The organism is Anabaena sp. CCY 9613, assembly GCF_963920895.1.
Taxonomy (GTDB): Bacteria; Cyanobacteriota; Cyanobacteriia; order Cyanobacteriales; family Nostocaceae; genus Cyanocohniella.
In genome coordinates this window covers 1-115,343 of sequence record NZ_CAWUDE010000003.1, presented here as the reverse complement: position 1 = coordinate 115,343, position 115,343 = coordinate 1, and the positions used below count along the sequence as shown (strand labels likewise).

At 40.7% G+C, this 115,343-nt stretch carries 93 protein-coding genes, 1 pseudogene and 1 riboswitch (1 of these 95 running past the window's edge); of the genes and pseudogenes, 37 read left to right on the top strand and 57 right to left on the bottom strand.

Features of this window, described 5'->3' with window-relative positions:
- From ACM0OT_RS04220 to surE, 7 genes are all read right to left on the bottom strand, one after another.
- Positions 1 to 123: the 5' end (the start) of a cytochrome C gene (locus ACM0OT_RS04220; protein WP_414563028.1), read on the bottom strand. It extends 423 nt beyond the left edge of the window; only the first 123 of its 546 coding nucleotides appear in the window; its start codon is at positions 121 to 123; its stop codon lies beyond the left edge, outside the window.
- 68 nt (positions 124 to 191) lie between these two features.
- Positions 192 to 554 (bottom strand): type II toxin-antitoxin system RelE/ParE family toxin, encoded by a 363-nt coding sequence (locus ACM0OT_RS04215; RefSeq protein ID WP_414563026.1) that lies wholly within the window; start codon positions 552 to 554, stop codon positions 192 to 194.
- Positions 544 to 801 carry a hypothetical protein gene (locus tag ACM0OT_RS04210; protein ID WP_414563024.1) on the bottom strand — a complete coding sequence of 86 codons (258 nt, stop codon included), beginning with the start codon at positions 799 to 801 and terminating at the stop codon, positions 544 to 546. The genes ACM0OT_RS04215 and ACM0OT_RS04210 overlap by 11 nt, the downstream gene beginning before the upstream one ends.
- Before the next feature lie 60 nt (positions 802 to 861).
- A complete protein-coding gene (locus ACM0OT_RS04205; RefSeq protein WP_414563022.1) occupies positions 862 to 1,770 on the bottom strand; it encodes an AAA family ATPase in 909 nt (302 codons plus the stop codon).
- Positions 1,771 to 1,879: 109 nt separating this feature from the next.
- A complete protein-coding gene (locus ACM0OT_RS04200; protein WP_414563020.1) occupies positions 1,880 to 2,947 on the bottom strand; it encodes a bifunctional riboflavin kinase/FAD synthetase in 1,068 nt (355 codons plus the stop codon).
- A 294-nt stretch (positions 2,948 to 3,241) separates the two neighbouring features.
- Complete coding sequence (locus tag ACM0OT_RS04195; RefSeq protein WP_414563018.1) at positions 3,242 to 4,138, bottom strand: MBL fold metallo-hydrolase; 897 nt, start codon at positions 4,136 to 4,138, stop codon at positions 3,242 to 3,244.
- A gap of 378 nt (positions 4,139 to 4,516) precedes the next feature.
- Entirely contained in the window at positions 4,517 to 5,314 is a 798-nt protein-coding gene (surE, locus tag ACM0OT_RS04190) for a 5'/3'-nucleotidase SurE (RefSeq protein ID WP_414563016.1), read from the bottom strand.
- A gap of 338 nt (positions 5,315 to 5,652) precedes the next feature.
- Between surE and pheS the strand changes: the two genes are divergently transcribed.
- Positions 5,653 to 6,645, top strand: a complete 993-nt coding sequence (pheS, locus tag ACM0OT_RS04185; protein ID WP_414545333.1) for a phenylalanine--tRNA ligase subunit alpha — start codon at positions 5,653 to 5,655, stop codon at positions 6,643 to 6,645.
- A gap of 142 nt (positions 6,646 to 6,787) precedes the next feature.
- On the opposite strand, the gene ACM0OT_RS04180 is transcribed toward pheS, so the two are convergent.
- Genes ACM0OT_RS04180 through ACM0OT_RS04170 form a run of 3 tightly spaced genes read right to left on the bottom strand, consistent with a single transcriptional unit; the run spans position 6,788 to position 9,472 of the window.
- The gene (locus ACM0OT_RS04180) at positions 6,788 to 8,218 is read right to left on the bottom strand and encodes a RecQ family ATP-dependent DNA helicase (RefSeq protein ID WP_414563014.1); all 1,431 of its coding nucleotides are present in this window, start codon (positions 8,216 to 8,218) and stop codon (positions 6,788 to 6,790) included.
- Positions 8,219 to 8,278: 60 nt separating this feature from the next.
- On the bottom strand, positions 8,279 to 8,938 hold the full coding sequence (locus ACM0OT_RS04175) for a pyridoxamine 5'-phosphate oxidase family protein (protein WP_414563012.1): 660 nt from the start codon (positions 8,936 to 8,938) through the stop codon (positions 8,279 to 8,281).
- A gap of 51 nt (positions 8,939 to 8,989) precedes the next feature.
- The gene (locus tag ACM0OT_RS04170) at positions 8,990 to 9,472 is read right to left on the bottom strand and encodes a GNAT family N-acetyltransferase (protein ID WP_414563411.1); all 483 of its coding nucleotides are present in this window, start codon (positions 9,470 to 9,472) and stop codon (positions 8,990 to 8,992) included.
- 104 nt (positions 9,473 to 9,576) lie between these two features.
- On the opposite strand from ACM0OT_RS04170, the gene ACM0OT_RS04165 reads away from it, so the two are divergent.
- On the top strand, positions 9,577 to 11,040 hold the full coding sequence (locus ACM0OT_RS04165; RefSeq protein ID WP_414563010.1) for a PLP-dependent aminotransferase family protein: 1,464 nt from the start codon (positions 9,577 to 9,579) through the stop codon (positions 11,038 to 11,040).
- Here the strand turns inward: ACM0OT_RS04165 and dapF are convergent.
- The 3 genes from dapF to ACM0OT_RS04150 form a co-directional block, all read right to left on the bottom strand.
- The gene (gene dapF, locus ACM0OT_RS04160) at positions 11,033 to 11,881 is read right to left on the bottom strand and encodes a diaminopimelate epimerase (protein ID WP_414563008.1); all 849 of its coding nucleotides are present in this window, start codon (positions 11,879 to 11,881) and stop codon (positions 11,033 to 11,035) included. The genes ACM0OT_RS04165 and dapF overlap by 8 nt on opposite strands.
- A gap of 102 nt (positions 11,882 to 11,983) precedes the next feature.
- Positions 11,984 to 13,588: a 2-isopropylmalate synthase gene (locus ACM0OT_RS04155; RefSeq protein WP_414563006.1), complete on the bottom strand. Its 1,605-nt coding sequence runs from the start codon at positions 13,586 to 13,588 to the stop codon at positions 11,984 to 11,986.
- A 91-nt stretch (positions 13,589 to 13,679) separates the two neighbouring features.
- On the bottom strand, positions 13,680 to 14,204 hold the full coding sequence (locus tag ACM0OT_RS04150; RefSeq protein ID WP_414545339.1) for an NYN domain-containing protein: 525 nt from the start codon (positions 14,202 to 14,204) through the stop codon (positions 13,680 to 13,682).
- A gap of 734 nt (positions 14,205 to 14,938) precedes the next feature.
- Between ACM0OT_RS04150 and ACM0OT_RS04145 the strand changes: the two are divergent.
- Positions 14,939 to 17,118: pseudogene (locus tag ACM0OT_RS04145) on the top strand (CHASE2 domain-containing protein).
- A 274-nt stretch (positions 17,119 to 17,392) separates the two neighbouring features.
- On the top strand, positions 17,393 to 18,271 hold the full coding sequence (locus tag ACM0OT_RS04140) for a 2OG-Fe(II) oxygenase (RefSeq protein WP_414563003.1): 879 nt from the start codon (positions 17,393 to 17,395) through the stop codon (positions 18,269 to 18,271).
- Here the strand turns inward: ACM0OT_RS04140 and ACM0OT_RS04135 are convergent, their stop codons facing one another.
- From ACM0OT_RS04135 to hemL, 5 genes are all read right to left on the bottom strand, one after another.
- Complete coding sequence (locus tag ACM0OT_RS04135) at positions 18,272 to 19,201, bottom strand: carbohydrate ABC transporter permease (RefSeq protein WP_414563002.1); 930 nt, start codon at positions 19,199 to 19,201, stop codon at positions 18,272 to 18,274.
- 120 nt (positions 19,202 to 19,321) lie between these two features.
- Positions 19,322 to 20,098 (bottom strand): ABC transporter ATP-binding protein, encoded by a 777-nt coding sequence (locus tag ACM0OT_RS04130; protein WP_414563000.1) that lies wholly within the window; start codon positions 20,096 to 20,098, stop codon positions 19,322 to 19,324.
- Between the two features lie 15 nt (positions 20,099 to 20,113).
- Positions 20,114 to 21,109 carry a FecCD family ABC transporter permease gene (locus ACM0OT_RS04125; RefSeq protein ID WP_414562998.1) on the bottom strand — a complete coding sequence of 332 codons (996 nt, stop codon included), beginning with the start codon at positions 21,107 to 21,109 and terminating at the stop codon, positions 20,114 to 20,116.
- Positions 21,110 to 21,239: 130 nt separating this feature from the next.
- Positions 21,240 to 22,709: a glycolate oxidase subunit GlcD gene (gene glcD / locus ACM0OT_RS04120; protein WP_414562996.1), complete on the bottom strand. Its 1,470-nt coding sequence runs from the start codon at positions 22,707 to 22,709 to the stop codon at positions 21,240 to 21,242.
- Positions 22,710 to 22,863: 154 nt separating this feature from the next.
- Entirely contained in the window at positions 22,864 to 24,162 is a 1,299-nt protein-coding gene (gene hemL / locus ACM0OT_RS04115) for a glutamate-1-semialdehyde 2,1-aminomutase (protein ID WP_414562994.1), read from the bottom strand.
- Between the two features lie 233 nt (positions 24,163 to 24,395).
- On the opposite strand from hemL, the gene ACM0OT_RS04110 reads away from it, so the two are divergent.
- Both ACM0OT_RS04110 and hisIE read left to right on the top strand, forming a co-directional pair.
- On the top strand, positions 24,396 to 24,584 hold the full coding sequence (locus ACM0OT_RS04110) for a ChaB family protein (protein WP_414562992.1): 189 nt from the start codon (positions 24,396 to 24,398) through the stop codon (positions 24,582 to 24,584).
- Positions 24,585 to 24,686: 102 nt separating this feature from the next.
- A complete protein-coding gene (gene hisIE / locus ACM0OT_RS04105; protein ID WP_414563410.1) occupies positions 24,687 to 25,337 on the top strand; it encodes a bifunctional phosphoribosyl-AMP cyclohydrolase/phosphoribosyl-ATP diphosphatase HisIE in 651 nt (216 codons plus the stop codon).
- A 279-nt stretch (positions 25,338 to 25,616) separates the two neighbouring features.
- Here hisIE and ACM0OT_RS04100 read toward each other — a convergent pair whose 3' ends face one another.
- Positions 25,617 to 25,793 carry a hypothetical protein gene (locus tag ACM0OT_RS04100; RefSeq protein ID WP_414562991.1) on the bottom strand — a complete coding sequence of 59 codons (177 nt, stop codon included), beginning with the start codon at positions 25,791 to 25,793 and terminating at the stop codon, positions 25,617 to 25,619.
- 76 nt (positions 25,794 to 25,869) lie between these two features.
- Here ACM0OT_RS04100 and ACM0OT_RS04095 point away from each other — a divergent pair, with 76 nt between their 5' ends.
- Positions 25,870 to 26,067 (top strand): DUF2811 domain-containing protein, encoded by a 198-nt coding sequence (locus ACM0OT_RS04095; protein ID WP_414544376.1) that lies wholly within the window; start codon positions 25,870 to 25,872, stop codon positions 26,065 to 26,067.
- A gap of 172 nt (positions 26,068 to 26,239) precedes the next feature.
- Here ACM0OT_RS04095 and ACM0OT_RS04090 read toward each other — a convergent pair whose 3' ends face one another.
- On the bottom strand, positions 26,240 to 26,953 hold the full coding sequence (locus tag ACM0OT_RS04090; RefSeq protein WP_414562988.1) for a response regulator transcription factor: 714 nt from the start codon (positions 26,951 to 26,953) through the stop codon (positions 26,240 to 26,242).
- A gap of 716 nt (positions 26,954 to 27,669) precedes the next feature.
- Between ACM0OT_RS04090 and ACM0OT_RS04085 the strand changes: the two genes are divergently transcribed.
- Positions 27,670 to 28,296 carry a CPP1-like family protein gene (locus tag ACM0OT_RS04085; protein ID WP_414562987.1) on the top strand — a complete coding sequence of 209 codons (627 nt, stop codon included), beginning with the start codon at positions 27,670 to 27,672 and terminating at the stop codon, positions 28,294 to 28,296.
- Positions 28,297 to 28,571: 275 nt separating this feature from the next.
- On the opposite strand, the gene ACM0OT_RS04080 is transcribed toward ACM0OT_RS04085, so the two are convergent.
- The 9 genes from ACM0OT_RS04080 to ACM0OT_RS04040 form a co-directional block, all read right to left on the bottom strand.
- On the bottom strand, positions 28,572 to 29,270 hold the full coding sequence (locus ACM0OT_RS04080) for an HAD family hydrolase (protein ID WP_414562985.1): 699 nt from the start codon (positions 29,268 to 29,270) through the stop codon (positions 28,572 to 28,574).
- A gap of 139 nt (positions 29,271 to 29,409) precedes the next feature.
- Positions 29,410 to 30,450, bottom strand: coding sequence for a 4-hydroxyphenylpyruvate dioxygenase (hppD, locus tag ACM0OT_RS04075; protein WP_414562983.1), 1,041 nt, complete (start codon positions 30,448 to 30,450; stop codon positions 29,410 to 29,412).
- A 111-nt stretch (positions 30,451 to 30,561) separates the two neighbouring features.
- A complete protein-coding gene (locus tag ACM0OT_RS04070; RefSeq protein ID WP_414563409.1) occupies positions 30,562 to 31,596 on the bottom strand; it encodes an NYN domain-containing protein in 1,035 nt (344 codons plus the stop codon).
- A gap of 70 nt (positions 31,597 to 31,666) precedes the next feature.
- Positions 31,667 to 32,452, bottom strand: coding sequence for a phosphate ABC transporter ATP-binding protein (locus tag ACM0OT_RS04065; protein WP_414562981.1), 786 nt, complete (start codon positions 32,450 to 32,452; stop codon positions 31,667 to 31,669).
- An 823-nt stretch (positions 32,453 to 33,275) separates the two neighbouring features.
- The gene (gene pstB / locus ACM0OT_RS04060; protein WP_414562979.1) at positions 33,276 to 34,055 is read right to left on the bottom strand and encodes a phosphate ABC transporter ATP-binding protein PstB; all 780 of its coding nucleotides are present in this window, start codon (positions 34,053 to 34,055) and stop codon (positions 33,276 to 33,278) included.
- A gap of 18 nt (positions 34,056 to 34,073) precedes the next feature.
- The gene (gene pstA / locus ACM0OT_RS04055; RefSeq protein WP_414562977.1) at positions 34,074 to 34,955 is read right to left on the bottom strand and encodes a phosphate ABC transporter permease PstA; all 882 of its coding nucleotides are present in this window, start codon (positions 34,953 to 34,955) and stop codon (positions 34,074 to 34,076) included.
- A gap of 54 nt (positions 34,956 to 35,009) precedes the next feature.
- Positions 35,010 to 36,011 carry a phosphate ABC transporter permease subunit PstC gene (gene pstC / locus ACM0OT_RS04050; protein ID WP_414562975.1) on the bottom strand — a complete coding sequence of 334 codons (1,002 nt, stop codon included), beginning with the start codon at positions 36,009 to 36,011 and terminating at the stop codon, positions 35,010 to 35,012.
- Between the two features lie 145 nt (positions 36,012 to 36,156).
- Positions 36,157 to 37,206, bottom strand: coding sequence for a phosphate ABC transporter substrate-binding protein PstS (gene pstS / locus ACM0OT_RS04045; RefSeq protein ID WP_414562973.1), 1,050 nt, complete (start codon positions 37,204 to 37,206; stop codon positions 36,157 to 36,159).
- A gap of 215 nt (positions 37,207 to 37,421) precedes the next feature.
- On the bottom strand, positions 37,422 to 38,645 hold the full coding sequence (locus ACM0OT_RS04040; protein ID WP_414562971.1) for an RNA-guided endonuclease InsQ/TnpB family protein: 1,224 nt from the start codon (positions 38,643 to 38,645) through the stop codon (positions 37,422 to 37,424).
- Between the two features lie 711 nt (positions 38,646 to 39,356).
- On the opposite strand from ACM0OT_RS04040, the gene ACM0OT_RS04035 reads away from it, so the two are divergent.
- The 3 genes from ACM0OT_RS04035 (at position 39,357) to ACM0OT_RS04025 (ending at position 42,353) form a co-directional block, all read left to right on the top strand.
- Positions 39,357 to 40,865 carry a UbiD family decarboxylase gene (locus ACM0OT_RS04035; RefSeq protein ID WP_414562969.1) on the top strand — a complete coding sequence of 503 codons (1,509 nt, stop codon included), beginning with the start codon at positions 39,357 to 39,359 and terminating at the stop codon, positions 40,863 to 40,865.
- A gap of 47 nt (positions 40,866 to 40,912) precedes the next feature.
- Complete coding sequence (locus tag ACM0OT_RS04030) at positions 40,913 to 41,359, top strand: SH3 domain-containing protein (protein ID WP_414562968.1); 447 nt, start codon at positions 40,913 to 40,915, stop codon at positions 41,357 to 41,359.
- Between the two features lie 208 nt (positions 41,360 to 41,567).
- Complete coding sequence (locus ACM0OT_RS04025; protein WP_414562966.1) at positions 41,568 to 42,353, top strand: DUF4058 family protein; 786 nt, start codon at positions 41,568 to 41,570, stop codon at positions 42,351 to 42,353.
- Positions 42,354 to 42,493: 140 nt separating this feature from the next.
- Here ACM0OT_RS04025 and ACM0OT_RS04020 read toward each other — a convergent pair whose 3' ends face one another.
- On the bottom strand, positions 42,494 to 43,189 hold the full coding sequence (locus tag ACM0OT_RS04020; protein WP_414562964.1) for an SAM-dependent methyltransferase: 696 nt from the start codon (positions 43,187 to 43,189) through the stop codon (positions 42,494 to 42,496).
- A gap of 226 nt (positions 43,190 to 43,415) precedes the next feature.
- Positions 43,416 to 44,534 (bottom strand): iron-containing redox enzyme family protein, encoded by a 1,119-nt coding sequence (locus ACM0OT_RS04015; RefSeq protein ID WP_414562962.1) that lies wholly within the window; start codon positions 44,532 to 44,534, stop codon positions 43,416 to 43,418.
- A 311-nt stretch (positions 44,535 to 44,845) separates the two neighbouring features.
- Here ACM0OT_RS04015 and ACM0OT_RS04010 point away from each other — a divergent pair, with 311 nt between their 5' ends.
- The 3 genes from ACM0OT_RS04010 (at position 44,846) to ACM0OT_RS04000 (ending at position 49,049) form a co-directional block, all read left to right on the top strand.
- Positions 44,846 to 46,465: a tetratricopeptide repeat protein gene (locus tag ACM0OT_RS04010; RefSeq protein ID WP_414562960.1), complete on the top strand. Its 1,620-nt coding sequence runs from the start codon at positions 44,846 to 44,848 to the stop codon at positions 46,463 to 46,465.
- A 230-nt stretch (positions 46,466 to 46,695) separates the two neighbouring features.
- Entirely contained in the window at positions 46,696 to 47,712 is a 1,017-nt protein-coding gene (locus tag ACM0OT_RS04005; RefSeq protein WP_414562958.1) for a DMT family transporter, read from the top strand.
- Positions 47,713 to 47,882: 170 nt separating this feature from the next.
- The gene (locus ACM0OT_RS04000; RefSeq protein ID WP_414562956.1) at positions 47,883 to 49,049 is read left to right on the top strand and encodes a peptidoglycan-binding protein; all 1,167 of its coding nucleotides are present in this window, start codon (positions 47,883 to 47,885) and stop codon (positions 49,047 to 49,049) included.
- Here ACM0OT_RS04000 and ACM0OT_RS03995 read toward each other — a convergent pair.
- Positions 49,044 to 49,499 (bottom strand): DUF2141 domain-containing protein, encoded by a 456-nt coding sequence (locus ACM0OT_RS03995; RefSeq protein WP_414562954.1) that lies wholly within the window; start codon positions 49,497 to 49,499, stop codon positions 49,044 to 49,046. The genes ACM0OT_RS04000 and ACM0OT_RS03995 overlap by 6 nt on opposite strands.
- Positions 49,500 to 49,662: 163 nt before the next feature.
- Positions 49,663 to 51,024, bottom strand: coding sequence for a sensor histidine kinase (locus ACM0OT_RS03990; protein ID WP_414562952.1), 1,362 nt, complete (start codon positions 51,022 to 51,024; stop codon positions 49,663 to 49,665).
- A gap of 299 nt (positions 51,025 to 51,323) precedes the next feature.
- On the opposite strand from ACM0OT_RS03990, the gene ACM0OT_RS03985 reads away from it, so the two are divergent.
- Positions 51,324 to 52,223, top strand: a complete 900-nt coding sequence (locus ACM0OT_RS03985) for a S66 peptidase family protein (RefSeq protein ID WP_414562950.1) — start codon at positions 51,324 to 51,326, stop codon at positions 52,221 to 52,223.
- Positions 52,224 to 52,255: 32 nt separating this feature from the next.
- On the opposite strand, the gene ACM0OT_RS03980 is transcribed toward ACM0OT_RS03985, so the two are convergent.
- The 3 genes from ACM0OT_RS03980 to infC form a co-directional block, all read right to left on the bottom strand.
- Entirely contained in the window at positions 52,256 to 53,875 is a 1,620-nt protein-coding gene (locus ACM0OT_RS03980; protein WP_414562949.1) for an Hsp70 family protein, read from the bottom strand.
- Between the two features lie 101 nt (positions 53,876 to 53,976).
- Positions 53,977 to 56,982 (bottom strand): MFS transporter, encoded by a 3,006-nt coding sequence (locus ACM0OT_RS03975; protein ID WP_414562948.1) that lies wholly within the window; start codon positions 56,980 to 56,982, stop codon positions 53,977 to 53,979.
- Positions 56,983 to 57,174: 192 nt separating this feature from the next.
- A complete protein-coding gene (infC, locus tag ACM0OT_RS03970; RefSeq protein ID WP_414562946.1) occupies positions 57,175 to 57,708 on the bottom strand; it encodes a translation initiation factor IF-3 in 534 nt (177 codons plus the stop codon).
- A gap of 386 nt (positions 57,709 to 58,094) precedes the next feature.
- Between infC and ACM0OT_RS03965 the strand changes: the two genes are divergently transcribed.
- From ACM0OT_RS03965 to ACM0OT_RS03940, 6 genes are all read left to right on the top strand, one after another.
- The gene (locus ACM0OT_RS03965) at positions 58,095 to 59,813 is read left to right on the top strand and encodes a metallophosphoesterase (RefSeq protein WP_414562944.1); all 1,719 of its coding nucleotides are present in this window, start codon (positions 58,095 to 58,097) and stop codon (positions 59,811 to 59,813) included.
- A gap of 447 nt (positions 59,814 to 60,260) precedes the next feature.
- The gene (pipX, locus tag ACM0OT_RS03960) at positions 60,261 to 60,539 is read left to right on the top strand and encodes a transcriptional coactivator PipX (RefSeq protein ID WP_414562942.1); all 279 of its coding nucleotides are present in this window, start codon (positions 60,261 to 60,263) and stop codon (positions 60,537 to 60,539) included.
- Complete coding sequence (locus tag ACM0OT_RS03955; RefSeq protein WP_414562940.1) at positions 60,536 to 61,204, top strand: YggS family pyridoxal phosphate-dependent enzyme; 669 nt, start codon at positions 60,536 to 60,538, stop codon at positions 61,202 to 61,204. The genes pipX and ACM0OT_RS03955 overlap by 4 nt, the downstream gene beginning before the upstream one ends.
- A gap of 363 nt (positions 61,205 to 61,567) precedes the next feature.
- Positions 61,568 to 62,170, top strand: coding sequence for a cell division protein SepF (locus tag ACM0OT_RS03950; RefSeq protein ID WP_414562939.1), 603 nt, complete (start codon positions 61,568 to 61,570; stop codon positions 62,168 to 62,170).
- A 133-nt stretch (positions 62,171 to 62,303) separates the two neighbouring features.
- Positions 62,304 to 63,116 carry a pyrroline-5-carboxylate reductase gene (gene proC, locus ACM0OT_RS03945; RefSeq protein WP_414562937.1) on the top strand — a complete coding sequence of 271 codons (813 nt, stop codon included), beginning with the start codon at positions 62,304 to 62,306 and terminating at the stop codon, positions 63,114 to 63,116.
- A 178-nt stretch (positions 63,117 to 63,294) separates the two neighbouring features.
- On the top strand, positions 63,295 to 65,967 hold the full coding sequence (locus tag ACM0OT_RS03940) for a DEAD/DEAH box helicase (RefSeq protein ID WP_414562936.1): 2,673 nt from the start codon (positions 63,295 to 63,297) through the stop codon (positions 65,965 to 65,967).
- Between the two features lie 65 nt (positions 65,968 to 66,032).
- On the opposite strand, the gene ylqF is transcribed toward ACM0OT_RS03940, so the two are convergent.
- The 6 genes from ylqF to purN all read right to left on the bottom strand — a co-directional run bounded on the left by ylqF (position 66,033) and on the right by purN (position 72,137).
- Entirely contained in the window at positions 66,033 to 66,914 is an 882-nt protein-coding gene (gene ylqF, locus ACM0OT_RS03935) for a ribosome biogenesis GTPase YlqF (protein WP_414562934.1), read from the bottom strand.
- Positions 66,915 to 67,146: 232 nt separating this feature from the next.
- Positions 67,147 to 67,983 (bottom strand): ABC transporter ATP-binding protein, encoded by an 837-nt coding sequence (locus ACM0OT_RS03930; RefSeq protein WP_414562932.1) that lies wholly within the window; start codon positions 67,981 to 67,983, stop codon positions 67,147 to 67,149.
- A gap of 33 nt (positions 67,984 to 68,016) precedes the next feature.
- A complete protein-coding gene (locus tag ACM0OT_RS03925) occupies positions 68,017 to 69,459 on the bottom strand; it encodes an ABC transporter substrate-binding protein (protein WP_414562930.1) in 1,443 nt (480 codons plus the stop codon).
- A 98-nt stretch (positions 69,460 to 69,557) separates the two neighbouring features.
- Entirely contained in the window at positions 69,558 to 70,409 is an 852-nt protein-coding gene (gene ntrB / locus ACM0OT_RS03920; RefSeq protein ID WP_414562928.1) for a nitrate ABC transporter permease, read from the bottom strand.
- A gap of 96 nt (positions 70,410 to 70,505) precedes the next feature.
- Positions 70,506 to 70,716: riboswitch (cyclic di-AMP (ydaO/yuaA leader) on the bottom strand.
- 271 nt (positions 70,717 to 70,987) lie between these two features.
- Positions 70,988 to 71,368, bottom strand: coding sequence for a VOC family protein (locus ACM0OT_RS03915; RefSeq protein ID WP_414562926.1), 381 nt, complete (start codon positions 71,366 to 71,368; stop codon positions 70,988 to 70,990).
- Positions 71,369 to 71,480: 112 nt separating this feature from the next.
- On the bottom strand, positions 71,481 to 72,137 hold the full coding sequence (gene purN, locus ACM0OT_RS03910) for a phosphoribosylglycinamide formyltransferase (RefSeq protein WP_414562924.1): 657 nt from the start codon (positions 72,135 to 72,137) through the stop codon (positions 71,481 to 71,483).
- A gap of 21 nt (positions 72,138 to 72,158) precedes the next feature.
- On the opposite strand from purN, the gene ACM0OT_RS03905 reads away from it, so the two are divergent.
- On the top strand, positions 72,159 to 73,040 hold the full coding sequence (locus ACM0OT_RS03905) for a carbohydrate ABC transporter permease (protein WP_414562922.1): 882 nt from the start codon (positions 72,159 to 72,161) through the stop codon (positions 73,038 to 73,040).
- 12 nt (positions 73,041 to 73,052) lie between these two features.
- Here ACM0OT_RS03905 and ACM0OT_RS03900 read toward each other — a convergent pair whose 3' ends face one another.
- Positions 73,053 to 76,433, bottom strand: coding sequence for a PAS domain S-box protein (locus tag ACM0OT_RS03900; RefSeq protein ID WP_414562919.1), 3,381 nt, complete (start codon positions 76,431 to 76,433; stop codon positions 73,053 to 73,055).
- 539 nt (positions 76,434 to 76,972) lie between these two features.
- Here ACM0OT_RS03900 and ACM0OT_RS03895 point away from each other — a divergent pair.
- Entirely contained in the window at positions 76,973 to 77,632 is a 660-nt protein-coding gene (locus tag ACM0OT_RS03895) for a pentapeptide repeat-containing protein (protein ID WP_414562917.1), read from the top strand.
- Here the strand turns inward: ACM0OT_RS03895 and ACM0OT_RS03890 are convergent.
- From ACM0OT_RS03890 to fraC, 3 genes are read right to left on the bottom strand one after another with little or no spacing between them, the layout of a single operon-like run.
- Positions 77,629 to 78,408 carry an ABC transporter permease gene (locus tag ACM0OT_RS03890; protein ID WP_414562915.1) on the bottom strand — a complete coding sequence of 260 codons (780 nt, stop codon included), beginning with the start codon at positions 78,406 to 78,408 and terminating at the stop codon, positions 77,629 to 77,631. The genes ACM0OT_RS03895 and ACM0OT_RS03890 overlap by 4 nt on opposite strands.
- Positions 78,409 to 78,464: 56 nt before the next feature.
- Entirely contained in the window at positions 78,465 to 79,490 is a 1,026-nt protein-coding gene (gene fraD / locus ACM0OT_RS03885) for a septal junction protein FraD (RefSeq protein WP_414562913.1), read from the bottom strand.
- A 55-nt stretch (positions 79,491 to 79,545) separates the two neighbouring features.
- A complete protein-coding gene (fraC, locus tag ACM0OT_RS03880; RefSeq protein WP_414562911.1) occupies positions 79,546 to 80,097 on the bottom strand; it encodes a filament integrity protein FraC in 552 nt (183 codons plus the stop codon).
- 220 nt (positions 80,098 to 80,317) lie between these two features.
- On the opposite strand from fraC, the gene ACM0OT_RS03875 reads away from it, so the two are divergent.
- The gene (locus ACM0OT_RS03875; protein WP_414562909.1) at positions 80,318 to 81,454 is read left to right on the top strand and encodes a cob(I)yrinic acid a,c-diamide adenosyltransferase; all 1,137 of its coding nucleotides are present in this window, start codon (positions 80,318 to 80,320) and stop codon (positions 81,452 to 81,454) included.
- Between the two features lie 219 nt (positions 81,455 to 81,673).
- Here ACM0OT_RS03875 and ACM0OT_RS03870 read toward each other — a convergent pair whose 3' ends face one another.
- Entirely contained in the window at positions 81,674 to 82,351 is a 678-nt protein-coding gene (locus ACM0OT_RS03870; protein WP_414562907.1) for an S-layer homology domain-containing protein, read from the bottom strand.
- A 948-nt stretch (positions 82,352 to 83,299) separates the two neighbouring features.
- On the opposite strand from ACM0OT_RS03870, the gene ACM0OT_RS03865 reads away from it, so the two are divergent.
- On the top strand, positions 83,300 to 86,191 hold the full coding sequence (locus ACM0OT_RS03865; protein WP_414562905.1) for a glycerol-3-phosphate acyltransferase: 2,892 nt from the start codon (positions 83,300 to 83,302) through the stop codon (positions 86,189 to 86,191).
- 106 nt (positions 86,192 to 86,297) lie between these two features.
- Here ACM0OT_RS03865 and ACM0OT_RS03860 read toward each other — a convergent pair whose 3' ends face one another.
- Entirely contained in the window at positions 86,298 to 87,248 is a 951-nt protein-coding gene (locus ACM0OT_RS03860) for an NAD-dependent epimerase/dehydratase family protein (protein WP_414562903.1), read from the bottom strand.
- Positions 87,249 to 87,625: 377 nt separating this feature from the next.
- On the opposite strand from ACM0OT_RS03860, the gene purD reads away from it, so the two are divergent.
- Together purD and nblS are read left to right on the top strand one after the other, a co-directional pair.
- On the top strand, positions 87,626 to 88,903 hold the full coding sequence (gene purD / locus ACM0OT_RS03855; protein WP_414562901.1) for a phosphoribosylamine--glycine ligase: 1,278 nt from the start codon (positions 87,626 to 87,628) through the stop codon (positions 88,901 to 88,903).
- A 177-nt stretch (positions 88,904 to 89,080) separates the two neighbouring features.
- The gene (nblS, locus tag ACM0OT_RS03850; protein ID WP_414562899.1) at positions 89,081 to 91,066 is read left to right on the top strand and encodes a two-component system sensor histidine kinase NblS; all 1,986 of its coding nucleotides are present in this window, start codon (positions 89,081 to 89,083) and stop codon (positions 91,064 to 91,066) included.
- Between the two features lie 192 nt (positions 91,067 to 91,258).
- Here nblS and ACM0OT_RS03845 read toward each other — a convergent pair whose 3' ends face one another.
- The 6 genes from ACM0OT_RS03845 to ACM0OT_RS03820 all read right to left on the bottom strand — a co-directional run bounded on the left by ACM0OT_RS03845 (position 91,259) and on the right by ACM0OT_RS03820 (position 103,488).
- The gene (locus ACM0OT_RS03845; protein WP_414562897.1) at positions 91,259 to 91,630 is read right to left on the bottom strand and encodes a zinc ribbon domain-containing protein; all 372 of its coding nucleotides are present in this window, start codon (positions 91,628 to 91,630) and stop codon (positions 91,259 to 91,261) included.
- 168 nt (positions 91,631 to 91,798) lie between these two features.
- On the bottom strand, positions 91,799 to 92,422 hold the full coding sequence (locus ACM0OT_RS03840) for a nuclear transport factor 2 family protein (RefSeq protein WP_414562895.1): 624 nt from the start codon (positions 92,420 to 92,422) through the stop codon (positions 91,799 to 91,801).
- A 534-nt stretch (positions 92,423 to 92,956) separates the two neighbouring features.
- Complete coding sequence (locus ACM0OT_RS03835; protein ID WP_414562893.1) at positions 92,957 to 98,377, bottom strand: AAA family ATPase; 5,421 nt, start codon at positions 98,375 to 98,377, stop codon at positions 92,957 to 92,959.
- Between the two features lie 162 nt (positions 98,378 to 98,539).
- Positions 98,540 to 102,268, bottom strand: a complete 3,729-nt coding sequence (locus tag ACM0OT_RS03830; RefSeq protein WP_414562891.1) for a HEAT repeat domain-containing protein — start codon at positions 102,266 to 102,268, stop codon at positions 98,540 to 98,542.
- Between the two features lie 114 nt (positions 102,269 to 102,382).
- On the bottom strand, positions 102,383 to 102,904 hold the full coding sequence (pgsA, locus tag ACM0OT_RS03825) for a CDP-diacylglycerol--glycerol-3-phosphate 3-phosphatidyltransferase (RefSeq protein WP_414562889.1): 522 nt from the start codon (positions 102,902 to 102,904) through the stop codon (positions 102,383 to 102,385).
- 20 nt (positions 102,905 to 102,924) lie between these two features.
- Positions 102,925 to 103,488, bottom strand: a complete 564-nt coding sequence (locus ACM0OT_RS03820; RefSeq protein WP_414562887.1) for a Uma2 family endonuclease — start codon at positions 103,486 to 103,488, stop codon at positions 102,925 to 102,927.
- Positions 103,489 to 103,735: 247 nt separating this feature from the next.
- Here ACM0OT_RS03820 and ACM0OT_RS03815 point away from each other — a divergent pair, with 247 nt between their 5' ends.
- The 9 genes from ACM0OT_RS03815 to ACM0OT_RS03775 all read left to right on the top strand — a co-directional run bounded on the left by ACM0OT_RS03815 (position 103,736) and on the right by ACM0OT_RS03775 (position 111,944).
- Entirely contained in the window at positions 103,736 to 105,163 is a 1,428-nt protein-coding gene (locus ACM0OT_RS03815) for an aspartate ammonia-lyase (RefSeq protein ID WP_414562885.1), read from the top strand.
- A gap of 74 nt (positions 105,164 to 105,237) precedes the next feature.
- Positions 105,238 to 106,209, top strand: coding sequence for a DUF362 domain-containing protein (locus ACM0OT_RS03810; protein ID WP_414563408.1), 972 nt, complete (start codon positions 105,238 to 105,240; stop codon positions 106,207 to 106,209).
- A 1,051-nt stretch (positions 106,210 to 107,260) separates the two neighbouring features.
- On the top strand, positions 107,261 to 107,446 hold the full coding sequence (locus tag ACM0OT_RS03805; protein WP_414562883.1) for a hypothetical protein: 186 nt from the start codon (positions 107,261 to 107,263) through the stop codon (positions 107,444 to 107,446).
- Positions 107,447 to 107,774: 328 nt separating this feature from the next.
- Positions 107,775 to 108,287 (top strand): inorganic diphosphatase, encoded by a 513-nt coding sequence (locus ACM0OT_RS03800; RefSeq protein WP_414562881.1) that lies wholly within the window; start codon positions 107,775 to 107,777, stop codon positions 108,285 to 108,287.
- A gap of 187 nt (positions 108,288 to 108,474) precedes the next feature.
- Positions 108,475 to 108,858 carry an aspartate 1-decarboxylase gene (gene panD, locus ACM0OT_RS03795; protein WP_414562879.1) on the top strand — a complete coding sequence of 128 codons (384 nt, stop codon included), beginning with the start codon at positions 108,475 to 108,477 and terminating at the stop codon, positions 108,856 to 108,858.
- Between the two features lie 12 nt (positions 108,859 to 108,870).
- Positions 108,871 to 109,770, top strand: a complete 900-nt coding sequence (locus ACM0OT_RS03790) for an MBL fold metallo-hydrolase (protein ID WP_414562877.1) — start codon at positions 108,871 to 108,873, stop codon at positions 109,768 to 109,770.
- A gap of 592 nt (positions 109,771 to 110,362) precedes the next feature.
- A complete protein-coding gene (locus ACM0OT_RS03785) occupies positions 110,363 to 111,058 on the top strand; it encodes a hypothetical protein (RefSeq protein ID WP_414562875.1) in 696 nt (231 codons plus the stop codon).
- Between the two features lie 347 nt (positions 111,059 to 111,405).
- Positions 111,406 to 111,612, top strand: a complete 207-nt coding sequence (locus ACM0OT_RS03780; RefSeq protein ID WP_414562873.1) for an element excision factor XisH family protein — start codon at positions 111,406 to 111,408, stop codon at positions 111,610 to 111,612.
- Positions 111,600 to 111,944 carry a XisI protein gene (locus ACM0OT_RS03775; protein WP_414562871.1) on the top strand — a complete coding sequence of 115 codons (345 nt, stop codon included), beginning with the start codon at positions 111,600 to 111,602 and terminating at the stop codon, positions 111,942 to 111,944. The genes ACM0OT_RS03780 and ACM0OT_RS03775 overlap by 13 nt, the downstream gene beginning before the upstream one ends.
- 40 nt (positions 111,945 to 111,984) lie before the next feature.
- On the opposite strand, the gene ACM0OT_RS03770 is transcribed toward ACM0OT_RS03775, so the two are convergent.
- From ACM0OT_RS03770 to ACM0OT_RS03760, 3 genes are all read right to left on the bottom strand, one after another.
- Positions 111,985 to 112,770 (bottom strand): metal-dependent hydrolase, encoded by a 786-nt coding sequence (locus ACM0OT_RS03770; RefSeq protein ID WP_414562870.1) that lies wholly within the window; start codon positions 112,768 to 112,770, stop codon positions 111,985 to 111,987.
- Between the two features lie 69 nt (positions 112,771 to 112,839).
- A complete protein-coding gene (locus tag ACM0OT_RS03765; RefSeq protein WP_414562868.1) occupies positions 112,840 to 113,910 on the bottom strand; it encodes an anthranilate phosphoribosyltransferase family protein in 1,071 nt (356 codons plus the stop codon).
- 42 nt (positions 113,911 to 113,952) lie between these two features.
- Complete coding sequence (locus ACM0OT_RS03760) at positions 113,953 to 114,876, bottom strand: LysR family transcriptional regulator (protein WP_414562866.1); 924 nt, start codon at positions 114,874 to 114,876, stop codon at positions 113,953 to 113,955.
- Positions 114,877 to 115,041: 165 nt separating this feature from the next.
- Here ACM0OT_RS03760 and ACM0OT_RS03755 point away from each other — a divergent pair, with 165 nt between their 5' ends.
- Positions 115,042 to 115,293: a helix-turn-helix domain-containing protein gene (locus tag ACM0OT_RS03755; RefSeq protein ID WP_414562864.1), complete on the top strand. Its 252-nt coding sequence runs from the start codon at positions 115,042 to 115,044 to the stop codon at positions 115,291 to 115,293.
- The last annotated feature ends 50 nt before the right edge of the window (positions 115,294 to 115,343 follow it).

Genomic DNA, 115,343 nt, shown 5'->3' with positions numbered 1-115,343 from the left:
GCTAGTTGCTAAGGAAAGCAGCCAGCCCATAGCCAGACTCCAAGCTAAAATCACCACAATTAAGCCTAAGGGACGGCGTTTGAGTTGGCGATCGCCAGATTTACGCTTCACAAAATTTGACATCCTCACATTCCCAAATACTTAGATGTGGTACTTGTAACCAATCATATAGCTCACGGAGACTTACTATATTATTCTTCACTATAAAAATTAGTCACAATATCTCGAATTTCATTAGCACCAATATCTTCTCGGTCAGACTTGGAATAAATCGTTAGCAGCAAAATACTTGTAGGTGACTCAACTTGATAAATTAAGCGGTATCCCGCACTCTTACCTTTTTGGATATTACTGTTGCGAACTCTCATCTTATAAACAACATATTCCTCACCAATGCCAGCAATCCTATCTCCTACCACTTCTCCTTGTTGTAATTGCTCGATGATGGGTTGAATATCAAAACGAATGTTGCGAAATCTTTTTGAAAGTTCAAGTAAGTTTTGTTTATATTCAGGAGTTAAATCGATAAAGACTATTGGTTGTTCATTCGGCATCGATTCCCTCCCACATCTGGGATAGCGGTATGCGTTGCCCTGCTTTTGCTTGTTGTAATGCCCTTTTCAAGCTAGCTTTAATTTCTTCTATAGGTGTATCATCAGTGTCAATTGCTTCGACTTCTGCTTGTTCTGGAACCAAAACAATTACCCGCACCTGATGAGGATAAGTTGTTCCTTGAATTGGCTCATCTAGAATCAGATTGCCATCAGCATCAATCTTCCCGGTGACTTCGATCGCTTTCATCTGTTCTCTACCTGTTTTGTAGGAGATTCTAACACGCTGAAATCTGAGCAAAACAAGAATTTAAGGAATAGGAACCGACCTCAATAATCTCTCAACTACATTTCTCGCACTGCGTCCTCCCCTGGGAATGAGGCGATGACAGAGAACGTGAGGGACAAGAAATTTCACGTCGTCAGGAATGGCATAATCACGTCCTGAAAGAAAAGCTAAGGCTTGGGTAGCTTTTTGTAATGCCATAGTTCCCCGTGGACTGACACCCAAAATGATTTCTTCATCCTGGCGGGTGGCTCTGACCAACTCTAGGATGTACTCTTGCAAAGACGTTTCTACTCTTACTTGCGAGCAAATATCACGCAATTGAGCTATTTCTGCCAAGGTAATACAAGGCTGTAAATCAGCAACATTGGCACCTTTTTGGAGGTTTTGCAGCATCTCTAGTTCTTCTTTTGCCCCAGGATAGCCTAAACTCAAGGACAACATAAACCTATCCATTTGGGCTTCTGGTAAGGGAAAAGTGCCTTGATATTCTATGGGGTTCTGGGTAGCAATGACAAAGAAAGGCTGGGGAACTAGACGAGAGACACCATCAACCGTTACTTGATGTTCTTCCATCACTTCTAGCAAAGCTGACTGGGTGCGGGGTGTGGCGCGGTTAATTTCGTCGGCTAGCAGCACATTTGTAAATACTGGCCCAGACAAAAAGGTAAATTCGCCGCTTTTGGGGTTCCAAATATTAGTGCCAGTTATATCAGTGGGTAGTAAATCGGGGGTACATTGTAGCCGTTGGAACTTGCCATCTAGTGAACGAGCTAAAGATTTAGCCAGAAGAGTCTTGCCAACTCCAGGAACATCTTCTAGTAGAGCATGACCACCACCTAATAGGGCAACTAGTACTAAGCGGATTGCTTCGTTTTTCCCGACGATGGTACGAGCAAGATTTTTTGTTAGAGCGTCAATTTTTTCTCTCATGCACTACAGAATCAGGAATTGGTAATTGGGCAAGAAATTGGAATGGAGAATCACCTATGCTTTATTCTCCATTCCCTGATATTCAGTGTTCCCATTCAGTCATGAGAATTCAGCATTTAGCACTCAAAACTTCTCTAGCCACGGTACAGTCAAGTTGAATTTGTGTTTTCAGGGCTTCTAGAGAAGGAAATTTCTGTTCTGGGCGCAAAAATTCCACTAGTTGTACAGCCAGTGTTTTGTCATATAAATCATCAGACCAGTCAAATAGATGTACTTCCACAGATAAATTACTACCGTTTACTGTGGGGCGCTTACCTATATTCATCACACCCCATATCTGAGTTGGCGTAGTAGCATCTGGTGTTTTACTCACAATGGTAACGCGGACAGCATAAACACCTTGACGGGGGATAAACTTGTCTTGGGGTAATTGCAGGTTAGCTGTGGGAAAACCTATTGTTCTGCCCATTTGTTGACCTTGAATGACAACACCAGTGAGGGTGTAAGAGCGTCCCAGAAGTATGTTGGCGTTTTTGATGTCGCCACTTTCCAAATAATGGCGGATCAATGAAGTGCTGATGGGAGCTTCTTGAGTTGGAGTGTTGTCTGTATAAGTTTGTAAGGAAACAATGGTGACGGGGATATCATGTCTAGCGGCTAGCAATTGCAAGTCTTTTGCAGTACCACGGCGCTGTTTGCCAAAACAAAAATCTTGCCCCACACTAATTCGCCGACATTGTAGTTGTTGCACCAAAATCTTGTCTACAAATTCTGCGGGAGACAAAGCCGATAAGTCTTTATCAAAGGGTAACAGTACAAGTTGTTCTACCCCAAGCGATCGCAATTGTTGGACTTTTTCATCCAGTGGTGTGAGCAAAGCCCGAGGTTGACCAGTGAAAAACTCCAGTGGATGAGGATCAAAGGTGACAACTGTCGAGTATGTCCGTTCTTGTGTTTGAGTTGTGTTTCTGGGGTTTTGGGGTGAGTATTCCTGTAGATTCTCCCCATCTGCTTGTGTTTCTTCACCTTTTGCTAGCGGCAAAATTGGTTGAATAACTCGGTGATGACCAAGATGCACACCATCAAATTTGCCAAGGGCAACAGCAGTCGGCCTCAGCATTCCTTCGGTCGAAGAAGCAACCCACACAGAACATCCATTTTTAGACAAATTTAGCACGTGGATTCTGGGATTTTAGGTTTATTTAGCCATCAGGCATCAGCTACCTTACGGTCAACAGTCTGGAGTACAAGAGATTTCTTGCCGAAATAGTCTCTATTGTACTTGGAAGGTGGCGGGGGGTTTAATCCTCGTGCCAATCTCCAGCCAAGGGTCTATGAGCGTCTTTAATTGGCTAAAAAACCACATCCCTTGCCCTCCAGTGATCGCGGCATACCGTAAGGTACGCTCTCGCGCTAACAGCTCTTGATCACCAATCTAATCTAAAATCTCCCATCGCTTTGATTGCCAACTTCATAGAGAAAACTTGCTGACAGGAAAACTTTCTGATAAGGAAACTGATGTGGGAACAGGGAGAATCATTCCTTCTCGTGCCATGATGGCGCCGGGAAATTCCGCACATGCTTGTTCTCCTACATGATCCAAAAAATCATCGTTGTGGGCAGGATCATGATGGTAAATCACCAAGGTTTTGACATTAGCGGCTTTGGCTATTTTCACAGCTTCTTGCCAAGTTGAATGTCCCCAACCGATTTTCGGCGATTTTGGTGAATGGTATTCTTCATCGGTATAGGTGGAATCGTAAATTAAAATATCTGCATTCCGGGATAACCACAGCACATTTTCATCTAACCTGTCAGGAAAGTGTTCAGTATCAGTGATGTAAACAGCTGCACCACCACTCCAATTAACTCGGTATCCCACAGCTTCACCGGGATGGTTGAGGGCTGCTGTTTCTATGGTAATGTCGTTGATATGTATTTCTTGCCCTGGTTTAACGTCGTAAAAATTCAAATTTGCCTGCATAATCTGCAAAGGGACAGGAAAATTTGGGTGCAGCATCTGGTCATTGAGACGTTGTTCTATGGTTGAACCATCAGGAGCGATCGCACCATAAATATGAAATTTATTACCCTGGACAAACCCTGGGACAAAAAAGGGAAATCCTTGCATGTGATCCCAGTGGGAGTGGGTAAAAAATATATGAGCTTCGAGCGGCATATGGCGCAATAAAGATTGCCCCAAAACATGCAGTCCTGTACCACCATCAAAAATTAAGCGTCTACCGCCAACTTGCATCTCAACGCAAGGGGTATTACCGCCATAACGAACTGTGTGTGTACCTGGACTGGGGATGCTCCCACGAACGCCCCAAAATTGCACGGTAAATTGGTTCTCTATCCTGGACATGGGTGTTGCTTGCTGGATTGAGCGGGCGATCAAAAACACAAATGTTACTTGTTTTGTTTAGTCTATGCTGCCTTGATACACGTATGCTAAGGGTTATTACTGAGAAAAACAGCATTCCTCCTTTCAGGTTGTTTATATCAGCGTAGGCTGTATATTACAAGGCATTTGTCTAAATTTTTTCAGTGTAGTTTGAGATTAATATCGAGATAGCTCCTACTTTATAGCCTAAATTTCGCTGTGATGCATTTAACTATGATTTACGGTTTATTTTTAGTAAATAGTCCAACATCAGAAAGTGGGGGAGAAATTTTTTAGTTGCCCAATTTTCCAATATTCAGCCCATTTATTTTGATAGATTAACGAAATTACACAAATGGTTCAGGGAAAAGGAAAATCCCACTGGGCTAAGTTATCTAGTCCAGTTCCATAGGTAAGGTTGTACTGCAATGGCGTGATACTAATGTAGTTTTTGCGGGTAACATGCACGTCAATAGGTACGTTTTGGGGCAAGTTTAAACCTGCTGGGGGTTCCACATCTTCTAATACTTCACCTGTTAACCAATAGTAAATTTTGCCACGAGGATCGACTCGCTTGTCAAAAACATCTACGTAACGCCGGACTCCTTGACGAGTAAGAGTTACCCCAGCAATTTCTTCCCACTTCACAGCCGGAATATTAACATTCAGCAACATTAAATCTGGTAAGGGTTTTACCGCCAGTTGATCTACCAGAATTTTGGCAAAATGAGCAGCAGGTTGAAAGTCTTTGGAGGTGTGGCTAGTAAGACTAAACGCTATGCTGGGAATACCTTCAATTAATCCTTCCATAGCCGCAGAAACAGTGCCAGAATAAAGAATTTCCGTGCCTAAATTTGCACCTTGATTAATGCCAGATAGTACTAAATCAGGGGGAGAGTCGAGTAAAGCCCAAAGTGCTAACTTCACACAATCAGAGGGAGTACCATCGCAAGCCCAAGCATTTACAGCTGGATGAAATACAGATTCAATCACTTCCGCACGAATCGGTTGGTGCATGGTTAGTCCATGTCCAGTTGCCGATCGCTCCCGATCTGGGCAAACTACAGTTACATCATGGCCGGCTTCTGCCAAGTAATTGGCGAGGGTACGAATACCCAAAGCCGCAATTCCGTCATCATTGCTAATGAGTAATTTCATGGTCATTGTAGAGGGGACAAGGGGACAAGGGGACAAGGGAGGATAATGTAATATTTCCCTATAAAAATAAATGGTGGGTTTTGGTTGGGGTATCACTATTACTTCCTGTTTTCTGTTCCCTTTTGAATAGTCATTAGTTATTTGTGATTTTTTATCAGTCATTTGTCAATATCAGATGTCACAAGCATGAGGCAAAAAAACACTCTCATATCACCCAATCGCCTCTAAACTGGTAAACAGAGACTGGGTTTTGACCTTGGCCTCTGATTCAGGTTATTGGTAATCAGTCCAAAGCTTTACCTAATAACCAATGACTCATGACCCATGACTAATAACTAATGACTAGCAATTTAGAGGCTCAACTTTTAGCACTGCGGCAAGAAGGAGAACGAGCGATCGCCGCCGCCGATACCCTAGAAAAACTGGAAGAACTCAGAGTTAGCTATCTGGGTAAAAAAGGGCAACTAGGGGTATTGTTGCGAAGTATGGGACAAATGAGTGCGGAAGAAAGACCCAAAATCGGGGCGATCGCCAATACAGTCAAAGAGTCCATACAAAATAGTTTAGACCAGCAACGCGCCGCCCTGGAAACAGCCAAAATTCAGGCGCAACTAGAGGCAGAAACTCTAGATGTGACTATGCCTGGAGTTTTCCGCCCCCAAGGTCGTATCCATCCACTCAATGGGATTATTGATCGCGCACTAGATGTATTTGTGGGTCTAGGCTACACCGTAGCTGAAGGGCCAGAGATGGAAACAGATTATTATAATTTTGAAGCTTTAAATACTCCACCTGATCACCCCGCCCGTGATATGCAGGATACCTTCTATTTGCCAGATGGTAATCTGCTGCGGACTCATACTTCATCGGTGCAAATCCGCTACATGGAAAAAGAGGAACCACCCATCCGAGTTGTCGCCCCAGGACGAGTTTATCGGCGAGACAATGTAGACGCTACTCACTCGGCGGTTTTCCATCAAATAGAACTGTTAGCCATTGATGAAGGACTGACATTTACAGACCTCAAAGGCACGATTAAAGTATTTTTACAAGCAATATTTGGTGATTTGCCAATACGTTTCCGTGCTAGTTATTTCCCCTTTACCGAACCCTCGGCTGAAGTAGATTTGCAGTGGAATGGACGCTGGCTAGAAGTCATGGGCTGCGGCATGGTTGATCCGAACGTCATGAAATCTGTAGGTTACGATCCAGAAGTTTACACTGGCTTCGCCGCAGGTTTTGGTGTAGAACGCTTTGCGATGGTATTACACCAAATTGATGATATTCGCCGCTTGTATAACAGCGATTTACGCTTTTTACAACAGTTTTAATTAGTAAGGAAACATGGGGGCAAGAGGCAGGGGGCAGGGTGCAGGGTGCAAGGGGGAAAAACTTTCGGTGAGTACCAACATCTTTGTTTTTCATTTTCCTCATCTCCCCAATCCCTAGTCCCCAAGCCCTAGTCTCTAGTCCCTAACGACAATTATCACAATGTCCACAACGCCAGTTAGCAGCTTCTTTGTCAAAGCCAAAAGCATTTAAAAGAAACTGCCAACGACATTTTTTTGTAGTTAAATATTGTTGCATTTGTTTGACAGCTTGTGATTGTGTTACTGGCTGATTTTTCACTCCTGAATTAATTACATAATGGAAAGGATCTAACCAATTGAGTTGACCATTACTGTGAAGTAAAGCCAGTGCTGTAGCACCATCGGGGAATTGTCGGATTACTTTGTTAACTTCCCCTTGTTTGGGTAACTTTTTCACTAATTGCTGTGCTGTGCGTTGTTGCGATCGCATTTGTTCTTCAAAGAATTTTTGTCTTTGTTTATCCTCTGGATCTAGCCATCCTGTAGGTTCACTAATTAAGGTTAATGCTTCGGCTGGTTTGCCATCTCTTCCAGCGCGACCAATTTCTTGGACATATTCAGACATGAGGTGCGGTACGTGAAAATGCACTACCCACCGACAATTCGGCTTGTTAATCCCCATACCAAAGGCACAGGTACACACTACAAAGGGTATTTTTCCACTTAACCAATTAGCTTCTACAGCGCGGCGTTCTGCTGCACCTAATCCGGCGTGATAACTAGCTGTAGTGTAACCAATATCAGTTAACCATGCGGCTAAATCTTCACTATCTCGCCTAGTCCGTACATAAATTAATCCCGCTTGTTGGGGGCGCTTTTGAATAAATTTTAATAATAGTTGTTTTCTACTTCTGGGTGTCCAGGCGATGCGAATGCTGGGATGCAAATTGGGACGGTAAGGATTTAAGCGAAAAACTGCTGGTGTTTGTAATTGTAAAACTGTTTGAATAATTTTTTGGGCAGATGGGTCAGCAGTAGCAGTAAAAGCGGCAATACTAATTTTACTTCCCGGTGGTTTTGATTTGAGTAATGCAGGTCTGACTGCGCCTAATCTGCGATAGGCTGGACGAAATGTGTCTCCCCACTGTACTAAACAATGGGCTTCATCTAATATTAGGGAATTAATTTGTAATTGTGGCTGACATAACCTTTCCCAAACTGGCGCACTCAATAAAGTTTCGGGTGATAAATATAGTAATCTCAGTTGCTGTTTTTCTAAAGCTTGGAGTGTGGCACGACGTTGAAATGATGGTAATTCACTATGCAAAAGTGCTGCTTTTTGTTGATGTTGTAATAATTCTTGTACTTGGTTTTCCATTAATGCGACTAAGGGCGAAACTACTAAAGTTAAACCAGTTTGTAGTAGTGCAGGTAGTTGAAAACAAATTGATTTTCCGCCACCCGTGGGCATAATAATCAACGCATCTTTGTTTGTTAATAAACTGTTGACTATTTCGCCTTGGGGCGGACGGAAATCATCGTAACCCCAAATTTTTTGCAAGGTAGCGCGGACTGTTTGGGAGTTAATTGACATAAAGTTGAGAAATAACTAAATACTTAGTCTTAGTATTCCCTTTTCTCTTGATAACTATAATTAACGAGTATAGTTTCGTATTTGTGTAGGTATTTGCTCAATTGACCGAGAATCTGCGATCGCTTCCCCAGCAACTAATTTTAATGGCAATACACCTGCCCATACTGGCAAAGCGTAATCTGCCTCATCATCTAAAGGTGGGCCTGTCCGTACTTTGGCTGAGGCTTCTGCTAACGGTAGAGAAAGTACCAAGGTTCCTTGTAACTCCTGGCGATTAGGTGGACGCACTTCTTCCCATCTTTTTGGTACTACGTGATCAGTAAATGCTTGCAGGGCTGCTAGTTTTTCTTCAGCATCTTTGACTATGGCTGCTGTACCAAATATGACTACAGAACGGTAATTCATTGAGTGGTGATAAGCAGACCGCGCCAGTACTAATCCATCTAGTAACGTGACAGTTAGGCAAACTTCGATACCAGTTTGTAATGAATGCAGCATTCGACTGGCTGGCGAACCATGAATATATAGTTGGTCATCAACGCGACCATAAGCAGTAGGAATTACATAAGGTTGATTATCTACCGCAAATCCCACATGACAGATTAAACCTTCATCTAAAATGTCATAAATCACCTCACGTTCATAGTTTCCCCTTTGCGGTACGCGCTTAATTTGACTACGTTGTGTGGGTATTAATTTTTCCTGATTAATTTCATTCATGATGATATTTCCACTAAATTAAGTTGCATTCAGAAACTTCTATTTCTTTCCTTACTCCCTTAAATCCAGTTGCATGGCATTACTTTCTGCAAAACCCAAGCGGGAATAAACTGGTTTACCTGATGGCGATGCATTGAGAACTACCCTTGTGCAACCGATGGCTTTTAAATAAGCGATCGCACTTTGAGTTAACTTCTTAGCAATGCCTTGTTTACGGTAAGCTGGTTCCACATAAACGCCCCAGATGTATCCCAATTTGCGGTACTCGGCTGTGAATACGTTGGGGTATAAACCAGAAAATAATTGACAACTGGCAGAACCCACAATTACGCTATTTACTTCTGCCACAAAAGCCTGATAAAACAACTCTTGTCGAGCTTGGGTGATAAACTCAAGGGTTATATCCAGCCAATTAGCATTCATCGCTTCATCAAGAACGTCGTTATCTCTCCACAATTGATAAAAGTGCTGTGCAATCAGTGAGTCTTCTGGGGGTGTTGTTTCTCTAATGGTGATGTTTTGTTCTGTCAGCATCATTAGGGGTGTTGATTTCTATTAATGTCAGCGTAATTTTCCTAGTGGTATTAAACAAGAGCCACTTTTATGATTTAATACCAGTCCACTTTGATTGCGAGATTATGGATTTAGTGATCGCCTTTGATAGTAATTCGCCTTTACCTCTGCATCAGCAGCTATATCAAGAACTCCGTCAAGCTATTCTTAGCGGGAGGTTGTCGCCTGGGGTTAGGATTCCGTCAACGCGATCGCTTGCTAAATCTTTAGGTATTTCTCGTACTACTGTTACTCAAAGTTATGAACAGCTGTTAAGTGAGGGTTATTTAACAACTGTTTTGGGTTCGGGGACGTTTATTTGCGCTCAACTTCCCGATGATTTACTACATTCCACACCGATAGAATCGAGCCAAACAATTGCTCGTCCACCAGTTAAATTGAATCACTATGGTCAAGTTTTATCTCAAACAGAGGATGTACCGAGATTTACTGAACCTGATACCCAAATTAACTTTCGCTACGGACGACCAGCCATAGAGAAATTCCCCCTGAAACTGTGGCGCAGATTACTCTCGCGTTACTTTTACAAAGATTTGAGTTGGCTAGATTATTCCATAGAACCCTTGGGTTACAAGCCTTTACGGGAGGCGATCGCTGATTATTTATCCCGTTCCCGTGCTGTAAAGTGTGAAGCGAATCAAGTGCTGATTGTCAATGGAACTCAGCAAGCACTCGATTTAATTGTCCGACTGTTAATTGAGCCAGGGGATGTGATTGCACTGGAAGATCCTGGCTATATGAGCGCACGTTTAATATTTCAGACTCAAAGTGCTGAACTGTTACCGATTACGGTTGATGACTCAGGCTTGATGGTGAAAGAACTAATTAACTTTACCCATAAACCCATTCGGCTAGTATATGTCACACCTTCTCATCAGTTCCCCACAGGTGCAATTTTATCTTTACCTCGGCGATTAGAACTACTAGCTTGGGCGCAGCAAACGGGAGGATTAATTATTGAAGATGACTATGATAGTGAATATCGCTATGGTGACAGACCAATTCCGGCCTTGCAAGGGTTAGATTGCAGTGATTCAGTGTTATACATTGGGACTTTCTCAAAAGTGCTATTTCCTGGACTGCGGATTGGTTATTTAGTATTGCCAAAAAGTTTAGTTGCTATATTTGGTCGTGCGAAATGGTTAAGCGATCGCCATTTACCCATACTAGAACAGCAGGTACTTGCAGACTTCATCGCCGAAGGACATTTAGAACGTCATATTAGAAAGATGCGCGCACTCTATGAACGGCGTTGTCAAGTTCTTCTTCAGGCTTTAAATCTTCACTTTGGCGAAAAAGTGACTATTTTAGGAGAAAAAGCGGGAATCCATTTCATGGTAAAGTTGCATACTCATCTCAGCGATGAAGAAATAATTCAGCGTGCTGCAAACATGGGTGTAGGGATTATGTCTGCTAAACCCCAGTATCTTCAACCGAAAAGTACAGGCGAATTTATTTTCGGTTATGGTGAACTGACAGAACAACAGTTAGCTGAAGGTATTCGTAGGTTAGCCCAAATTCTTACATAACAAGGGTTGTAAACAAATCTGTGGATAACTCTCCCTCAGCAACCTTTGTCACAGAACCAGTCATAGAGATTTTAAAATCATCTTTGACTTGGATGAAAATTTCTCCCCCAGGCATTTGCACAGTAATTGAAGCATCACACAAACCTAATTTATGTGCAACAGCTGCTGCGGCACTACTGCTACTACCGGAAGCAAGAGTGTAGCCAGCACCTCTTTCCCAAATTTCAATTTGGATGGTGTTTGCGTTCACAACTTTCATGAATTGCACATTAGTGCGATGAGGAAACAAAGGATGAACTTCTATCATTGGCCCGTATTGTTTGGCAATATGAGGGTTAATCTCAGCTAGAGGAATCACACAGTGAGGATTACCAATTGTCGCTGCACAAAATGAAAAACTTTCATCGCCAACATTGATCAATTCTGCGATTACTTCTCTGCGATCGCCTGCGACTGGGATATAATTACTCCAGAAACTCACCTGTCCCATGTCTACTTGAACTGTTTTCCCAGCATCTTGTATCGTCGATTGCACTAATCCACCCAAGGTTTCAATTGAGAAGGACTCTTCGCTTACAAGACCTTTATCCCAGAGGTAGCGGGAAAAAATCCGCAATCCATTACCACTCTTTTCTGCTTCACTTCCATCTGGATTAAAGATGCGTAATCCAAACTGTGCTGTTTGTGATGATAACGGCCCTAACAAAATGCCATCAGATCCAATGCCGAAATTCCGATGACAAATAATTTTGATATTTTCCGGGGTTAGCGGTAATAAGAAATCCTGGGGATTGATGACTAGGTAGTCATTACCCAGAGCATGATATTTGTCAAATTTCATGAAAACTGAACACCTTTGAGAGACTAGAAGCTAGATACTAGAGGCTAGAGAATAAAAAGTTTTTCCACTACTCCCTATTCCCTACTTCCTACTCCCATGCTGTTACACTTTTTCCGCTGTGACTTCTTGGTGCTTTTCTTTGGTTTGCAAAGATGCATAAAGGCGATTTAGTGCATTCACATAAGCTTGTGCTGACGCAACTATGATGTCTGTATTGGCAGCATGACCAGAATAAACCCTAGATTCATACTTTAAACGAATAGTTACTTCCCCAATGGCATCAATTCCGGCGGTGACTGACTGCACGGAAAATTCAATCAATTGGTTGGGTACATTCACCACACGGTTAATTGCTTTGTAAACTGCGTCTACTGGCCCAGTACCAATGGCTGCATCGGTTAATTCTTCACCGTCTGGGGTGCGGAGGGTGACTGTAGCGGTGGGTTTAGCATTACTACCGCAGGAAATTTGCACTAACTCAACTCGGAATAAGTCAGGAGCTTGTTGAATTTCGTCGTTAACAATGGCCTCTAAGTCCCAATCGGAAATTTCTTTCTTTTTGTCGGCTACTTCTTTAAACCGCACAAATGCTTTATTTAATTCGGTTTCTGAGAGTTCAAAGCCCAATTCTGCCAAGCGAGTACGGAAAGCATTTCTGCCAGAATGTTTACCCAATACTATTTGATTGTCTGTTAAACCAATCAATTGGGCATCCATGATTTCGTAGGTGAGCTTATTTTTTAAGACCCCATCTTGGTGAATACCCGATTCATGGGCGAAGGCGTTGGCGCCAACAATGGCTTTATTGGGTTGTACTAACATTCCCGTCAAATTAGAAACTAAGCGGGATGTTTTATAAATTTGGCGAGTGTCGATTTTCGCTAGTGGTTCTTCAGAATCTGCTGGTCTTCCTAAGAAGGGATTGAAATATTGTCGGCGGACGTGCAATGCCATTACTAGTTCTTCTAAGGCGGCGTTACCTGCTCTTTCACCTATACCGTTGATGGTACATTCTAATTGCCTAGCACCATTTTTTACTGCTTCTAGGAAGTTGGCAACAGCTAAACCTAAATCGTTGTGACCATGCACGGAAATAATTGCTTGATCAATATTGGGGACATTATCTTTAATGCCCTTAATTATTGCCCCAAATTCACTGGGTGTTGTGTAACCTACGGTGTCAGGAATATTAACTGTGGTGGCGCCAGCTGCGATCGCTCGTTCTAAAACTTGGTATAAGAATTCTGGGTCAGAACGTCCAGCGTCTTCGGGGGAAAATTCCACATCATCGGTGAAACTTTTGGCATACGCTACCATTTCTTCGGCAATGGCAATTACTTCTGATTTGGTTTTTTTCAGTTTGTATTGGAGATGAATATTAGAAGTAGCAATAAAAGTATGAATTCGTCCACGGGCTGCCGGTTTAATGGCTTGCGCCGCAGTTTTGATATCATCGTGCCTAGCTCTAGCTAAACTACAAATTACCGGGCCATCTTCTGTTCCCACTGTTTGGGCAATTTTATTTATGGCTTCAAAATCTCCCGGACTAGCAAAGGCAAAACCCGCTTCAATTACATCTACGCCTAACCGGGATAATTGCTTGGCGATCGCTAGCTTTTCATCTATATTTAGTGTCGCTCCTGGGCATTGTTCTCCATCTCGGAGTGTCGTATCAAAAATAATGATTCTCTCTGGTTTGCTTTCCATTTTGGCTATGTTGTTTAGTTTTTACTGTGCGCTTAAAATATCTTGAAGCTTATTTTTTGGTACTCTTAAGATTTGTAAATATTTGTTTAATTTATTGGCCTTCAATTTTTTCTATACTATATCTGATATCGTTTAAATCAATATATCTATCCGTAGCATTACGTAACTCTCTAGCTATCATTCCCTCAGTCGATACAACTGTAATGTGCGTGTTTTTTGAGCGTAATAGTTCGATTGCTCTTTCAAAATCTCCATCACCACTGAATAAAACTACTCGGTCATATTGATCTACTGTATTAAACATATCTACGACAATTTCAATATCTAAATTGGCTTTTTGGGAGTAGCGACCGGAAGAATCATCATAATATTCTTTAAGAATTTTAGTGCGTACTGTATATCCTAAACTAATGAGAGCGTCTCTGAATCCTCGTTGATCTTGTGGGTCTTTTAAGCCAGTGTACCAGAAGGCATTGATTAATGTTGTGTCTGATTGCTCGTGTTTGAAATAATCTAAGACTCGTCTTGGGTCAAAAAACCAGCCATTTTTTTGTTGAGCATAGAACATATTGTTTCCGTCTACAAAAATAGACAGACGATTCATTGGGGAACCCATAGAAAAATACACCTAATAAATAGATAAGAATGTAGAGTGAACAATAGATTATAGCAATTATCAAATGGTAAATTTACTAATATCCCTAGACTAGATTTTTATGTATAGCTTTTATCTTACCTCTTGCAAAGCATGAAATTGGCTAAAACATGAGACTTAAGATTTCGGGACTTGAATCTTTTCATCTTTAATACTATAAGAGATACTTCGTGATCAAAATCTACCAATAAATTTGACTGCTTAACAGCATGGTTCGCTATATAACGGTTAAGTTTACTCCTAGAGAGGTCAGGCATAGTCTGGGATGAGAATATCTGATAATAACCATCTATAAGTTTCTGAGTCAACAAAAATACAAGCTTGATGGTAAGTGCCAGTCTTGTACAATGAGTTACCAGTCTCATCACAAGAAACTCTCTATAGTATCGAGTCTAGGAGGCGTACCCATTGCGTTGATCAAATAAAATCTCACCGCAAATAAGTGCTAAAGCGGAAAATTTCCGACTTCATTTTATGGCATCATCACGGCTTTGATCTCAATCAGACAATAAGTTGAGCCATCTCTAGGTCAACAGCTTACTTAGGGGAAATTTATTTACCCAAGTTTGGTCAAAAATAGAAAATACATTACAAAAGTATAAAATTCTCATTTAAGTCTAATTTCAACGTATTTGTAGTTAAAGAGTCCCTGAATAAATAAATAGAGTAGTACGTAAACCAACTATTAACACGATATGGCAGAAGAAACTAAATCTACCTTAACCAAAAAAAATGTCTCTGCTGCCAATATAACGTCTAGTAACCCGACCAAAGTTACTCGCATAGCATCACGTCAGTCACGGCTCATGGCTCGTTTAGGTCATTTGCTGACTGGCGTTTCTGTATTGGGTGCAGCATGGCTGACTGTTTCTGGTTTAGATTGGGTGCAATTGATGGAAAGTCGGGCAATTTCCACATTTTTTCAACTGCGGGGGCCGATAGTACCTCCAAAAAATATCGTGATTTTGGCAATTGACGATCAGTCGATCTCAGTTCCCGAACAGTACTATAAAACAAATCCGCAACAGTACGCCTACTTGGAACCACTGAAGTCTTTTCCATTTCAGCGCGCTGCATATGCTCAAATTATTGAAAAATTGGTGAATGCTGGTGCGAGTGCTGTGGCTTTAGATGTAGTGTTTGATCTGCCTAGTGGTTACGGAAGTGAAGACGATGGCCAACTCCAGGCAGCATTAGAAAAGTATGGTAGTAAAGTTACCTTAGCTGCACTCTACGAAAATTTTGAGACACATCAAGGAACCTTCATGCAGCTGCGTTTACCTCAGGAGAAGTTTCACATAGGTGGGGTGTCAATGGGGACGGTGAATTTTCCTTTAGAGGTAGATGGCAAAGTTCACCGTTTAGCTAGTGAGTTTTCGCAGTTAGTAGAAACAGATAATAGTCTGTCACAGAGAGTTCCTGACTTTGATCAAGCTGTGTTGCAGACAGCAAAAATCCATTATCCCCCACCCAAAGGCGATCGCCTGAACTTTTGGGGAACCAATGGTACATTTGAGACAATTCCCTTATGGTATGTACTTGACCCAGCCAACTGGGATACTTATTTACAAAAGGGAAAATTTTTCCAAAATAAAATCGTGGTGATTGGTGCTACGGCCCAGTTAGCTAATGATTATCATCCGGTAGCTGCTAGCAGTAGCCGAGAACAGATGTCAGGAGTGGAAATTCACGCCAATGCTATCGCCACTTTGATGACAGGTAAAGCCATAGGCCAAGCAATTGAGAATCCACCACTGCGGAGTTTATTTGTACTAGTGCTAGTGGGTGGTACAGCATTCATCATTACCAGAAGTAAGCGTGGCATTAATAGATTTATCTTGAGCCTGGGCTTGGCGGGAATTTGGGGTAGTATTAGCTATTTGGGCTTTGTGTATAGTCAGCTAATTTTTCCCACAGCTATACCGATGGTAGCGATCGCCTTTAGTGGTTTATCCTATCTCGGAACCGAAGTCGCCAGAGAAAAAATCAGAACCCGCCAATTGGTAACTATTTTCCAAAGATATAAAACTTCTCCCGTAGTCCAAGAAATTATTAGCCAACAAGATGACTTGCAAGATTTACTTAGCCAGCTAATACTCAAGCCAAAAGCTTAGAACTTGCCAGACGTTTATTTAATTCCGAGGCCCAAACACTAGAAAAATTAGGACAGCACCAGCAAATTCCTCAGCTTCTAGCTTACTTTGAACAAGATGAAGAATTTTATTTAGTGCAAGAATATATAATTGGTCATCCTCTGAACCAAGAATTGCGCTTAGGTAAAGCTATTGACGAAATTACAGTTATCAAAATTATGCAAGAATTATTACAAATACTTGCGTTTGTACATGAAAATGGCGTGATTCATCGGGACATTAAACCCAGCAATATCATCCGGCGACACTCAGATTACCAACTTGTGTTAATTGACTTTGGTGCTGTCAAAGAAGTCGCCACACCGCAACTAGAAGATCATGAACAAACACCTTTTACTATTGGCATTGGCACCAAAGGTTATGCACCGAGCGAACAATGTTTTGGGCGTCCCCAATACAGTAGTGATATCTATGCTGTCGGGATGATTGGCATTAAAGCCTTCACTGGCGTCTCACCTCATGAATTAGATAGAAATATTCATGGAGAATTGCAATGGAGTGACAAGGCAATGGTAAGCCATGCTCTATTAGATATTATCAATAAAATGGTCATGGATGATGTTAAAGAAAGATATCAGTCGGCATCAGCAGTTCTCAACGAAATTAACAAATTAATCTACTTACCAAACATTAATTCTGCCCCAGAATACTATGCATATTTAGACGACTCAGATATTGAAACTAAATCCTGGGAAGAAGGCTCTTCTGAAACAACTATTTAATCTCAAAATAAAATTTTGATGCGTTTGTAGTGAGGACTTTAGTCCTCATCCTCCAGAGCTTGATAAAACACAGTTTCATAGCGCAAATGAATTTATCATGATGTATAAATTGTTATTCATGGTTGTTATTTAAAATTTTTGCCACAAATTTATAACTTAAGTAAGAGATTTGTCTGACTAGCTATGGGTATCGTGAGGAAGGTTTAAGATAAAACATCCTCATACAAATAACTCCCCTAGGTTATAAATTCAAGTAGTGCAAGGATAAAAATATATGTATCTACTGCTGCAAAAAATGCGGAATAAAATTGCCAGAAAATTTGATGCTATACCCTTGATAAAATATAGACAAGAAGTTGCCTATCAAACAGCATTAAAAAAGCATTTCATCAATCTACCTATTATTTCCTATACTGATATGTCTCTAGTGGAGAAAATCAAAAATGAAGGTGTTGTAATTACATCTTTAGAAGCATTAGGAATCCCCTCTACTCCAGATATACTCGCAGCCGCACAAAAGTTGATACCAAAAATACCACCTAGTATTTCTGGTCATAAAAACGAGTTTGTCGTTCATGCTAATTCCCAACAAATTAAGGAATATCCAGAAATTTTCTCCTGGGGAATTGAACAACGTTTACTCAATATTGTAGAAAATTATCTAGGTTTACCCGTTGCCTATAATGGAGTTTATTTTCGTAGAGATATTGCCAATCAAGTAGAGCTAAATTCTCGGTTATGGCATATAGATAAAGAAGATACAAAGATCTTAAAAATTATAATTTATTTAAATGATGTAAATGAGGATACAGGGCCATTTCAGTATATCCCCCAAATATTAACTGAAAAAATATCTCAATCTCTAAACTACACGTCTGGTTATATTCAAGAGTCAACCATGAAAAGCGTCATCTCACCAGTTAATTATAAATCATGTCTTGGTTCAGCAGGAACTGTGATTTTTGCGGCTACTGGTAGCATTTTTCATCGCGGTAAGATTCCCACAACTGCTGATAGATTCACCATATTTTTTGATTACGGTTCTAGATGGCAAAAAAAAAGATCTTATACAGAAAATTCTCTCACATATAAAGATTTAGTCTTACTTGCCAGCAATCTTACCGAACAAAAAAGAAGTTATATTTTTTATTGATTAGATTGTCATATTATCGCCATCTTGCTGATTGATAGCTAATCGCAATACTGATAAACCTAAAATTATTAAAAATAAGACTAGACCAATGGTACAGGCATAACTAATTTCTAAGTTACTAAAAGCTTCTTCATATAAATAATAAACAATTGTTTTAGAGCTATTGAGTGGCCCGCCTTGGGTCATGATGTATACTTCCTCAAAAACTTTAGTCGCAGAAATGGCGGAAATCACAGCGACTAATGCTAAATATGGTTTCATTAAGGGTACAGTAATATCCCAGTGTTTGCGGATACCATCTGAACCATCAATAGCTGCGGCTTCATACACATCAGCAGGAATTGATTGCAACCCCGCTAAATAAATCACCATGTAATAGCCGAGTCCTTTCCACACAGTGACAGCCATGACACTGGCTAGAGAAATCGGCACAATTCCTAACAATTTTTCTGGACTAGTTAGCCAGGGAATTCCTTCTGGGAAAAGACCTAATGTTGTGAAAACTTGATTAAGTAAGCCATTTTCTGCATATAGCCATTTCCAAGCGATACCCGCAACTACCATTGATATCACTACTGGTGTGTAGTAGGCGGCTCTAAACCAATTCATGCCTCGCAGTTTCTGATTTACTAAAATCGCTAATCCTAAGGGAACCATGACTAAAATTGGGACGACACCTATTAGATAAAGAAAGGTGTTTTCTAAAGTTTTCCAAAAAACTGCATCTTTCCACAGGCGCAGGAAATTACCAAAACCTATCCATTGTGCTGGTTGAGAAAGGTCTTCGTAGCTGGTAAAGCTGAGATAAAATGCTTGGATGGCTGGCCAAAAAACTGTTAATACTAAGAGAATTAGGGCTGGAAGTAAGAATAAGTAAGGTGTTAGTCGGTGTTTGATAAGTGTCCAACTTTCAGATTTAAGTTGTTTCATATATATAACTTTTGGTGTTGCTGATTGAATTTATGAATTTGTTTCACGCAAAGGCGCAGAGGCGCAGAGAGTAAAAAATGAGAAAAATAAACTTGTTTTAGCTGATTTAAATTAAGAGTTTTATACAGCCGCAATAGCGCAAACTTGTAAGCCCACTGGTGTATGAATGATTACAGATTCTACGCCAAAAACTTGGGCGATGGAGTTTGGTGTGAGAACTGTTTTAGGTGTTCCCACTTCCCAAAGATGACCTTGTTTTAATAAGGCAATTCGAGAGCTATATCTGGCGGCTAAATTTAATTCATGCAAGACTGTGACAATTGTTAAATTCTGCTGCTGGTTGAGATTTTTGAGTAATTCTAAGAGTTGTAATTGATAGTTGATATCCAAATAAGTTGTAGGTTCATCTAATAGTAATACTTTGGGTTCTTGTGCTAGGGCTAATGCTAAAAAAGCGCGTTGTTTTTCTCCGCCAGAAAGTTGTTCGACTAGGCGATCGCTTAATTTTTCTAGTTGGGTTTTTTGAATTGCTGCTGTAACTTTTTGTCTATCTTCATGATTTAATTCCCATTGCCACCAAGGTTGATGCGGGGTGCGTCCTAAACTTACTAATTGTCGGACTGTTAAGCCTACAGGAACTGTTTGTTGTTGCGGTAATAATGCTAATTTTTGTGCAACTACATTGGGGGGCTGAGAATGAATGGCTTTGCCATCAAGTAGGACGGTTCCTTGCTGTGGTGATAGAATCCGACTTAATAATTTTAAAACTGTAGATTTACCAGAACCATTGGCACCGACTAAACTTAACCATTCTCCTGTTTGCAAAGATAAGTTAATGTCTTCAACAATGGGTAAGGCGGTGTAACCACCAGTGAGATTTTGTAGTTCAAGGGGCATGGTCAAGAATTAAAATTATAGTTTATTCAATCCAGCCGAACGCCGATAAAGTAACCAAATAAATAAAGGTGAACCCAACAAGGCGGTGACAGCACCTACTGGTAGTTCTACTGCTCCCAGTCGAGAAAGTAAATCTGCAAAGGTGAGTAGCCAAGCTCCAGCTAATGCTGAAAGTGGTAATACAAAACGGTGGTCTGTACCAACGATGAGACGGACACCATGAGGTACAACTAAACCAACAAACCCAATTAAACCACAGATGCTAACTGCGCCTGCGGCTAATAAAGTGGCCACACCACCAATTAATAAGCGCGATCGCGTTAATGATACTCCTAAACCTACAGCTAAATCATCTCCCAACGCCAGCACGTTCACAGACCGCGCCAACAAGCATCCCCCAATTAATGCCACCATAATATAGGGGCCAGCCGTGGCAATTTCTCGCCAACCGCGTCCATTCAGGCTACCAACCAACCAACTGAGGGCAATTTGAATTTGACCGTCTTCCGCTAATAAAAGTAAGGTAGTTTGTACTGAGCCTAATAAAGAACTCACCGCTACTCCCCCTAAAATTAACCTTTCAATAGAAATTCCTGACCCAGCACGACCCAACAAAATCACAATAGCCGAAGTTAAAATTGCGCCTATCCATGCAGCTAGAGGAATGGCAATCGGAAAAACCTGTAAACTGATCATCAAAATCACAATCAGTCCAGCACCAGCAGAAATACCTAAAATAAATGGGTCAGCCAGACTATTACGTAACATTCCTTGTAATAAAGCACCTGACATTCCCAATGCTGCACCGACAATAAGCGCTGCGATAATGCGCGGAATCCGTAAATCCCACAGAATTGTTTGCTTGATAGGGTCGCCTTGATGAAGAATTGCTTGCCAAAATTCTCTCAGAGTTAAATGTACCGCTCCTTGGGACAAAGAAAGCACTAGAGTTACTAATAATCCTGTACCCAAAAGCAAAACAGCCCAGAATATGCGGTATTTGCTAGTCATTAGTCATTGGTCATTGGTTATTGGGAAAAAACTTTACCCCTAGTCCCTAGTTACGCACATTGCTTTGAGTATCTACAGACTACATTGTCCGTGTATCCATCAATTATTTATTGACAAACTACTAGTAGAGTTAAAATTTTTCCACGCCGGCAAACTGTTTCATGCTTGTATTTGCTGCTTCACCACAAGTGCGGGGTGTAGGAAATATCTTATCGGGATTTGCCAAACCTTGAGGATTAAAGACTTGCCTTACCCATTGCATAGTTTCTAAATCAGTATCGCTAAACATATCTGGCATATAGCATTTTTTGTCTGCACCAATGCCATGTTCACCGGAAATACTACCACCGACTTTGACGCAAAGCTTGAGAATTTCCCCACCAACTTCTTCTACTTTTTCTAATGCTCCTGGTATAGAATTATCAAATAAAATTAGTGGATGTAAATTACCATCTCCTGCATGAAATACATTGGCAATTTTATACCCAAATTTTTCACTTAATGCCTCAATTTCTTGGAGAACATAAGGCAATTGCGTCCGAGGAATTACACCATCTTGGACATAATAGTCTGGACTTAAATGACCAGCAGCTGCAAAAGCAGCTTTACGTCCTTTCCAAAGTTTTAATCTGGTTTCCGGGTCACTTGCAGAAGTTACATTACGGGCGCCATTTTTCTGACAAATTTCAGCTACCCTTTGTTTATTTACCTCAACTTCTACATCTAAACCATCAATTTCTACTAATAAAATAGCGGTAGCGTCGCGGGGATAACAATTTGTTGCTACAACATCTTCTACTGCATTGATGCTGATATTGTCCATCATTTCCATACCACCGGGAATAATTCCCGCGCTGATAATATCAGAAACACTAGCTCCAGCAGCTTCAATACTGGTAAAATCCGCTAATAAAACACAAATTGATTCAGCACTTTTGAGAATTCGTAAGGTAATTTCTGTTGCGATACCCAAAGTACCTTCAGAACCGACAAATACACCTGTTAAATCATAACCAGGCATTTCCGGTACTTGTCCGCCTAAATCCAGAATTTCTCCTGTGGGTGTGACAATTTTTAATCCCAACACATGGTTAGTGGTGACACCATACTTGAGACAATGCACCCCACCAGAGTTTTCGGCAACGTTACCCCCAATTGAACAGATAATTTGGCTGGAAGGATCTGGTGCATAATAGAATCCCGCGCCACTTACAGTTTGCGTTACCCAACTATTAATTACGCCTGGCTGGACAACAATGCGCTGATTATCTAAATCAACACTCAGGATTTGCCGCATTAATGAAGTGACGATCAGAACTGAATCTACCGATGGTAACGCCCCACCAGATAGACCAGTACCAGAACCACGGGCGATGAAAGTTACAGCATATTTGTTGCATATCTTGACCACTGCGGCAATTTGTTCTGTAGTTCTGGGTAAAACTACCACAGCAGGGCGTTGGCGATAGCTAGTTAAACCATCGCATTCATAAGTGATGAGTTCTTCACGGCGCTGTACGACACCATTTTTACCAACTACCGCTTCAAAGGCTTTAATAATGGGTTGCCAATTACGTTGTTTTTTATCTTGAGTAAGCATAATTTTTTAGTTAAAAGGTAGATGTTTGACTCAGTTAGGAGTTACGCAATAACTCTCTAAAACCCTCTTTCCTTTGCCCTTTAAGTCTAGAATCCCCCGAATCCAATTCGGGGGAGTATGTCAAGCTACTTGTTCCAGGGATATCTCTGAGAAGTTACAAATTAGACAGTACATCCCGTGCAACGGCTAAAGTTTGCTCAATATCTGTTTCTGTGTGAGCCAAAGAAGTAAAACCAGCCTCAAACTGAGAAGGCGCTAAATAAACACCGCGCTCTAACATACCACGATGGAATCGTCCAAATTTAGCCATATCAGACTTTTTGGCATCTTCGTAGTTATGAACTGGCCCAGCGGTAAAAAAGAGACCAAACATAGCGCTAATGTGTCCACCGCAAACGCCATGACCAGTTTCTTGGGCAATTTGCAACAATCCATCTGCTAGCTTCTGAGTAATTTGGTCAAGATACTCATAAGTACCAGGTCTTTGCAACAATTCCAGAGTTTTAATCCCAGCAGTCATGGCTAAAGGATTACCAGAAAGAGTTCCCGCTTGATACACAGGGCCTGAGGGAGCAATCATTGACATAATCTCTCGACGACCGCCATAGGCTCCAACTGGTAAGCCACCACCGATGACTTTACCTAAAGTTGTGAGGTCGGGTGTAACGCCAAATTTTTCTTGAGCGCCACCGTAGGCAATACGAAATCCTGTCATTACCTCATCAAAAACCAGTAATGCACCATGTTCGTGGGTTAGTTCGCGTAAACCTTCTAAGAATCCAGCATCGGGAGTAATAAATCCAGCATTGCCCACAACTGGCTCTAGAATTACACCAGCAATCTCATCACGATTTTGTTCAAACAAAGCTTTCACAGCTTCCAAGTCATTGTAAGGAGCCGTGAGAGTACCGCTTGTTGCTGATTTAGGCACTCCTGGTGAATCAGGTAACCCAAGTGTGGCGACACCAGAACCTGCCTTCACTAAAAACGTATCGGCGTGACCGTGGTAGCAGCCTTCAAACTTGATGATTTTCTCCCGGTTGGTGAAAGCTCGCATTAATCGCAATACTGCCATACAAGCTTCTGTACCAGAATTGACGAATCTGACCATTTCGATACTGGGAACAGCATCGATGACCATTTCAGCCAGAATATTTTCTAGTACTGAAGGCGCACCGAAGCTAGTACCTTTTTCCAAGGCTTCATGGAGTGCCGCAATGACTTCGGGATGGGCATGACCACAAATAGCTGGGCCCCAAGTGCCAACATAATCAATGTATTGGTTGCCATCTACATCCCAAATGTATGCGTCTTTAACACGCTCAAAAACTATGGGTTGTCCACCTACGGATTTGAATGCACGAACTGGAGAACTAACTCCTCCTGGCATCAAATTTTGGGCTGCGGCAAAGATTTCTTGTGATTTTGTGGTTTTAATAGTGGTATTTACCAAAGTTCTCTCCTAAGAAGTGATATCCTCCTACACTGACCTTATCAGGTACAGTGGGTGATTTTTCTCGTAAATTTTATAAGGCAGGTATTCACATACTGAATACTACCAGCTACTATTTGCGTCCCATCGCTTCTTCATTTCCTCATCAGGTCAAAACTTCTATCTTAGGATAGGGTGAAAAACTGTTCAGAAATTCTATCCTATAGAATTATTTGAACAGAAAAAATAACAATATGTTATACAAGTCGAACGAAGACTTGCCTTTAGAGATTCGTACTAAATTATCTGAGGCTTACCAAGATCTTTACCGGGCAGCTTTTAACTCGGCCATTCATTGGTATGGTGAAGCGTCTAAAGCTCACCAAGTGGCGTTGAGTGCGGTCAAGATGCAATCGGCGACAGATAGGAGGGCGTTTGTGTAAGACTAAATCATCAAGTTGAATCCAAAACAGCATGTCAGCTAACCTATTGAGAATGGTATCGTGAATCCATAAATCATGTTTAATGAGAACAAATTAGCTGGTATGTTTTCTACTGATCCGCATTCACTACTTCACTCTATTCCTGTTGATAAAATTCGCTACGATGAACGGGGTCTAGTGCCAGCAATTATCCAAGATTATTTGGATGGCACTGTCTTAATGATGGCATGGATGAATCAGGAGTCATTAACAAAGACTTTAGCAACTGGAGAAACTTGCTTTTGGAGTCGTTCTCGCCAGGAATTATGGCATAAGGGAGCGACTTCTGGCCATATTCAAAAAATACATAGTATCCGTTATGACTGTGATAGTGATGCGCTGCTGATTGGTGTAGAGCAGATAGGGGATATTGCCTGTCATACTGGTGAACGCAGTTGTTTTCATCAAATAGAAGGAGCGATCGCTCCACCACCAGGAGATACATTGTCACAATTATTTCAGGTGATCTGTGATCGCCGTGATCATCCTCATGAAAATTCTTACACTTGCAAACTTTTAGCCGGTGGCGATAACAAAATTTTGAAGAAAATTGGTGAAGAAAGCGCTGAAGTGGTGATGGCATTTAAGGATGATGATGCCGACTCTATTGCAGGTGAAGTTGCGGATTTGCTTTACCATACCTTAGTGGCTTTAGCTCACCATCAAGTAGATATTAAATCAGTATATCGCAAGTTGCAAGAACGTCGGCGATAGCAGAATTAGCAGGGAATCAGGGGACAAGGGGATAAGTTATCCCACATCTCTCCATTCCCCTCATCTCCCAGTCACCAAAAAAAATGTTTTTGTAATTCTTATCATTAGCCAGTCTTTTCCTCTACGATTCCACAGAGTTTCCACAGGTATTTTGATAGTTTTCCACAGATGTTGGACGAACTAATAGGCACTTGCCGTTTTACTGGGGATATTTGATTCTCAGTAGTATGAGTATTAAGGGACTGAGTTTTTGTTAAGTTGAGTAACAAAAACCTGGTTTTAACCCCTATTCTTGCGTTGATATTTATTTTTTATACCACCGGATTTAACATTTCGCAGCATTGACAAAACCACCCCCTCTTGGCGCACAATGATTCGACTGGCTTGTTTTGTAGTCCGTTCCACATTGACACCAAAAAGTACCTGAAACGTTGGTGTAGATTGTCGGGTAGACACAGGATTATATCAGGCAAATTCCACATCACCACAAGCAACTTGTCCCTCTTGATTGACCTCAGAGAAGGAAGAACTTATGAACGCAACAGTTAGTATTTTTACAGAAATTCCCGAAACACTACATGAATCCCTCAAGACTTACTTAGAAACACATCCTGATTGGGATCAAAACCGAGTCCTGACGGCTGCATTATCGCTGTTTTTATTGCAAAATGGAGATAGCGATCGCCGCGCTGCTCGTGTATATTTAGAAACTTTGTTTCACCACAGCTAAATATCAATGCCCTGCACCAACTGGCCAGCAAAACCTAATTTACCAGCCATTACACAAGTGCTAGTAAACAACATTCTGGCTCATGCCTGAGCATGGGCACGGTCACCGTGCCCCAAACATTAATCAGATTGGGATACCTTGTGTACACAACTCTAGATTAGTGACTATCAACTCAAGAGTGAGCTTCCGCCTGTTGAGAAGGACATTCAAATTTATACCCTACACCCCGTACAGTCTGAATTAGTGCTGGTTGACTAGCATCGACTTCAATTTTCTTGCGAATTTGACCGATATGTACATCGACAACCCGCTGGTCGCCAACATATTCATAATCCCAGACTTCTTGAATCAGTTCTGCACGCCGCCAGACTCTACCAGGATGGCTAGCGAGGAAATGCAACAGATCAAATTCCAGAGCAGTTAAGGGTATTGCTTGGTTGTTGAGTGCTACCTCGCGTCGCACCGGATCAATCATTAACTTTTCAAATACCAGGCGTTTTTGTTCAGCAGTCGTCACAACCCGTTGACGTCTCAAGATGGCTGCTACTCTAACTTCTAACTCTCCTAGTCCAAATGGCTTGGTGAGATAGTCATCAGCACCTTTAGAGAAGCCACGAATTTTATCGGCTTCATCTGCACGGCTAGTTAACATCAGCACGAAAACACCATTACGACTTTGCATTTCTTGGCAGAGGTTGAACCCAATGACATCTGGGAGATTGACATCTAAAATCACCAAATCTGGGTTAAATTGCTCAAATAAAGCTAAGGCCGATTTACCATCCTCAGCCGCCTCTACTTGATAGGTCTGCCTAATTAAAAACCGTTGGATTAAATTGCGGACCGCAGGGTCGTCATCAACTACAAGAATCTTGGCGGGAGCCATGACCATCACTTTTCACAAAAATTTATAAGATTAACAGGAAAGAAGATTGCGTAAAAACGCTGTTTCCACTTTGGGAGTTATGTAAGAATCTACAAGGGTGAGGAATGAATTTCCTGATTATTCACAAATAATATGGAGTAATCAGGTTTCTGGACAATAAAATTAAGAAGATTCTGCTAGTCACATAGGTACTTAAGTACAGTTATTGTAATTAGTAAATTTAGTGTCAACTAGCCAGATATTTTCCATATTAGTCACAGCAGTTCGGTAACCTAAGAGACTTTCCTATCCCAATATTAGTGGTGAGTGGTGATTTAAAACTTTTTAATTTTAAATCTATCTGTCGATATATGGATCGATACCATTAGGTAATTGTGTGGCTGATTGCTAAAAAGTTCCTCAGCAACCGCTAAATTTTCACAATATAAAACATAAAAGTTAGTTTTTTCATGAAAAATGCGTTTTAGGTATTTTCAGTTCAAATTCTAGAGTAAAGCCCTCACAGACCAAAGACATGAGGGTATACACGGAGTTATGGCAATATGTTAAAGTTGGTATAGTCAAAATTCTCAAATCAATCCAACTAACCCATGCTACTATCCTGGTAGGGCATGACAACATGTCGATAAGTTGGTTTCGATCCAGATAAAACCTAAAATTGTTTTCCTAAAGTAAAAGACTGCCACTGACCAAGGCTAAAGAAAGTATAAACTCCCATGAGCGATCAAAATCCCTACGAGAAACTTGGGGTATCAGAAGATGCTAGCTTCGATGAAATTCAAGACGCTCGCAATCGCCTATTGGAGCAGTGTGAAGGCGATGCCAAAAGTCTAGAGCTAATTGAAGTAGCTTACGATGCGATTTTAATGGATCGCCTAAGGATGCGCCAGGAAGGTAAAATCAAGGTTCCTGAGCGAATCAGGTTCCCGGAACTGCGAGTGCAATTGCCTCCAAAAGAAAGTCCAACTCCTCATGAGCAGTCTCCCGCATGGCTGCAACGAATGCTCGATCAGCCAACACCTACAGATATTCTGTTACCTGGAGCCTGGTATTTGGGTTTAAGTACCATCAGTGTATTTTCCCAAACAGCGGGTGATCAGGTTTTGCAGTTAGCATTAGTTGTGGGTGTAGGACTGAGTATTTACTTTATTAAACGTAAAGAAGGCAAGTTTGGTAGAGCAGTATTATTAACGCTGGTTGGTTTAACAGTAGGTTTAATTGTCGGCGGGCTGATTGCTAGCTGGCTATTACCGCAAATAAATCTAGTCCAACTGAGTGCTGAACAGTTCTCTACAGTGTTGACATTTATGCTGTTGTGGCTAATTAGCAGTTTTTTGCGTTAATTTGATGAGTTTCTGGCACTAGTACCGCTGCGCGGAAATTAAAAAGCAAAAGTGAACCAGTGGGGTCTTCTCCCAAAGGGAGAGGCTAGCGCCAAGGGGACATATCCCATGAGCAACTTGTAAACACCGGAGGCGACAAAAGTAAAAAACCTGATTAAGCAAGCTGTTTGACGATTTAAAATAGTATGTCTATTTACGCCATGCTGTACTAGTAATGGGTAATAGATAATTTGGTCTTAGCCGTCTATTACCCATTAAATTAACAAAAGCTCCCATTAAGCAAGGTTGAGTAGGTGGGGTTTGAGAATATGCTCTACAGATGAACTCAAATTCGCAAAAATTATGTCAGGGTGGTACATTTCTAGTTGAGCGCGATCGCGTATCCCCGACTCTACAGCCATTACTTTAACACTGTGTTTTTTCGCCGCCGTGATATCCGCTTCCGTATCCCCAACCATCCAAGTTTCAGCAGCGGGGGGAAGTTCAGTTAAAGCCCGTTTCATCAACAAGGGCTTGTCTTCAATATCGCGAGTTTTTACGTAGTCATTACTGAGACAATAGCAGCGATTTACTGGGAAGAATTTCTCTAGGTTATATTGTTTAAAGGCATAATCTAATTCCCTTTGCCGACGCATTGTCATGACTACCAAATCGATTCCCGCCTGTTGAATTTTCAATAGTGCGTCTATGGCACCTGGGATCAGGCTGTCATATTGGAAATAAGGTTGTGTATGCACTGTCTGACGCCGCAACTGGGAAAATTCCTGGGCTTGAGTTTCATTTAACCCAGAGTTTAAGGCAATTTGTGTTTCCGGTACACGCGATCGCTTTAGCTGCCAAAATTCTGCTTTAGTTAGTTGCTGCACAGATTGTGTTGGATAGCGGGTTTTCTCCAAACAAACTTGATAAACACGGTAATAACGTTCAGAAACATCAATAATGGGGCCGTCGAAGTCAGTAATGAGTCTTAGCATCGGCGGAAAAATATTAATTTATATTGCAATTATCTACCTATTAAGGTTAATAATTCAATACATTTCAGTTGTGTTTGTTATGGGGACATAGCATGAAGCTATGCCACATTTAACTTAATAGCAATGGCAAGATGCCCCTTTACAAAAGCGTACCGCGTTTGATTTGTTCACTTTCGATGGCCTCAAATAAGGCGCGAAAATTGCCTTCCCCAAAACCTTGAGCTTGATAACGGCGCTCTATAAACTCAAAGAAAAAGGTCGGCTGTCCAAAAATCGGCTGGGTAAAAATTTGTAGTAACAATGCTTTTTGGGCATTTTCTTGCCAATCCACCAAGATTTCCTGTTGGGCGATCGCCTCAAGTTCTACCTCTGATAAAGGAAGTTGTGTTCGTTGTCTGAGTTGCGAGTAGTAGGTTTGGGGTACTGAGAGTAAAGACAGTCCACGGGCACGAAATTGAGCGATCGCGCTGATCAGATTTGTTGTCCGCAAGGCGATGTGTTGAATTCCCGAACCCCGATTGACATTAAGAAACTCCTGAATTTGGGAGTTGCGTGAAGCTGGTTCATTAATCGGTAACTGGACACTACCGTTACGGGAAACCATCACTTGGCTATATAAGGCAGAGCGATCTGTTTGAATTTTAAAACTTTGCTGGGGTTGAAAATCTAAAATTTTTTCATACCAAGCAACAGCAGACTCTAATTCTCCTACTGCGACGTTGAGTACTATGTGATCTATGGCAGTGAAAATACTCAGTGGAGAAGTAATAAAATTTTCATCATTTACTTGAGATCTTTCAATCAACGTATGAGTCAACCCACCCCAAGCCGTAATTTGGCCCCACTTGAAGAAAACATTACCTTTTTGCTGTTCCTGGATTGGTTGAATGACTTCAGCACCATGTATTTGAGCTAGTGCGATCGCTGCTTCCACATCTTCAATGACAAAGGCCACATCTGCAACCCCCGGTGGGTGTTGGTTCAGAAACTCAGCCACCGGACTTGTGGGTAATAAGGCTGAAGACAGAAAAAAGCAGACACCACCATTATTCACAACTTCTGTACAAGTGTGAATTGAATTAATATTACTATCTACTGCTGTAAACCCCAGGTGGTTTACAAACCAATCCCGCCAGACTCTGGCATCATCTACATAGAAATGAACGTGATCAATCTTCATAAATCCTGAGAATCCAGCACAACAGCTTACCTATCTGTAATTTTTGCCTTTTTTGCTAGATTATCAAGTCTTTACTCATTAATCATATACCAGTATGGATAGGCTGAGAACTTAAAGTAGAGAGATTTGCCATCCTTTTGTTGTTTGCTTCAGGTTAAAAGAATTACACGAGTGCAAAAATTTAAGAAAATTACCATGCAACTGTAAAGCTTTGATTTGCTCAGTTATCGGTTGGCCGTAGCGCTGATTAAATTCACTACCCAACAGGCCAATATAAATGTAGCTCTCCGGAGATTTTATCGTTAACTCATGGAGAATCATCTTCAGTGCTGTCTCTAAATCTGCTGAGGACTTAATGCTAGACAATAAGATAGATTTATTGGCACTGCTTAACGAAGTATCTTTTTTGTCATTTATAGGTAGTGACTGATTAAATTGAAATAAAGTTATGTATAATTCAGATCCTGTATCAACTTGGTGAATTGCAAAATCAGTCGGATAGGTAATAAAAAAATCTCTGGCTTTTTTACCAGGGAAATGATTAGTAACTACTTGACTGATAGTGAGACTATATTTAGTTTTAAAAACTTGAGAAATAGTAGAAAGTTTAACCCAATAAATTTGATTATGTTCTTGCTCTGCTTTGATTAACTGTTTAATTTGCTGAATAAATTGATTAATAGCAGGAATTTCAGGAAAAGAAGGTGGAAATTGTGTTATCTGTTTTCTTGTCAAGCTATTCAATACTATAAATACTTCACCTTGTTTGATAACTTGATAAACAATTAACCCATGTTGTTGAAGATGGTTGCATAGATTAGTCATCACCTTATCAGATGAACCAACTATAACTTCTTTAGCATGAGAGTAACGTTCATGAATTGAAGAACCCAGGGCTATCATTTTACCATCAGCATTGTCTTTACCTACAGGAACATGAATTAATTCATAGCCACGTTGATGTAATTCTAAATCTCGTTTACCCATACTGCACCAATTAGCAAAAGCAATTTTGACGTGCAAGGGATAGGTACAAACTGTGGTTAAAAATTTTTCCGTTTCTGTATCAATTTGTAGGTTTTCTGCATCTAGTAGAAGAAGAGCGATCGCTTGAGAAAAAAAAGAGGCTTTGTCATTGTCCGAGATGTGAATTTACAAATGTTATATCTGGGGACAAAACAATCTGATAACCGTGAAAATGCCTAAAGAAAACAGATCAACTCAGACGCGCAAAAATATAGTCACGGGTACGAGAATCAACAGGTGTGGTAAAAATTTTTTTAGTAGCACCAAATTCAACGATTTCACCAATGCGATTTTCGTTGTTTTGAAAAAAAGCTGTAAAGTCAGATAAACGAGTGACTTGTGGCAAATTGTGGCTAACAATTACCATTGTCAATTCTGAGCGCAAACGTAAACTTTGAATCAAACTTTCAACTTTGATACTGGCAGTGGTATCAAGGGCAAAACAAGGCTCATCCATCAGGATAATTTGTGGCTTGACTGCTAAAGCACGAGCAATACAAAGTCGCTGTTGTTGACCGCCAGAAAGATCTAAAGCTGATTTATACAATTTATTTTTCACTTCATCCCAGAGGTCAGCATCTTTAATGGCAGATTCTACAATTTCATCTAGTTCTGCTTTCGGACGCCACCCGACTATTTTCACTCCATAAGCTACATTATCATAAACACTCATAGGAAAAAGATTTGGCTTGGAGAACACCATACTAACTTGGCGACGTAGCCGATTTAAGTTGACCCGACGCTCATAAATATTTTGATTAAAAAATTCCACTCTACCTTCAACCCGCGCCTCAGCCTCTAATTCAACCATGCGATTGAGGCATTTCAAAAAAGTAGATTTTCCACAACCACTAGGTCCGATAATTGCAGTTACTTTACCCTGATAAATATCCATTGATATCCCTTCTAGTATCTTTTGGGTATTGTAATAAAAACTGAGATTTTTAATTTTGATGGCTGGAATTAATTTATTCATGCTAAAAAATTTGCAATAAATATTGACTAAACAAAGCAGATAAAATTAAATAATCCTGTTTCGTTATTTGTGAAGCCAATATGGTCTCGTCATGGTTCCGAGTGAAGTAAAACTAGATTCATTGATAGGTAACCAGCAGTATCTAGTAGATAGATATTTGCATCAAAATCAACTCTTATTTTGGCATGTATTAACTCAAGACAACTGCTCATGGAAAAGCTACATCAAGTTAAGATTCAGCAAGTAACACTCTAGAAATTCATGAATCATCTAATCGATTCGACTCAACATTATCAACTCATTACTTTAATTTGTTATGGCATTATCTCACACCCTGGGATTGCTATCAGGAGAATGTCAGCTTTATATGCTTTAACTTATAGTTGTTAGTAGATTTGCGGAGTGCCACCAAGTAGAGCAAGCCCTACATAAAGGCTACCTTTGTAGTCTAAACATTACTAGCCCAGATGTCGAGACATAGATATCTAGGACTCCTACTAAATTTTTAGGCGTTGCTGAATAAAGATATGAATTTGTTTCACGCAAAGGCGCAAAGGCGCAAAGTTACAAAGAAAAAGAAAGGTAATTTTGGCATTTCATATTCCAATTCAGCAACGCCAATTTTTAAGGTAATTTTAAGATTGTGTTTTGATCGCGGTTTAAATTAGATGAATTGCAAACAGAAATCATGACTCGCAGATGAATCTGGATGATATTTATATTAAAACCACTGCATAAAGGAAAAATTTACTGATAAATTAAAGAGTTAATAAATATTTGATGTGGGCAAATTTCTTTTCTTGGTAGCTATTGAAATAACTATTTAACCGAAAAGACCTGAAACATAGTCACGAGTGCGGGAATCTAGAGGGTTATGAAAAATTTGATTTGTGGCACCAAATTCAACCATTTGACCAATACGGCTCTCATCAGTGCTGAAAAAAGCTGTGAAGTCTGAAATACGGGTGGCTTGCTGCATATTGTGAGTAACAATGGCAATGGTCAATTCTGAGCGCAAGCTATGAATAAGTTCCTCAATTTTCATTGTGGCGATGGGGTCAAGGGCTGAACAAGGTTCATCCATGAGGAGAACTTTTGGTTTGACTGCTAAAGCACGAGCAATACACAGTCTTTGTTGTTGACCACCAGAAAGGCCTAAAGCCGATTTATTGAGCTTATCTTTGACTTCATCCCAGAGTGCGGCTTCTTTCAAGGCAGATTCTACTATTGCATCTAATTCTATCTGAGAACATTTGCCAGCTATTCTCATACCATAAGCAACATTTTCATAAATGCTCATGGAAAAAGGATTTGGTTTTTGAAACACCATGCCAATTTGGCGGCGTAGTCGATTTAAGTTGATGCGGGGGTCATAAATATTTTGACCAAAAAATTCTACACGTCCTTCTACTTTGACAGAACCTTCTAGTTCGCTAATTCGATTAAGGCTTTTAATAAATGTTGATTTACCACAACCACTAGGGCCAATTAACGCAGTTACTTTGTTTTGATAAATATCTAGTGAAATCTTTTCAATGGCTTTACTAGTGCTGTAGTAAAAGCTAAGATTTTTGACTTGAATTGCTGGAGTTAATGTATTCATTTTTAATAAACTTTGGTCTTATTTAATCTTTCTTTTACGAGTAACGAGGCGAGAGATAATACTGACAAATAAAACTAGGCTGAGTAGGACTATAGAAGTAGTCCAAACTAATTGGCTTTTTTGCGGGTCAGGATCATTGTAGAGGTTAAAAATTAATACTGGTAAAGAAGCAGTTGGACTAAGTAATCCTTCTGACCAATCTAGGCTGAACAAAGCTGTAAATATTAGGGGAGCCGTTTCACCAGCAGCGCGGGCAATAGCTAATAAAATACCTGTAGTAATTCCAGGTAGCGCCGCAGTAACTACAATGCGAAAAGTGGTTTGCAAGCGATTACCCCCTAAAGCTGCGGAGGCCAGGCGTTGGTCTATGGGAATTAGTTTTAAAGCTTCTTCGGTTGTGAGTACGATTACAGGTAGCATGATTGTAGCTAAAGCAAACCCACCTGCGATCGCACTAAATTTTTTGGTTAATAAAACTATCACACCGTAAGCAAATACGCCGACCACTATAGAAGGAACACCAGTGAGAACTGTGGTCACAAAGTGTACAAATTTAGCTACTGGGTTAGTCAGACCAAATTCTGCTAAAAATATACCCGTTAATATACCCACTGGCACACTTAATAGTGCCGCAATTGTCACAATTATTACTGTTCCTAAAATAGCATTGCCCAATCCAAAATCAATGACGGAGGTGACAAACATTTCTGGCTTCAAACCAGATATCCCCCGCACAAAAATTTCCCATAAAATCGATAATAAAGGAATTAATGCTAAAACTGTGAATGCAAAGGCGATCGCATTCATTAAATAAGTAAATAACTGCCTTTTTCTTGGTAGAGGGCTGAATAATTCTGATGCTAGAAATGTATTTATTGGGATATTTTTGTCAACATTCATACTTAGGAATAAAAATATTTAATTTACTTGAGAAATGCAATTATTGTTTTAGGTCTAGCTATGTTTTTTTCCTACCCATTGTATTAAGAACACAGCCGTTATATTTACAGCTAAAGTGACTCCAAATAAAACCAGTCCCAAATAAGTTAAAGCGCCGATATGCAATCCCGGTTCAGCTTCGGCAAATTCATTAGCAATGACAGATGGTATGGTGTAAGCCGGATCTAATAAAGAAGCACTAATTTGAGCCGAATTACCAATTACCATAGTTACAGCCATTGTTTCGCCCAAAGCTCGTCCTAAGGCTAGCATTGCAGCACTAACAATTCCAGAAAATCCCGCAGGTAGCAATACCCGAAAAATAGTTTCCCAACGAGTGCTACCCAAAGCCATAGAAGCACTACGTAATTCTTTAGGAATTGCTAATAATACATCACGACTAATGGCCGCCATTGTTGGCAAAATCATAATAGCAAGGATGATTCCTGCTGTTAACATATTTGTCCCAAAGGGTTCTATGGTATTAAATATCGGTATCCATCCAAAGTATTTAGCTATAAACTTTTGTAATGGTTCAATAACTGGAATAAAAATAAAAATACCCCACAAACCAACAATGACACTAGGAATTGCGGCAATTAACTGAACTACAAATGCTAAAGTTGTTTGTACAGAAAATGGTAAGAAATTTTCACTGGTTACCAATGCTATTGCTAAACCTATAGGAAGAGCAAATAAAATAGCGATCGCACTACTCACCAGAGTTCCATAAATATAAGGTAAAGCACCAAAAATCTGGTTTCCCGTGTCCCAATCTTGCTCCCACAAAAACCGAATACCAAACTTAATAATAGCTGGTTTAGCTTCCACAAAAATTACCCAACTCATTACAAATAATAGGGCTACGGTAATCGCTGCAAATGTATAGACAAGCCATGTAAATCCTTGGTCAAACCAACCTTTTATGCCGTCATTAGCTATCAATTGCAGATTTTCATTTTTTAATTTTGGTGGAAGTGATGAATTGTTATTGGCTGGATTAGATGAATTTGTCATGTTAATTCAACAAAAATCTTTAACAAAAAAGGGTCTAGAGACTATACAAGAAAGAGGTTTTACACTCTCATTTTTTGGCTATATTCTAAGTAAGAAGAATATTTTCTGATACTTAGTCCCTAGTCCCTTTTTTCAGGATAATTAATTATGGTTTAACAGTGTTATTTACAGTTTGTAGAACCCGATTTACTACTGCGGGGGGAATTGTTGTGTAATTAAGGTCGCCATTTAATTTTTGTCCATCTGTTAACACCCAATTAATCCACTTCTTAACAGCATCAGCTTTAGCAGCATTAGGATACTGTCGATAAACCATCATCCAAGTCAAACCAACGATAGGATAACCTTGCGCTGGATCTTCGACAAAAGTACGATAGTTATCTGGAAAACTCACAGATGCTAAAGCTGTGTTTGCAGACTGCAAAGAAGGAGCAACAAATTCTCCGGTTTTGTTTTGAATCAGTGCTGATTTTATTTTGTTTTGAGTAGCGTAGGAATATTCTACATAACCAATAGCGCCAGGAGTACGAGAAACTAAAGCAGCTACACCTGGGTTACCCTTACCACTAAGCACATTAGGTAAATTCCATTTAGGAGCAGTACCAGTTCCCACTCTACCCTTGAAATAAGAGCTAATTGAACTCAAATGGTTGGTAAAAATAAAAGTTGTACCGCTACCGTCAGCACGAACAGCAAATCTAATTGGTTGATTAGGTAGATTTACACCAGGATTATCAGCTTTAATTTTAGGATCATTCCAGTTAGTAATTTGACCAGAAAAAATTGCTGGCAAAGTAGTCCTAGATAATCTGAGGTTGTTAACACCTGGTAGATTATAAACTACAGAAACGGCACCACCTGCTGTGGGTACTAAAATTACACCATTCTTGACTTTACCCATGTCACTGTCTGTCATAGCAGCATCACTACCACCAAAGTCAACTGTTCCAGCTATCGTTTGCCGAATACCACCACCACTACCAATTCCTTGGTAGTTAATTCTCATATCTGGATATTTTTTTCTTACTTCACGCGCATATTTTTCATATAAAGGAGCCGGAAAAGTTGCTCCTGCACCATTAAGAGCTTGAGCTTGAGCTTGAGCAGGTGCTGTAACAATAGAACCAAACGTAACAGCAGTCGTGACTACTGAAGTCGTAATTAATCGCTGCAAAATCGTGGTTGAAAAAATCATAATTCCTCGTATTTTAGGAGTGTGTCTTGTCTTATTCACAACCTTCAATAAGGTAATTTATGCAATATTAAATTTTGTTTAAGCTTTAATTAATACGGGATTAAACTTATTTTTTGCACCTAAAATAGCAGAAAAATATTATTAAGGGATAAAAATTAACTCTTTTTGACATCCTCTCCCGCTAAATGCAAGCATTGTAGCGGGAGATTCCAACATCACTGCTGGATTTTCCTCTTTCTACGAGATGATTTATTTGCAGAAGTTGCCTTCTCCAAACAGGGATCAAACTCTCCAGAGGCGTAGGGAATTTCCGTCTGCCCAACGGTATTTTTTACTAATTCTAATCCTCGATTGAGGATGTTGATGGCTGCGTTAATATCGCGGCAATTCGTGTATCCACAAGCAGGACATATATGAGTTCTCATGCTCAATGTTTTCTGCACTGGATGCCCACAATTTGAACAATTAATTGTCGTATTGTGTGGAGGCACAGCAACAATTGTTCTGCCATATACTTTGCCAAAATACTCTAACCATTGGGTGAAAATACTCCAACTCGCATCTGAAATAGATTTCGCTAGTTTGTGATTTTTCACCATATTCTTCACCTGCAAGTTCTCATACGCCACGATGTCTGCCGACTTCACTACGCATTGGGCTAATTTCACGCACCAATCTTGACGCTGACGTTGTACTTTCAGGTGTTTTCTTCCTAATCTAATTCGTGCTTTGGCACGATTTTTAGATTTCTTGGCACAACGAGATAATCTTCGTTGTGCCTTTTTTAATGCTCTTTCAGATTTGCGTAAATACCTGGGATTATTTATCTTTTTACCATCAGAATCAGTGTAGAAAGAGGTGAGTCCTAAATCAATACCAATGGTTTTACTCGTTGGTGTTAATTCTTCTTTTCGCTCATGGTCGATGCAAAATTGGATATATATCCCATCTACACGACGCACTATTCTTACTCTTTTTATCTGTTTTATCTGATAGTAATTCAGGTCACGGGTTCCCCTAAGCTTGATTTTTCCAATCTCAAATCCATCTGTAAAGGTAATGTATTGGCGACACTCTGAAAGTGACCAACCACTTTGCTTATATTCTACAGATAGCCTAGTTTGGAATCGTCTAAACCTGGGGAATCCTTTCTTCCCTGGTATCTTCTTTTTACAATTATCAAAGAACCTTGATATTGCTGACCATGTTCTTTCTGCCATTGCCTGTCTTGCCGTTGAGTTGAGTTTTTTAACCCACGGAAAGTCAGGGTTGTCGGCTAGAACTTTGGTGTATTTATTCAAGTCGTAACCAGTTTTTGCATGACCATTTATCCAGTAGCGCAAGGAAGAATTTCTAACAAAAAGAGCAGTCCTTAAGGCTTCATTTACCTTAAGTGACTGCTCTTTTGTTGTTTCTGCTTTTGCTTCGTAAACTATCATTCTTTTGTCTGGTTACTGTTAATTAGAGTATCATTGTTTTGTCAAAAACTCAACTACCCTGCTAGAATCATTTCGTGTCACAAAATATCTTCTAACAGGGTGTTTCGTTTTTAACCGCTATTCATGAGGCAGTGCGGTCTTGGGGGTTTCCCCCATGAGCAACTGCCGTCTCCCGTTAAATGCTGGCGCATTGTAACGGGAGTCTTCTAGCTTAATTCAGATAAAATTATGATGATGCCCAGCAAAAATTACAGATTAAAGTTACTCTTGTTAGAGAATTTGAAGTAAAATTAAAAGTCTCTAAATACCAGTTTTTGAAGGTGATTAACACCATAATATATGTCTTATAACTTGCATTAAATTTATCTGGCACAAAATAAAACCAGCAGGGATCACATTACAAGACCACCTGCCAGGAAGATATCGTATATTCTCGCCATGTTTGATGAGGGTAGTGCTTATTTGTCACAAATAATGCCTATCCTTGAATACAATAGCTGAGTTGTAGCTACTTGGGGTTAAGGAAAGCTCTATAGTGGGTTAATTTACCGTTAAAGTTAAATGAGTATCCGGGGAGTTGGAAGAGAATTTTTTGTGCTTCTTGAATTTTATCAGGGACGGTAAGCTGGCTGTGGCAGCCTAGTTGTGACTAATAATGAATAAGATAAGAGAATGCTTTACATTTCTTAAATATTCCAATTTATTAGCACAATGGCAAGAGACTTACGAGGATTCATCAAAATTCTGGAAGAAAAAGGGCAATTAAAGAGAATTTCAGCTTTAGTTGACCCAGAGTTAGAAATTGCGGAAATTTCCAACCGAATGCTGCAACAAGGTGGGCCAGGGTTACTCTTTGAGAACGTCAAAGGTGCATCGTTCCCGGTGGCTATAAATTTGATGGGAACCGTGGAGAGGATATGCTGGGCGATGAATATGCAGCATCCAGAGGAGTTGGAGACTTTGGGGAAAAAATTGAGTATGCTGCAACAACCAAAACCGCCCAAAAAGATTTCCCAGGCCATAGACTTTGGCAAAGTGCTGTTTGATGTGGTAAAGGCGAAACCAGGACGAGACTTTTTCCCGGCTTGTCAGCAGGTGGTAATTCAAGGCAGTGATTTAGATTTAAATAAATTGCCCTTGATACGTCCTTACATAAATGATGCTGGCAAGATTATCACCCTGGGATTGGTAATTACCAAAGATTGTGAGACAGGTACGCCCAATGTGGGTGTGTATCGCTTACAACTGCAATCTCAAAATACCATGACCGTTCACTGGTTATCTGTGCGGGGTGGGGCGAGACATTTACGCAAAGCTGCGGAACGGGGTAAAAAATTAGAAGTAGCGATCGCACTGGGTGTAGATCCTTTAATTATCATGGCAGCAGCTACACCCATCCCTGTAGATTTATCAGAATGGTTGTTTGCGGGGCTTTATGGTGGTTCGGGTGTGCAGTTAGCCAAGTGTAAAACTGTTGATTTGGAAGTTCCCGCCGATTCCGAATTTGTTTTAGAAGGGACAATTACACCAGGGGAAGTCTTACCAGATGGGCCCTTTGGTGACCACATGGGTTATTACGGCGGCGTGGAAGATTCACCATTGGTGCGTTTTCAATGTATGACCCACCGCAAAGATCCAATTTACTTAACAACATTTAGCGGTCGTCCACCCAAAGAAGAAGCGATGATGGCGATCGCACTCAATCGCATTTACACTCCAATTCTGCGCCAACAAGTATCTGAAATTGTCGATTTCTTCTTACCAATGGAAGCTTTAAGTTACAAAGCAGCAATTATTTCCATTGATAAAGCCTATCCAGGACAAGCGCGAAGAGCTGCTTTGGCATTTTGGAGTGCTTTACCACAATTTACTTACACTAAGTTCGTGATTGTTGTGGATAAAGATATAAATATTCGTGATCCGCGTCAAGTGGTGTGGGCCATTAGTTCCAAAGTTGACCCCACAAGAGATGTGTTTATTTTGCCCAACACACCTTTTGATACCTTAGATTTTGCTAGTGAAAAAATTGGTTTAGGTGGACGCATGGGCATAGATGCTACCACGAAGATTCCACCAGAAACTGATCACGAATGGGGTGCGCCTCTAGAGTCAGATCCAGATATAGCCAACATGGTAGACAGACGCTGGGCAGAATATGGTTTAGCGGATTTAAACTTAGGGGAGGTTGATCCGAATTTGTTCGGTTACGATATGCGGTAGAAATTCGATACCAGCAATAATGCTGGTGTCCAACTACCAGATAAACCATGAAAAAAACCATAACAAAACCTTCATTTCCACTAGTGACGGGCTTCACACTGAGTTGTCTGAGTGTATTTATTCATAGTGGTGTGATTAATCAAGTAGTTTTTGCCCAATCTTCTTTAGAAGCGTGTGATATTCTAGCCTACGTCATCGATCCAGATCCCCAAGGTCTCAATGTGCGGAATGGTGCAAGTGCCAAAAATAAAATTCTGGGTCAAATAATCATCAACGAAACATTGCAAATTGTTGCTACGGTTGGTAATTGGGTACAGATTACCAATGTGAGTAATGGTTTTCAAGGAACTGGTTGGGTGTTTGCACCAAAGTTAGGCATATCAACTCGCGGGTATGGTAATAACGGCGTGGAACTTTATAGCAGTAGCAATCTCGAAAGTCCAAAAATTGCCAAAGTTCCGGCTAATGCCAATGTTACCTTGTTAAGCTGTTGAGGAGATTGGGCGCGGATAGAATATGAAGGTGTGAAAGGTTGGTTAGCAAGGGAAGATCAATGTGGTGCAGCCTTAACCACTTGTTAGTGAAATTTTTCTAGTGTCACTAGTCAAGAGGATTTGCAGTTGGGAAAAGCTGACTCAAACTTGTTTAGCTACGATGTAAGGTAGTATTCCATATTTCGCCATTCATTTTGAGGTGTTGTGTATGCCTTCTCCATTTCCAGGAATGAACCCCTATTTAGAACATCCTGATTTATGGCTTGGGGTACATCACTGGCTAATTATTGAAATTGCCAGATTTTTATCTCCCCAACTGCGTCCTAAATATCGCGTCGCTGTAGAAGTGCGAATGTATGAATCTAGCGGTGAAAATGCTTTGCTTGTCGGGATTCCTGATGTGACAGTAAAGCATTTGTCAAGTGCAACAGATCCAAAAATGTCAAATGTGGCGGTTGCAGACCCAAGTACACAACCTGTAAAGGTCAAAATTCCTACACCTGAAATTATCAAAGAAGGTTATTTAGAGGTCCGAGAGGTAGGAACTGAGGAAGTTGTGACGACTATTGAAATTCTTTCTCCTACTAATAAACGTACAGGTAAAGGTAGGCAAATGTATGAAGAAAAACGTCAGCATGTATTAGGAAGTAGAAGTAATTTAGTGGAAATTGATTTATTACGGATTGGGGAACCAATGTCTTTTTTTGACAATAATATTGAGAGCCACTATAGAATTTTAGTATGTCGTGGCAATACCCGTCCTTATGCAGACTTATATGCTTTTAATTTACAAGATGTGATTCCCACGTTTTCGCTGCCTTTGCGTGTTGGTGATAGTGAACCAGTTATAGATTTGCAGACATTGTTGAATGGGGTATATGATATTTCTGGTTATGATTTGGTCATAGATTATAGTCAAGAAGCAATACCAGCATTGTCAGAAGTGGATGCAGCTTGGGTAGATAGACTATTGCATGAACAAGAATTACGGTAATTCAAGTTTTTCACATCCATTATGGTTCATCTTCCAGGTGTGATGCCTTCTCTGTAAGATGCTTGGCGAAGAGCAAGCGTAGCTATCCTACTCCTAAACAATGACTAAAAAAACTGAATAATTAGCCCTATAGTTTTATTTTATAAACTCATCATTACCTGGGCTAATTCATTAGATAAATTGATGGCCGATTCTTGGTATTTTCTAAAAAGAACGCCAGCTAAAAAATAATAATCTCCAGAATAAAATGCCATTTTCTTTTTTCGTAGGCTTTCTATGTATTTTTTTACTTTTGGTTCTGAACTATAATATCCAAACTTCAAAGGTAAAACCATGAAATTTTGGACAAAATAGTTATTCTCTTGGGCTTTTTTAAGCGTACTTAGAGGATTAGAAAAGCTAGATAATAAAACAAATACATTTTTATAATCTAGTGATAAAAGCTTGTTGGTAATAGTGGCTCCATCTATACCTCCAAATAACAAAGGCATATAAATATCTGGATCTGGTGCCGGAATATAAGGTGGATTTGCTACAAGATATTCGGCTTCGGGTTTAGAAGAATTAAATAAACATGCATTAGAGATAATGTATTTATCAGCCAGATTATATTCATCAATTGTAGAATTAGCAACTTTCCATGCAGATGTATTTAATTCAAATCCATGTACTACGGCATCAAACTTATTTTTCAGCATTGAGTTAATAATAGGGCTACCGTCTCCTGAGCCAAACTCAACAATAGACTCAGACTTGTGGCAATCTCTGAAAACAAAAGTTTCTAAGCAGTTTGAGTAAAAATTAGATTCTTCAGGGCAAAAAAAGATGTCTTTCATTTGATTAAAAATTTACGTAGAGTGAAATTAGTGTCACTTGTTTTAAGGCAATAAAAAACATTCAAGTCAGAAACTAACAGGTTAATAATGCACCAATAAATAAAGTTGGGAAATCTACTTTATTTGTACACAAGTCTTTAACAAGTGATTTGTGACTCGAAAAAAGTTTCTAGATACTCATTAGCATCTAGATAAAGTGAGATATGTCCAACTAATTAAAGGGAATTTATTCTTTGGGTACAGCAGTGGATTCAGCTTTGCGTATTGATTGCACAACAGCTTTAGCTGCGCGATCGCCCATGAGTTTTTCCTGGTCGTACCCCAGTAGCAATTCCCAAGCATCATCGGGATATTGTTCTACTAAAGGTAAAGCCACATCATCCAACATCCATTGTCCGTGGCGTTCATCTTCTTTAATGTGCAGTTCCCAATAACCCATAGCTGCTGCGGACAATCCCAGGCGTTGCGCTGCTGCAAGATAGTTTTTGTAAGCACTAGGCCCAGCTACCTCAAAATAAGTCAGCCCGCCACCATAACGCAAGAAATAGCGTTTGCGCTCAGTCAGCAAGAAGTTATGATTAGCACAAGCTAAAACTTCCCACGGTACTAAATCAAAATACGCCTCTGGTTGACAATTCATGCCAAACTCAGCCAGCATTTGGGCAAAAAATGTAGAATGCTTGCGAGATAAGCGACCATTACCGTACTCTTCTAGTAATACCCGCACTAAGGTACACTGCACTTCATTCGCAGCGCCACCTAAAATCCGAGAAAGGCGGCTACCTTCGACTAAACCATCAAAGGAAGAAATTGCTAGTAAATGACGATAGCCTGCTTCGGTCATCTCTTCGCGGATATAATGAGCATCCTCTGACAGTGGCGGATCTACATCGTAGGCACTACGCTCAATTAAAGCTTGTTTAACATCCGATTTTTTTAATGCTGTAACATCAACTTGAGCTATTTCCCAATCTTGCCAAGCAGCTTCAATTTGGTGAAGACATGAGCTTAAGTAAAGCGATCGCTCATTAGTATAATGCCGCAAATCATCATACCAAAATAGTTTTAGCCGATTAATTCGATAAAGTATCCTTTGGAGAAATAGATGGGCTTGTGTGTCATCACAGCCGTTTTGATAAGCCGCACGAATCGCTAATGAGAGTATGCGCTCAAATTCATTAACTTTCGCCGCTTCTACATCGAGGATATTATCCAAATCATCTGTAGCCAGCAGTTCTATAAATTGCTGTTCGGCGAAATCATACTCGGTGACTGTTTTTGCTGCTGTTTGCTTACCCTTCTCTACAAACCCAGCATTAGGGAATATAACTAAATTGCTTTGCATGGAATATTAGATTGCTTTACTCAGGTGTCAAACAAGTTTCACCTCTAATACTTAAAGTTCCACATTTATAGCTTTGTGTGCCTCTTTCCTTGGTTATAAAGAAATATTCAGTCTGGAAGAGAAATATCCGTAAACCAAAAAGTTTTGCCCATAAAGGCTAACTGATAAATCAACGTTTTGCTATGGAGACTGTGATTGTTTTATATCGTCCTACAGTCAGCCTCTTCTTCTCCTATGAGGTGAGATACAGGTTTACTTTCACTGGAAATTTGCCTAAAATAATCTCATCAAAAGATTCGCAGCATTTATAGATGGACTGGATTACACTACTGCGATCGCTACAGTCTGATTTTATTAAACGGTTATCGTCTGGTTGTTTGCTTCATTGTGAAACAGAAGGTCAATATAGTGAATTAACTATAATTTCTGGCGAGAGATTAACAGCTTTACGAGAATTTTGCTGGCTCATGGCTGAAAAATATAAGCGGACTTCGCCAGTACGTGATGTTTTTATCAATAATCTCAAGGGAAAATTGGGTGAGGAACTTGTCAAAGAACGTTTAGCCGATTTTATTACAGAAGTCGATTATGAAAAACGGTTCGGCGGCGATGGCAATATAGATTTTACTTTAACTTCTGACCCATCTATTGGTGTGGAAGTGAAATCTCGTCATGGCAGTATTGATAAAGTTAGGTGGTCTGTAAGTGCAGAAGAAGTAGCAAAAAATGCTGTTGTGGTTTGTGTTTTGATTCAAGAAGAAGTCAACGAAGCACAATCAGAATACCATCTTTTTTTGGCCGGATTTCTTCCTACTCAAATGATTAAATTGCGGACTGGAAAAATATCTTTTGGTATTAATCAGCTATTATATGGTGGTGGTTTATGGTGCTATCTAGAAAAGTTGCCATCTGCTGTAATTGCTAGGTTACCCAGACATACATCTAATCCAGAATTAATATCTCAAACAAGCAAAAATAATTTAAATAATCATTCTATAAATTCACATAAACGTAATTCTTTAATTGATCAAAATAAAAATGACTTAAGTTTGATTTATATAAAATTAGGTGACGAATGTTTTAAAAGAGGTGAATATGAAGCGGCAATTATAAAATATAACCAAGTACTGGCAATAAAAGATGATGCTGAAATTTATTATAAACGTGGATTAACTTATTATCAATTGGGAGATTATGAGGCAGCAAACACAGATTATTCTCAAGCAATAGAAATTAACATTAATGATGGAAAATCTTATAATAAAAGAGGTTTAGCTCGTTATCAATTGGGCAACTATGAAGAAGCCATAGAAGATTACACTCAAGCTATGAGAATTAATCCTCATCTTGCGGTTGTTTATAAAAACCGTGCTGAAGCTCGTTCTCACATCGGCGATAACCAAGGAGCTATAGAGGATTATACTCAGGCAATCAAAATTAATCCTGATTACGCTGATGCTTATAAAAATAAAGGAATAGCACGTTATTTTATAGAATATCACCGGGGATTTTCTCAAATTATTAAGAGTAATCCTCAGGATGCTGTGGCTTATAAAAATCGTGGAAATGCGCGCGCCGATTTAGAAGATTATGAAGGGGCAATTGCCGATTATACTGAAGCTATCAAAATTAATCCTCATTATCTAGATGCTTATTATAATCGAGGTAATTCTCGTTATGATTTAGGAGATTACGAGGGAGCAATTGAGGATTATACTCAGACAATTCAGATTAATTCCAATTATGCTAATGCCTATTATAACCGGGGTAATGTTTATTCTGAATTAGGAGATAAGTTGTTAGCAATTGAAGACTTTCGCAAAGCAGCAGATATCTATCGTCACGAAGGTAAGCTAGAAGCACTTACAGACGCTCGGCAAAAAATTTTAGATTTAGAAATAGAAGAATCATTAGATATTTTAAATTTCTAGCATCTATGGTGATTCTGCAAATAAGAGAGAACACCCAAGTGAAAAAGCAGGGTGCAGGGGAGCTATCGCCTACAATTCCACTCGGCTTTAAGCCTTATCTTTTAGTAAACAAATACATTGCTAGTGATTTTTGCTACACTTGAGTATTATTTCCTTCACAAAACGACATAATTCGGTAGAATTGGGTAAAGCAATTTTGGCATTTGTTAAACAAAGGCATTAGCAAACCCATGCAACTGAAACTCAGTGCATTTAAATTTCCCTTCGCTACCCTACTGTTAATCGCGCCCTTTTTCCTTTGGGGAACGGCAATGGTGGCGATGAAAGGAGTCATACCCGACACTACACCCTTATTTATGGCAGGTGTGCGTTTGCTACCAGCAGGGGTGTTAATTTTAATCGCCGCAGCATTTATGGGCAGACCCCAGCCACAAGGTTGGGCTGCATGGCTATGGATTAGTTTATTTGCCTTGGTAGATGGAACGTTATTTCAAGGCTTTTTGGCCGAAGGATTAGTCAGAACTAGTGCTGGGTTGGGGTCTGTGATGATTGATTCACAACCTTTGGCTGTGGCTTTGTTGTCATTGTGGCTATTCCAAGAACATATTGGCGTTTGGGGATGGTGGGGATTAGGACTGGGAATTGCGGGTATTAGTTTAATTGGTTTGCCGGATGAGTGGATTTTTCAGTTGTTCGATGCCAATGCTCATGTCACCCTGGGTAATTGGCAAGATTTGTTTGCTAGTGGTGAGTGGTTAATGCTGTTGGCTGCCTTATCAATGGCTGCGGGAACAGTGATGATTCGGTTTGTCTGTAGGTACGCCGATCCGGTGACAGCCACAGGATGGCATATGATTTTGGGCGGGTTGCCATTGTGGGGTATTTCATCTGTAGCAGAATCTCAGCAGTGGCAAAATCTTGTGACTCCTGAGTGGATAGCTTTAGGTTACGCTACCGTGTTTGGTAGTGCGATCGCCTATGGATTATTTTTCTACTTTGCTTCTAGTGGTAGTCTCACAAGTCTCAGTTCCCTGACCTTTTTAACGCCTGTATTTGCCCTACTATTTGGTAATATCTTCCTGGCTGAAGTCCTTAGCCCCTTGCAGTGGGTGGGTGTAGGAATGACGCTAATCAGTATCTATCTCATCAATCAACGCGATATCTTGGCAGGCCAAAACAACAAGGTGAGTGTCGAGGAACAAACAACACAAAAACCGCCCCTTGTAAAAGTATCTGCCGGCAAATAAACTTACAAGCCGCAAAAGGAAATCAGACGCGAACCTGAAAAAATCCTCCGAATCTTCACCTAATGGGAAACTCGGATGACTTTTGTGTCAAATTAGAAGTTAACATTTAAGCATCCTGAAGTTATTGTGATATTGATAACTTGAAAATACGTTCAGACTAAACTGAAAATATGAGGCTATGCCATTCCTCAATACTGATATTTATTTGTTTGACTTGCCTGGGTTACCCAATTCGCGCAAGTACAATTGAGCCTAACCTAACCCCTACAGAACTGGCACAAGCTGGTTCGACCATACCTGTTACCCAGTCTGTTCTCATACCCGGCAGTCAAGGGGCGGATGTCCAAGAACTGCAAACTCAATTAAAGGATTTAGGCTACTACAATGGCGTGGTCGATGGCTCATATCAGGCTAATACCCAAAATGCTGTCGTTCAATTCCAGAAAGCAAAAGATTTAAGAAGAATTGATGGTACTGCTGATATGGCGACTAGGCGTAGTTTGCGAACAGCCTGGGCAGCAAAAAATCAGCTGGTCGCTGCTGATACTGCTAATAGTTTGGCAACTAATCAACCTCAGTCCAATCAGCAAAGTTTTCTTTGGTGGTCACTACTGGGTCTAGGAATTCTTGGAAGTATCGGGGCCATTGTGTTTCTCCTCAAATGGTTACAGGAGAATCAACAAGAGCAAGAATCTGCCAATAAAGAATTCAAAGCTTTGAGTCCATCTGAGGATGACTCGGTAAATTCACCATCTTCAACGGGGGAAGCAATATCCGATTCCCAAGAAAATACGGCAGTTGTAACTAATTCACAAACGACACAAACATCAAATACCGCATCATTTGTATCACTAGAATCGACTTCTCGCCTAGCTAAAGTCAATATTGTTGACGAATTGATTCAGGATTTACGCAATCATGATTCTCAGAAGCGACGCAAGGCTATTTGGGATTTGGGTCAGCAAGGTGACTCACGAGCAATCCAGCCATTGGTAGACTTGATGATGGATGCTGATTCGCAACAACGTAGTTTAATTTTGGCAGCTTTGGCAGAAATTAATTCTCGCGCACTCAAACCCATGAACCGTGCTTTGGCAATATCATTACAAGATGAAAGTCCACAAGTGCGACAAAACGCCATCCGTGACTTAACTCGCATTTATGACATGATGACTCAAATGAGTCAGATGTTAGTTCATGCAACGGAAGACCCCGATGTTGATGTGCAAATAACAGCAAAATATGCTTTATCGCAAATGAATAGAATCCGTAATTTACCCAATCAACGGAGTCTCCCAGAAGACAACAACAAAGACCAGGAAGCAGAAGACCTATAAATATTTCATTTTAATTTGGATAATCGTATTGGGGCCTGCTAGTAAAAAAGCAGCATCGCTAAATTTGGGCGCACTAGTGCGAACTTCTGGGTTGCGGGAAAATCCAAAGCCTTCGATGGGCATACCAAGATTGTTACGATTCAGGGTTTGGTCATTGTTTTGATCGTGGATGACAGCGACGGCGTAACTACCAGCTTGCAAGTTATCAAAGGTTACTGCCAAAGATTTGTCGGTAATTTTGCTACACTGCCTTTTTACTCCGCGATCGCGATCATTGGGAAATCCTTGACTACTACCAAATATACTTACACATACTTGTCCTTGTTGATTTTTAATGCCATTAATTTCCACAGTCAGACTACCTTGAAAATTGGCTCTAGCATTTAATGACCATGCCAAATTTCCCACAGATGCCAGCAACAGTGCGCTGATGCGAAATTCTTTAAACATAATGTTTTCTCTATAATGATTACAGAGGAGAGCTTTGAAGAAGGATTTATTAGTATATTTTACTACTTTAAAACTCTTTTAAGAGCAATATAGCACTTACAAAGAAGATCATATAATATCTGACGTGGAATTTTTTCTATTTACCGAAGAGCCAGCACTACAATTACTGGGAAGAAAAGTTTGTATCCAGAGAGACTGGTATTTTAATAATAAACTCAGTCCCTTGCTCATAATTAGATATGCAGTGTAGTTGACCACCGTGTTTTTCAACTATGATTTGATAGCTAATGGATAATCCCAATCCAGTGCCTTTGCCAACAGGTTTGGTCGTGAAAAATGGGTCAAACAATCGTTTTTTTACATGATCTGGAATGCCAGAACCATTATCAGTAATATAAATTCCTATCCAGTTTCGGCTAATAATTTGAGTACGAATCTGAATTTGTAAATCGTGCCTTTTTTTACCATCAAGCACTGTTTCCTCTACAGCATCGATGGCGTTGCTCACAATGTTCATAAATACCTGATTTAGTAGCCCAGGATAACATTCCACCAAGGGAATATTTCCGTATTCTTTGATGAGGGTAATGCTTTCACCTGTTTGGTGATTTTGCAGACGACTTTGTAAAATTAGTAACGTACTATCAATCCCTTCATGAATATCAACTTTTTTTTTCTCAGCTTCATCGAGGCGGGAAAAGTTACGTAACGAGCGAACGATTTGTGCAATGCGATCGCAGCCCATTTGCATAGAATTTAGTAGATGAGGAAGATCCGTTGTTAAAAATTCTAGTTCAATGATTTCCGACACATTTTGAATTTCTGCTACTGGATGAGGATAGTACTGTCGGTACAAACTAATCAAGTTGAGTAAATCTTGGCTATAGCTGATAGCATGAACAAGGTTACCAGCAATAAAATTAACGGGGTTGTTGATTTCATGGGCAATACCAGCCACTAATTGACCTAAAGCAGCCATTTTTTCATTCTGTAGTAATCGGGTATAGTTGTGCTGGAGGTCTTGAAAGCCTGCCCTAGCTACTTGAGATTGTTCCTCTACACGTTGTAGTTGCGCCAGTGTTAAAGCGTGAATTTGCGAGTTGGCTAAGAGTAACTGATGAAAATCAACTATTCCATGCTGGCCCAATTCATTTGCTACTACAATCGGCTCATAAACCAGTTGGGGCGATCGCTCCAGCCCTCTTTGATTCGCTTCCACAATGGATATATCCTCAAACAGGATCAACACTGCTGGCTGGAGAAAGTTATGTAAATGCTGGATAGATCGATGAGAAAAAAGCTCAAGACTATAGGGGCGACTCATATGCTCAAAAAATTTATGTCGTGAGATTATCCCCATATAGCAATTATTTCTAGTCAAAATAATGCCTGGAAGTAAAGGCTCTTGCTCGAAAAGTTTGGTCAATTCTGTTACAGGATGATCTAGCTCAATCTGAACCTTCCACAATGGTAACTCTTGTAAAGTTGACTCTAATCGCAGATTTAGCTCATTGGCATATGACATGCTATGGGTAGCTAGCATTATCTCAATCCTTTGCTGTTAAGGTTAATATTATTCTGCTCGTCGCCCCGAACAACTATTCTGATAGTTAGTTGTCTAGCAAATTGCTCAAACTGGCAGTATTGCCATATTTAGTTTTCCCAAAATAAGTTTATAACTCTACATATTGGGTTAATTTATCGCTGGTGTTCAACAGAAAAAATTAACCATACACTAGACGGACAGAAAATTTATTGCTAATTTCTCACTATTAAGTTTTTACTTTTGGTTCATCTGTAATTTTTCATACTAGCAACCTATTCATGCAATCAAAAATATTACCCCCACCGCTGAAACCTGGTGACTTACTAAAAGTCATTGCTCCTAGTGGTGCTTTGCGAGAACTTGAGGCATTTGGGCAGAGTGTAGAAATTTGGCGATCGCGTGGCTACCAAGTGGATATAATGCCCAAATTAGGTGATAAATGGGGGTATTTAGCAGGAAAAGATGAAAATCGCCGCCAACAATTAGCCGCGGCTTGGGAAGATCCAGAGTGTCGGGGTATCCTTTGTACCAGGGGTGGTTTTGGTAGCACCCGAATTTTGGAAAATTGGAATTGGTACGCCAACTCAACACCTCCAAAATGGCTAATTGGGTTTTCTGATATTACGGCTTTGTTGTGGAGCCTTTACACTGCGGGTATTGCCAGCGTTCATGCTCCTGTATTAACAACTCTGGCAGATGAAACAGATTGGTCTATTCAGCGATTATTCGACTTTGTCGAAGGTCGCCCTGTGCCTCCTCTTAAGGGTTGTGGTTGGGGCGGGGGGATTGCTACTGGTCTGTTATTGCCTGGTAATCTTACGGTGACGACACATCTTTTAGCTACATCAATTATACCAGACCTTGATGGTGTAATTTTAGCCTGGGAGGATGTAACAGAAGCACCCTACCGGATTGATCGGATGTTGACACAATGGCGTTTAAGCGGTGCTTTATCAAAAGTCCGGGGTATTGCTTTAGGAGGCTTTACTAACTGCGAACCACCACCAAATGTGCCTAGCTTTAGTGTTGCTGAAGTATTGCGCGATCGCCTGGGTGATTTAAGTATTCCCATTGTCTCCGATTTACCCTTTGGTCATGACTGCCCCAATGCCGCCTTACCTGCTGGTGTACTAGCCACATTAGATGCAGATCAAGGAATTTTGAGCATTAGTCATTAGCAAGGAACTCCCCATCTCCTCACCTCTACCACCTAACTCAACTGTGCTACCAGCTGATTTTCTAAAACCGTGTCATTAGTTAACAAGTCTTCAACGGTGATTCGCAAAAAACGTTGGTCATCAACTTGAAAAAGAATTTTAATGCGATCGCTTCCGGGATATCCTGGTGGTGTTAGTTGGGCGATGGTTCTCGCACCTGCTTGGTCGTTGAGGGGTTTGACGCTGGTAACGCCTGCTTCTAGGCGACGAGTAATTAAGCGATCGCCATCAAAATAAACTTCGGTGCTGCCTGTTTCTGCCCCTAACTCTCCCATAATTAATTCAATGCTGGGTTGATTTTCTAAAGATGCACCTAAGACTAATTCAACTGGCTGAGTCATGGGGTAGGCTTGTCCGGCTTGAATAATGGGATGCCAACTATGACGCTGGTTGCGGCGATCCCAATAGCGCACACCGTAACTATGGTAGAGAAAGTCTTTGATTTCTAAACCTTGGGCTAACTGTAATGCACCTTGGGCGATGGCTTCAAAAGGACGTTCACAGCGGATTTTTTCTGGCGGAAAATACTGTTTTACCCATGTCTGCACTGCGGGTAATTGTACTGTACCACCAACTAGTAATACGGCATTAATGTCTGCAATTTCTATGCCCTGGCGACGCGCTTGCTGCAATAAACTTGTCATTGATTCATCTAATTGGTCAAAAAATCCCTGTTCTTTGAGGATGTTATCTAAAGCTTCGCGGTTGAGTTCTAGTTCATAGCTTTCAAATGTCTCATCGTCAAAGTAAACTTCACTAGCTTGGTTTTGAGTTGATAGCTGAATTTTTACCCGTTCTGCTAATCTTGTGATCAAGGGACTTACCGCTATTCCTTGAGTTTTGGCAAAGTAGTCGGCTAACCAATTATCAATATCTGTACCACCGAGATTTTGCCCGGCTTTAGCCAAAACACGGGCAGTTTTGGTCTTTTGTTTGGAGTTTTCTGCTAGGGATTTGTTACCCCACTTGAGAAGAAAACCTACAGGCTTGGTGGATTGCACACTTTGATCTAAACGTACAATAGACAAGTCCAAAGTACCGCCACCAAAGTCAATTACCAATAGAACTTCTTGATCTGCTAAACCGTAACCTAAGGCGGCGGCTGTGGGTTCATCTATCATCCGTACTTTTTCTACGGGGAGGGCTTGACAAACTTGACCTAACCAATGACGATAAGCTTCAAAGCTGTCTACGGGTACAGTTAATATCAGAGAATCCAATCCTCCTTGCATGGGTGCAAGTTGGGTGATGATTTGAGTCAGGAATAATTGCCCTACTTGTTCAAAGGTGATTAGTTGTCCATCTAGTTCTGGTAAGAAACCTTGGATATCTGCGCCAATTCCCCGTTTGAAACTACGAAAAAATCGTGCTTCTCCTTTGAGATCAAGACCGCGATCGCGTACTTGTTGACCTACTAAGACTTTACCTTGAGTGGCTTCTTCTATGTATACTAAGCTGGGAATGAGGGGGGGATTGAGGCTTTGCTGAATTGATAAATTGGGTATATTTAGGGTTTCTGGTTGCTGGGTGACGGGGTTCCAGCGAGTAATGACTGTGTTGCTAGTTCCAAAATCGATGGCGACAGCGCTGGCGCTGACTTGAGGGTTTGTCATATCTTTTTTTATCTCACGCAAAGGCGCAAAGGCGCAAAGTTCAATGCGATTATTTTCCCATAGCCATCAGCTATCAAGAGCGTAAGTCTAAACCTTGTGGATTAATTGGTATGATTTTTGACTGAATGTTTTTGCATTAATTCCTTGACTTGTGCTGCTATTAGTGGGTGTGAGTCTTGTTGGAGTTTGGGTAAAAGTTCTAGGAGTACGCGGTGTGAGGCTACGCTGAGATAAGCGATGGCCGCTTCTCTGACAAAGCCTGTAGGATGGCGTAAGGCTACTAATATTTCGTGAATTGTCAGGCGAATGCGGCTAATTTGAGCAAAATGAAAACAGCAAGCCAAGCACCAATCGGAGAGAAAGTTACTTAAAGTCAACAGCCGACGAATGCGATCGCTTACTAGCATTTGTTGATGTTTTCCTAACCCTGCTTCTGTAAGATATTGCAGTTTTTCTTGGGGCGATCGCCTATCTAACATGTTTAATATGAGGGATTTTGTCGGCAAATTAATTGTATGCTCTAAAATTTCTAGCCCTTGGGCCAAGTTAGCCCCTGACTGCGCTCGGATATTGAATGCTGCTGCTTGCATTTTTTCGGGAGAATAAAGTAACCGCAGTAGTAGCAACAATCGCTCTCTCACATCTATTTCTAATTCTCTCAGGGAGCGTTGCAATAAGCTGCCAATCACCAAAATTCTGTCTGATTGATGGTTCTCTAAAATATCTGGTTGTTGAAAGTCTATATAGGCGGCGTAAATTTCACTTAGGAACTTTAATTCTTGCTCAATTAAACTTTCAACTCTACTGTGATGAAATCTATCTACACTGTTGGTTTCTGGTTGTTTATTGATTTTGAGTAAGCTGCGAAGAATATGATATCTGGTAGCACCCCAAGATTTTTCTAAATGCAGCCATAAGGTTTCCATTGCTTCTAAAGTGGAAATTTGAGCAATGGTACGCCAAGCATACATCCGCACTACTTCTGGTTTGTAAGTATTGGTAGCTAGTTGTAATAACATGTCCAAGGCTTCATTCTCAAGTTTAATCAAAGCTCGCATGGCGGTACTGCGGGTTGATTTATAATAAAGTGCCCCCAGTAATGCCGAATAATATTCCTCTGAATGCGTAGCGGCAATCATTTCCAACACTGCACAGCGTACCCGCAATGATTCATCTTGTAACAAATTCGGGATGTGAATCCTCAGTGCTTGTAAATACACGGCTTCTCTCAGCGCTCTGACTCCATTAACTCGTTCTCGTTCTTGTTTGTGAGTCAGCATCCGGCGCATAGTTTTGGTGGCGGCGACTTTTTGCAGAGGTGTTCCCTGACGTAAAATTAAGGCGGAGGCGGTAGCACGAATTAGTGAATGATGTCGTGGTTGGAGGTATTCTTCTAATAAGCTTAAATTAGGATTGTCATCAGCTAGCCAAACGTAACGCAAAGCTAGGGCAAAAACTTCGGGATCAACTGCACCTTGGGGCTGTTCTAACAAAGAGCGGACTTCGAGCGCATCCATAGGATTGGCATCTCCTGTCAGCATGACTTCTAAACTTTGACGCTGCAAGTCTGGAGGTAATTTGATCAGTAGGGGTGCTAAAACTTGTGATGCCCCTTGGGGATCAATTTGGGCTAATAATTCAATGCAAGAGCTTTTATCGGTGGCGTTACCTTTTTCGGATAAAGCTTTAACTACACCTTGTTTGAAGAAGCGCAGACCAACATTAGCCGCACTTAGTTCGCCTCGTTCTGCACTTAAAACTAACAGATCTACATAACGCGATCGCAATTCCCCAACTACATATAAACAACCAGTTGCAATCAAGACTGTTTCTATTACCAACACCCATTTTTGTAGTTCTGAGGGGAAAACCCGCCCACCACAAAACAAAGTCATCAAAATCAGTACACCTGCTAATCCTGTAGCGATGGCTTCGGCGGTACCTCCAGATAATGTCTGCGTGTGGCTACGTATATGTTCGGGGATCGGTTGATATAGGACTGGGCCGCTACTGACAACAAAGGTGTAACGTAAAAGTTCATCAGAGAATTTCAGCCCCACTAATCCCCAGAAAAAGCCTTGGGACTGTAATGCGGGAAATAAATTAACTAGGGCGATCGCACCTGGTAAAACAAAGCCTACAGCTATGGGTAATAGCGCCGCTGTAATAAATACGCCAAAGCGTTCTATAAGTCGGCTAGAGATAAACCACTGAGTCATCAACTCACACAGTCCCACTATCCCGCCAAATAAACCCAAGAAGCTAGCCAAATCTCGGCTATTTAAACTCAAGTTAAGTTCGCGCAGATATTGAAAGTCTACTAATAAGCCAATGACTTGCAGCAACCCAACAAAGGCAAATAGATACGTCGTATAGTTTCTTAATGGTGTTTGCAGCCTTCGATGTCGAGAGGATTGTTCTTCAGGTATGCGTCTTTGGGGAGCATCGGGAAAAGCAGCGCGATAATGATTACTTAAGTAAGATAAAATACCTGCTCCTAACATAATCATGGCACAGGCAATCAATATTACTTGCTCCAATTTCATGAATTGCAGCAACCAAGGCAAACTAAAGCCACTGATCACATCTGCTACCAACAAACCACTGCTGACTAGAGGATAAGTGCGTTTAATCTCGCGGATGTTAAATAGCTGGTTAGCAACAATAGAGGTGTTGAGGTCGTTAATGACATAAAGTGCATCTACCCACAGTCGCAGCAGAAAGACCAGAATCACTGTCAGGTATGAAATATGTACATTCCCCCGCAGTGACACTATCAATATTAGCGGTAAGACCATGCAAGGTGCGATCGCCACAATTACCCAACGCAAGGGGAAAATCCTTTGCAGCCAAGAATAGACAACAACCAGTCCCACGCTCATGAAAGCACTGGCAATATACATCCAAGGCAAAGGGCCAGCCCCATATTCATCCAAAAACAGTGCTACGGTACTGTCCTCTGCCCATCGCAGTCCTATCGATACAGTGGTGTAAAAGGCAAACATCAACCAAGTCCGTTCGCCTTCTTCTGGTCGAAGATTCACCCACTGTAACAGCCGTGCTAAAGCACCCCTATTGCCAACCAACGACAGATTTTTGAGTTCCATGCACCGCGAGTAAACAGAATAAGAGTTACTTGGTGACCATTACTCTCGTCTGCCTCAAACACTCCCCAGAAATGGCAAAAGTCCCAAGCAACTGAGTATTATCTTTCCCACTCAGCGCTCAGGACTATCAGTTTTTGATAAATTTCCCAGACTTTGTAGATTAACTACTCGGTATCTGGAAAACTCATAAGATTACTTTTTAGGTGAAATCAGCATCATCATGTTTCTACCCTCTTTTTTAGGCGCTTGCTGCACTTCACCAAGCGCCTCTAAATCCCTTGCCATGCGCTTTAGCAAATGTTCTGCTAAGTCACTGTGTTGAATCTCGCGTCCCCGGAACATCACAGTTGCTTTGACTTTATCACCGTCTTTGAGGAAGCGCTCTGCTTGCTTCACACGCACGTTGTAGTCGTGTTCTTCAATCTTGTAGCGCATCTTCACTTCTTTGACATCAGCCGTGTGTTGTTTTTTCCGGGCTTCCCGTGCCTTCTTCTCCTGCTCAAACTTGTACTTCCCGTAATCCATAATCCGACAAACCGGGGGGTCAGCCTTGTCACTGAGAAGCACTAGATCTAGCTCTTTTTCTTCAGCTAGTTGCAAAGCTTCTTGTGGAGGCATAATTCCCAATTGCGCGCCATCAGTATCAATGACTCGAATTTTCGGGAAGCGGATGCGTTCGTTGATTTGGGGCAGATCGCGAGTTCGTTTTTTCTCAATCACAGGCATTATGATTTTTGGAAGCTCTCTAGTAGTTAAGAATGTGGTTTGTTCGTGAGCGGTGTGCCTCAGAAGCACAATACTTACAATAACTGAGGACTTAAAATTGAGTCTATATTTCTAGGATAACTAATCTATTTGATAAATTAGTTGTCTTTGTTGTCTGCTTGTATTTGTTATTCTACTCACTCTGGGAGAAATTCTCTGCATTAGTTAATGTAAATTACATAACCGTGAGTTTTTTAAAAAAAGATTACAATTATTAGTAAATTTTCTTTGGGTATGGTAATTACAGTTGACCCTCGGACTAAGCTTGTTTTTTTCAGGTTTTTACTTAACCATCTTTTAATGTTACCCCTGTAAGATAGTCAAGGCCTTTAATACTCAGGGTAATCATGGCGAAAACCAAAATACTAACGCCTGTACTTCTGTTTATTTTATCTCTGACGCTGTTAAGCTTGCATTCATTTGGGCCAACAATTATGACCTCAGCGCCCCGCCTGCTGACAGACCCATTTTTGCAACTGCCCACTGAAACCTCAGTGCGAGTAGTATGGTTTACTGAGTTTGTTGGGAATCAACATATAGTCACTTATGGTGAGAATTTAGATCAAACCATCAGAGCAAATACAACTAAACTCAGCCGCACACGCGAAGACCAGCATTCACAAATAGCCAACCCACCTCAACAACCTGTCAACCGTAATATTTGGCGACACGAAGCAGAGGTAACTGGGTTAACGGCTGGTGTGCGTATTCCTTATCGCGTCACGAGTATCCGGGAAGATGGAGAAAATATCAGCAGTGATATATTTACCCTTGCACCCACACCCCAAGCAGGTACACCACTAAAAATTCTCCTGACCTCAGACCATCAGTTAAAACCGATGACAGCAGCCAATTTGCAAAAAGTGGTAGAGACAGTAGGACGAGTAGATGCAGTGTGGTTTGCTGGTGATTTAATTAATGTGAGCGATCGCGCCTCAGAATGGTTTGATGATCAGCAAGGTGGTGCATTTTTCCCGGCTTTACAAGGTCGTGCTAGCTATGAAATGGAACACAATGGCGTTAAAACCACATACACAGGAGGCGAAATTATTCAACACGCCCCTATGTTTACAGCCATTGGGAATCATGAAGTCATGGGACGGTGGGGACGGAAGGGCAGTTTAAACGATGAATTTAATGATGCGATTCCTCGTCCTGTTGCTCAAAAATTATATAGTGGACAATCTTTAATAAATAATTCTTATAACACCAATACTTACGAAGAAATTTTCACCCTCCCCCAAAGTAAAACAGGTGGAAAACGATATTATGCAGTGAGCTTTGGTGATGTGCGTCTTGTCGTTCTCTACGTTACTAATATGTGGCGGACACCCAAACTAGATGAAAAATCTAGAGGTAGATACAGGGAAGCCGCCCCAGATTTAAATAATCCGGAAAACTGGGGTTATGGACAACTGATTTTTGAACCAATCGCTCAAGGCACTCAGCAATATAATTGGTTAACCTCAGAACTCAACAGCCCAGAATTTAAACAAGCAAAATACAAAGTTGTGATGTTCCATCATCCCCCCCATACATTGGGTGATAACATCGTTCCTGCTTACACCAATCCAGTACAAATCATCGAACGGGATCACAATAGCCAAGTCCAAGCAGTACGTTATGAGTATCCCAAAAATGCCGATTACATCATCCGTGATGTTGTGCCCTTACTAGAAGCCGCTGGTGTGCAACTGGTATTTTATGGGCATTCCCATTTGTGGAATCGCTTTGTCAGTCCTAGTGGCATCAACTTTCTCGAAACGTCAAATGTAGGTAACTCCTATGGTGCTGCTTGGGGTGAAAAAAAGCGAGAAATACCCAATGGTTACCAAGAAGAATACGTTGCCCTTGGTGACCCCAATAATTTACAACCAGTAGTCCCGACAATTGACCCTTTGCTAGACAAGGATGGTCAACCAATGCCCTATATTGCTAGTAACGAAATCACCGTTTTCAGCATTTTTGACACTAGTATAAACACTGTGAGTAGTTATCGTTTTGATACACGAGCGGCAGAGTCAGAAGTTGTAAAATTTGATGAATTTCAAATAGACAAAATATAGGGGATCAAGCAAAAAAAGGACAAGAACAAATATACTTCCTCATTACCCCAGTCCCCTCTTGGCTATTTTGCTCCATCCAGCGATAATTATGGCAATATAGAATAGAGCCAGAGTAAACAGAAGTATGAGAGTCGGCTTGTGCCTACAGGTTGCCACTATAAACTTCAGAAATCAGGGTAATAACTTTTCCTTATTCCCAATGGCACCTAAGTATAAGTCCCCCAGGCAAAATTGTGATTGCCTCTCTTGTAAAGGTCTGCGTTGCTACTGTTAGTATCATCTGCCCATTTACAACTACATCAAGGTTTTGATAACCGCCATGAAATGGCCAAAATCATTGGTGTTCGCATAAATTTCCTCAATAGGCTGGCGAAAGGGGTGTATTATCGTCTGAACATTTGTACTGAACTGCGACAAAGATATATATACTCCTACCTTGACTCTTAAATGAATCTAGAAAACTCAGAAACTTACATAAATCATCCCACTTGGGGCTTGCTTTATAGAATCTGCATGGTCGATGAAAACCAGGATCTGTTCACGACACTTTATGCCCAACGTTTGTTTTTTGTAGTGGCAAATGACATTAAAGGGATCAAATTTCAGTCTATAGGTCGTACTGAAGCGAGAATGTTGTTGGAAAATCGTTTGCGTACTCTGCGTCGCAGTGGTCAATCCCAAGAGTACGATCAACTTCAGAGTGTTTTCCAACGCACATTCCAATGATCAGTTCCATTAGCGAACGTATTACCACTATTTGTGCCTCATTACCGCCTTCAGTCAGGTTAATTGCGGTTAGCAAAACATTTCCTGCTGAGGCAATTCGGTCTGCTTATAACGCCGGAGTTCGAGATTTTGGCGAAAATCGTATCCAAGAAGCTGCTAGTAAACAAGCCGAGTTACAAGACTTAGCGGATATTACTTGGCACTTTATTGGTCATTTGCAAAGCAATAAAGCCAAAAAAGCCCTGGAATTATTTGATTGGATTCACTCGGTAGACAATTTAAAACTGGCACAGCGCTTAAATCAATTAGCGCCACAACAAGGAGTTAGTCCCCATGTTTGTCTACAAGTGAAAATTTTACCTGACCCTCATAAGTCAGGTTGGAGTGTCCCAGAACTACTAGCTGACTTACCCGCCTTGAATGAGTGTAAAAATTTACAAATTCAAGGTTTGATGACAATTCCACCTTTAGGATTAAACGATGCGGAAATTTTAAAAGTATTTAATGATACGCATCAATTAGCCAAAAAAATTCAATCACAAAACTGGTCTCATATAAAAATCACAGAATTATCGATGGGTATGTCAGGTGATTACCAATTGGCAGTGCAAGCTGGAGCAACGATGGTAAGATTAGGAACCATATTGTTTGGTCAGCGCACTTAGGGGATCAATCCTCAATTCTTGGTGGTGGTATCAATAACAGAAGGGCTGGTATACAGAGATGTATCCAGCCTTACTGATGTTATCTAATACAAGAATTTCAGCATTAACAAACCTGGCTACCAAGAAAAAAGGGTTGCAAACTCAGCTTTATTTAGCACAATCATTAGGCTATAATCTTGACTCATTATTGTGTGTAGGTTAATCTACAGGCGTTCCCTAAAAATTCTGTTCATCACCTCTAGCTGTGATCGGGGCTACAATCAGCGATAAAATTGCTAAGTTGTCTGCCTTTGTAGCAATCAAACCTAGCTAAATGAACTAATAGCAAAATCAATAAGGGTAACTTTTACCAGGAGAGTAACAATGAACAACATATTTACTAAACTTCGAGACTTTGTAGGTCTCAACGAGCAAGTAGAATACGAGTATTACGAAGAAGAAGCCGATGCAGACGTTGGTAACTACCAAAACCTGTATCAAGAAGAAAATCCCCAACCAGCACCAGCAGAAGCTACTGCTCAAAATCGACGTTGGCGGGAACCCATGACTACAATGGGTGATGATGTAGCCACAGGATCAAAGTCTACGATGGGGAATGTTATTGGTATGCCAGGAGCTATTAACGGTATTTCAGAAGTTTTAGTACTTGAGCCTCGTACATTTGAAGAAATGCCCCAGGCAATTCAAGCACTCAGAGAGCGCAAGTCAGTTGTATTAAACTTGACCATTATGGACCCGGATCAAGCACAACGGGCAGTAGACTTTGTTGCAGGTGGGACTTACGCACTAGATGGACATCAAGAGCGCATCGGAGAAAGTATCTTTTTGTTTACGCCCAGTTGCGTGCAAGTTAGCACCCAAGGTGGAGTTATTCATGAAGTACCACAACCACCTGCTCGCCCTGCACGTCCCGCTGGTAGTCCTACTCAAAATTGGGGTAATGACGTTAACCGGATGGTACAGTAACATTCAAAAATTAGTCAAAAGTCCAAAGTTGCAAATTTTTGATTATTGTCTGGGCGGGTTTAACGAGATATATTGTCTTACCATAGATTGATGGGTTAAACCTGCTCTTATTGACTATTGACTATATAAGTTAATGACTATTAAATTTGGCTTAATTGGTGGCGGGGTAATGGGAGAAGCGCTATTATCCCGCCTTATTGCGCGGGGAATTTATCAACCATCGGCAGTCATAGTCAGCGAACCCCTCAAAGCAAGACAAGCTTTTTTGCAACAGCAATATGGTGTAACTGTCACTACAGATAACAGTTTAGTTTTTCAGCAAGCCAGCGAAGTGGTATTTTTAGCAGTAAAGCCACAAGTATTTAGTGCGATCGCTCAAGAATTAGCAGATGTCCTGACCAAAGGGCTGTCACCCCTAGTAATATCGATTTTAGCTGGAGTATCCTTAAGTCAGTTAGAGGCAGCATTTCCCCAGTTACCAGTAATTCGAGCTATGCCCAACACCCCAGCCACAGTGGGGGCGGGAATTACCGCTATGTGTTTAGGAGCATACACCAACGCCAAGCACCACAAAATAGCACAGCAAGTTTTTTCCGCTGTGGGAGAAGTTGTAGAAGTTTCCGAAGTGCTAATGGATGCAGTCACAGGACTATCTGGTAGTGGCCCGGCTTATGTAGCCTTAATGGTAGAAGCCCTAGCTGATGGCGGAGTAGCCGCAGGTTTACCCAGAGGGATAGCCCATCAACTAGCCCTGCAAACAGTCCTAGGCACAGCCAAACTCTTGCAAGACCAAAAAATACACCCCGCAGAACTCAAAGACCGGGTAACTAGTCCTGGTGGGACAACAATTGCGGGTATAGCCCAACTAGAAAAAGCAGGATTTCGCTCCGCCTTAATTGAAGCAGTCAAAGCAGCAGCATGGCGATCGCAGGAGTTAGGAAAATGAAAAAGAGGGGAGTAGTGAGTAGGAAGAAGAAGCAGAGGGACAGGGTGCAGAGGGGAAGTTTTTTTCATCTCCCTCATCTTCCCTATTCTCCACTCCCCACTTCCCACTCCCTAATACTTAACGAAGTTGACAAAATAGCCGTTAATATAGTAAAAAGTCCGGTTGCAAATTTGATTGAGTGAATTATCCCGCGCCTTCTCCAGACCTTGACTTAGGGTTGATATTTCCCTTTGAACTAGATCAGTTCCAAAATGATGCGATCGCGTCCCTAAACGCTGGACGCTCCGTAGTTGTGTGTGCGCCCACGGGGTCGGGCAAAACATTAGTTGGGGAATATGCTATTTATCGCGCCCTATCGCGGGGGAAACGTGTGTTTTACACTACTCCCCTCAAGGCGTTGTCAAATCAGAAATTACGCGATTTTCGTGAGACGTTTGGGTATGACCAGGTGGGGTTGTTAACTGGAGATGCTTCCATTAACAGGGATGCACCGATTCTGGTGATGACTACAGAAATTTTTCGGAATATGCTCTATGGCACACCCATCGGGCAAGTAGGCATTTCCTTAGTGGATGTTGAGGCGGTGGTGCTGGATGAGTGCCACTATATGAATGATCGCCAAAGAGGTACAGTTTGGGAAGAATCAATCATTTATTGTCCTCGGGCAATTCAGCTAGTAGCCTTGTCGGCAACTGTTGCTAATAGCGATCAACTCACCGACTGGCTAAATCGCGTTCACGGCCCTACAGACCTGATTTACTCGAATTTTCGCCCAGTTCCTTTGGAATTTCACTATTGCAATCCTAAAGGGCTGTTCCCGCTTCTGAATGATAGCAAAACTAAAATTAACCCGCGTCTGGCAAATAGGGGCAAAAGAAGGCAAGGAGACAGGGGCAGAGGTGGCAGACCGGAAGCTCCCGGTATTGCCTATACTTTGAGCCATTTACAGCAACGAGATATGCTCCCAGCGATTTACTTTATTTTTAGTCGTCGGGGATGTGATAAAGCTGTAGCGGAAGTTGGTGATTTATGGCTGGTGAATAATGACGAGTCGCAAATATTACGACGACAAATAGATGACTTTTTAGCCCGCAATCCTGAAGCTGGGCGTTCTGGGCAAATTGCACCGCTTTACCGGGGTATTGCTGCTCACCATGCCGGCATTTTACCAGCGTGGAAGGTGTTGGTAGAAGAATTATTTCAGCAAGGGTTGATTAAAGTCGTTTTCGCCACCGAAACCCTGGCCGCAGGAATTAATATGCCTGCCCGAACCACAGTCATTTCTACCCTTTCTAAACGTACTGACTCTGGACATCGTTTATTAAACGCTTCCGAATTTCTGCAAATGGCCGGACGCGCCGGACGACGGGGGATGGATTTACAAGGTCATGTGGTGACAGTACAAACTCCCTTTGAAGGCTCGAAAGAAGCGGCATATTTAGCGACATCGAAACCAGATCCTTTGGTCAGCCAGTTTACACCAAGCTACGGGATGGTGCTGAACTTGCTGCAAATCCATACTCTAGAGCAAGCCAAGGAACTCATAGAACGCAGCTTTGGGCAGTACATGGCAACTTTGTATTTAAAACCAGAATATGATGAGATGGCCGAACTGCAAACACAATTAGCGCAATTGCATGAACAAATTGCCGCAGTTAGTGAACATGATTTGGCGATTTATGAGAAATTACGGCAACGCCTGAAAGTCGAACGCCAGTTATTACAAACTCTACAAGAACAAGCCCAGGAAAATCGGCAAGAAGAATTTGTGATGATGTTGAGCTTTGCAGTGTCGGGAACTCTGCTGAGTCTCAAGGGTAAAAATATTGCTGTGTCTGCACCGATAACGGCTGTATTAGTGGGCAAAACACCAGGTGGTGGAGAAGCTCCTTACTTGGTATGTTTGGGGCAAGATAACCGCTGGTATGTGGTAACTACTGGGGATGTCATTGATTTATATGCGGAACTGCCCCGAATTGAGATCCCAGAACATATCCTACCACCACCAGACTTGAACTTAAAACCAGGACAATCACTGCGTGGTAGTGAAGAAACATTTGCGATCGCCCAACAAATTCCTCAGCCACAAGGCTCATTATACATGCCGCCAGAAGTGGCAGAACAACTCAGTCGTGTTGCCGCCATCCAAGAGCAATTAGAAGCTAATCCCATCCATCAATCAGGTAATGCTAGCAAGATTTTCAAACGCCGGGCGCGTTATGTGGAATTAGAAGCTGAACTCGAAGAGTTGCAATCGCAAGTAGAGCAACACTCACAACGTCATTGGGAAGAATTTGTCAATTTAATTGCCATCTTGCAACACTTTGGCTGTTTAGATAACTTAGTACCCACACAATTAGGGCAAATTGCCGCCGCCATTCGCGGAGAAAATGAATTGTGGATCGGTTTAGTACTGGCTAGTGGTGAATTGGATAACTTAGATCCGCACCATTTAGCAGCCGCCATTGCAGCCTTAGTCATTGAAACTCCCCGTCCAGATAGTAGGGTACATTTTCAACTGAGTAACGAAGTGGTAGAAGCTTTGGCAAAACTACGGGGGATTCGTCGCCAAATCTTTCAACTGCAACGGCGGTATAATGTCACCCTTCCTATCTGGTTGGAATTTGAATTAATTGCTTTAGTGGAACAATGGGCATTGGGAACACCGTGGACAGAACTCTGTGACAATACCACTTTGGATGAGGGCGATGTTGTGAGAATTTTACGCCGGACGTTGGATTTATTATCTCAAATCCCCCACGTTCCCAATGTGCCGCAAAGCTTCCAGCGTAATGCTTATCGGGCTATTCAATTAATTGATAGATTCCCGGTAAATGAAGTGGTTGATTGATTGGGGGATAGGGGGATAGGGGGATAGGGGGACACGGGGACAGGGGGACAGGGGGAAGTGATCTTTTAGGATGGGGGTAGTTCAAGAGGAATGGTACCCAACAAGCCTTTACGAAAATCCGTTAAAAGATGCCTAGCGGTTCGCTCTACATCGCCTTTGTAACGATGCTCCGCTAGGGCGTGTAAATATCCTTCTCCTGTGTGAAGTGCGGGGTCGAGATTATAACGAGAATATAAGGGTGTGCGGGGTAATAATTCACCTGCTGTTTCGTGGAGATTATTCACTAAATCTACGAAAGCCGATGCCACTAGTTGGTTATCATAAGATGCCTGCCCAATATCATCACAAATAGCTAACTTTACTGCGGCTTCCTGATTTCCCATCTTTAAAGGGATGACACCAGGTGCATCCAGTAATTCCAATTGTTCGGAAATTCTCACCCAACGCAAAGAACGAGTTACCCCTGGACGGGCGGCACTTTCTACTACGCGCTTGCCTAAAAGACGGTTAATTAAGGCTGATTTGCCTACGTTAGGAAAACCAATCACCACAGCGCGAACTGGACGAGGTAACATCCCGCGATCGCGTCTTCTTTGATTGAGTTCTACCCCAGCTGCTTGGGCGGCTTTAGAAATTGCTACTACGCCTTGTCCTTGTTTGGCGTTGGTAGAATAGGCTACTTCACCCTGACTTTTAAACCAATCTACCCACAGCGATCGCACGTGCGGTGGAATCATATCTAATCGGTTTAATACCAACACTCGCGCCTTATTTCCCACCCACTCATTAATTTGGGGATGGTGTGTCGCCAAGGGAATCCGTGCATCTCGTACTTCTAGGACTACATCTACCCGGTTTAGTTGTTCTTTGAGATTTTTTTCCGCCTTGGCAATATGTCCTGGATACCATTGGATGAGGTTTAATTTATAATTTTGAGTCAAAGACATAATGAATTACCAATAGCTATTCATTCATTATCGCCTTTGGCAGCATCAATTATTATGAAGTAGGGAGTGGGGAAAGAATTTTCTATAGCTCAGATTTACTTATCCCCAATCAAGTTAACTTTCAATTTCTCTGATTTTTCTCCTTCTTTGCGCTCTTTGTGTCCTTTGTGGTATGCGCTGCTCGCACGCTACACGAACGTTTCCTTGATTCTTCACAGCGCACATATAAATTCTAATCATCTTGTTTAAAATAATTATCAAGAAAATTCAGAGCATGGTTACGCAGTTCAAAATATTCTTTTGAGTTTCGCATAGCGGCGCGATCGCGTGGATGTTCAAAAGGAACTTCTAATATTTCGCCAATTTTTGCTGATGGGCCATTGGTCATTAACACAATGCGATCTGACATATAAATTGCTTCATCGACATCATGGGTAATCATCATCACAGCTTGGCGATGATTTTCCCAAATATCTAATACCTGTCGTTGTAATTTACCTCTAGTTAATGCATCTAGCGCGCCGAAAGGTTCATCCATTAATAACATTTTGGGACGAGTTGCCAAAGCCCTAGCAATACCTACTCTTTGTTTCATTCCCCCAGATATTTCGTCAGGATATTTGTCTGCTGCTGCTGTTAAGTTCACCATTGCTAAATGTTCGTTAACAATGCTAATTTTTTCCGCCCGATTAGCCTTTTTGAGGACTTCATCTACAGCAAGACGGATATTTTCACGGACAGTTAACCAAGGTAATAATGAGTAGTTTTGAAATACCATCATTCTTTCGGCTCCTGGCTGGCGAATTTCTTTTCCGTCTAGCCGAACTGAGCCAGAAGATAATTTTTCTAAGCCAGCTACTATTTTTAATAGAGTTGATTTACCACAACCAGAGTGACCAATTACAGAAATATATTCGTCTTCGCCAATGGTGAGATTTACGTTATCTAATACAACAAAATTACCTTTGTCTGGTGTGGGATAGGCTTTGACTAAGTTTTCAATTTCTAAGAAGTTAGGACGAGACATAACTTTGTGTCCATTATTTACTACTAATGGGATATCTTTCATAATGAAAATCTCCTAAAATTTTATATTGACGATTTAAGACATAAAAAAACGAGTGGGAGCATTAGCCCTAATAGCAAATTGATTCAGATATCCCACTGGATCACTAGGGTCAAAACCTATTGTGTCAATAAAGACTTCTGGTGGTTCTACTTTATAATTCTCTTGAGGACATTCGATACCCATTTCTGTTGCTATTTCTCGATATAAATCAGTTCGCCAACCGCGTTGCGCTATTTCTTCAGCATTTTTGGGAAACTCGGAAATTTGTCCCCAGCGTGCAGCTTGAGTCATTAACCAAATACTTTGGGATTGCCACAAGAATGTGGAATGATTACCTGGGTATTGGGGAAGGTTTTCAGGAATATCAAAGAAAATTGTGCCATCAGCCGATTTAATGGTGCGGTCTTGGTTGTCAAATCCTCCGTAGTTGTAATTGCCGATAATTCCTGGACTGGTTAATTGAGCTATGGGTGCATTGAGATTTCTGGGTCTAGCACCTGTAAAGGAACGGTCTGTAATCAGTTCGGCTACTTCCTGACGATTTTCTGGTTTGCTGCAATATTGGCAGGCTTCTATCATTGCCTTGACCAAGGAACGGTAGGTTTTGGGATAGTTATCTATGAAAGATTCCATGACTCCCAATAGTCGGTCGGGATGTCCTAACCAGACTTCTTTACCTTGAGCGAAGGTGAAGCCGATACCTTCGTTACCTGTGATGGCTCTGGTGTTCCAAGGTTCAGCTACCATGTAAGCTTGCATGGCGCCAATTCGCACATTAGTCACCATTTGGGGAGGTGCCACAATAATGACGCGAAACTCTTTTAATGGGTCAACACCTGCGGCTGCGGATAAGTAACGCACAAAATATTCGTAAATGGCAGAACTCAAAACTACAGCCCAGACTTTGCGTTCTGTGGGTTGCTTGGCAAAGTAGTTGCGAAAATCGCGCCCAAAGGCTTCTAATGCACCATCGCCATATTGTTTTTGATATTCAAACCACGGACGTAGCCCAAAGTCCCACATGGCTTTGTTCATAGTCATGGCGTTACCGTGGCGGTGAATAGTCATGGCTGCACATAAGGGGGCGTGGCGTGCGCCTTCAGCACCAATTCTGGCGTTCGTAACAGCACCAGATACCACAGGGGAAGCATCTAAACGACCAAAAATTAATCCATCGCGGGATGTCGCCCAACTTGCTTCGCGGTTAAGTGTGACGTTCAAACCATATTTGCGGAAGAAACCTTTTTTCCAGGCGATCGCAAATGGCGCACAATCATTAACAGGGACATAACCAACGGTAATGTCAGATTTTTCTAAATCTTGAGATTTGACGACTGGTTCAACGGCTAAGGCTTCTGCACTCAGTCCTCCAGCACCAGTATTTCCAGTAATGCCACAGGATGACAGCGCTAACCCAGTTGTTGTTAATCCTATGCCTTTAATAAAGTCACGGCGATTCCAATGATGATCACCCATTGCTTTTACTCCAGTGGTAATCAATGATTTTTCGGCAAATTCAGGCTAAGACGCAGAATAACATTGCGTCTTGCTAGGTTTTAATGAGTAAAATTTTGTTAGTTAGAAGCTTTAGTCCTGTGGGTTACAAATTCTTCGATTTTGCCCACTGCATAATCTAAAACTAATCCAGTTACACCAATTACCAGTACGGCTAAAAAGACTGAGCTGAGATTTAAACGACTCCATTCATCCCACACAAAAAAGCCAATACCCACACCACCAGTGAGCATTTCTACAGCAACAATAACTAGCCAAGCAATCCCTAAACTAATGCGTAATCCTGTAAAAATATAGGGCAAACTTGCAGGCCAAATAATTTTGGTAATTCTCCTCCAACGCGGCATTTCTAATACCCGCGCCACATCTAGATAATCTTTGGGAACACTGGCAACACCTAAGGCAGTATTAATAATTGTGGGCCATAAAGAAGTAATGAAAATTACAAAAATTGCTGAAGGATCTGCCAAATTAAAGATAGCTAAGGCAATAGGCAACCAAGCCAAAGGTGATACGGGTTTGAAAATTTGAATGATGGGATTAAACGCTAACATGGCCGATCTAGACATACCAATGAGGAATCCCAAAGGAATCGCCACGATCGCGCCTAATAAAAAACCAATTAATACCCGTCTTAGACTAGCTATCAACAACCAGCCAATTCCTAAATTACCAGGGCCTCGTTGATAAAATGGATTTAATATGTAATCAAGATTAGCGATAAAGGCTTCCGGTGGAGTGGGCATTAATTCATGATTGAGCAGTGCCACAATCCACCACAACACAATCACTCCCAGAAATCCCAAGGCAGGTAAATAGAAAACATCTCTTACAACTACTGGTTTGGCTTTTTTCCAAGCAGTTTGCCCTGCGATCGCCATAATCGCAGCTAAATTTAATTGCAATAACATTACTGACCTCAACAGAACTTAGTGCAGGTACAAAAAACCGAGCAGTACCAGCCTCGGATACTGATGAGATCAAAACATTAGAAAAATGCTGTCTCTTCAGTCTCCTCTCAATGCCTACGAAGTTAGCTGACGGGCTAGGGCTGAGAGATGCCCCTCTCTAGTCGATTTTAGATAGGAATTTGAGATTAATGTTTTGACCTCAAACCTTACATCTTTTTCACAATCGATTTTGAGATACGCCCCATAATTTGGTTCCTCCGCTCCAGCATTATGAGCTATCACTCGCTGGATTAGGCTGACTTACTCAAGCTTATATTGGATTATACACTAACATCTTAATTTCGCAATAACAAGCTGAATTAAGGTGAATAAACTTCTCCGAAAGGAATATATTTTTCATTATCTTCCTTTAGATGGATAATTTATGCAGAGAGGAATTGACTTTGCAGGCAATTATGATACCGACGATATTGTTGATGAACTAGGACAACAAGATTGCATAACATTTCCTGGTAGTTTAGATGATAATATTTCTAGATTGTCTGCGTTGACAGATTTGGTGTTTGTCATAGTACCTTTTAAGATGGTGACTTACCTTGATGTAAAATTAGACGATTGCCATCGGGATCATATGCATAAATTTCTCTACCGTGAGAAGCAATGGAAATTTCTCCTGGGGGTGGATAACCTAAATTTGTGAGGTGAGCGATCGCATCTTCTAAATCACTCACTTCTAAACACAAACTTATTGTACTTTTTGCTGAGTTAACAAATTCAAATGCGTGTGTTTTTTTAGGTTGAAAAATACCTAATCGCACACCAGGAATGTGAAACTCTGCGTAAACATTGGGAATATAAATAACAGGTTTTTTACTTAGTAAATCTATATAAAAATTTATTAATTTATCAAAATTTAATGATGCGATGGTAACAAGTGCTTCTGTATATTGAAAAACCATCTTGATTATTTACTTAATTTCCTGGAAATTTTTAAGAGGCTACCAAATAATCAAAGACGGGCAAGATGCCCATCCTACAAGATAATTTATTTTCTGATGTTCTGTTAATGGTTCAAATAACTGATAATTCCCTGGCGGCAGCCAGTGCGATCGCCTGTGGTAAAATTCGGTGTTCCTGAATTTGAATCCTGGCGTGGAGTGTTTCTAGGGTGTCGTCTGGGAATACTGGTACAGCCGCTTGAATTAAGATAGGGCCACTGTCTACTTCTAAACAAACTAGATGTACTGTACAGCCTGTAATCTTGACTTTCGCAGCTAGGGCTTGTTCTACGGCATTAATGCCCTTGAAACTTGGTAATAAACTCGGATGGATGTTAATTATTTTTTCGGGAAAAGCATCAATCAACACTGGTGTGACAAGACGCATCCAACCTGCCATAATCACCCATTCAACATCATATTGTCTCAATGTCTTGACAATTTCTGTATCAAAACTTTCCCGGCTACTGTAGTCGCGGTGATTTAACAATACAGCTTCCACGCCCCAATTAGCTGCCCTGACTGGTGCTTTCGCCGAAGGGTTATTATAAATTAAAACTTGAACTTGAGCATTGAGTTGCTGATCTGCGATCGCTTGGGCAATAGCTGCAAAATTACTACCACTACCAGAAGCCATAATTCCCAGTTTCAGAGGAGTACTAGGAGAAATTTGGTCATGATTAACGCTGGGAGCAACCAAGCTAACGGTAGAATCAGGGCGGAGGTTCATAGCAAAGAGGAAAAATTATAGATGCCAAAAACATATACTAAGTCTTGGTTGGATAATGATACACTCGCCGCTTGGACTTTTTTGTCCCCCGCGCTGATTTTATTGGGTATTTTCATCATCTGGCCCATCGCTTATTTGTTTTATCTGAGTTTTACTGCGGGAAGTTTCACCTCTACAGGTACTACATGGATAGGTTTGAGAAATTACTGGCGCTTGTTTCTCACTCCTGATTTTTGGCAAGTTTTATGGAACACGATTTATTTTACTGTTGCCACCGTCATTCCCAGTTTAGTGATTCCTTTGGGGTTAGCAGTACTACTAGATAAATCTTTAGCCTTGCGGGGAGTGCTGCGGAGTGCCTATTTTTTACCTTCAATTATCTCCTTAGTTGCAGCTGGTTTAGGTTTTCGCTGGCTATTTCAAACCACTGGCCCTGTCAACGCATTTTTAGAAGTATTGGGTATTTCCCCCATTCCCTGGTTAGGAAGTACAGTTTGGGCTATGCCAGTATTAATTATCTTGAGTATTTGGAAACAACTAGGTTTCAATATGGTGGTATTTTTGGCAGGATTGCAAGCCATACCTCCTAGTCGCTACGAAGCCGCAGAACTAGATGGTGCTAATGCTTGGCAGCAATTTTGGCATGTAACCTTACCCGGATTACAACCCACTGTCATATTTGCTACTATTACCACAGCAATTTTTACACTCCGTAGCTTTGAGCAAGTTTATGTAATTACAGGTGGTGGCCCCCTAAATTCTACCAACCTGCTGGTTTACTACATTTATCAAGAAGCCTTTGCTCAATTTGATTTTGGTTATGCAGCCGCAGCCGCCACAGTATTGTTAGCAGTTACTTTAGTTTTGGTGTATTTTCAATTACAAACCTGGGGCGATGAATAGGACACGGGGACTCTAACCTCTAGCCTTTAAACTAACAACCTTTTTCCCAGCTAATCTCACGACAGCTGCAACTAATTCAGTGGGTTCGGCTGGTTTGGTGACATGCATCTGAAAACCGGCTGATAATGCCTGTTCTTGGTTATATTCTCCTGCATAAGCAGTAAGAGCGATCGCGGGGATTTTTCCGCCTGTTTCTGGTGTCCAAGTTCTCACTTGGCGCATCAGCATATAGCCGTCTATGTCTGGCATTCCAATATCACTCAGTAGCACATCTGCTTTTGATGCTGGCAGGGTTTCTAGTGCATCAATGGCTGATGAGACTGAGATCACTTCTGCGCCTTCTTCTTCGAGGACAAAGCTAATAAAGTCACGCGAGTCAAGATCATCATCTACAACTAGGATTTTGATGCCCTGAAGATTACCTATGTTGGAGTCCATTATTTCTTCTTCCTGGTTCTCTACTGTGGTCAATTTTGTAGACAAAACTGGTAACTGGACTGTAAAAGTTGCTCCTTTTCCTTCACCTGGACTATCAGCGTTGACTGTACCTCCGTGGAGTTCTACTAACTGTCGGACAATTGCTAGTCCCAGCCCTAACCCGCCGAATTTTCGGGTGGTGGCGCTATCTGCTTGACGGAAGTAATCAAATACATAACTCAAAAAATGAGAGTCTATTCCTTTACCTGTATCAGTGACTTGAATTTGAATGTGAGAATCAATTTGTTCTAAGCAAACTTGTACTTGTCCTCCTGGGGGAGTGAATTTGACGGCGTTGGAAAGGAGATTCCAGACCACTTGTTGTAAGCGGTTGGGGTCACCCATGACTAGGACTGGAGCATCGGCATGAGGCTGAAACTTTAATTTGATGGATTTTGCTTTGGCTGCTAAATGGACTGTTTCCATTGCTGCGGTAATCGTCGTTGCCAGATTGACTTTATCCACATTGAGTGTCAACTTGCCTTGCAAAATCCGCGAGACATCTAGTAAATCTTCAATTAATTGCGCTTGTAACCTGGCATTGCGCTCGATTGTAGCTAAGGCTGCGGTGGTTTTTGATTCATCAAATTTACGACTTTGCAGTAGCTTAGACCAACCCAAAATCGGATTTAGGGGGGAGCGCAATTCGTGGGAAAGAACAGCCAAAAACTCATCTTTAATACAGTTGGCTTCTTCTGCTTGGGCGCGTGCTTGTTGTTCGGCTTCATACAACCTCGTGTTTTCAATGGCGATTGATGCCATTTGCGCTAATTGCACGATAATGGCTTCGTCTTCTTTGGTAAATTCATCTTCATATTTATCCGATAACTGAATTAGTCCGATGCTGTGACCATCTCGTCCAATGAGGGGAGTAGCTAACCATCCCCGCAGCGGTGGGTATTTGTCTATTTGCTGACCAAACTGCTGCCATTGGGGATGAGATGTGAGTTCTGCTTGGGATAGGCGTATAGGCCCATTTGTTTGATGAATACTGGGTTCAATACCTAAGCTATCTAGTTGTTGACATTGATCTCGCCAGGCAGCATATTTATCGGACAGTGAAGTTGAATTCATGGCTTGTCCTTCATCATCATCAATTATCACGCTGGTGACTGATTGATGCGCGCCAATAATTTCGCGGGCTTGTTCTGTAATTACACGTAACACTTCTTCGATGGAGAGTGCCGAATTAATTGCCACTGCTGCCTCCATCAACCCATGTAATTGTCTGGTATATTGCCGCGATCGCGCTAACATTTTCTCTTTTTCTGCCTCTGCTTGTTTGCGGTCTGTAATGTCAATACAGGAACCGATATAACCAAGGAAAGTACCTTCTGATGTAAAGCGTGGCACTCCCATATCTAAAATCCAACGATACTCACCGTCAGCACGTTTCATCCGATATTCCATTTGGAATTCTTGACGGGTATTAAATGCATGAATATAAGTAGCAAAATAACGCTGTAAATCGTCAGGATGCACCCCTTCTGCCCAACCGTGACCCATTTCTTGCTCCATTGTTCGTCCTGTAAACTCCAGCCAAGGCCGATTAAAATAGCAACGAAGACTGCTAATATCACTCATCCAAATCAAAGTAGGAGAAGTATCCGCCATCTGCCGAAATCGGGCTTCACTTTCTCGTAATGCTGCTTCTACTCGTTTATTTTCCGTAATATCTAGCACTTGTGATAATACAGAAACTAACTTGCCTGATTCGTCACATAAAGCTGAGTTATACCATTGACAATGAAGTACAGTGCCATCTTGGGTGTAGTTACGGTTGTTGACGATTACTTGCGTTTCACTGCAATTAAATAACCGACCAATTACACTATTGACGACCTCTATATCTTCCCCAAAGACAAATTGCCAATCATTTATCTGTTTACCGAGAACTTCCTCAGCTGTCCAGCCAAAAATACGTTCAGCTGACTTTGACCAGCGAGATACGCGAAATTCATGATCCCACTCGATTATCGCCAAAGGAGAGTTTTCTACATGGAATGTCAGTCTTTGCAGAACATCCCGTAATGATTTTTGTGTCTGTTGGCGCTCAGTTAAATCCATCACAAAACACACACAAGTTGGTGGAGACTGGTCTAAAATTGCCCCACCAATCAAAATCGTAATCCGGCTCCCATCTTTACGGATATATTGCTTTTCAAAAGGTGTAAAGCTCCCAATTGTGACAAGTTCTTGTAATGCCTTTTCGTCTAGATGGTGAAACTCAGGAGGTGTAATTTGTGACCAACAAATTTCCCCTGCTAGCAAATCTTCACGGGTATAACCCACCATCTGTAAAAATATATCATTAGCCTCAATAATATTAGTGAAATCTGCTATAACGATGCCAATAATATTCGAGTCAAATAATTTTTTTAATTTAATTTCACTTGCCACTAATTGCTTCATTATTTCAGCATTAGTATTTGGCTCATTCATTTTTAATATTGGTATTTGGGTTTTATCTCCTGCCCCAGAAAGATTGTGAATCTGCTGGGAATTTGGTTTAGTAATATGAGAAAAGGTATAGACAACTGCGTAGGGTGAACTTTCGTCAGCTAGAAATAAAGGCTGACAGTTCATCAACAGCCACTTTAACTCTGTATTTGGTTTATCTAACCCCACAATAACATTCAAGCAAGGCTTACCTGTACCCAGAGCCAGCATCGCTGGATGGGTTAATGCCGTCAAGGGGATGCCATTTTCGTCCACAAATCGCCAGCAGGCGTTAGGGGAATCCCATGCATGTATATCCTTGGCTGTAAGTCCCAAAATCAGTTCAGCGCTAGTATTACAACCTTGTATACTGCCATTCGCTAACTGAAATATCATCCCCTCTTCCACAGTAGCGGTTTTCATATTACTTTGTCGCTGGTCAGCCAAGTCATAATCACACTTTTCTTGATTTTGCATCTTGTTCGCTTGAGATGAATGCAGTGGGACTGTTTTGCCAAGAAATAGGATCTAATTCTTGAAAAAAATCTTCATCCGCTGTTTTTTACATAATTTCGGCTGATTTTACATATGTAAACATTCGCTTTCTTTTAATCTAACTTGGCAAGTAAATAAATCCTCCTATAGATAGGTGTTAGTTAATCAAGTGTTCAATTTGTAGATTTACTTTATCGGTTCTCCTGAATATTGTGCATGAGCAATAATTAAATGGGTGATATTAGGCATTAGTTTGTAGATCTGATATGTTTTACATTATCAATTTTTCCTGACTTATGACAGCATTTATTATTGACCTTACTACTGTCTAGGCGGATTTCCCGCTCATGAGCAAATTTTTTGCAATTTATTCCTGAATTTTGAGCAAAATTATGGGCATTTGAGGTGTAATCTCGAAATACAGTAACTCTCACTCACAAAGACATGTATTCTGAGTAATTTATGATTTAGGACTCAGAAAAATTTAATTTTTGTGATTATTATCAATTGAGGTGAATATCATGAGAAATTATGCTGACAACCAAGAATTAATATTGGATCAAATCAAAGATAAAGCTTGTCAGCGTAGGGATTTTAGTGGCTGTGATTTAAGCAAAATTGACTTGAAATCAGTTGATTTTAGCGGTTTTAACTTGATGGGTGCAGATTTTCAGGGGGCCAATTTATCTGGATCTGATCTCACTGGGGCTAACTTAAAGGGGGCAAATTTAATACAAGCTACTTTACGTGGAGCTAATTTATCAGAAGCTAATTTATCAGAAGCTAATTTTACTAATGCTGATTTAACATCTGCTAATGTCTGTTGTTCTCGCTTGTGGCGGACGCAATGCAGTCACATTAACCTTTGGGGTGCTTCTTTGTGCGATACAGATTTAACTGAAGCAAATCTGAGTGCAGCAATATTAATTGAAGCATCCTTGATTGAGGCAAACTTATTGAGAGCAAATCTGGCGGGAGCAAAATTATGTGGGGCGACACTACTAGAAGCTAATTTAACTGAAGTCAACTTAAGCGGCGCAGACTTGACATCAACAAACTTAACTAAGGCTAACTTGAGTCAGGCAAATCTTTGGGAAACTAAAATAATTTATGCGAAACTACGAGACACTATCATGCCTGATGGTACGATTTGTGATCCTCAGATAGTCATTTGGGATTAAAACTCACGTCGCCAGAAGATCAGATTAGCGATCGCTAGTAGCATAATGCTATAAAGTAAGCCGTAGCCGACATTAGTCATGAGTGCTGTGGCATCAGGTAAGGCTTGTAGACCATAAACAGCATCGTTTTTCAAATCTAATCGTGATAAATTTGGCAAAATGAGATACAAGCCTTGAGTTATCCTGGCCATCATCGGGTTATTGCTCAAGCGACCAAGTTGGACTAAATCTGGCGTAATATTCCCCATTAAGTAAACTGCAAATGTTAAAGTGACAGCTAATAGGGAACTTGTAAAGACACCGAAGGTAATAGCTACAGCAGTAATTAGAGATAATTGCAAGCATAAGAAAACCGTGGCAATTAAAATGCTGGGAATTGAATGAGGAATATTCCCTATCTGCAAAAATATTAAATAAATGACTGTCATAGCAGCCACAAGTACGCTCAACACGGCCGATAAACCCAAGAATTTGCCAACAATAATTTCACTGCGGCTCACCGGCTTGGCAATTAACACCAAAATAGTCCGTTTATCAATTTCTTTATTAACCAGTCCTGTACCAATAAATATGGCAACAATTAAAGTCAATATATTCATTGTTGCTAGACCAAAGTCCAGAAACATTTTATCTTCAGTCGTAGCGGCAAATTCAGGGATGACACGCAGAGCAATAGCCAGGATGAGGGCATAAAAACCGATAATATACAGGATGCGATCGCGTACCATTTCCTGAAAGACATTTTTAGCGATGACAAAAATTCTGCTTAAGTTCATTGCTTGTTAGTTGTGGCTAGGGAGTAGGGAGTAGGGGCTAGAAAGTTTCTCCACCATCACTGCTGCGGTGGTGGCGCACCAGCTACCAATTTACTGAGGCGATCGCATTCAACTTCTGCAACTGTATTTTTAATCTCTGCTTGAGTGGGAGTGACGATAGTATTGCTAGATGATGCAATGGGGTCAATACGACAAGATTTTTGCAAATAATACCCTTGGGGGTTAGAACTCGGCCCTGACCAAATGCTCAGTAAATCTAATCTATACCCAGCTTGAGTATTAGTTATCCGCGGTTCTACACGCCATAACGCCTTTTCTTCAAACTCTGCCAAATGTATATTAATTACTTCTCTTCCCAAGTTTCCTACTTGCTGTTGTGCATCTATCAACCATTTTTCGACTTCTGACCAAGGTTTGTTGGCTAATTCTTTTTCTATAATTGGTTGCAGTTGTTCTAAAATTAAAACACCATTCTTGGGTATTTTTTCTGGTTCTTCCATGCTCCAAACAATTGTACTGCGATTAAAACTATCTGCCAGTAAACTGGGATATTGTGTAAACCAATTATCCATAACAAAATAAAATTGAATCCAGCAACTAAGTAACGTACAACTAGCTACTAAAATTATGATTTTTTCCCGAATTGCCGGTTGAGGAATTTTTGCTTTAGTTTTTTCACCGCCTTCAATAAAGTCAGGAAAAGCCGTAATTAATGCAGAGATTGTGGGCCACAGCACAATACTTCTCGATGTCATTACTCTTTCTGGATCGCGGAACAAAAATATACTAACTAAAAAGCCAGTAATTACTGCGCCTACTGGCATAAAAGTACCAGGAACTCTTAAAGGATCATCAGTTGTATACCATGCAGTACCAGTTATTAAAAATAACCAACCACAAAATCCAATTATATTGCTTACATAGCCAATGGCTAAAGATGACAGTGCCCAAGAAAATATACTCAGATAAATAAATGTCTGCCAAGAATAAGCCTTGGTGGGAATTATTAATTTTCTAATTCCTTCGTAAAGTCCTGCGGTAAAGCTGAATAACTTTAAGAGGTCTTTAAAGATTGTTACCATTATTCACACCTCCAATTCACAAATTTATGAGTATTTTTATCAGACGAAGTAGCAGTTAAACAGTTTTCCTACCTAATAACAAAATAATAGTAATAGCACTATAACTTAGTGAATTTGCTATTAATATAGTAGTAACTAAATTTGAGTTTTGTAATCTCGCCGTGCTGGCACGTCGCCATTTTAAACGATTAGATGCTGGTATTTTTTCTGGCTTGATAACAAATGTTTCTCTTAAGGAAACTACAAATATTTTTAAAAGCAAAAATTTCATTAAAAAGGTAAGAAAGAACATAATAAAAGCCGTAAAAATCATAATAGCCTGTGAGCTTTCCCTCCGGAAGCTATTAAAAAGCATGTAACTAATTAATTCTGATTTTAAATTTATAGGCAACATTGGTTCTATAAAGAAAAATATAATCCAACCAATAGTACTAGAAAAAAGATTTATAGATATGGCATAAAACATACTCGTTTTTTTGTCGAATTGTAGCCGCTTATTCAACACATATGCCTCTATAGGAATAGCAGTCAGTAAAAATAAAAATTCAAACAAGATGGCCCCAAGAGGCCAAATGCTGGGAATCGTGAGGTTTTCAAGTCCAAACATAAAAGGTCAAGGTCGGGGTTAATGTTAGAAAGTATAACTGGGATTACATCATGGTGTGCCAGTATACACCTATTTATTGGGGAGTAGGGAGTAGGGAGTGGGAATGAGGTGATTGGATAAAGTTTTTGACCGATGACTAATAACCAAGAATATTTTTTCTGGCTGATATGACAAAAGGTTCTGTAAAATTAAAGACTGCCACATTACAGCTTTTCAAGAAATGACAAGGAACGGCATCGGTATTCGCACGGCGCAAGTGCGTCCTGAACGGCTCACTGGTCAAATTCACGTCTATGATGGTGTGGGTAAAGGTAAGTCCCAAGCGGCTTTAGGGGTAGTTTTGCGCTCAATTGGCTTGGGAATAAATACACCGAGCGATTCCCACCGGGTTTTACTACTGCGGTTTTTAAAAGGGCCAGAACGGGATTATGACGAAGATGGGGCGATCGCAGCCTTACAGCGTGGATTCCCTCATTTAATTGACCAGGTACGTACTGGGAGAGCGGAATTTTTTGGGCCGGAGGAAATTACCTCTTTCGACGAAGATGAAGCGTCACGGGGTTGGGATGTAGCTAAAGGTGCCATCGCCTCTGGATTATATTCGGTTGTGGTTTTGGATGAAATTAATCCGGTTTTGGATTTAGGTTTGTTACCAGTGGATGAAGTGGTACGGACATTAAAAGCTAAACCCCAGGAATTAGAAATCATAGCCACTGGACGTGCTGCACCGCCAGAATTACTGGAGATTGCGGATTTGCACTCGGAAATGAAACCCCAAGACCACCCCACGGCCAAAGCTCTCTTCCTAGAAGGTATAGAAATTTACACTGGCGCGGGTAAAGGTAAGTCCACCAGTGCTTTAGGTAAAGCTTTGCAAGCTATTGGGAGGGGAATCAATCATCCAGGTTCTACCCGCGTGTTAATTATGCAATGGCTCAAAGGTGGTAGTGGTTATACAGAAGATGCCGCGATCGCAGCTCTGCAACAATCATATCCAGAGGTTGTAGATCATCAACGCTGCGGCCGTGATGCCATCGTTTGGCGCAATTCCCGACAAGAACTAGACTATATAGAAGCCGAAAGAGGTTGGGAAATTGCCAAAACTGCTATCGCCTCTGGATTGTACAAAACCATTATTCTTGATGAACTCAATCCCACAGTTGACCTCGAACTACTTCCGGTGGAACCGATAGTTCAAGCTTTACTGCGTAAACCCCGCGATACCGAAGTCATTATTACTGGACGTTGCCAACAACAACCAGCCTACTTTGATTTAGCTAGCGTTCACTCTGAGGTATACTGCCACAAACACTATGCCAATCAAGGTGTAGAACTTAAACGTGGCGTTGATTTTTAAGCCTTAAAGTGCTGACTACAAATTTTCATTCATCATGGACAATAACAATTTACTCGACTTGATCACAGGAGGACTAGCGATCGCTATTCTACTAGGCGGTATGTTGATGATGTTTACTACTGTCTTCACTACCAAGAAAGGAAGGAAATAGGGATTGGGGAACTCAGGGCCCCCTCTAGGGATTCAGGGAACGTAACCGAAATTCTTCCCCCCAACTCCCTACTCCACTCTTGCAGGAACACCAGGAACTACCGGTGTTGGTGGTAATGGCTGTTGTCTTTCTAAATATTTACTTAATACGTAAGCCATATCCCCACGGGTCATGGGTCGTAATGGGGAAATATTGTTTTGGCTATCTGTGTTGATAAAACCTTCGGCAATTACTGTGGCGATCGCTCTTCTAGCCCATGTGGGAATTGATGCTGCATCGGGATGCGATTCAAGGATTTCACTTACTGTGTCATCACTAAACTGAAATACACCATAGGCTTGGGCAAAAATAGCCAAACCTTCTGCCCTAGTTACTCTTTGATTTGGGAAAAATAAATTTCCCCGGTAGCCTCTCATAATATCGGTTTTGAGAACTGTCTGAATATCATTAAATGCCCAATGGGAGGCAGGAACATCTGGTGCAGATATTGCCTCTCCTTGTTTCACGGCATCTCGTTTATCTAAGTGAAATGCTTTCACCATAATAGCGGCTAATTCTGCCCGATTAATCATCCTTTCTGGATAAAAGTTGCCATCAGGTGAATTTGTCATTAATTTGGCTGTAATTACCTGTTGAATTGCAGTTTCTTCTATTTGATTATTAGGCTCTAGCGCTCTGGCTTGAGGAATTAAGGGGACACTTTGAAGAAGTGCTAGCAAAGAAAGAGTACTTAATAATTTCCGCATAAATATTACCACTTTCAATTTGTTAATTTGTATTTACAAGAGTTCTGTTAGTTACCTAATATGATTAGACAATTGCATATCAAGTTTGTTTTGGATGACGCATTTACTAGGAATAAAGTTGCAAGCTATACTTCTAAAAATATAGTAATTTAAATAATTTTTTAGCATCTGACAAATGCATCCGTGCTATTAATCAGTAACACTTCACTCTTTAGCACCTAGCCCTGGCAATTATAAAAGCAGCCCAAGGCGCGCTGGGCGCTAAACCTAGCTATGCCCACAAACAAGGGCTTAATTCCCCGACTTGTACTAGTAGTTTGCCCAAAAAATTTTCCAGAGTTTGTAGTGAGGGCTGAAGCCCTCAAGCCAAGGACTAAAGTCCTGACTACGAACTTATTCACCCAGCCAAGTTAACTTGGTGTCACCTTCAGCTCATAATTACCCCTGTGGCAATACAAGCCCTGTAACCCCCTTGGAGACACAGTTAAGCAGTCAATGTATGAATGACATTGTTGCAAAGCTTAAACAAAATATTATGAGAACTTTCGCTTGATCGGCAAATAGAAAGACTACAATCAAAACGGACAAATTAGCCCTGTAGCAAAGGAGGCTTACAAAGCTATGTCCGATCTAAATCGAGGAATTATGAAATTTAAGGGGGCAGATTCCCCCAAACTAGTCACCATTTCCACCGTTCTGCTCTTGGGATCGATTGCTGCCTTGATTGTTTGGGCGCTGCAAGCTGCCTATGCGCTAAACTAGGTAACTAGCAGCTTCAGAATTAGCGGCTGAGGCGGACACTTGCAAATACGGTTTCTGCCGCAGTCAAGTGTCCATTAAGCAACTAAATAAAAGTTCCCTAACTACCATCAAAAAATTTCAGAGAAACTTTAGAATTTGAGATTTGAGGTTTTAGATGGAATATATATCTAAAATCCAAAATCCACAATGATTGAACTTTGGGGTGCCCTAGTTATTTTAATTGCCTGCCCCCTCTTGGGTGGTTTACCAGTGATTGCTTGGATTACCTATGCTTTCAAAGGTCGGCAATTATCACGAATCGGCACGAAAAACATCAGCGTTTCAGCCGCTTTTTACCACGGCGGTACATTAGTAGGACTTTTGGCAGTTTTGTCAGAAGCCCTCAAAGGCATCGGGGCAGTTTTGCTGTCTCGTGTGTTTTTTCCTGACGGCTCATCTTGGGAATTAGTGGCCCTAATTGCCTTAGTCTTGGGTAGATACTGGATGGGTAAAGGCGCAGGAACCACGAATGTCGTTTGGGGATTTCTCGTACATGATCCCCTAGTGACAGTATTTACCAGTTTGTTAGCAATCATCAGCTTTACACTTCTACGCTCCAGAAAACTGGTAAAAGTGGGAGTTTTATTTATTTTTCCTTTATTTGTGATCCTCTTAAATGTGGACGATTTCCCCAAAATAGTTGCTGCTATTGTCTTAGCTGGGGTGTTGGGGTGGATTTATACACAAATTCCCGATGACTTGAATTTGCCAGTGGGAGAGGCCGAATCAGATTCCCAAGCAACATTGGAATATTTACGAGGTAATCGCCCGATTCTTTCTTTAGATGATGAACTGGATGTAGCCGTTGTCGGGCAAAAAGCAGCTACACTCTCTCAAATTAAGCGTTGGGGCTACCCAGTTCCCAAGGGTTGGGTGATTTCCCCAATTGATGATCCCCAAGAATTGATCGCCATTCTTCAGCCCTCAGATTTATCGCCCTTAGTGGTGCGTTCCTCAGCCATTGGGGAAGATTCGGAACACGCTTCCGCTGCTGGACAGTACCAAACAATTTTACAAGTTACCAGCAAACAAGAATTACAAGAGGCCATCGCCCAAGTCCAAGCTTCTTACAATCATCCATCTGCTGTACAATATCGACGCGATCGCGGGTTACCAGATACAGCAATGTCTGTGCTGGTGCAACAAGAAATCCAGAGTGTGTATTCTGGTGTCGCCTTCAGTCGTGATCCCATTACCCAACAAGGTGAGGCCATTGTGATTGAGGCTTTACCAGGTAGCCCCACGCAAGTTGTTTCTGGCAAAGTCACACCAGAACAATATCGCGCCTTTGTAGTAGAGACAGACGATTTTTCCTCTGTGCAGGTAGAGGGAGCAGGACAAGTCCCCCAAGCATTAATCAAACAAGTAGCCTACTTAGTCCGGAGATTAGAACGACGCTATCACGGCATTCCCCAAGATATTGAGTGGAGTTACGACAGCCAAACCCTCTGGGTATTGCAAGCTAGACCCATTACGACCCTGTTACCCATCTGGACAAGGAAAATTGCCGCTGAAGTGATTCCAGGTGTGATTCACCCCTTAACATGGTCGATTAATCGCCCATTAACTTGTGGAGTTTGGGGAGATCTTTTTACTTTAGTTCTAGGCGATCGCGCTTTGGGTTTAGATTTTACTGATACTGCCACATTGCACTATTCGAGAGCTTATTTTAATGCATCTCTCTTAGGACAGATTTTTCTACGGATGGGTTTACCACCGGAAAGTCTGGAATTTTTAACTAGAGGTGAGAAAATGAGCAAACCGCCTTTGAAGTCCACCTTCGAGAATTTACCAGGACTAACAAGGCTACTGAAACGAGAACTGCGTTTAGAAAAGGACTTTAAACGCGACTACAGCAGAGTATTTATTCCGGGTTTGTCACAATTAGCCAATGAATCAATTGATGCCCTAGAACCATCCGAGTTACTAGCAAGAATTGATTTCATTCTGGAATTGCTCCGTAGTGGAACTTACTACAGTATTTTAGCTCCCTTAAGCGCAGCTCTTAGACAAGCTATTTTTCGGGTAAAAGATGGGCGCATTGATAACAGCGTCACCCCAGAAGTAGCAGCATTAAGGTCTTTGAGTGCATTAGCCGCAGATGCTAAACAAGTATTACCTGAATGTGATCCCGATCAAATATTTGAACAACTGGCGCAAACACCAGGAGGAGATAAGATTCTCTACGAATTTAACGAATTGCTAGAGGATTACGGCTATTTAAGTGATGTTGGGACAAATATAGCCATTCCCACCTGGAAAGAAGACCCCCAACCAGTCAAACAGTTATTTGTGCAGTTGATGATCAACCAAGCCGAGACAGACGGGGTAAATTCTCTTAACCGTGCTTTGTCCAGCAAGCGCAAGCGGGGGATAGTCCAGCAACGAGTAGATATTAAAGGGCGAGTTACCGAAGTTTATTCCCGGTTATTAGCCCAATTACGCTGGCGATTTGTGGCTTTAGAACAAATTTGGTTAAAAATGGGCATCCTCAGAGAACCAGGAGATATCTTTTTTCTGGAGTTGGATGAAGTGCGATGTTTAGTAGCAAATAGTAATGCCGAATTGCGCGATCGCTTATCTGAGATATTACAATCCAGGCGATCGCAATTTAGCCAAGATAGCCAAATCAACCAAATCCCCATTTTAGTTTACGGTAATACCACACCCCATGCCCTAGAACCCTCTGAACTCTACTCAGACCAAATATTACAGGGCATTCCCGCTAGCCACGGACAAGCCGAAGGAAGGGTGAAGGTGGTACGTAATTTACAAGATTTACCAGAAATCAACCGCGAGACAATTTTAGTAGTACCTTATACAGATTCCGGCTGGGCGCCTCTGTTAGTCAGGGCGGGAGGAATAATTGCCGAAGTCGGGGGACGACTTTCTCATGGTGCGATCGTGGCCCGGGAGTACGGTATTCCTGCCATCATGGATGTTCGCGGTGCTACATGGATATTGCAAGACGGTCAACGAGTCAGGATTGATGGCTCTAGGGGAATTATCGAATTATCTAATGATTTGAGGCCAGAGTGAGAAGAGACAGGGGAGCAGGGAGCAGGGAGCAGGAAGCAGGGGGAGAGAATAATATAGATTTGTTTGTATTATCGCTCTCATCTCCCCAGCCCCCAATCTCCAATCCTTAACAATACAAAGCCTTCACCCATTGCCATTCCTGCATCAAACCCTCCCTTAAGGAGACTTGCGGTTGATATGCTAAAATTCGCCGGGCTTTAGATACATCAGCCGCAGTGTGGCGTGCATCTCCCATAGCTTTTTCAATGTAATTTTTCTTGATGGGTTTGCCTACTACTTCTGCCATTGTGTCTAGAACTTCTGCCAAAACTACCCGGCTACCACCACCAATATTGAATATTTCGCCCACAGCTTCGGGTACAGAGGCGGCGGCTAAATTGGCAGCTATGACATCACTAACAAATGTAAAATCCCGCGTTTGCTGTCCATCGCCATAAATGGGAATTGCCTCATCCTGCAAAATAGATTTGAAAAATTTATGAAAAGCCATATCTGGGCGCTGTCTGGGCCCGTAAACCGTGAAATAACGTAATGCCACAATTGGCACACCAAAGTTTTTGTGATAAAGTCCACACAACCTTTCAGCGGCTAGCTTGGTAATGCCGTAGGGGGACACTGGTTGAGGTGGTATCTGCTCATGAGTAGGTAGGGTTTCAGCATCACCATATACACTAGATGTCGAGGCAAATACTAGTCTTTTCAGGTGTTGAGCATCCTTTGCCGCTTCTAATAAAACTTGCGTAGCACTAATATTGCGTTCAGTATAATTGCGGAAGCCTTCACCCCAACTTGCTCTTACCCCAGCTTGTGCCGCTTGATGATAAATAACCTCAACATCTTGGAGAAGTGCCTGCCAGTCTAAAAACTGAATATTTCCTTCAATTAAAGTAAAGTTAGGCGACCCGTGTAAATGTGCAATACTCTTGTGCTTTAACATCGGATCGTAGTAATCGTTAAATTCATCAATGCCAATTACTTCTTTGCCTTGTTTTAGAAGTGTTTCCACAAGGTGAGAACCAATAAAGCCTGCGGCTCCAGTAACAATAGTTTTAGCCATGTTCCCTATTTTATTGATATTTTTTTGATTCTATATTCACAGGTTAATACTTACACCGATTAAACGTCATTAGTTACTCAGTCTTTTTAAATCAATTATTCTTACCTGCTAAAATTAATGACAAATACCTCAAGTCTGAATCATTTTTCGGAAAATAACCGTAGAAATATTGTAATTAAATTATCAAAATTGCTCCTAATATCTACTATTTACTTAAGTAAGTCGGCGTAAAAAAATAGAATAGATTGTACTCAACATTAGCTATGTCCCACTATGCACTTTTCAGAAAGCTTGCATCAACAGAAGAATTAGTGAAAAATTGATCCGCGAGAACCACTAGGGTATTCTCGTTTCACAAGGCACTCACGAGGAAATCAGTGAAAGTTTTAGTTATAGGTAACGGGGGACGTGAACACGCACTAGCATGGAAACTGCTGCAATCTCAGCAAATTGAGCAAGTTATCTGTGTGCCAGGAAACGGGGGTACGGCAAGTATGGAACGTTGCCAGAATTTGCCTTTGGCTGTAGATGACTTTGAGGGCATGAGCCGATATGCTTTAGAAAATAACATTTCTCTGGTGGTAGTAGGGCCAGAAGTACCCCTGGCAATGGGAATTACCGACTACCTGCAAAGTCAAGGATTAATGGTATTTGGGCCTGTCAGAGCAGGAGCGCAAATTGAGGCGAGTAAGGCTTGGGCAAAAGCTTTGATGCAGGAAGCGGGGATTCCTACAGCCAAGTCTGCGGTATTTACGGAAGCAGCAGCAGCTAAATCATACGTAAAAGCACAGGGTGCGCCCATTGTGGTGAAAGCTGACGGCTTGGCTGCGGGTAAGGGTGTCATAGTTGCCGAAACTGTGGAACAGGCGAATAGTGCCATTGAGGCAATTTTTCAAGGACAGTTCGGTAGTGCGGGTAATTTTGTTGTTGTTGAGGAATGTTTAACTGGGCAAGAGGTATCAGTTTTAGCCTTGACCGATGGATTAACAATTCGTCCTTTGTTACCCGCTCAAGACCATAAACGGATTGGTGAAGGTGATATGGGCGAAAATACTGGTGGGATGGGAGCTTATGCCCCAACACCTATAGCCACACCAGAATTAATGGCACGGGTACAAACAGAAGTTTTAGAAAGAGCGATCGCAGGCTTAAAATCCAGAGGCATTGATTATCGAGGCGTACTTTACGCAGGATTAATGATTGCACCCGATGGTGATGTGAAAGTTTTAGAATTTAACTGCCGCTTCGGTGATCCTGAAACCCAGGTGATTTTACCACTGTTAGCCACACCCCTAGAAGAATTGATGTTAGCCTGTGTACAGCAGCGTTTAGGAGAAATGCCCCCTATTGCTTGGAAACAAGGAGCTGCGGCTACTGTTGTCGCTGCCTCAGGTGGTTATCCTGGGACATATGAAAAAGGCAAAGTCATTACTGGCATTCAAGCAGCAGAAACAGCACAAGTCACCGTATTTCATGCAGGTACAAAATTAAACTCACAACAACAAATAGTCACAGATGGGGGAAGAGTATTAAATGTAACAGGCATCGGTGACAATTTTCAGCAGGCGATCGCCCAAGCATACATTGGCATCAAATCCATTCATTTTGATGGCATGTATTACCGCAAAGATATCGGTCATCGAGTGCTGAGTTAAAGTGATATCGGGGATTGGAGAGTAGGGACTGGGAACTGAGAAGTTTTTCCCCTTACTCCCGACTCCCGACTCCCGACTCCCTGCTCCCTGCTCCCGATTAACATGTTTGTCAAATTAACTGTTAATTTTTTAGTTGTTGGGGTTGAATAACTAAAACTACTAACAACTTTGTTTAAGATGCTGGCTCCTTTAAAAACAATTCGAGAAGCGTTCGCCAATGGCGTGTCGAAGACACTCGCCAATTGGTGGTCTGACTTCACCCTTCAGACTAAACTATTGGCTGTGGCCACCTTGGTGGTGTCTTTGGTGATGAGTGGTCTGACTTTCTGGGCTGTGAATACAATTCAGCAAGATGCCCGGATGAATGATACCCGTTTTGGTCGTGACTTGGGATTACTCCTGGCTGCCAACGTTGCCCCGCTCATTGCTGATAACGATCTCACTGAGGTTGCCCAATTTTCTCAACGCTTTTATAGCAGCACCTCTAGTGTGCGTTACATGCTCTACGCCGATGAAACCGGGAAAATCTTTTTTGGCATTCCTTTTTGGGAGCCAGAGGTAGAAAATTCCCTCACCATTGAACGGCGAATCCAACTACCAGAAGATTACACCAGTGATTTAGAAAAGCCGATGGTGCGGCAACACATGTCCCCAGATGGGGTAGTCACTGATGTATTTATTCCCCTGATTGTCGATGAAAAATCCCAGGGTGTCTTAGCTATCGGCATCAACCCTAATCAAACCGCAGTTATTTCCACCAATTTTACCCGCGATGTTACCATTGCCGTTTTTATCACGATTTGGGTCATGGTGATTTTGGCAGGAGTAATTAACGCTTTGACCATTACTAAGCCCATTAAAGAACTGCTAGTGGGGGTAAAACAAATCGCAGCCGGGAATTTCAAGCAACGCATCGACTTACCCCTAGGTGGCGAACTAGGAGAGGTTATTCTTAGTTTTAATGAAATGGCGGAGCGACTAGAGCGCTATGAAGAACAAAATATAGAAGAATTAACAGCAGAAAAGGCTAAACTCGAAACCCTCGTATCAACCATCGCTGATGGTGCTGTGCTGATTGATAACAGTATGCAGGTGATTTTAGTTAACCCCACAGCGCGGCGTATTTTTGGTTGGGAAGGGGTGGAAGTTGAAGGGAGCAATGTTTTACATAATTTGCCTCCGGCGGTGCAGATGGAAATCACTAGGCCTTTGTATGAAATGGCCGCAGGTGAATGTGAAAGTGCTGAGTTCCGCATTCATCTGAGCGAACCCATCAAACGCACAATCCGCATTCTGTTGACTACGGTACTAAATTTACAACGGGAAAGCATTAAAGGTATTGCCATCACAGTGCAAGATATTACCCGTGAAGTAGAACTGAATGAGGCAAAAAGCCAATTTATCAGTAACGTTTCTCACGAACTGCGAACACCTCTATTTAACATCAAGTCTTTTATTGAAACCTTGCATGAGTATGGCGAAGACTTGAGTGTAGAACAACGGCAAGATTTTCTGCAAACCGTTAATCACGAAACCGATAGATTAACTCGTCTAGTTAACGATGTGTTGGATTTATCCAAGCTCGAATCTGGGCGCAGTTACAGCTTCAATGGCGTAGATTTAGCGCAAGCAATTGAACAAACTTTACGAACTTACCAACTCAATGCTAGAGATAAAGGCATTGAACTAATTCAAGAAGTCGCCCCCAATTTACCCCTAGTTGTGGGTAATTATGATTTATTGCTGCAAGTATTAGCTAATTTAGTGGGTAATTCCCTGAAATTCACTCAGGCGGGTGGTAAAGTCGCCATTCGTACCTACCAATTAGATCCCCAGCCCAACTCACATAATCATTCTGCTCAGGTGCGGGTAGAAATTTCCGATACTGGTATTGGCATCGCCTTAGAAGACCAACAGGCGATTTTTGACCGCTTTTTCCGTGTAGAAAACCGAGTTCACACCCTAGAAGGGACTGGTTTAGGCTTATCAATTGTGAGAAACATCATGGAAAGGCATCGTAGTACAATGCATCTAGTGAGTGAAGTTGGTGTAGGTACTACTTTTTGGTTTGATTTAACTGTGTTTGAAGAAGCGTCAAAGCCAGTATCAGAGCCTACAACCGAAACACAGACCATCCCCACAATCTCAGGAGGCGCATCTTAAGTAGTAGTGCAAAAATATTTATACATTTTGAAAACTTCAAACCCTTGTCATTGCGTAAAGCCCTAGCGGGCATAGCTGCGCTTACCGCGTAGCGTCTCGTAGAGAGGAACGAAGCAATCGCAATATATATTTAATGTTGCGTAATCACTTAATAGCCATTCTCCGCGAGAAACGAGTAACAAAGTCAAGATGTCAAGCAGTTGACATGGCTACCAGTAAGCAGACAAACAATAAACCCAGTAGCAGCAACAAAAACTGATTGCGTTTAACCCAGTTCTGCAAGGTTGTACCAAAGCTGCTGGCGTTACACTGCTGCTGTAATCTTAACTTGCTCTCTTCCAGATTTTCATACAGAGTGCAGTCTTTGGCATGAGGACGTTGGGGAAAATTGCAGGTATTATCGGCGTGGTAGGTACAGCTATCGCATAGATACTCGTCCCCTGTGGCGCGGTGCAAAGGAATTCCCGGATGTCCGTAAGCTTTAAGCGTGGTACGACAATATGGACAAGTAATTGCTTGACTATCAACGAGTTGATGGCAATGAGGACAAGATATAGTAGCCACAACCTCAGCACAAATAAGTAAACATCTCGATTCTAGCTATTTATGCCGCATTGCGATCGCCTCCGGTGGGCGTTTTGCGCCATCGCCTCCGGCGGGCGTTTTACACAAATAAAACTAGAACCCCAGTTTCTTCAAGAAACCAAGGTTCTCTAACTTTTGATTGAGCTATTATCGTCTTGAGCGACGAGGTATGCGTGGTTGTGTCAACGTGGTTGGCGGAGAACTGAGATTTAGAAAATTATTGAGTTTGAGAGTACGACGTTGAATTTTCCACTGTCCATTGACTTTGACAAGTTCATCTTCATAAGTACCATTAGCAACGTCAATACTGGTTTCCGAACGTTTGTGAGTTGCATGGAGGTAAGAAGACATTGTTGCTTGATTACCTTGCACAGAGATGTTTATCGTCCCAATTAAATGTTGGGTAGCTTGATATCCATTTCCTTGGAATACGCCATAGACAAAATCTGCCCAAGCATCTGTTCCCATGCGTGTTTCACTAGCACCATCAGGAAAAACGGCTGTGATAACTGCATCTTGAGTAAAACAATCCCGATAAATATTTTTGCCTTCTAAAACATTACCGCTACCAATAGCGTCAGTTCCCAGTGCATAACAGTTTGTTAATTTTTGAATTGCTAGTTCTGTATTAGGTTGACTAGCATTGGCTGGCTCAAATTTACCTACTGTCAATGCAGCAACAGTAATGGTTAAAGCAATTAACGTTACACGATATAAGGGAAACGAGATGTATTTGGTAATTGGTTGCTTATTCTTTCTTGTCTTATCCACAAAAGTCATTCCTGATTTTCCTGTTTTGTAGTTGGTACTACGGAATATTTAGCCTATGTCATGAGCTAAAATATTCGCATATTAGAAATGCCATAAATATCCTAGTGAACAATCTGGCTGATGCCATCTTTATTCAGCTAATTCTTTATAGCAATTACACAACGACTTGGTAACTGTTAATTGCAACTAAGTTTAATATTTTTGTAGCACATCAATAGTGAAAAATATTTATTTTAATTGAAATAACACTGAGATAAAGTATAGAAAATTTATCAAAATATTCATCACATTTTCATGAAAAATATTTTAATCTTACAAAGACAATACACAATAAAATAAAAGTCCGTAGTAAGTGAACTCTAGCCCTTTAAAACCTAGCAAGAGAGCGATAAATCGCTCACTACGAACAAAAAACTTCATAACATACTCTATTAAGGCTTGCGAATATCACTGGCGCATCTATGCCTACACCAAGAAAGTTATCACACAAAATTGGTATAAGTTTAGTAAGTTAGAAGAATAACAGTCAAAAAATTATTCTCCATCAATGGGAATAGAAATCATAAATACTGTTCCTTTTCCCCATGCTGAATCACAAATCAAAGTTCCGTTGTGATTGTCTACAATAATTTGCTGACTTATAGATAAACCTAACCCGGTTCCTTTACCTACATCTTTCGTGGTAAATAACTTATCGAAAATGCAGTTTTGCACTTCTTCTGTCATGCCTTTACCATTATCTTGAATTTTAATGACTACGTCTTGATTATTTTCAGATATTTTGGTCTGAATAGTAATTATATTAGGGTTATTAGCTTGATTTTCAGCAAAGGTACGACCGTTAGTTATTTCTTCTAAGGCATCAATGGCATTTGCCAAAATATTCATAAATACCTGATTTAATTGTCCTAAGTAACATTTGACTGGGGGAATATTGCCATACTCTTTAATAATTTGAATAGCCGGACGCAGATGATTAGCTTTCAGGCGATGTTGTAAAATTAATAATGTACTATCGATACCTTCATGAATATTAGCTGATACTTTAGATGTCGTATCAGCGCGAGAAAAGGTACGCAAGGAAGTACTGATATTACGGATACGTTGTGTCCCTAGTTTCATACCATCAATCATTTTGGGTAAATCTTCTAGCAAGAAATCTATATCTATTTCTTCAGCTTTTTCTTCAAGTTCGACATCAGCATGAGGACATTTTTCTTGGTATAGTTGCAGGTAACCTATTAAATCATTCACAGCATCTTTGGCTTGAATAATACTACCAGAAATAAAACCAACGGGGTTGTTAATTTCGTGTGCTATGCCTGCAACTAAATTCCCCAGTGAGGACATTTTTTCACTTTGGATGAGTTGTAGTTGTGCTTCTTGTAATTCGTTGAGAGACTGCGCTAATTCTCTAGATTTTTCTTGCTCTCTGGCATACAATCGGGCATTTTCTAAAGCAATAGCAATTTGAGAAACTAAAACTTTTAATACTTCAATTCTCTCAAAAATAAAGGCTCCTGCTGTTAACTGGTTTTCTAAATAAATAATACCTGTAAGCTGTGATTGATAAATAATGGGTAAACAAAAAATAGATTTTGTTTGAAATTTTTGAATATAACAATCAACATTAAATATTTTATCAACAGTAGCATCATTTAATATAAGATTTTCCTGAGTTCTCCAAACATAGTTAATTATTGAGATAGGTAAATCTTGATATGTTTCAGCGGGCAGAGATTGCAAAATTGTCACTTCCTCCGCCGTAGTGCCAGAGGCTTCTATATATAGTTGATCATTTTTTACTAGCAGTAATACAGCTTTTTGAGCCGCAGCATTTTCTAGTAATATTTTAATTAACTTGCTCAATAAATTTTCCCAAATTATTTCATTAGTAATTGCTTGAGAAAATTTGATAAATGTATTAAAGTCTAAAGCGTCACTTAAACTACTGTTAGTAGTAGTTCTAGAAGCAATATGAGTGACATCTAGGGTGAAATTAGGAGTTTCTGTAGTACTAGTTTGTTCTAATAGAAAAGGATGCTTTAATTCTAGTTGTTTAACTTTAGCGATCGCACCCCATCGAATATAGGTATAATAAGCCTTAGTGATGTAAGTTTGAGAAATTAATTCTTTATTCAAAGATTGATAAAATTCTCCGCCTAATTCATAAGCTAAGGCTTCTTCTTGGAGATAACCATTTTCTTTAGCCTTGGCAATGGCAGAGTCATAATATTCCATCGCTTCCAGTTTTTGTCCCAAAACCCGATACCTTTCTGCCTCCACTAAATAAAATTTATGTAGGTGGTTCATCGGGGCGTGAGTAGCCCAAAGTTGCATTTTTTGCTGATTAGTTTGTACTTTTTCTAAAATAGATGATTGCTCAGATGCTTTAACATTAGGATAGATAGCCAATTGCACTAAAGAATCATAAAAATGAAACAAAGGTACAACAAATAATCCTGTAACTCCACCTAAAGATTGTTCTGCCATTGCGGAATATTCTAAAGCCAAAACATATTCTTTAAATAAATAAGCAAGCATCAGCTTATTTACAAATAAATGATTAATCGTGTAAAGGTCATTAAATTTTTGATGCATAGGCAGCATAGTTTGCTCATTATATGCTTCTCCCATTAAACACCAAATGTTTTCTACATTTGTTTTTAAATTAACAACTGTTTGTAAATATATTTGATTCCAAGTTAAGGCGACTTGTTGCTTAATTTTTTTAAGCGATTCACAATAATCTATCAGTTCTTTTTCTAATCCACAAAGTTCTTGGCCATACCAAAAAGAATGGCAAGGATAGATATATCCACAATAGCCAGCGTATTCTAAATCTCCAGTTTCCAAACCGCTAGCAAAGCCAGTTTTAGAAGTTGAGAATGTTTCCTTAATATGTTCTTGCCAATGTAGAACATGGGCGCTGACAACTGTGAGAATTTTCGCCTTCAGTTCTGTGGCATTAAATTGGGAAACTAAATTAGATGCTAATTTGCCAAATTCGTAGCCAGCATCTATTTTTCCTTGTACTCCACAAAGGATTAATCCATAAAGACTGTAACCATAGGCAGATACAGCTGTATTGCCATAATTTAAAGATAAATTGACCATTTCACAAGCAATAATTGGCATCATCGCCGGTGCAGTTTGAAAAGCCGCAGGTAAAACACCCATTAAGATTTTCATAGCTGCTATCTTATTAGGGTCAGTCATTAATGGTAGGTTAATTAACTCTGCAATTGTTTTCTCTTGTAGGTGACTAGCAATATCATCCATTCCCTTTTGAATATCAACAGGTGTGGGTTCATCAGGAAAATTTATTCCTAACAATCGGAGAATGGATAATGCAGTGTGAATAGCTTCTAGTTGTTGGCTCTGGACTATAGAAGCGATAATTTTTACTTCATAAACTTTCACTTTATCTAATAAATTATTTGCCTCTTGCAGCACCACCCCAGCCCATTGCTGCATCTGCTGAAAATTTCCACTAAGATAAGCTACCTCGGCGGCGGCTTCATATAATCCGATAGTTAAGTTATATTCAGTTTGCCAAGCATCTATATTTAAAAGTTTTATCCCCGTTTCCAAATACCTGAGCGCCGCTGCATAAGCTGTAGAGGCTTTTGCTTTACGTCCAGCAACTAAATTTAGTCTAGCTAATTCAGTTTTGGTAGCTTGTTCAACCAGGAAAATAATCCCAACATTTAACTGATTGACAATATCAAAAATATTAGTTTCTATTTCTGATTTGGGTGTATTTTGCAGCAGTAATTGACCTATTTTTAAATGAGTAGATTGTTTTCGCTCTTCGGGAATTAGTGAATAAGCTGCTTGTTGCACCCTGTCATGTAAGAACTTATAACCTACCCGTGAACTATCAAAATTCAAATTAACTGCTTCTTCTTGATTAAAAACTAAAGGAATGCGATAAGCTTCACTTAAAGGTAGAATTAAACCTGCTTGTAAAGCCGAATATAAATGATTCGCAGTCACAGCAGGTGATTGTTCATAAATTATCGCTAAAACATCCAGGCTAAAACTATCACCTATACAAGCTGCTAATTTTAAAACTTCTTGAGTGAATTGTGGTAGCTTCTCCAATCGGCTAGCGACAAGTTCAACTACATTTTTATCGATAATCCCAATTGCCTGAATTTCTGCTAAACTCCATTCCCATTTGGCATGATTAAAATCAAATCGTAAGAGTTCTTCTTGATGAAGTACCTGTAGTAGTTGCGTGATAAAAAATGGATTACCACCTGTTTTATTACAAATTAATTCAGCTAATTCAATAATTCGCAGATGATGATTTTTATTACTTTCGACAATCGAACAGCTTTCTTGTAAAGTTTCAGCGATTAACTGAGTTACATTATCTAAGTCTAAAGGTTGCAAGACAATATTATTAATAATTGTGTCAGTCTTTTTGATTTCTGCTATGGTTTGAATTAAAGGATGTGTAAGACTAACTTCATTATCCCGATATGCTCCTATTAATAACAGATATTGATTTTCGGCATCAGTCATTAATATTTGGATTAAATTTAATGTCGCCGCATCTGCCCATTGCAAGTCATCTAAAAATATAACTAGGGGATGTTCTTTTTGAGTAAAAACTTGAATAAATTGCTCAAAAACACGATGAAAGCGGTTTTGTGATTCTGTTGCACCTAGTAGGGGGACTTCTGGTTGTTGACCAATGATTAATTCAACTTCAGGAATAACATCAATAATAACTTTGCCATTAGTACCTAATGCTGCCAATATTTTTTCACGCCATGCTGCTATTTTTTCATTTGACTCTGTTAATAAACAGCGCATTAAATAAGTAAAAGCTTGAATTAATGGTGCATAAGGTATATTTCGTTGTAATTGATCAAACTTACCAGCAATAAAATAACCTTGTTGGCGAGTAATGGGTTTATTAATTTCATTGACTAGAGCCGATTTGCCAATACCTGAGTAACCAGAGACTAGCATCATGGCGCTAGTTCCCGATGCTACATTTTCAAATGATGTTAAAAGTTCTTGGACTTGTTGTTCACGACCATATAATTTTTGGGGGATTAATAGCTGACTTAAAACATCTAAAAGACCAGGCACAAAGTTAGTAATTGTACTATTATTTTCTAACTGGTTAAGACATAAATCTAAATCTGCTAATAATCCTGTAGCACTTTGATATCTATCTTCGGCATTTTTTGCCATCAATTTCATGATAATGGCTGCAATGTTGCTAGGAATTTCTGGATTTAACGACTGCGGGTTGACTGGTTGAATCGCAATATGGTTGTAAACTACCTCTAGAGGGTCTTGGCTAAAAAATGGTATTTTCTCAGTGAGCATTTCATATAAAGTTACCCCAAGAGAATAAAAATCAGTACGATAATCAAGGATACGATTCATTCTCCCGGTTTGTTCCGGAGACATATAAGCAAGTGTCCCTTCAACAGAATTAGGGTTAGTAAATTGAGGATTTTCTTTATTGAGACGAGAAGCAATACCAAAGTCAGTGAGCTTAACAATACCTGTTTCTAAGTTAATAATAATATTGCTGGGTTTGATATCTTTATGAATAATTTGCTGTTTATGCAGGTAATCTAAAGCTTTAGTGATTTGAATCGCAATTTTTAAATAACTAATTAAATCTAGTCTTTCTATTTCTAACAACTGTGCTAACGACTGACCACCAAAGTCTTCTAGCAACAGTCCCACACGATTATCAAATGTTTCTATACTGATGATTTTAACTATGTGGGGATGATCTAAATTTTGCTGAATTTGATACTCATTTTTAATCCGAGTAAAAGCTTCTAGGGTAGGATATTCATTTTTGAGAACTTTGAGGATGGCTGGCTGTTGCGTATTTGGTATTTGTGTGCGATAAATAACGGTCTGAATGCCTTCGTGAAGAGGTGGATTAATTTGGTATGCAGTAAGATTTGGCATTTATTTTTGTCTATAAAGTTATAAATACTACAGAAAAGGGGATGATAGTTTAATTATTCCCCAGGGATGGGAGATTTTGATCATTGTGATTGGGGGATGCGATCGCCTACTCCAAAATTCTGTGGTACAAATCATTTGGGGACAACTTTTCCAGACAGCCATTCACTCTAGCCCCTGAAACTCAGCCAACTTCTTCTGAGCAAATTCCCGCACTTGCTCATCTGGGTCATTTTCTGCTCTATCACGCAACAGTGTTAAAGTCTGGGGATATTCCCGATATTGCTCAGTAATGGCTGCCAATGCTATTTGACGAGGATTGTCTTGAAAGTTATACTCACGCTCAAAAGAGTCACTCACAGCGCAGTGATAAAATACTTCAAATATCCCAGGGTCATCTTTGAAACCCTTGGCCAATTCTTGCACAGCGGCTTGGCGGACAATCGAAGATTTATCCACAGTGGCGCGTTTTTTAAGAATCGTCAGGGTTTCCGGGTCATCTTTGAAACCCCTGGCTAATTCTTGCACAGCTGCTTGTCGGACATCCGAATATTTATCAGATGTGGCGTGTTTCTTAAGGATGGAGAGAATATCAGGGTTATCTTTAAAACCTCTGGCTAATTCTTGCAATGCTGCACGGCGTACATATTCATTATCATCAGATGTGGCGCGTTGTTTGAGAATAGGCAAAGTATCAGCATCATCTTTAAAACCCCTGGCTAATTCCTGTACAGCAGCCCGGCGCACATCAGAATATTGATCTGCGATCGCCCGTTGTTGGAGAATAGATAAAATATCCGGGTCATGTGGGAAACCCCTGGCTAATTCTTGCACAGCAGCCCGGCGCACATACTTATCATCATCAGCAATAGCCAGTTTTTTTAACCAAGGGAGAGTATCTGGTTCATCGGGAAAATTTCGGGCTAATTCTTGCACCGCGGCTTGTCGCACATCTGAATATTTATCAAATCTGGCGCTTTGCTGGAGAATGCTCAAAGTTTCCGAGTCATCTGGAAAATTTCGAGCTAATTCTTGCACCGCGGCTTGTCGTACATACTCATTATCATCAGTAGTGGCACTTTGCTTGAGAATAGGTAGAGTATCAAAATCATCTTTAAAACCCCTGGCTAATTCTTGCACAGCTACTTGTCGTACTGTCCAATCTTCATCAGCTGTAGCACATTGTTTTAACCAAGGTAAAATATCAGCATGATCTCGAAAATTCCTTGCTAACTCTTGTACTGCTACTTGTCGCACCGTCCCCGCCGCATCAGTAGTGGTGTGTTGTTTTAACCAAGGCAAAGTTTCCGAGTCATCTTTGAAACTCCTGGCTAATTCTTGCACAGCGGCTTGTCGCACATACTCATTATTATCAACAGTAGCCAGTTGTTTAAGAATCAAGCAGATACCAGCATCATCTTTAAAACCCCTAGCTAATTCTTGCACAGCCACTTGTCGCACTGTCCAATCTTCATTAGCCGTAGCACATTGTTTTAGCCAGGGTAAAATATCGCGGTTATCTTTAAAATTTCGGGCTAATTCTTGCACAGATGCACGGCGTACATATTCATTATTATCAGATGTAGCTAATTGTTTTAGCCAAGGCAAAGTATCAGCATCATCTTTCCAAGTTGCAGCCACCGATGCAATAGCTTGGGTGCGAATTTCCTGCACTAGCTTAGTTTCGGCTTCATCTAAATAAGGTTGGTAATAGTAAGCCAAGTCATATTTTGTTAAAGCTTTGATTTGGTTGAGTAATTTATTTGCTGTTGAGGCTACTAACAACCTATTTCTCACTTCAGCCAGACATTTAGCTGCCAAAAACAAATTAATAAAATTTTCTGATTCGCCATTTTGCGACATTAAATAATCTAAAATTTCACAAACAAACCTTGGCTCAATCATTCCCGTAATTAAGCGCAACACCTCATGCCAAGTTTCATCCCGCCAATGCTTACCAAAAACATCCTTATTCAGTTCTTTAATGGATAAAGTTTGTGTTTCTTTAAATTGCCACACAAATTCCCAAGCACAAAAATATTCTAAAAAAGTTCGATGAACAAAGGCATAATAATCTGCACCTAAAAAACACAGCATAAAGTTACGTGTCCGTAACTGATTAATCATCACCCTGGCAACTTTTGTAGGATTTTCAAATTCTATATTTTTTAAATAGCGAATTAAAATCTTTTCTAAATAAACTACACTAATAATATTTCCAGCCAGACCCTTTTTACTGGTTTGCATATGATAAGCAACTTGCCGCAACATCGCCTGCTTATCTTTATAATCAATAGTTTTGGGATCTAAGCGAGAATCTTCTACTAAAGCCCGTTCCACATCCCATTGATGTAGCAGTACCCGTGATGCTTGTTCATAAAGTGTCGCCCTATCTCTAGGCAATTCTTGATTACGATTTAAAATTGCCATCATCGTCAACAATAGAGGATTGCCTGCTAATTCAGCAATCGCTTTTGATGTATCAATTGCTCTTTGTAACCGCTCTTGTTTGCGAAATTTATCTACTTCATCATGGAAGGTTAATTCATGCCAACGATGAATAAAATCTTGAATTTGGGCTACATCTAAATCTTGCAACATAAAGTGGCGAAATTCCGCATCACGTAACCGTTGTGGTTTGTAGCCAATCACGCGAGAAGTCAAAATTACCCGCGTATGGGGATATTGATTCGTAAAGCGATGAATATCTGTAATTACATCTTCTCGTTTTCCTGGTTCAAATACTTCATCTAACCCATCAAACATCACCAAAGCATTACCAGCTTTTAGCTGTTCGTGAAGTTGCAGTTGATTCAGATGATGAACATTGCCGCTACATTTATGGAAAAATTCTAAAAAATTACTACACTCATTATTATCCCGTCTGCGGATATAAGTGCGTAACTCAATTAATAAAGGAATAGGCTGAGAAGTTATATTATTTAAGGGTGTTTCTGCCCAATTTAATGCTAAAAATTGTAATAAGGTTGATTTACCAGAACCAGGGTCACCCAAAATGACTATATATTTATAAGTTTGTTTATCATTGATAATATCTAATACTGAGAGTATCGGCTGTTCAAAATAAATTTGTTTGTAACCTTCTAACTCATCTAGAGAAATTTCTTCTTCTAATTGGTTATTGGCTCGCAGTCGCTTCAGATGCTCCTTAGGCAGTTCGTGGACGTGGGGCAAAACTTGGTGAACTTCTCGCACATTTTGGGCAATAAACATGCGCCATAACTTCAATTCGTTATAGGCATAACCAGTGGTATCTAAACTATCTAACTTCAAATTGCCATAGCGCTCACGTAGCCCTTCCTGATATCCTGGTAAATCAAAATCTGTAGGAATACCAGCAATTTGTTGTAGACTTTCTTGAACTTCTTCTAGATGTTTGGCATCGAGAATAGGGCGTAACTTATCTGACTCTCGAATAATTGCTTTAACTTTTTTCAGATAGCGTTTACTCAGCCTTTCCCACTCAAACGTATCAGGGAGACTAAGTAGATTCATCTCATACCAAGTCTTAGCTAATACTTGAGAATCTAAACATTGGCAATCTGGTTGAAAGGGACGACCTAAAATTTCTGTAAGTGCTTGATTATGAATAAATTGCTTTAAAGGCTGAGTATATTTTTGCAGTTCTACTTCTTCTAAATCCGCATCTTCTAATTCCTGCTGCATCAGTTGCAAAAATTCCTTCAAGGCTTTGCCGGCAGCAATTTCAATATCTTCTTTTTTGAGTTGCTGTAAAAAATGCTTGGGAATACTTTTTACTAAATCTTTAGCCCAGTCTTTGGCGATGTCTTTAGCTAAGTCCTCAAAAATCGGTTTAAAAATAAACCCGACAGCCTGAGTTACACCCCAAACAGCTAACCAATCTATAATCATACTCGTATTTGCCCAGTTTCAGACTTCGAGTATATACATCAGTTTGGGGAATGGCTACAGATTTCAGGATATTTGCAGTTTTGGGGACTAGTACCGCTGCCTTGGAAGTCAAGTTTACTGGACTTTTGGACTAGCTTTTGGTGGCAAAATATAAATTACTCCAGATATGATCGTCAGGATAACAGCAACCCAGAAAGCAATGATAGAGGGAGTTTGCCATACTTCAGGTAAAGGTGCGATTAAAAGAGCGATCGCAATTATTTGACTCACAGTTTTGAGTTTACCCCAAATATTCGCCCCGGTAATCGTCGTTTGATTGACTCGCCACCCGGCGATCGCTAGTTCCCGCGCTAAAATGACAAAGACGCCCCAAGCAGGAATCTTTCCTAATTCTACTAACACCAATAAGGGCGCAAGCACTAGTAATTTATCTACTAAAGGATCGAGAAATTTACCTAAATCAGTAATTTGGTTGAGTTTCCGCGCTAAATAGCCATCTAACCAATCAGTTAAGGCTGCAACTAAAAATATTGTTAAACATACCCATCTGGCTTGGGATGAGGGATTATATAAACCGTAAAGTAAAAATGGAATTGCTAAAAGTCGAGAAAAGGTAATCCAGTTAGGTATATTCATGAGTTTGGTTTGGCGGTTCTCTATAACTTCAACCAACCAAATAACTGTCCTAATGTCAACTGTAAATCGCTAACTAATTCTGGGACTGGTAATATATCTTGTTCGTCTTCTAAAAATATTGGTTGTTGGTTATGTGGATAAATTAAAACGTTATATTCTTCTGGGTTAATTAACCAACCTAAATTAGTACCATGATTTAAACAATGTAAAATATTTCTAGTAACTTTAGTTATGCTTTGTTCAGGCGAAAGAATTTCAATTGTCCAATCTGGATATGTATTAAAAACATTGGCAATATTGCCTTTTTCGTCTACCGGAATTCTCTGCCAAGCGAATACTGCCACATCAGGCACAATGGAACGCCCACCAAATGTACAGCGTAACTCTGGTAAAGCCAACGCTATTTTTTGCGATTTTGCTACATGATTAACTGTAGTAACTAATTCACCTTGTAATCTACTATGTTTACCTTGGGGCATGGGTTTTTGAATAATTTCACCATTAATATATTCACTGGCGGGTTTTGTTTCTGGTAGTTGTAAAAATTCCTCTAAAGTTATCTGACGAGTAGGTGTTTTAATCATAATATTTTTTCTGCTGCTATTAACTACAAGTCTAGCCTAACTCCGCAGTCTATACTATTTCTGACTATCTTGAGAGAAAAAGCTTTATTTACTCAACCGCCAAGCCGCCCGCGCGCAGCGATGCCCGTAAGAGCTGTAGAACGCCAAGAGTTAGTAGTTGTTACTTAATTACGAATTACGAATTACGAATTAATATTGGTGTCCTTGCATGGCATGATCTGTATTTTGAGATTATCCAAACAATACTATGGCTGACAATATAGATTTTCGTATAGAACGTGATTCCATGGGCGATCGCCAGATTCCCAGTAGCGCTTATTACGGTATTCAAACTCTACGAGCGATTGAGAACTTCCCCATTAGTGGAATTAAGCCTTTACCTACTTACGTAGATGCTTGTATCATCGTTAAAAAAGCTACAGCTATCGTTAACGGGGAATTAGGTTGTATTCCCCAAGATATCAGTCAAGCAATTGTACAAGCAGCTGATGAAATCCTCACCGGCAAGTTACGTGATCAATTTGTGGTAGATGTTTATCAAGCCGGGGCTGGGACTTCCCACCACATGAATGTGAATGAAGTCTTGGCAAATCGCGCTTTAGAAATTTTGGGCGAAGAAAAGGGCAATTACAAACGCGTTAGTCCTAATGACCATGTGAACTATGGGCAGTCTACCAATGATGTGATTCCCACGGCAATTCGCATTGGTGGTTTGTTGGCACTTGGCCAGACATTACACCCGGCTTTAGAAAAGGCGATCGCATCTCTAGAAAGCAAAGCTATAGAATTTCAAGATATCGTCAAATCTGGCAGAACTCACCTACAAGACGCTGTACCTGTGCGTTTAGGTGAAAATTTCCGGGCTTGGGCGCAGATATTATCAGACCATCAAAATCGCATTTACACCGCCTCTGGGGATTTAATGGTGTTGGGTTTGGGTGGTAGTGCGGCTGGTACTGGGATGAACACTCATCCCCAATATCGCGCCCGTGTGGTGGAAGTGATTTCTCAATTGATGGAATCACCCCTAGAACCTGCACCTCATTTAATGGCTGCAATGCAGAGTATGGCACCTTTTGTTAATGTTTCTGGGTCTTTACGCAACTTAGCCCAGGATTTAGCGAAAATTTCCCACGATTTGCGGTTAATGGACTCAGGCCCCAAAACCGGTTTCAAAGAAATTCAACTCCCACCCGTACAACCAGGTTCCTCAATTATGCCGGGTAAATATAACCCAGTCATGGCAGAGATGACATCAATGGTGTGTTTTCAGGTGATGGGTTACGACAATGCGATCGCTTTAGCCGCTCAAGCAGGACAATTAGAATTAAATGTGATGATGCCGCTAATTGCTTATGACCTGATTCACAGTATTGAAATTCTCGGTAATACCATCACCGCCCTCACCGAACGCTGCATTCAAGGAATTACGGCTAACAAGGAACGTTGTTTAGCTTATGCCGAGGGTAGTTTAGCTTTAGTTACTGCATTGAATACCCACATTGGTTATTTGAATGCGGCGGCTGTAGCTAAAGAATCTTTGGAAACTGGTAAATCACTGCGACAGATTGTTTTAGAAAAAGGGCTAATGAGTGAGACGGAATTAGCCACAGTGTTGAATTTAGAACAAATGAGTGGGATCATACCCCTGGCAAAATTGGGAGAAGTAGATTAAAAAGAATGTATGAAGATAGAAAATAAAAGAAATTCTTCTTGACTTCTATCTTCACAAATCCTAATTTATTATCCATGCAGACTCAACAACCATCTGTCAGTCTCATCAGGGCTACTTCCTACGAACGGGAGGCTTTACGGGAATCTTTAGTCACCCTGCTGGAACCTTTTGGGGGAATAACTGCCTTTGTCAAACCAGGCGATCGCGTTTTACTCAAACCCAATCTCCTTACAGGGGCGCGTCCTACTAAAGAATGTACAACCCGCCCAGAACTGGTTTACGAAGTCGCCCGTATGATAATAGAAGTTGGTGGTAAGCCATTTTTGGGTGATAGTCCGGCTTTCGGTAGTGCTAAAGGAGTAGCAGCAGCTAATGGCTATCTCCCACTGTTACAAGAACTGAATATTCCCATCATTGAGTTTCACGGTAAACGTTACCAAACCGTCAACGAAGATTTTAATCACTTGCGACTGTGTAAAGAAGCAATGGAAGCAGACGTGGTGATTAACTTACCCAAAGTCAAATCACATGTGCAGTTGACTTTAACACTAGGCGTCAAAAATTTGTTTGGTTGTGTTCCCGGTAAAATGAAAGCTTGGTGGCACATGGAAGCGGGTAAAGATGCTAATCGATTTGGGGAAATGTTAGTAGAAACTGCTAGAGCTATCAATCCCAATTTAACTATTTTAGATGGCATTATCGGTCATGAAGGTAATGGACCTAGCGGTGGCGAACCTCGTAAATTAGGAATTTTAGCAGCCGCCGCAGATGTATTTGCCCTCGATAGGACAATGGTAGAAGTTCTCAATGTTCCACCTGAACAAGTTCCCACAGTTGCAGCTTCTCAAAGGTTAGGTGTTTGTCCAGAACTTGCTGAGATTGAATTTCCCAATTTACATCCTGATTTACTCAAAACCGAAGATTGGCAACTACCAGATAAGTTAGTACCAATAGACTTTGCCATGCCTCGTGTTATTCAGTCTACCTTTAAACATCTTTACATTAAGTTTCTCAAGGAACCAATGAAGGTTTATGGAAAAGGCTAGTACCGATTCCAGAGAGCCTACGATGTACACACAAGTCTTATCAAGTGCTGATTTTTTCGCGTTGTTCCCTGCTGTACTGGGTGATGGTGTTCAAACTCTCATCTCTTTCTCGACCTAGAAAAAAATGCCAACTCTGCTACAACAAATGCAAAAGCAGCGGAGTAAGTTATAAGTACCCTCCGATTACTTAACTAGACCGCCATAATTTAATTGGCGGTTTTTTCAATGGTTATTTTTTGCTAATATTTATTTTTTATTTTTTTAAATTTAATATTTTTTCTCACACCCTATCCCATAGATATACATCTTTAGATATAAAATTTGCTCTTGGTTGTTAATAAGCGATCGCCTGCCAATCAGGGTTTTTATTTTTTATTTACAGTCAAGGCATTTATACTCTACCTATATATAGATTGACAAAACAAAGATGGTATCACTCAGAGATAAAATTTTGAATACTGAAATAGTTTTTTGGTGCTACCACTGAATAAATACTAGCAATTGTGGGTAATATGACTGTATTTATTCGGTGCAGATTGTTGATTTGAATAATCACAGATTCCCGGTAGTTCCAGGTTTTCGATATTTTTGATGTAACTAGATTATGGATGTGAAAAAATACTACCGAAATTCAGTAATTTTTCGGTTACTTTTACTATGGCTAAGACAATACAAATCGCTAAAACTAGCCTACAAAAGCTATTTCAAGATGTTACAATAGTTGCAGAACGCCACATTAGATGTGGATAATTAATATGTAATAAAAAGAAAAATGTAACTTATAATACTTTTTCTTAACCTTTGATTAACCTATCGCTGACAAATTACAGCGAGGAAGAGTAGTTTATTAGTTACCAAATCAAGAAAGCAATGTTTTGTTGGAACTTTGTATCAATCTTGTCAGTTACAAAACTGCTATTATGACGCTTGCTAAACTGGGTTAACTTTTTGGCTGCTACATTGTTGACAGTCAAAAACCTAGTTAAAATAATATCAAGACTCTCTTCTAGAGAGTAAACCTAACAAAAAAAGAGACGAATTTCAATTTTGTATGAATGCAAATAGCCAGTCTGCCAGCACTACCGACACATATTCCCATCGTTTGGCAGACATTGTGGGAACTGCGATCGCTCTAGTAACTCTAACACTACCAGTGTTTGTGATTGCCCATTATTCAAGCGATGTTCCAAATAATCGGCCTCCCAGAACCTATACATTACCAAGAAGTGAAAACTAAACAACCCTTGCAAGTCATGTTTCGCAACAAGTTGGCTCGTCAAAGGAGAACACAAATGGTGAGCTAATATTTTGGATGTGTAGTTAACCATAGATAATTTGAATCTGAAATGTCTTCTGACTGATTCAGATATGGACTTTGTGTTTTGTGATTTCCAACCAGACGGAGATGTCTGAATAGTAAAAGGCGTTGTGGGGAGTTCTCACAGCGCTTTTTGCTTTTTGCAAATGATGCCTAGTTACATAGAAGTCCATCTTGGCCCTAAAATTCTACACGGGGCGCCAAATTGAGTGCTACCTGAATTTACCGTTATCAGAGGAGATTTTTTGTGGACTTATCCCGTATTCCCGCTCAACCAAAACCAGGTATTATCAACGTTTTAATTGAAATTCCTGGCGGGAGCAAAAATAAATACGAGTTTGACAAGGACTTACAAGCTTTTGCTTTAGACCGAGTGCTTTATTCTTCGGTGCAGTATCCTTATGACTACGGCTTTGTACCCAATACCTTGGCTGATGATGGCGATCCCCTAGATGGTATGGTGATTATGGATGAACCAACCTTTCCTGGATGCGTCATTGCTGCCCGACCAATTGGTATGCTAGAGATGATTGACGGTGGCGATCGCGATGAAAAAATTCTTTGTGTTCCTGACAAAGATCCACGCTACGCTCAAGTAAAATCCCTCAAAGACTTAGAACCGCACCGCTTGGAAGAAATTGCCGAATTTTTCCGCAGTTATAAAAATTTGGAGAAGAAAGTAACAGAAATTCTTGGCTGGCAAGATGTTGACAAGGTGTCAGCCCTAGTAGATAAGTTCATCAAGGCGGCTAAAGCATAATAGAAAAGTTATGAGTTATAAGTTGTGAGTTATGAGTTTTATTTTTAACTTGTAACTTCTAACTCCTAACTGTTGACTAAATTGGTACAGACTCCCCGAAATCGGGTTTACCATAGTCAGAGAATCGGGAAACACAAAGCTTTCGCTAGTTGCGATCGCCAAAATTGCCACAGAATCATTAAATAAAATGCAGCGTACTCTCCTTTTGGCAAAAATTCACAACTGCACCCTCACAGGAGCAAATATCAACTATGTGGGTAGTATCAGCATTGATCAAGTTTTGTTAGATAAAGCTGGCATTTTACCCTACGAGCAAGTGCAAGTAGTGAATAATGCCAATGGTAAGCGCTTTATTACTTACGCCATACCGGCCGAAGCTAATTCCGGAATCATTGAGCTAAATGGAGCGGCAGCACGTCTAGGCATTATGGGCGATCGCTTGATTATAATGGCTTACGGGCAGTTCACTTCTGAAGAGTTAAAAAATTACTCTCCTACAGTAGTCATTGTGGATGAAAAAAACCGACTTTTAGAAGTGCGGTACTACGATGACCTGCTCACTAAGGTCTAACTGGCAAGAAAAATGTCAAATTTTGAGCTGTCGGGTTCCCAAAGTTATGTATCTGAAGAGCCAATTATCCCCTTAAATAGTCCTACGGGTGAATTTCTCGTGAAATTCTGGGGCGTAAGAGGTTTGATTCCCACTCCCAGCAGCAACACTCACCGTTATGGTGGTAACACTGCTTGTATAGAAATAGATGTCGCCGGCAAACACCTGATTTTTGATGGTGGAACTGGCTTACGTAGCCTAGGGAAAACTTGGCAGCAAATACAAGAGCCATTAGAAGCTCATTTATTTTTTACCAACTGCCAATCCAATCATATTCAAGGTTTTCCCTTCTTTGCTCCAGCATTTGTGGCAGAAAATAGCTTCCATATTTATGGAACAGCCGCCTCAAATGGCGCTTCCATCAAGCAATGCCTATGTGATCAGATGCTCCAGCCAAACTTTCCCTATCCTTTACATGTAATGCAATCTGATTTGCAGTTTTACAATTTAACTCCAGGTAGTGAAGTGAAATTAGATGATGTGACCATTACCACGGAATTGATCAATCAAACTCAGAGGTCGGTGGGTTATCGCATCACAGGAAAAAAATATAGCGTTGCTTATGTCACAGATTTACACAAAAAAATTGATGACGGAGAACGTGAACGAATCTTACAGATGATTAAACATGCCGATTTGCTCATTGCTAATGCCACCTACACTCCTCCTGGGGCTTATAACCATGAATCAGCCGATATCCACTGGCAAACTGCTGTAGACTTGGCAAATAGCGCCGATGTGCAACGGTTAGTCATTTCTCAACATCATCCAGATGATACCGATGAATTTCTAGATCAAGTACAACTAGAAATTCAGTCTGTTTTTCCCAAAGCATTATTAGCCTGTGAAGGTTTAGTATTATCTGTTGGGTAGTCAATTAAATCCTAGTGTGGTAAAACTTGCTAGAGATATTTTGGAAACCTAGAAAAATCGTTTTTGATTTTCTTTCGCGCAAATGCAATTAAGCCTTTCGCTTCACCTCTCAAGTTAGTTTTGCCGCTCTAGATTAAATCTGTGACTCTGCATCGCACAATCAGGAGAAGCACGGTATAACAGCACTCTGAGAGAATGAGAAAATGAAAGAATAGGGTAGAATACCGGATAATATCCATGCCCAGGAAAATTCGAGAGTTGAAAGCTCAAATTGCTTGATCATAGTAGCGATCAGCACAAGTAACAGCAAGAACTTGAGAAAAGGATTAACCGCAAGGCGATTTGGTAACTGAAGACTCTGATGCACTTCAGCAGTGTTAATCTTGCCACGACGGTAAGCATCAGCAACAATTAGTTCTAGGAGACAATGAGAGGGATTCTATTCTGTTGGGTCTAGCCTCTGGGCAATGTCATCGGGAATTTCAATGGTGATTTGCATACTATAAGTAGTTACACTTAGGCTAATCATTTAGTTATATAGTAAGAGATCGGCTCATAATAACCCGCTTGCATTTGCCTAAACAACTGTGACATGACAAAGACTGCTATCCTCACCCCACTTAAAGAAGAGTTATCCATTATGGTCAATGTATTGGAAAAGCTCGGATTCAAAAAGCACACGCTCTATCTGGGTAATTTGGATATTTTTGAGTTTAACGAACTTGACTTACTGCTTGCCTTGGGCGGACACGGCAAAACACAGTTTGGCATACAGGCACAATACTTACTCTGTCATTTGCCCCAGATCGAATTGCTTGTATGTGCAGGGGCAGCGGGTGCGTTATCAAGTGAGTTGCAGGTTGGAGATGTTGTTGTAGCAACTGAGACAGTTGAGCATGATTACAATTTGAAATTTGTCAGCCGCCCCCTACCTCGATTTGCTAGTACTCCTCAAGTTCTTGATGCTATAAAGAAGTTACTGAAAACAGAGTTAAATTTTTGTGTGCATTTTGGGTCTGTGGCGAGTGGAGACGAGGATATTGTTACAGTTGAAAGGGGTCAGGAGTTGGCTCAATTAACGGGTTGCATTGCAGTGGCATGGGAAGGAGTGGGAGGCGCAAAGTCAAGTCAATTTAGTCACAAGTATTATGTTGAGCTACGAGGTATAACTGATACAGCAGATCATAATGCTGCTGCTGACTTTGAAGCGAATTTAGGGACTGCAATGACTAATCTTGCACAACTTATTGTGCGATGGCTAACAGCAGGAGGTCGTTGCGGTGCATGATAATTCAAATGCACTAGACGATTGAGAGCCGCTAGCGCTGAATTTGAGGGTATCTGCCACCGCTCAATAGACCCATCTGAAAACTCACAAGCCAATATTTACAAGGCTTTGAGACCAGCCCTTACAGATTCTGTTTCAACGAAGAAATCAGGCTTTGATTTTGATATAGTTACTGATAGTTTAGAGCCGAAAAATACATAATCTTGTCCGATGCAAACATAATTTTTAATTAATATGAATTATGTCGGTAAGACAACAGTTCCGATTCGTAGCCGTACCAGACCACAAACTAACAAAACTATCGGGATATTTTTGGATATAATCGAAAGTACTAATCATTTTATTACGTGGTGGTAGATAGTCAATCTTACTTTCTACCACTTTTTTGTACCGAAATCATATTCCGGACGAGTCTATTGTATATTGCTATTAGCAAAGTTGCATACAATACCTTCTTTACTCAGGATATAACTCAACTCATTCTCCATAAACATCAACTACCAATCATTGTTGTAGACATAGAGACAGAGGAGATTATGCAATGGATAAATTAACTGATTATCCTAAGTTAATTAAGCGAATTTTGACTGAGTATATAGAACTGAGCAACCGTCATCCCCACCCAGGTATGGAGACATTTTTGATTGTAGATGAGTTAAAGGCTCACTATATTTGGATGAATCTTGGTTGGCAAAATAGTGACCGGATTACTGGTATGACAGTTTATATTCGGCTTCGTGATGGTAAATTCTGGATTGAAGAAGATTGGACTGAAGAGGGTATCGCAAATGATTTGGTTCGTGCAGGTGTCCCTAAAGAGGATATTGTGCTGGCATTCCATGAGCCTCAGATGAGACAGTATACAGATTTTGCTGTAGTGCAGTAGAATCTGTACAGGCTAACAGTGCGTTGGGGTGGACAGTACATCAGATATTGACATTCTGGATCAAAAATAGATGATCTTTTTGGGCAGGATGAAAATCTAGTCTGCAAAAATCTATGGCGTTTAATAATATTTTGTACAACAATTTATCTTTGGTAATCCAAAACTCCAAAAATTCCTGCCAAACATTTTTATCCAGAAGTTTTTTGTCTTGATACAAGAGTATCACCATACCCCAATTGAGAAACCAGAAAACTAAAATATGGCCTATCAACATACCTAATAAACGCAGTAGGTAATTATTAGTTGTACTTTGTAAGACATCAAAGACAACTGCTTTGTGTTCTAATTCTTCTACTGCGTGCCATTCAAAAAGTTGCTTTAACGACGGTTTTGCAGCAGCTAAAAAGTTATTTTCTAAAACAAATTCAGCCATTAAAGTTGTTAGATGTTCAATTCCCACACTAACGGCTAAATTAAAATTAGGACTCATGCAGCGTGCCAAAATCTGAAAGTGAATAAAACGCAGACAGATGAGATAGGTATCAAACTTATAGCCTAAAAAGCCCAAATTATCCCAAAACTTTTGATGTTGTAGCGAGTGTTGCGCTTCTTGACCTATGAACTCTTGAGCATCTTGCTTTAGTTGGGGATCGTCAATGAAGTTTATTCTCTTGTTGACGTTTTGAATCAGATATTTTTCTATATCATAAACGATAATTGTAAAGCTATTAAACAAGTGTGTCTTGAAAGCACTTTGCTCAAACCAGTATCTTTCAATATCTTGAGAAAAATCAAAGTCTAATCGCCGTACTTTTATTTTGCTCATGTGAATTAATCTGATCCCATAATTAATTGAGATACACTTTCTCACCTCACACTAGATTAATTTTACAACTCAAATTTGCTGAACAACTGTCTCGGCAGCCGAATTTACCACCTGTTTGAGTTCTTGGAGTTTGGCAGCCACTGTACCATTAGTAAATAATTCTGTAGCTAGGGCTATACCCGATGGCATATCTGAACAAATGCCACTCCGCCAGAGATAAAATCCGCCATTCCATAAGGCTGTTTGCATAAATTCACTAGGTTCACCAGCTAAAACTCCCTGAATTTCAGCCAGTAGTTCCTCCGTACTTCCCAGAGGTACATTTTTGGTAGTGAAACCGTAATCATGGGGTGAGAGAAACAACCTTTCTATCTGCTGGGGTGCTTGAGACAAGGCAATAATGGCAGTGCGATCGCGTGGTAAATCACAACTACCTTCCAAGCCCTTGACTAAAGTAAACTTTGTTACACTCCGTAATTTTAAAGCTACCTGGAACATCCCTTCTGTGGGAGGATGGACAAATCCGGCCACTATATGGGCATCCCCAGCATAAGGACACCAAATCAATTCCATTGTTGCCAAAGGCGGACGCTTGCCGAGTTGGTCGCGGTACTCCCATATGGTATTAGTTAAGGGAAAATGCACAGGTATATAGATAAAACCAATACCTGTTTGCTCAAATACTTGCTGAGTTTTGGCTAATGGGAGGGCATTCCAATTGACACCCAACCCTTGCCAAATATCTACTAAAGGTAAGCCGTATTTTGTCGGTAAGCGATCGCCTCCGTGCATGACTACAGGTTGTCCAGCTGCGGCGAGTAGTAAAGCTGTCACTGGACTAATGGGTGCGGTGCGGGTTCTGCCATCATAAGGTATTCCCAAAACCATGGCCGGAGGTGCAGCAGCGATTGGGTGTAACTTTGGCCCCAGTTCATCAAAAGCATCCAACATCCCAGCTAATTCTTCCCCCGTAGGGCGTCTGATGCGGTGGGCAATTAAAAATGCCCCAATTTGCGCTGGTTTAGCTTCACCCAACAGCATCATTTTAGTAGCGGTGGCTGCTTCAGCCCGAGTTAAATTCTCTGCTGTATGGTTTCCACTACCTACCTTTTTCAGTAAATCCCTAAATACATTGCTCATGGCAGCAATTAGTCAACAGTCAATATTTTGACTCATCATACTTTAGGAAGCCGATCGCTGCTGCTGAAATTGGGGGGGAATATTTTCTATTACAAGTTGCCAAAAGTTCTGGATGGGAGGTATCAGGAGACGATCTTGAGTTGTCACCATAACTACCCGACGCGTGAAACCAGAATTATCAGCTAAGGGACGCACTGCTAATGTAGAGTCATTCCGTGCTTCCATCAGTGCTGAGTGGGGTAACAAAGCCACCAGTTCACCTTGACGCACGACTCCCCGAAAGGCATCTAAGGTATTTACTTCTAAAGCTGCTTGCAGTTTAGCTTCCAATCGTTCAAATTTATCTTTTACTAAGCGTTGCATCCCATAACCATCTTTAAATACTACTTGGGGATAACGCACTAACTCCGACCAAGGAATATGTTCATATTGAGCTAGGGGATGATGGACAGATGTTAGTACTTCTATGGGTTCTTCATATAATGCTTCTACCACCATTTCCTTACCGGTGATTAAAAAGCGATTATTCATCACAATTGCCAAATCTACCAATCCATCCTTGAGGACTTTGAGAGCGCGATCGCTACCTAAGGATGTGACTCGCAATTGTACTTCTGGATAATCATGACAAAATTTTTGTAACACTGGCGGTAAGTAAGAAGCGCACAGTGAGTGAATTGCCGCAATACACAATTCTGGCTGCTTACCGGCGATTAAATCGGTTAATTCTTGTGTAGCAGTTTGCCACTCTTGGCAAATCTTCCGGACACGCGGTAGCAAAGATTCACCACCGAGAGTCAACTTAGCATAGCTGGTTCTGTGAAATAGTTCTACACCCAAATCAGCTTCTAGTGACTGAATTTGACGACTGATGGTAGATTGAGTGACACCACATTGGCGGGCTGCTTTTTGAAAGCTGCCGGTTTCTGCGATCGCTAAAAAAGCTTGCAACTGCTCTAGCCGCATGTTTATGTAGCCTGAATTACACTTATGGCCTTCACTAAGTTAACGGATTTTGACTTGTAATTTAGTAGAGTTTGTTACAAGTTTTGCTGTTTAATTTACTCAAAAACTATTTTGAATACTTTTGTCTGTAGAACTTTTGTATTCAAAACACTACGCTTTTTTTTCATGCAACCAAGTAAGTTAGATCAAATTTTAGGACTAGAACTACAACGTCATCGCACAGCAAAAGGTTGGTCACAAGAGTATCTTGCAGAAGTAACAGGTCTTCACAGGACTTACATCAGCCAGCTAGAGCGAGGGCTAAAAAGTCCATCTATTAGAGTTCTCAGCCATATTACTAATGCATTGGGCATGAAAATGAGTGAGTTTTTACAAGCCGTAGAGGAATCCCTGAGTGTTAACGGACAACGAGAGTGAAGTACTCCGGCTTGCTTCGCTGAAACCGGAGCTTCAGTAAAACAACCATC

Coding starts and splice junctions, on each gene's coding strand:
- ACM0OT_RS04215 (WP_414563026.1), bottom strand. CDS start 554: ATGCCGAATGAACAACCAATAGTCTTTATCGATTTAACTCCTGAATAT.
- ACM0OT_RS04210 (WP_414563024.1), bottom strand. CDS start 801: ATGAAAGCGATCGAAGTCACCGGGAAGATTGATGCTGATGGCAATCTG.
- ACM0OT_RS04205 (WP_414563022.1), bottom strand. CDS start 1,770: ATGAGAGAAAAAATTGACGCTCTAACAAAAAATCTTGCTCGTACCATC.
- ACM0OT_RS04195 (WP_414563018.1), bottom strand. CDS start 4,138: ATGTCCAGGATAGAGAACCAATTTACCGTGCAATTTTGGGGCGTTCGT.
- surE (WP_414563016.1), bottom strand. CDS start 5,314: ATGAAATTACTCATTAGCAATGATGACGGAATTGCGGCTTTGGGTATT.
- pheS (WP_414545333.1), top strand. CDS start 5,653: ATGACTAGCAATTTAGAGGCTCAACTTTTAGCACTGCGGCAAGAAGGA.
- ACM0OT_RS04180 (WP_414563014.1), bottom strand. CDS start 8,218: ATGTCAATTAACTCCCAAACAGTCCGCGCTACCTTGCAAAAAATTTGG.
- ACM0OT_RS04175 (WP_414563012.1), bottom strand. CDS start 8,938: ATGAATGAAATTAATCAGGAAAAATTAATACCCACACAACGTAGTCAA.
- ACM0OT_RS04170 (WP_414563411.1), bottom strand. CDS start 9,472: ATGCTGACAGAACAAAACATCACCATTAGAGAAACAACACCCCCAGAA.
- ACM0OT_RS04165 (WP_414563010.1), top strand. CDS start 9,577: ATGGATTTAGTGATCGCCTTTGATAGTAATTCGCCTTTACCTCTGCAT.
- dapF (WP_414563008.1), bottom strand. CDS start 11,881: ATGAAATTTGACAAATATCATGCTCTGGGTAATGACTACCTAGTCATC.
- ACM0OT_RS04155 (WP_414563006.1), bottom strand. CDS start 13,588: ATGGAAAGCAAACCAGAGAGAATCATTATTTTTGATACGACACTCCGA.
- ACM0OT_RS04150 (WP_414545339.1), bottom strand. CDS start 14,204: ATGGGTTCCCCAATGAATCGTCTGTCTATTTTTGTAGACGGAAACAAT.
- ACM0OT_RS04140 (WP_414563003.1), top strand. CDS start 17,393: ATGTATCTACTGCTGCAAAAAATGCGGAATAAAATTGCCAGAAAATTT.
- ACM0OT_RS04135 (WP_414563002.1), bottom strand. CDS start 19,201: ATGAAACAACTTAAATCTGAAAGTTGGACACTTATCAAACACCGACTA.
- ACM0OT_RS04130 (WP_414563000.1), bottom strand. CDS start 20,098: ATGCCCCTTGAACTACAAAATCTCACTGGTGGTTACACCGCCTTACCC.
- ACM0OT_RS04125 (WP_414562998.1), bottom strand. CDS start 21,109: ATGACTAGCAAATACCGCATATTCTGGGCTGTTTTGCTTTTGGGTACA.
- glcD (WP_414562996.1), bottom strand. CDS start 22,709: ATGCTTACTCAAGATAAAAAACAACGTAATTGGCAACCCATTATTAAA.
- ACM0OT_RS04110 (WP_414562992.1), top strand. CDS start 24,396: ATGTTATACAAGTCGAACGAAGACTTGCCTTTAGAGATTCGTACTAAA.
- hisIE (WP_414563410.1), top strand. CDS start 24,687: ATGTTTTCTACTGATCCGCATTCACTACTTCACTCTATTCCTGTTGAT.
- ACM0OT_RS04095 (WP_414544376.1), top strand. CDS start 25,870: ATGAACGCAACAGTTAGTATTTTTACAGAAATTCCCGAAACACTACAT.
- ACM0OT_RS04090 (WP_414562988.1), bottom strand. CDS start 26,953: ATGGCTCCCGCCAAGATTCTTGTAGTTGATGACGACCCTGCGGTCCGC.
- ACM0OT_RS04085 (WP_414562987.1), top strand. CDS start 27,670: ATGAGCGATCAAAATCCCTACGAGAAACTTGGGGTATCAGAAGATGCT.
- ACM0OT_RS04080 (WP_414562985.1), bottom strand. CDS start 29,270: ATGCTAAGACTCATTACTGACTTCGACGGCCCCATTATTGATGTTTCT.
- hppD (WP_414562983.1), bottom strand. CDS start 30,450: ATGAAGATTGATCACGTTCATTTCTATGTAGATGATGCCAGAGTCTGG.
- ACM0OT_RS04065 (WP_414562981.1), bottom strand. CDS start 32,452: ATGAATAAATTAATTCCAGCCATCAAAATTAAAAATCTCAGTTTTTAT.
- pstB (WP_414562979.1), bottom strand. CDS start 34,055: ATGAATACATTAACTCCAGCAATTCAAGTCAAAAATCTTAGCTTTTAC.
- pstA (WP_414562977.1), bottom strand. CDS start 34,955: ATGAATGTTGACAAAAATATCCCAATAAATACATTTCTAGCATCAGAA.
- pstC (WP_414562975.1), bottom strand. CDS start 36,011: ATGACAAATTCATCTAATCCAGCCAATAACAATTCATCACTTCCACCA.
- pstS (WP_414562973.1), bottom strand. CDS start 37,206: ATGATTTTTTCAACCACGATTTTGCAGCGATTAATTACGACTTCAGTA.
- ACM0OT_RS04040 (WP_414562971.1), bottom strand. CDS start 38,645: ATGATAGTTTACGAAGCAAAAGCAGAAACAACAAAAGAGCAGTCACTT.
- ACM0OT_RS04035 (WP_414562969.1), top strand. CDS start 39,357: ATGGCAAGAGACTTACGAGGATTCATCAAAATTCTGGAAGAAAAAGGG.
- ACM0OT_RS04030 (WP_414562968.1), top strand. CDS start 40,913: ATGAAAAAAACCATAACAAAACCTTCATTTCCACTAGTGACGGGCTTC.
- ACM0OT_RS04025 (WP_414562966.1), top strand. CDS start 41,568: ATGCCTTCTCCATTTCCAGGAATGAACCCCTATTTAGAACATCCTGAT.
- ACM0OT_RS04020 (WP_414562964.1), bottom strand. CDS start 43,189: ATGAAAGACATCTTTTTTTGCCCTGAAGAATCTAATTTTTACTCAAAC.
- ACM0OT_RS04015 (WP_414562962.1), bottom strand. CDS start 44,534: ATGCAAAGCAATTTAGTTATATTCCCTAATGCTGGGTTTGTAGAGAAG.
- ACM0OT_RS04010 (WP_414562960.1), top strand. CDS start 44,846: ATGGACTGGATTACACTACTGCGATCGCTACAGTCTGATTTTATTAAA.
- ACM0OT_RS04005 (WP_414562958.1), top strand. CDS start 46,696: ATGCAACTGAAACTCAGTGCATTTAAATTTCCCTTCGCTACCCTACTG.
- ACM0OT_RS04000 (WP_414562956.1), top strand. CDS start 47,883: ATGAGGCTATGCCATTCCTCAATACTGATATTTATTTGTTTGACTTGC.
- ACM0OT_RS03995 (WP_414562954.1), bottom strand. CDS start 49,499: ATGTTTAAAGAATTTCGCATCAGCGCACTGTTGCTGGCATCTGTGGGA.
- ACM0OT_RS03990 (WP_414562952.1), bottom strand. CDS start 51,024: ATGTCATATGCCAATGAGCTAAATCTGCGATTAGAGTCAACTTTACAA.
- ACM0OT_RS03985 (WP_414562950.1), top strand. CDS start 51,324: ATGCAATCAAAAATATTACCCCCACCGCTGAAACCTGGTGACTTACTA.
- ACM0OT_RS03980 (WP_414562949.1), bottom strand. CDS start 53,875: ATGACAAACCCTCAAGTCAGCGCCAGCGCTGTCGCCATCGATTTTGGA.
- ACM0OT_RS03975 (WP_414562948.1), bottom strand. CDS start 56,982: ATGGAACTCAAAAATCTGTCGTTGGTTGGCAATAGGGGTGCTTTAGCA.
- infC (WP_414562946.1), bottom strand. CDS start 57,708: ATGCCTGTGATTGAGAAAAAACGAACTCGCGATCTGCCCCAAATCAAC.
- ACM0OT_RS03965 (WP_414562944.1), top strand. CDS start 58,095: ATGGCGAAAACCAAAATACTAACGCCTGTACTTCTGTTTATTTTATCT.
- pipX (WP_414562942.1), top strand. CDS start 60,261: ATGAATCTAGAAAACTCAGAAACTTACATAAATCATCCCACTTGGGGC.
- ACM0OT_RS03955 (WP_414562940.1), top strand. CDS start 60,536: ATGATCAGTTCCATTAGCGAACGTATTACCACTATTTGTGCCTCATTA.
- ACM0OT_RS03950 (WP_414562939.1), top strand. CDS start 61,568: ATGAACAACATATTTACTAAACTTCGAGACTTTGTAGGTCTCAACGAG.
- proC (WP_414562937.1), top strand. CDS start 62,304: ATGACTATTAAATTTGGCTTAATTGGTGGCGGGGTAATGGGAGAAGCG.
- ylqF (WP_414562934.1), bottom strand. CDS start 66,914: ATGTCTTTGACTCAAAATTATAAATTAAACCTCATCCAATGGTATCCA.
- ACM0OT_RS03930 (WP_414562932.1), bottom strand. CDS start 67,983: ATGAAAGATATCCCATTAGTAGTAAATAATGGACACAAAGTTATGTCT.
- ACM0OT_RS03925 (WP_414562930.1), bottom strand. CDS start 69,459: ATGGGTGATCATCATTGGAATCGCCGTGACTTTATTAAAGGCATAGGA.
- ntrB (WP_414562928.1), bottom strand. CDS start 70,409: ATGTTATTGCAATTAAATTTAGCTGCGATTATGGCGATCGCAGGGCAA.
- ACM0OT_RS03915 (WP_414562926.1), bottom strand. CDS start 71,368: ATGGTTTTTCAATATACAGAAGCACTTGTTACCATCGCATCATTAAAT.
- purN (WP_414562924.1), bottom strand. CDS start 72,137: ATGAACCTCCGCCCTGATTCTACCGTTAGCTTGGTTGCTCCCAGCGTT.
- ACM0OT_RS03905 (WP_414562922.1), top strand. CDS start 72,159: ATGCCAAAAACATATACTAAGTCTTGGTTGGATAATGATACACTCGCC.
- ACM0OT_RS03900 (WP_414562919.1), bottom strand. CDS start 76,433: ATGCAAAATCAAGAAAAGTGTGATTATGACTTGGCTGACCAGCGACAA.
- ACM0OT_RS03895 (WP_414562917.1), top strand. CDS start 76,973: ATGAGAAATTATGCTGACAACCAAGAATTAATATTGGATCAAATCAAA.
- ACM0OT_RS03890 (WP_414562915.1), bottom strand. CDS start 78,408: ATGAACTTAAGCAGAATTTTTGTCATCGCTAAAAATGTCTTTCAGGAA.
- fraD (WP_414562913.1), bottom strand. CDS start 79,490: ATGGTAACAATCTTTAAAGACCTCTTAAAGTTATTCAGCTTTACCGCA.
- fraC (WP_414562911.1), bottom strand. CDS start 80,097: ATGTTTGGACTTGAAAACCTCACGATTCCCAGCATTTGGCCTCTTGGG.
- ACM0OT_RS03875 (WP_414562909.1), top strand. CDS start 80,318: ATGACAAGGAACGGCATCGGTATTCGCACGGCGCAAGTGCGTCCTGAA.
- ACM0OT_RS03870 (WP_414562907.1), bottom strand. CDS start 82,351: ATGCGGAAATTATTAAGTACTCTTTCTTTGCTAGCACTTCTTCAAAGT.
- ACM0OT_RS03865 (WP_414562905.1), top strand. CDS start 83,300: ATGATTGAACTTTGGGGTGCCCTAGTTATTTTAATTGCCTGCCCCCTC.
- ACM0OT_RS03860 (WP_414562903.1), bottom strand. CDS start 87,248: ATGGCTAAAACTATTGTTACTGGAGCCGCAGGCTTTATTGGTTCTCAC.
- nblS (WP_414562899.1), top strand. CDS start 89,081: ATGCTGGCTCCTTTAAAAACAATTCGAGAAGCGTTCGCCAATGGCGTG.
- ACM0OT_RS03835 (WP_414562893.1), bottom strand. CDS start 98,377: ATGCCAAATCTTACTGCATACCAAATTAATCCACCTCTTCACGAAGGC.
- ACM0OT_RS03830 (WP_414562891.1), bottom strand. CDS start 102,268: ATGATTATAGATTGGTTAGCTGTTTGGGGTGTAACTCAGGCTGTCGGG.
- pgsA (WP_414562889.1), bottom strand. CDS start 102,904: ATGAATATACCTAACTGGATTACCTTTTCTCGACTTTTAGCAATTCCA.
- ACM0OT_RS03820 (WP_414562887.1), bottom strand. CDS start 103,488: ATGATTAAAACACCTACTCGTCAGATAACTTTAGAGGAATTTTTACAA.
- ACM0OT_RS03815 (WP_414562885.1), top strand. CDS start 103,736: ATGGCTGACAATATAGATTTTCGTATAGAACGTGATTCCATGGGCGAT.
- ACM0OT_RS03810 (WP_414563408.1), top strand. CDS start 105,238: ATGCAGACTCAACAACCATCTGTCAGTCTCATCAGGGCTACTTCCTAC.
- ACM0OT_RS03805 (WP_414562883.1), top strand. CDS start 107,261: ATGAATGCAAATAGCCAGTCTGCCAGCACTACCGACACATATTCCCAT.
- panD (WP_414562879.1), top strand. CDS start 108,475: ATGCAGCGTACTCTCCTTTTGGCAAAAATTCACAACTGCACCCTCACA.
- ACM0OT_RS03790 (WP_414562877.1), top strand. CDS start 108,871: ATGTCAAATTTTGAGCTGTCGGGTTCCCAAAGTTATGTATCTGAAGAG.
- ACM0OT_RS03785 (WP_414562875.1), top strand. CDS start 110,363: ATGACAAAGACTGCTATCCTCACCCCACTTAAAGAAGAGTTATCCATT.
- ACM0OT_RS03775 (WP_414562871.1), top strand. CDS start 111,600: ATGGATAAATTAACTGATTATCCTAAGTTAATTAAGCGAATTTTGACT.
- ACM0OT_RS03770 (WP_414562870.1), bottom strand. CDS start 112,770: ATGAGCAAAATAAAAGTACGGCGATTAGACTTTGATTTTTCTCAAGAT.
- ACM0OT_RS03765 (WP_414562868.1), bottom strand. CDS start 113,910: ATGAGCAATGTATTTAGGGATTTACTGAAAAAGGTAGGTAGTGGAAAC.
- ACM0OT_RS03760 (WP_414562866.1), bottom strand. CDS start 114,876: ATGCGGCTAGAGCAGTTGCAAGCTTTTTTAGCGATCGCAGAAACCGGC.
- ACM0OT_RS03755 (WP_414562864.1), top strand. CDS start 115,042: ATGCAACCAAGTAAGTTAGATCAAATTTTAGGACTAGAACTACAACGT.